The organism is Nocardiopsis sp. NPDC006198, assembly GCF_040613895.1.
Lineage (GTDB): Bacteria > Actinomycetota > Actinomycetes > Streptosporangiales > Streptosporangiaceae > Nocardiopsis > Nocardiopsis tropica.
The window spans coordinates 1-111,667 of the sequence record NZ_JBEXSY010000015.1; the positions used below are offsets into that span (position 1 = coordinate 1).

The window sequence follows — 111,667 nt, forward strand, 5'->3', positions numbered from 1 at the left end:
AGAGCGCCGAGGCCCTGCTCACCCCCGGAGAGGTCGCCCGCCTCTTCCGCGTGGACCCCAAGACCGTCGCCCGCTGGGAAAAAGACGGCCGCCTCACCTCGGTCAAAACCCTCGGCGGACACCGCCGCTACCCCCGCACCCAGATCAACACCCTGCTCGACGCGCGCCCCGACCACGGACGCCTCCTCCAGACCCTCGAAGAAGCCCGCGACCTGGCCACCGACACCGGAGCCCACACCACCGCCGCACACATCGACGACCTCATCACCACCCTGCACACACAGGACGACAAACCCCGGCGAACACCCGGCACATGATGGAGTCCGACTCATCGGCCCCGGGCCGAAGCCGTGAAGCGTCTTCCCGGCTTCGGCCCGGGGCGCAAGACCGACCCCGGTCCCCTACTCCGCTTCCACGCGAACCTTGTCGGCCTGCATCCCCTTCTGCCCCTGAACGGCCTCGAAGCTGACCTTCTGTCCGTCGTTCAGGGACTTGAATCCACTGCCCTCGATCGCCCTGAAGTGCACGAACAGATCGGGGTCGCCGGAATCCGGGGTGACGAAGCCGTACCCCTTCTCCTCGCTGAACCACTTCACCGTGCCCACCTGGCGCTCACTCATGTGCTCTCCCGTTCAGTGACATCCGGTCATCATCGGATGACCCATGGGGATCATGGCACGTGAGGACCTTCAGGGACGGCAGGTCAGGATTTCGACGTCAGCGCTCTCGGCCACATGGATGACTGCGCCCGTCGAAGCGGCATCCCGCACCGGTGTTCCCCAGCCCGCGTCGGACTCGCGAGAAACACGGGGCCTCGTCAGTCGCCGGAGTCGGGGAAGTCCTCGGGGCCGTCCCCGTCGCTGTACCGCCGCTTCTTCTCCGAACCGCCGAGGGCGAGACCCAGGACGACCACCAACAGCGCCACCAGGATGAGCGGGCCCAGACCGCTGCCCTCCGCCAGCGCTCCCAACAGCCGGCCCGCACCGAAGGTCCCGGCCACGAACACGGCCACGATCCCGACGGTCTTCGACATGACAGTGCCTCCGGTCCTCCAGGGGAGCCATCACGCCACTCACCCGAAGGCCGCGCGGCGGAGAAGAGTCCCCATCCGGCCACGGGGAGCGCGGTACGGGGGCGCCGCAACGGCTCACACCTTCCTGAGCCGAGTCTTTCGGGGAGCGGCCCCCCGCTCCGGGGGTTTGCCCGGAGTGTGCCGGGCTGCCCGCCGTGCGCACGGGACGACTCCCCGCGCGTGACCTGACCTGCGAGGCGTAGCCCTGGCAGCGGTTCCCGGTGACGCGGCGCCGCCCGCGTCACCGGGGCGCGCACACCGGGACCGGCCTCGGGGAACGACGGTAGAGCGGCATCGGCGGTGAGAGGTGGTGTGTTCAGCCGTCGGAAGCCGGTGGGTCGACGACGCCGGGATCGGTTCCGGCCGGTGGGGGCGCGATCGGGAAGAGGATCGGGCTGAGCAGGTACTGCGTGCGGCCGTCCGCCGGTTCGTTGGCCAGGTGGGGCGCGATCGCCCCGCGCATCCCCTCGATCGTCTCGCGCAGCTCCTCGGGGCTGAGCCAGACGGCGTGCTGGCGGTAGCCGACCTGGTCGTCCACCGGGTCGGCCTCGTCACGGCGGAGGTAGGCGTCGTACTCGGCTGCGAGGACGGCGAGAGAGGTGGCGAAAGCGCGCCGGTGGTCCTCGCGCGAGAGTGATGCGGCGGTGTCGGCGTCGATCGCCGCGCGTTCCCGGTGCAGCCGGTAGCGGCGCTCGACCGCGCCGCGCACCCGCCGCTCCCCGGCGACCTCCAGGACTCCCCCGGCCGCGAGCAGGTCGACGTGCCGGTAGACCGTGGCCTTCGAGACGTCCGGGATGCGCAGGCAGAGGTCGGTGGTCGTCAGCTCCCGTCCGCCGCGCATCGCGTGGATCACCCGTAGCCGTACCGGGTGTGCGAGTAGTTCGAAACCGTCCATGCAGAAATGATCTCACACCATGCTAACGTTCGCAGAAGCTGAGAAAGGTGATGACGATGTCTGACGAACCCCCGACCGGAACCGTGTCCGCCTGGGCCCCGCCGCCCTACGCCAACCCGCACCTGTTCACCGAGCACGACGTCACGGTCGGCACCGGCCCCCTCGCCGTGCCGGGCACCGTGAGCGTCCCGAAGGACCGGGGCCCCGGTCCCGGTGTGGTGCTGCTCAGCGGCGGCGGGCACTTCGACCGCGACGAGACCAGCGGGCCGAACAAGCCGCTCAAGGACCTGGCGTGGGGGCTGGCGGGGCTCGGGATCGCGGTGCTGCGCTTCGACAAGGCGACCTTCGCCCACAGCGGGTTCGCGGCCTCGCCCGACCTGACCATGTCGCGGGAGTACGTGCCCTACGCCGTCGACGCGGTCGGCCTGCTCGGGCGCCGCCCGGAGGTGGACGCCGGGCGCGTCTTCGTCCTCGGACACAGCATGGGCGGAAAGGTCGCCCCGCTGGTCGCGACCGCCGAGCCCTCCGTGGCTGGCCTGGTGGTCATGGCCGGCGACGCACAGCCGATGCACCATGCCGCCGTCCGCGTCGCCTCCCACCTCTCCTCGGTGCTCCCGGACCAGGTCCCGACCTCGCTGGTCGAGACGTTCGCCGGACAGGCCGCCCTCGTCGACGGCCCCGGACTGACCTCCGCGACCCCGGCCTCGGAACTGCCGTTCGGGCTGCCCGCGTCGTACTGGCTCGAACTGCGCGACTACGACCCGGTGGCGACCGCCGCCGCACTCGGCAAGCCGATGCTCATCCTCCAAGGAGGCCGCGACTACCAGGTCACCGTCGCCGACGACCTCGCCCGGTGGCGGACGGGCCTGGCCGACCGGCCCGGGGTGGACTTCCGCGTCTTCGAGGCGGACGACCACCTGTTCTTCCCCGGCGTCGGCCCGTCCACCCCGGCCGACTACGCGTTGCCCCACCACGTCGACCCGGCGGTGGTCACCGGCGTCGCCGGCTGGCTCCACCGCACCCGGCCGACGGCGGTGGGGCGTTAGGCCCGCCCGCGCCGCACGTTCGGCACCGGCCCGGCGGATGGGCTGTCGGGGCGCTCACGGCCGCGGCCGGTCAGCGCCTGTGGCATGCCTTCAGGTAGCTGAGGAAGGATGCCTGCAGCCCGGTGACGTGCGTCTCCCGCAACAACGCGTGCGAAACCTGCTCCGACCGCCCCTGGGTGTGGAGCTGTTCCACCGTCGCAAGGACGTTACGGGCCATTCCGCGATAGAACGGAATTTCTCCCAGCAGTTCGGCTTCGTTCAGCGTGATGTGCAGCTGTGGAGCGGCTGCGTCCTCGCCGAGTTCCGGCAGGGCTTCGACGAGGGTGAAGATCTGGCTGTCCGTACTGGCCACACCGGGGCTGCCCGCACCGATGCTCGCGAAGAGACCTGTCTCGCGCAGCCATGCGTAGAGGGCGAAAAGACCTCCGTAGGAGTAGCCGAAGAGGCCGTGCCCGGACTCGCTGACACGCAGCCTCGACCGGAGGTGGGGGTGGAGTTCGCCGGTCAGGAAGTCGAGGAAGACGTCGGCGTGGGCCTCCTTCAGCTCCGCGAGGTAGGCGTCGACCTGCTCCTGGGTCATCGCACCCGTGTCGCGAGCTTTCGTGAGGGTGGCCAGCATGTCGTCACCGATGGGTTCCCCCGGCGGGACGAGGTCGCGGTTGCGAATCTGCGCCCAGGCCGCCGCCTCCTCACCGGTGTACCCGATGCTGACCTGGATGTAGGGGGCGATCGTCAGATACGGGTCCGCCTGGGTGACGATGAGGGGCGCGGTGAGCCCGACCGTCCAGTTGCCGTCCAACACGTAGATCAGCGGCAGGGGCTCCGTGGAGTCCGCATAACCGGGGGGCGTGGTCACCCAGACGCCGTAGCGGTGCCCCGACCGCGCGGTGATCTCCAGGTACTCCGTGTCCGGCAGGCAGCCGTGCAGTATCTCGCTCATCGGGTTTGTCCCTTCATGATGTGACCGCCCTTGAAGACGAGGGCGGCCATGTCCGGATCGGCGAACACGTTCGGGTCGTGGAGCGGGTCTTGTCGCCAGGCGACCATGTCGGCCCGCATCCCGACGCGGATCATTCCGACGGTCCCGCCCAGCCCGAGGATGTCGGCGTTGACGCTGGTGGCCGACACCAGCGCACGCATGGGTGATTCCAGCTCGGCGCGCAGGCGCAGCTCCTGGCCCCGGCGCCGCTGGTTCGGCCCGATGAGGTCCGAGCCCAGGCCGATCCTCAGGCCCGCCGCGCGAGAGGTCTCCAGCGCTGTCGCCATGCGTTGGCGGACTCCGGCGACGCGGTCCCGCACCGCGGGGTCCAGGCCCATGCTCTCGGCGTCCATGAGCTGCTCGACCACGGCGAAGGTGGGGACCAGGGCCACGTCGTGCTCCCGCATCAACCGGGCCGTCGGTTCGTCGATGTCGGTGCCGTGCTCCACACAGCGCACGCCGGCCCGCACGGCGTTGCGAATGCCCGCGTTGTTGTGCGCGTGCACCGTGACGTAGGTGCCGCGCGCCTGTGCCTCTTGCACCGCCACGGCGATCTCTTCGTGCGTGAACTGTGTGTCGTCGAGGCGGTCGTGTCCCCCGACGACGCCGCCCGTGACGCACAGCTTCAGGAAACTCGCGCCGCGACGGAACGACTCGCGCACATTGCGCCGCAGCTCGTCGGCATTGCCCGACATCAGCGACAGGGCGCAGAGCCCGGGGATGTGGTGGGCCTCCCACAGCCCGGTCGGCTCCCATGCGGCCCCGTAGTAGCCGTGTCCCCCGGTCTGGCACTGCACAGGACCGCACGAGAGGACCCGCGGACCCCGTACCTTTCCCTTCGCGATGACCCCGACGACCCCGCCGTCGATGCCGCCGGTGTCGCGCACCGTGGTGAAGCCCGCGTCCAGGGCGTGGCCCGCGGCAGCGAAGATGTCGGCAGCGAGCTCGGCCGCCGAGAGCTGGAACCCGAACTGCGCTCCGACCGGGCTCGAGAGACCCAGGTGGACGTGTGCGTCGATCAGTCCCGGGGTCAGGACCATGCCGCCGAGGTCGACGACCGCCGCGCCCGACGGCGCCCTCCCGATCGCGGTGATCATGCCGTCCTCCACGCACACGTCGACCGCGGTCGGGTCGGCGCCCGATCCGTCCGCGACGGTACCGCCGACCAGCCATGTAGCGGTCATGGAACCTCCTCCCCCGGGTTGCGGCCCACTGTACTCAACAGTGGTGAATTCACTGTGCGGTAACGTACTCAACAGTGGTGAAACTGTCAACGGAGGCAACGTGAGATCGCCGGTCGGGGAAGGGAAGAAGCGTCTCCTGGAGGCGCTGTTCGACGAGTTCGGCGAGAACGGCCCCAGCCCGAACCTGTCGATGCGCCAAGTGGCGGAGCGGCTCGGTGTGCACCACACGCTGCTGACGTATCACTTCGGGTCGCGGCCGGGTCTGCTGCGTGCCGTGCTGTTGGAGGCGCGCCGCCGCGACAACCTCGTCATCGCCGAGACCGGCAACGAACTCGGGTTCACGGCCCTGTGCAGGGCCATCTGGAACTTCTACTCGGACCCCGCGCACGAAGACCGCGTCCATGCCTTCTTCCACCTGGTCGGGCTGGCGGTCTATGAACGCGACGCGTTCCAGGAGCTCGTCATCGACATCGACGGCCTGGCTCAGCTGCTCGAAGCGGCAGCTCTTCGCGACGGCGCCACGGAAACCGACGCCAGGCAGCAGAGCATCATCGCGACCGCATCCCTGCGAGGACTCCTGCTGCAGAGGCTGCTGACCCCGACCGCCGAGGTCGACGCCGCGGCCGAGCGCTTCATCACCTCGTTGGCGGCGTTCGAGGGGGGAGGTCGCGCCTCGTCGACCCCGTGACCCTCGGGCCGACCGGTCGGCAGGCTGCACCGACACCGAACCCGGCGCCCGGGGCGGTCCGTGTGCGTCCGGAGCGGTTCATCGGGTCCGTACTCCGCGTCGGCGCGGTCGTCATCTTCCTTCGGTACCACTGTCCCGCTTGACGGCGACGGGAGCCAGGGATCGCGGATCCCTGGACAGCCCGGTCCGTGCGGGTCCCGCTCCGACCTGCCGCTCGTGGACGCCTGGCGGAAGCGCTGGTCCCCGCCGGCCGCTCGGGCCGACCGTCGTCGTAGCCGTCGCGCCCAGGGGACGCCCGGTCAACAGGTATGAGGTCAGTGAGGGATCTGCACGTCGACACCGGAGAGGAGCTGCAGCTTGTCGTAGCTCTCAGTGCCCGGGACGGCGGTGTAGACCAGCAGGCGGTGCGACTGGTGCGGGTCGAGCAGCGTCTGGCAGTTCAGCTCCAGAGCGCCGACCTCTGGGTGGACGAACCGCTTGACCTCGCTGGGGAGGACACCGATCTCGTGTTCGTCCCACAGTCGGCGGAACTCCTCGCTCTGGCCGAGGAGAAGATCGGCGTAATGCGCCGCCTGCGAGTCGGGGCCCCGGAGCGTGACGAGCCGGCGCAGGCCGGACGCGTACATCCGCGACAGCAGCTCGTGGTCGTCGGGTGCGTAGAGCTGCCGGGCGCCGGGGTCGGTGAACCAGCGGTAGCCGTTGCTGCGCGCCGGGCCGGTGTAGTGGGTCGTGTCCCCGATGAGTGCCACACCGAGCGGACTCTGGCGCAGGGTCTCCCCGAGCTCGGTGACGATCTCGGCGGGGGTGTCGTCCAGGCGGTCGAGGATGCGCAGCAGGCCGGGGCTGATGTGCTTGCTGTCCGCGCCGCGGGTGGGCGGGTTGTGCCCGGCGAGGCGGAACAGGTGGTCGCGTTCGTCGAGGGAGAGGTGCAGGCCCTGCGCGATGGAGGCGAGCATCTGCACGGACGGCTGGGGCCCGCGTTCCTGTTCCAGGCGGGTGTAGTAGTCGGTCGACATGTGGCAGAGCGCGGCGACCTCCTCGCGGCGCAGTCCGCTGGTCCTGCGGCGCGGTCCGCGCGGGAGGCCGGCGTCCTCGGGTTGCAGCGACTCCCGGCGGAGTCGGAGGAATGTCGCCAGTCCGGCCCGGTCGATCACGGCCGTCTCCTTCTTGCTCGGTGCTCTGTCGTTCCCACCGTGGGCGGGCCGTGTCGGCCGCGGGCCGTTGTTCCCCCTTCGAGCGGGGCGGCGGTCCGGTGATCACCGGACGAAAGGCCGTGGACGCCCTTCCGCTCGGCGAGGACGGAACTTCGCCCGCCGCATCCTCTTGACCGGGAGTCCCTGTATAACTCCGGCCGACTCCGCGACAGTGGACCACGCACAACGGCTGGGAAGCAGACACTACCGCGCAGGATCATCGACATCCCCCGGCCGAATCGGCCCGGCACGCGCGCTGTCGTCACCGGAGCAGGCCACGGCTCCGGGCTCGGCATCGCGGCTCGACCGGTCTCCCCCGGGTCGTACCAGGCCGGAGCGGACCGGCCCGGGTGCCCCCGTGGCCGGACCGAGCGGTTGCAAGGCGCCTCGTCTGCGCAGAACAACGTTTTTCAGGGCAGGCCGCTACCCAGCGGTGGCCGAAGACAAGGACAGAAGGAGTGGAACGGGCGATGAGCGGCTGGGAAGCACGGAACGCACAAGAGCTGGCTCGGCTTCAGCGGACGCTCCGCGAAGTGGATGACGCGAGCGCGAACCTGGAGCAGGCGACCGAGGAGGCCATGTCCAAGAACCGCCTCGTCGCGGCGACGGTGAACGCGAGCGGTGAACTGGTCGATCTGCAGTTCAACAGCCAGTCCTATCGGAACATGGCGCCCACAGAACTGGCGAGCGCCGTCAAGGACGTCGTCAACCGCACACGGGGGCAAATGGCCGACCGGGTGGAGACGCTCTACCAGCCCTTCGCTCCCGAGGGCATCGCCGTGGACGACGTCATGAAGGAAACCCTCAACATCCGCGACCTCTTCCGCGGTCTCGGCGTGGAACCGCCGCCGCTGTAGCAGCCGTTGGCGGCACTCGACTTTCACCGCGGTACACACATCTGGCAGGAGAGACCATGCCGAGATACGACGGCAGCGGCAGCAACAGCAGCTCCAACGATTCCCTCTACGTCGCGCCGGACGAACTGGCGCGCGACGGGCATTACATCCACGAACCGGCCGACAGGCTCGAGGCCCTGGTCGAGTGGTACGAGTCCGTGCGCCCGGCCCTGGGAACGCCCTGGGGCGAGGGCGACGACTTCGCCAGACAGATGAACAACGTCATGCAACCGTTGGAGGAGAACCTCATGCCGTACTTGAGACCCGTCGCCCGCGGCCTTCGCCAGGCCTCCGACCGCACCGTGGGCACCGCCAGGAACTACAGGGTCAACGAGGAACAGAACATCGACAGAGTAAGGAACCTCGGCAACGGCGCTCCCGGCGGCGGGGGCGGGGGCCGATGGGGATGAACCGCATGCCCTGGTCCGGGACGGCGGGTGCCGCCTCCGCGTGAGGAGGCGTCCGCGGTGACCGGAGCGCTTCGATCCGGGCCCGCCGGACCGGCTCGGCGGTCCTGTTCACCGGCCGGACCGCGTCCCGCCGAACCGGACGCCCGCCGTGCTCCCGCGGGTCGGCCCCGGGTCGGTGCCGGAACAGTCGGTTCCGGCGGCTCCGTCCCAGGCCGAGCACGCGCCCCGGCCGACCGCATTGCGCGAGCCCGGGCTAGACAGGTTCCGTATCGTACGCAAGCTCGGCGAGACCGCCTACGACATCAGCCCCTACCGGTTCGAGGTCCAGCACCGCCACGTCTTCCACCTCGAACCGGACGGATCTGTCCCCGTACCGGACCGGTGGCGGAGCCGGGAACTGCACGATGGCGAACGGCCCCGACGAACTTCGAGTGCTTCTGGATTCCGCTGGAGGCAGCCCACATCCTGCAGTCGGGCCGGGGCGCCCTGCTGCGCAAGCTGTTCGACCGGATTGCGAGGAAGTACGCCACTGCCGCAGACACCCACCCCCCGAGGTGCCGCGGGTACCGTCGACCTCCCTCTGCTCTTCCCGGTGCGTGCGCTACGAACTGCAACCAGCAGCACCATCGGTATGGCAGTCCTCCTCCGTGTGATGATGGTTGGTTCCTACAGGTGAGCTTGGGTCCGCTGGCCACCAACGGCTCCAACTCGCTTGCCCTAGGGGGAGAGCTGCGGGGCCTGGGGCCCGCCCGAGGGCAGGCCCCAGAAGCTCAGGGTTACCGTTCGTCCTCCTGATCCTTGATCGCCTCACCGGAGCGGTGTAGGACCACCTTCAGGATTCCGATCAGCGTCGAGCCTATGACCTTGAGGTAGAACAGACCCATCATCCCCACCAGGACGCCAACCTGGACGAAGGGGTGCTGGGCGAGGACGAGTTCAACCAGTCCGGCCAGGACAGCTTCCCCTCCTACGAGATCGAGCAGTCCAGCGGTTTGGGGGTATGCGGGCACAGCAGTCTCCTCAGGGTGGGTGGGCATGACAAAGCAGGCCCCGGCGGACCGGGACCTGCCGTCGAAAAGAAAAGGAATTGATGAATAGCCGGGCGAAGCGAAACTTATCCCTAAAGGTGTCGCTACCCTCGACTCAAAAAAGCTCGGACAAGTTCCCTGGCCATTGACCGATTCCAGGGCGGCTACAGACCTCGGAACATGGGCATGGGGTTGCTTTTTAAATTCATCAAAAGTAAACCCGTGTCCGGCTTTGCCGGGCTAAAAATAATTCGATGGTAATTTCGCCCCAATTCTCCCAAACCCCGACAAGCAGCGTCCAGACAGGTACCGAAAACATCCCTTACGGCTGTTGCACTGAAAGTTGACACCCGGGCGCACCCAGGGTCCTTTCGCGCATGGACCCTGACATAGCTTTTAAAAGAGAGGCATCCAGGAAGGTGCATTTTGACCTGCATAAACGCAACCAGGAGGGGGGCTTACAACCCTCCTTGAAATCACTCAAGGAGGGTTGTAAGCCCGCACTGCGACACGGCTGCCAATCAACAAATGGGGGTTGCAAACCCCCAAATCTTGTGCTTTAGTACCCACGCTTCATGCAGGAATGCGCTTGCCCCTTGCGCCTCCACCACCCCCTGAGGAGATGAACGTGGCCCGACCCCTGCGGGTGATCCCCGGATCCCAGGAGACCCCCGTGCCCCCAGTTGCGCCCACCACCACGCCGATCCAGGTCAATTCCGGGGACAAACTGGTCGTCGAACGCGCCCGCCGCTCGACCTACGACTTCGTCGGCGGCCGCTACTATCTGATGTCCAAGGCCCTCACCGCGGCTATCCCCCACATGAAGCTCACCCCCACCGAGACCGACGTCCTGCATCACATCCTCGGCAACCAGGAAAGCGGTGGCATCCTCAAGGCCACGCACGAGGAGATCGGCGTCGACCTCGGCATCGGCCGATCTGAGGTCGGCAAAGCCGTGCGCACCCTGAGCAGGATCGGCCTGATCTGGCAACAGCGCCGCGGAGAGCTCGCAGTCAATCCCCGGTGCGCCTACTTCGGCGTCAGCGGACTCCAGAACGAAGCCGTCGCGGCGATCCCCGACCACGTCCCGCAGATCGTCCTGCCCCAGAGCAAGGTGCGCCCGCCGAGGCGCCGCCGCAAGCTGCGTTGAGAGGGGCGAGCCGCATGACCAACGAACCCGTGACGATCGAGGAGTACGAACTCCACACCGCCCAGAGCCTGTACCGCACCCTGGTGCTGGCGCGCCTGACTCCCACCCAGGCTGATGTATGGAACACGATGCTGTCCTCGATCACCTCCGGAACCAGGATCAACATGTCCCAGCAGGAGATCGCCGAGTTCCTGCAAGTCGATGCCGGCTACGTGAGCCGTGCTGCTCGACGCCTGAAGGAGCTCGGCCTCATCTGGCGTCCGACGGGATCCGGCGTCACTTGGCACGTCAATGTCCGCTTGGCTTTCAAGGGCCCGGTCGAGGAATGGGTCGACCAGATCAACGAGGCCCCTGACGAGGTTCCGCAGCTCCAAGTGCCCGACTACAGGGTTCGGCCCCCGCGCCGTTCCGGCAGGCCCAGGACTCTGCGCTCGATGTCCACGTGATCGGCCTGGACGCCGCAGGCGGGACGCGGCCTCTTGACAACTGGGCCACCGGTGCCGGCCTGCCCGAGCGCGGAAGTCCGACGGAGCGGGTGCAGCACCATGTCTGGATCGAGGGTGAGATACCGCCGCCGACCCAGGAAGGCGAGCGAGTACGGCGCTCCACACGGTCCTGATCGGAAGCACGCCGAGACAACGGGAACGGTGGTCAATCGTGTTGGACGGCGAAGCACGTGGCGAGCACGAATACGAACCCCAGCGAGCCGAGCAGGAACGGTGAGCCGTCCGGGAGTGCGACGCGCTCGCCGACCCACGCGAGGGGTCCCCAACCGACTCCCCAGAGGAGTTCGGTGAGTCCCGTCCCGTACCCCTGGACGATCATCAGGATGCCGGCGACCAGGGTGAGTCCGTAGATCCGGGCCTCCCCGAACATGAGGCGGAGTGCTGCTGACATGCCGAGCTCCTCTCTTGGCAATGCAAGTGCATTGCAATGCACATGCATTGTAACCTTGACGCGAGAGGCGTGGTCCCATGCGGTGCGTTGGACGAGAGACGGGGGAAGCGATGCCCAGACAGGTGGACCACCGGCAGAGGCGCGCCCAGATCGCAGAAGCGGTCTGCTCGCTCGTCTCCGCACGGGGCTTGGAGGGCGTCAGCCTGCGCGACGTGGCTGCCGAGGCAGGGATCTCGATGGGCCGCGTGCAGCACTACTTCCGCACGAAGGACGAGATGCTGCTGTTCGCGCTGGAATACGTGGGCGCCCGCGACGTCGCCGGAACGCACGAGCGTTTGGCGCCGGCGACGTCGCCGTCTCCGCGGGATGTCGTCCGCACGGTTCTGGGCGGCCTGCTCGACGGAGACCCCCGCCAGGTGGAGGCTCAGCGGGTCGGGGTCGCCTTCCTGGCGCGGGCGCTGGTCGAGCCGAAGCTGGCCGCGTTCCTGCTCCAGGGCTACGCGGGGATCCAGGTCCTCCTGGAGCAGGTACTGAGCGAGGGGGTCGACGCGGGAACGGTCGCCGCCGACACCGATCCCGAGGCGGCGGCGCTTGAGGCCTTCGCTCTGGTGGAGGGGTTGAGGGCGCAGACGCTTCTCGGCCATGTGGCCAGGGAGAGGGCACTGGCGGTCCTCGACGCCCACCTGGACCGGCTCTTCGTCGGCTGACCGTCCGCGACGTCCCGGAAAGAGGTGGGTTCAGCCGCGACGACGGCGTTCTCAATCCGTGGCTACGGAGCTCCGTCATGGCGGGGAGATGCCCGCGAGTTCTGTTCCTGAGGGTCGCCGGTGTGGACAGCGGAGGACCGTTGTTCTCCACCACGGATTCCGGCAAGGCCGTGGTGCACGGTCTTGTGACCGGGGAGACGAACACCTGCACCGGGCTCTTCACCAATCCGGCCGACAATCCGGCCGACCCGGCCGTCCGGGATCCGCTCGCCTCCCACGGGCTCGCGGCGGCCCCGCCCGCGAGCACTGCGGGGGTCTACCTCGTCGAAGGTCTCGGCCGGGTGGGCCGACCGGTCGCAGACGTCATGGGACGCTGGGGCGGGTCCGGCTCCGGGGGCATGGGCTCCGATCGGCGGGAGGCCGGACCCTCACAGATCGATGGAGAGCTCCTCACCACTCGGTTCCGCCATGTCGCCCTCGGGTTCCAGAGAGATCCACAACTGGTCGGGGAACCCCATGTCACCGGCCACACCCGCGTACCGGCCCTCGCCCGAGGACTCCATGACCCCCGCGGGGCGGACACCGTCACCGTCCACCCACCACATGCGGTAGGCCATACCCTCCGGCGCGGCGGAGAGCCCTTCGACCACCAGGACCGCGGCGTCGCGGTCGTAGGAGGCGAAGACCGTGGCCCGGGCCTCGCCCAGCGACGCCGCGACCATGTTGGTGTCGGCCGCGGCCAGCAGCGTCTCCACCTCCGAGGTCCGGGCTTCCTGCTCGGCGAGCCGCTCGCTGACGGACGCCAGAGTTCCCGCCAGCACCATGGAGAACAGCGCGAGGGACGCGGCCAGCCCCCACGGCAGCCACCGCCCCACGGTCCGGGAACGGAGGGTCCGACCCGCCGGACGGGACCGCGTCGGCGGCTTCTGACGTGTCACCCGGGCCTCGGCCAGGATCGATTCCCACACCTCCTCCCTCGGCTGCACCGTCTCCGCGCGCGCCAGGCGCACCGCTGTCTCACGGAACTCCGCGAGATCGCGTCGGCAGTCCTCGCACTCGGCGAGGTGCCGCTCCGCCGCCCGGACCTCCGCGGGCTCCAGGGCATCGACGGCGTAGCCCGCCGTCAGACCGTGTTCCCCCCGCCGTCTCACACCGTCACCCCCAGGCAGTCCCTCAGTTTGATCAACCCGTCGCGCAGTCGTCCCTTGACCGTGGTCAGCGGTACCCGCAGGAGGTCGGCCACCTGCCGCTGCGTGTACCCCGTGTAGTAGGTGAGGCGCACGGCCTCGCGCTGCGGCTCGGTCAGCTTCCGCAGACAGCGGCGCACCTTCTCCCGCTCCAGCCGGTGCTCCACCTGCTCAGGCACCGTGTCGTGCGGCGTGGCCGGCGGTTCCAGGCGGCCGACCGCGGTCAACCGGTCCGACGCCGCCTGCTCGGAGCGGACCCGGTCCACCGCCCGGCGGTGGGCGATGGTCAGCACCCATGCGCCCACGCTGCCCAGGGACGGGTCGTGGCGGGCACTGGTCCGCCAGACCTCCAGGAACACCTCCTGGCACACCTCCTCCGCCTGGGCCGTATCCACCAGCACACGTCTGGCCACGCCGAACACCGCCCCCGAGAGTTCCCGGTAGAGCGACTCGAACGCCGACAGGTCGCCGAGTGCGACCTCGTGCAGCAGAGCGGACAGGGCGTGCCTCCCGCCGGAGGACTCCTCGTCGTCGCGCCCTCCGTCCGACACCGTGTGGGCCCCCGATCCGGGAACGCGCATCCTCGCCCGCCTCACCTCGCCACCGACCTTCCCACCTCGTCACTCCGGGATTCGGTCCCGGGCGGCCCGAGGAGACCGCCGCTCCGCGTTCGTCACCTCTTCGTTACCGAATGCGGAGTCGCCCTCGCCGGTCCGGCACCGAACCAAGGGCATGACCGACACACCACGACGCATCCCCACGGGCTCGGCCTCCCTGGCCGGACTCGTGTCCGCAGCGGTCGCCCTGGCCGCGGCCGAAGTCGTCGGAGCGGTTCTGTCGCGCCCGACCGCCACGCCGGTCCAGGCCGTCGGCGCCGGTGTCATCGACCTGGTCCCTCTCCCCCTCAAGCAGTTCGCCGTCGACCTCTTCGGTACTGCGGACAAGGTGGCGCTGCTCACCGGTATCGGGGTCCTCCTCGCCTGCGCGGCGGCCCTGATCGGCGCGGCGGCGTCCCGGCGTCCCGTCCTCGGGGCGGCGGGCGCCGCACTGTTCGCCGGCGCCGGTCTGACCGCCGCACTCAGCCGTCCCGACGCCGTTCCGCTCGACGCCCTGCCCACCGCCGCGGGAACGGCCGTCTTCGCGGGCGCCCTCACCTGGTCGATCCGCACACTACGGGGCGGACGGACCTCTTCGGGCACCGCGGGCGGTCCCGACCGGCGGCGCTTCGTCCTCCTCGCCGGAGCGGCCACGGCCGCCGCGGCCGGAGTCGGCGCCGGCGCCCGCCTGCTGTCCGCCGGAATCTCCGGCGGCGGCCTCACCCCGGCCACCGTCCGCCTGCCGGTGCCCGCCGACAGGGCCGCGCCCCTGCCCGAGGGGGTGGACCTGGAACTGGACGGCCTCGCCCCGTACTTCACCCCCGAGAGCGACTTCTACCGCATCGACACCGCGCTCTCGGTCCCCCGCATCGACGCCTCCACCTGGTCCCTGCGGATCCACGGCCTCGGCGTGCGCCGGGAGCTCGTCCTCGCCTACGACGACCTCCTCCGTCACGCCGACCTGTGCGAAAGGGACATCACGCTCACCTGCGTGTCCAACCCGGTGGGCGGCGGCTATCTGGGCAACGCGCGCTGGCTCGGCGTCCCGCTCGCCTCCCTGCTCGCCGAGGCCGGGGTGCGCCCTCCCGACGGGGGCGGGCCCGCCGACCAACTGGTGTCCAGGTCCGAGGACGGCATGACCATCGGCACCCCGGTTGCCGACGTCACGGACGGGCGCGACGCCCTCCTGGCCGTGGGCATGAACGGACGCCCCCTGTCCCACGAGCACGGCTTCCCCGTCCGCATGGTCGTCCCCGGCCTCTACGGCTACGTTTCGGCCTGCAAGTGGATCGTCGACATCGAGCTCACCACCTTCGCCTCCTTCGACGCCTACTGGGTCCCGCGGGGGTGGGCCGAGCGCGGCCCGATCAGGACCCAGTCGCGCGTGGACACCCCGCGCGACGGGGCGAGCCCGGAGCGGGGCCGGATCACGGTCGCGGGAGTGGCCTGGGCACAGGGCACCGGCGTCGACCGGGTCGAGGTCAGCTTCGACGACGGGTCCTGGACCGAGGCCGAACTCGCCCCGGAGGGGAGCACCGACACCTGGCGCCAATGGGTCCTGGAGTGGGAAGCCGAACCCGGAGAGCACACGATCACCGTCCGCGCCACCGACCGAGCCGGACGAGTACAGACCCCCGACCGGGCGGCCCCGGCGCCCGCCGGCGCCACCGGACACCACCGCATCACCGTGACGGTGGTCTGAGCCACCCGTGAGGAACACCCTGCTCGGACCGCGAGCCGGGCGGGAAACGCACACCACGAGAAGGAGAAGACACCATGCCCACGACTTTTCACCGGAGCCGCACGCTGCTGGCCGCCGGCGCGATCGCCGTCACCGCCGTCCTCGGTCTGGCCGCCTGCGAGAACACGGCAGGGGCAGAGGGAGACTCGGTGGACTCCGAGGAGATGACCGACGGTCCCGCGGACGACGACATGTCGGAGGAGATGTCCGATGACATGTCCGAGGAGATGACGGAGGAGTCCGGGGAGGACGACATGTCGGAGGACCCCATGGGCGACGACATGTCCGAGGAGCCCATGGACGAGGGAATGGACGACGAGGGCTGACACACGGAGGCCGCCCCCAGGAGGGGCGGCCTCCGCGGCCGGGCGGCGACGGGCGTTGTCGTGACGGGCGCGTGGACCCGGCCGCTGTGGAAGAACTCCGCGAGGGCCTCGACGCGCTGTGCGCCGAGGTCCTCACCTCCGTCTCCCTCAAGGGATCCCGTACCTGGGGCTACTGCTACCCGCGCGGACCCATGCGGAAGGGGCGGCCCAAGTCCGTCCGGCCCGTGGCACAGCGCCCCTCCCGGACGGCAGCATGCAGGCCCTTCAGCAGTTCGCGGGCCGGTCCCCCCGGGACCGCGTCCCCGTCCGACGCGAGGTCGCGACCACCCCCGGGCCGACCGGGGACTCCTCGCTGTTCGGCGGCGCAGCCGACGACCGGGAGCTCAGGCCCGGCGCGCGGGCCGGGGCACGATGTGGCCCCTGCGGTGGGCCACACGCAGCAGGTACACCGTGACCGCGCCGCAGAGCAGCACCGCGAAGACACTGCCCTCGGGGCCGAAGGCGCCCCCGCTGAGCGCGGTGGGCCCGCTCGTCTCCCCGGCGAACAGCCCGGCGAACGCGTCCTCGCTGCCGGAGACGGCGGTGCCGAAGACCCCGGCCTGCGCCGTGTTCCAGCCGAGGTGCAGACCGATCGGCAGCCACAGGGAGCGCGTGGCCACATAGGCGGCGCCGAGCATGAGACCGGCCTCCAGGGCGATGGCCAGCGCGCCCCACAGGGTCGCGTTCGGGTTCACCAGGTGCAGTCCGCCGAAGAGCACGGAGCTGACGGCGAGCGCGCCCCAGGTCCCGGAGACCTCCTCCACGACGCGGAAGAGCACCCCGCGGAACAGCAGCTCCTCCGCGACCGCGACCGCGCACATCAGTCCGCACACGGCGAGGAACGCCTCGAACGACCCCCAGCCGGTGATCCGGTAGCCCCCGAAGACGGCGATGACCGCGATGGTCGCGGTGAACACGCCGAGGCCGGCCGCCGTTCCCCACCCGAGTCCGCGGGCCGCCCCCTCGCGGGAGAGCTCCAGCGGCTCCCTCCCCTCGATCCGGCGGATCGCGAGCCGGTAGGCCCACAGGCCCAGGGCCGCCGCCGCGACGCCGACGGGCAGGGCCCACACCGTTGTGCCCACCGCGCCCGTCACACCGGGGATGAGCGCGGCCAGGACGCCGAACAGGAGCAGGAGGAGCAACAAGCGCGGAGCCACTTGCCGGAGCCTGCGGGGGGTGGACGCGGGTGCGGCGTCGTGGGACATGTCGGGACCACTTCCTGGAACGCGGAGCGCGGGGGGCGCTCCGACCGGTTCCCAGGCTAGAAAAGGAGCCCCCTCGGCCACATCACCAGCGCGAGCGCGATTCGGTAGCTCGGAAGGGGGACCCGGCTCTCAGCCCTGCCGCACCAGCCCCGAGCGGTAGGCGAACACGACGGCCTGGACCCGGTCGCGCAACCGGAGTTTGGTGAGGATCCGCGACACGTGGGTCTTGACGGTCTCGTGCGCGATCGTCATCCGTTCGGCGATCTCCCCGTTGGACAGTCCCTCCGCCATGAGGAGCAGCACCTCGTGCTCGCGCCCGGTCAGCGGCTCGGTGTGCACCGGTGGAGGGGCGGGGTCGGCGGGGCGGATCCGCAGGGCGTACTCGCCGATGAGCCGCCGGGTCACCGCCGGCGCCAGCAGGGCCTCTCCCCGGGCGACCGTGCGCACGCCCGCGATCAGCTCGTGCAGCGGGGCGTCCTTCAGCAGGAACCCGCTCGCTCCCGCCCGCAGTGCCTCGTAGACGTATTCGTCCAGGTTGAAGGTGGTCACCACCAGGACTCGCACCGGGTGGGGGTCCGGCGGCTCCGCCAGGCGGGCGGTCACCTCGATGCCGCTCAGACCAGGCATGTGGATGTCCATCACCGCGACGTCGGGCCGCAGGTCCCGGATGACGCTCACCGCCTCGGCGCCGTCACCGGCCTGCCCCACCACGGCCATGTCCGGCTGGGCGTCGAGCACCGCGGCGTACCCGGCGCGCACCAGCTCGTCGTCCTCGCAGACCACGACACGGATGGGCGAACCACCGTTCACTTCTTCCCCCTGGGGATATTGGCGTGCACCGTAAAGCCCCCGTCGTCTGAGGGACCCGCGTGCAGCTCCCCGCCGACGGCGCCGACCCTCTCCCGCAGGCCGGTCAGGCCGCGACCGCCGCCAGGGTTGGGCCGAGGCGGGCCGGTCCCCTCGTCCGGGGGCGCGCCGCCCCCGGTGGTGATCCGGGCGCCCACCGCGTCGTCCCCGTGGTCGATGCGGACGACGACGTGCCTGTCGGGCGCGTGCTTGAGCGCGTTCGTGACGGACTCCTGGACGACGCGGTACAGGGCTTCCTCCTCCTGGGGGCGCATCGGCCGGGGCTCGCCGTCCTCGACCAGGTCCACGTTCTGCCCGGCCCTGCGGGAGCGCTCGACGAGGCCGGCGAGTTCACTGAGCGAGGGACCGGTCGGGTCCTCGCGCGCGTCCAGGACGCCGAGCAGGTGCCGGAGATCGTCCAGGGCGCGCCGTCCCGTCTCCCCGATGCTGGTCAGGGTGGTTCCCACCCGGTCGGACTGCCCCAGCAGGTAGCCCGCCGTGTCGGCCTGGACCACCATCGAGGTGACGTGGTGCGTGACGACGTCGTGCAGGTCGCGGGCGATACGGGCCCGTTCGGCGGCGGCGGCGTCCGCCTCCGCGCGGCGGCGGCGCTCCTCCGCGTCCAGGGCCCGGGCGCGCACCCACCCGCCGAGAGCGCAGCACGCGGCCAGGACGAAGCCGAAGGCGAAGTAGTCGGCCACGGTGGCGCGCGAGCCCGCGAGGTGCAGGAGGGAGCAGACGAGCGCGTAGGCGGCGACCGCCCCCGCGATCACCGGCACGGGGCGGCGCGGCGGGCGCGTGCCGGCGGTGTACAGGGCCACGATCAGCGCGAGGGAGGCGAAGGCGTTGGGGTAGCGCAGCAGTTGGAAGGCGGTGAACGCGGCGGCGACCACGACCAGGCAGGTGAGGGGGAACCGGCGTCGGAGGGTGAGGGGCGCGGCCTGGGCTGCGATGAGGGCCAGGCCCAGGGTGTCCAGGGACCGGTCGTCCGGCAGTTCCACCAGATCGACCCCCTGGTGGGCGACTCCGGGGACGAAGGACAGGGCCACGAAGGCCGCTGGGAGCAGGGCGTCGGCCGCTCTCACTCTTCGCGCGGGGCGGAGCACGCGCTCCTTCCACGCCGTTGTCTCGAACACCCGAGCAGACTATCCCGCGCCGCCGCGGGGTCGGACAAAACGCTGTGCACAGCGGTCGCGAACCGGTGCCGGACTGCGGGCTGCGGGCTGCGGGCTGCGGGCTGCGGGCTGCCAGGGACATCGGAACAGGATCCGGCCTCATCTGCAAGGCACCCGAGGCGCAGCAACCGACCCGAGCACGGACGTCTCCGCACCGCGAGCGGTGCGGAGACGTCCTGGGCCGCGGTCAGGCGGAGCACCGCGCCCCCACAGGCAGGTTGGCCTTGTAGTCGCCGCTGAGGGCGATCGCGGTGACCCAGCCGATGCCTCCGGAGTTCAGACGCAGCCGAACCCACACGTCGCTGGTGTAGCCGAGATAGGTGATCCGCTGGTAGCGCCCCCAGCACTCGGCGTTGTAGGAGTGGGGGGCCACCACGTGGCTGATCTGGGTGCTGGTGTTGCTGGGCCGGGAGCGCACCGGGGTGGGCGTGGAGCTCCAGGCGGTGACGCGGTAGGCCTGGGCCGACACCTCGTCAGCCGGGGCCGTGGAGGGTGCCGCGGCGGCGGAGGCAGGTGCGGCGGTGGCGAACAGACCGGTGGCCATGAGGCCGACCAGGATGGGGGCAAGGAGGGTCTTCATGCGCATGAGGGCTCCACTTTCACAGGGGGTACGGGGCCGTCTGACGCTGTCGGAGCGGGTTCCCGTTGTCGTTCATATCCTCCGCTCAACGGCTTCGGACCGGCAACAACCTTCGGCCATGCCCTAAAGACACAGGTAGGAGTGGTGTCCAGGGAACGGGACCTCCCAGTTGCGGATGGGCCTTCACCCGGCAGCCGGTACCGGGGCGTCTGAGCGATGGAGGTCGACGAGGAGCCCTCACCGGGCCGTGGAAAGGCCGATTCGCTCGAGCACACCCGAAGCAGCGCGGAGCCGGACCACCGCTCAACCACCGCACAGACCACGCCCCAGGGGTGTGGCGGTGTGGTGCGCGGAGGAGCCGAGCCGGTGGGTGGCGACCAGGCCGTTCTCCCGCAGCACGCTCAGGTGCTGACTCGCGGTCGCCATGGAGACGCCGACGTGGCGGGCCACCTGGGTGGTGGAGTGCTCGTGACGGGCCACTGTGCACAGGACCTCGGCCCGGGTCCGGCCGAGGAGGTTTCCCAGCGCCTCGTCGCCACGGCGCCCCCGCCCGCCTGAGATCCAGTCGGCCTCCACCGCGTCGTGGTCGACGGGGTAGACCAGGACAGGCGGCAGCGAGGGATCACGGAGGAGGATGGGAGCGCGCCAACAGAAGAAGGACGGGATCAGGCGCAGCCCCCGACCGTCCAGGTGCAGGTCCCGGTCGGTGAGCAGACTCCGCATCTCCAGCACGGGGGGCTGCCAGTCCAGGGCCGGGCTCAGACCGGAGAGCAGGGAGTCGACGCCGCCCTGGAGCAGCGTGCGGGCGCGCAGGGCCCGGTCGGCGTGGACATGCCGGCGGACGGAGTCCCAGTGGGGCGCCAGGGCGCGGTCGTGGTGGTCGCGCAGAGCGCGCGTGAGCCTGCGGAGGGCGCCCGTGCCTCCGTTCGCCAGGTCCACACTCCAACCGGGCAGCCTCCGGTCTCTTCCGAGGACCTCCAGGTCGCCGCGCAGTCGCGAACGCGGCGTGCCCGCGAGGACGTCGATCCCCTCCTCCACGTGTCCGATGACCCCCGCGGGGGTGAGGAAATCGGGAGAGTAGCCGCGCGGGGGCGCAAAGGGCAGCACGTCGCGCAGTGACTCGGAAGGAACCCCTCCGAGCGTGCGGCGCCAGGGCCCGAACACCCTGCTCCCGTCCCGACTCTGGAGCATGTGAAGGCTGAGCAGCGTCTCCCACATGGGGTCGGGCTCCGCCGCCACCACGGTTCGCGCGAAGTCGGTGCTGGTGAAGTGGATTCTTACCATCGTTGCCATTCCCACCTGATGTGACGAGGCCTCTGTGCGCCGCGCATGAGGCGCGGCGGAGCGGGCGGAACTCGGGGAGGTGAACGGGTCGGGGAATCAGCACCGCGACAGAGGAAAGGCGTCGGCGAGAGCGACGGTCGCGAACAGTCCGGTAGCCATGGGGCCGACCAGGACGGGGGCGGGGAGGGTCTTCATGCGCAAGGGGAGCTCCGGTTCAGAGGAGGCAGGCGTGTGCGGACCGAGGTCTCTCGGTGACGCGCCGCGCTCAACGTAGAGGACTCAGGGCCGAGTTCGTAACCCTGTGTCCTCTTGTGGACGGGAAGCGTCACAATGAGCAACCGACACCCCAGGGGCACCACGACCGCTTGCCAACACGCGCCTCTGGACTTAATATGTCGTCTTCTGATATATATCCTATGTATGAAGTTGAGTGAGCAGAGCTACCTCGTCCTCCTGGCCCTGACCGAGGGGCCCACCCACGGCTACGGGATCATCACCTCCGTGCGCCGGCTGTCCGAGGACAAGGTCAAGCTCGGCGCCGGCACCCTGTACGGGGCCCTGGACCGCCTGGGCGACCAGGGTCTGGTCGAGGCCGCGGGCGAGGAGGTCGTCAACGGGCGCAACCGCCGCTACTACCGGCTCACCGGCCAGGGGCACGCGGTCCTGGCGGCCGAGACCGAGCGCATGGCCCGCCTCGCCGAACTCGCCCACCGCCTGCTCAACCCCGGCCCCCGCCCCCAGCCAGGAGGAGCCTGACCGATGGACGCCTACGAACAGCAGCTGCGCCGGGCACTGCGCTGGTACCCGCGCCACTACCGGGAGAGCCGCGGCGAGGAGATCGTGGCCACCGCACTGGAGCTGCGCGCCCCCGGAGCGACCACGGTGGACCGCGCCGAACTGCGGGGGCTGGCCCTGGCGGGGGTGCGCACACGCCTGCGCGAGAGGCCGCCGCTGTGGGCGTGGGCCGGTTACCGCCTCTTCGGCTCCCGGCTCCCCTACCGGTACCGGATGTGGGCCCGCGACGACGCGGCCGGGCGCTGGTTCGCGGTGCGCCGCTTCGGCTGGGGCCTGGTCGCACTCGTGGCCGTGATGGCGGCGTGTGCTCCCCTGGCGGTGGTCGGAGCCCTCTACGCGGGGGTTGACCCCTGGGGCACGGAGCACACGATGGGGTTGGTGCCCAAGGCGGTGGAGACCGTGCTGGCGCTGGGCGCCCTGTGGTCGGCGTACTGGATCGCGGTGCAGTTCGTCGTCCGGCCCGACCGCGGCTCGGTGCTGGCCCGGCACGGCTTCTCCCCCGGCGCCGAACCCCCGGCCGGGGCTGCCGGACACCACGGCTGACACAGCTACGCCCGCAGGCATCTCCACTGCCTTGTCAAGACGTCGATGCTGCGGGGCGGGTGTAGGGACGCCCGTCCCGCAGCATCGCCCACAACACGTTGATCCGCTGCCTGGCCAGACACAACACCGCCTGGAAATGGAGCATCCCCTCGGCCCGCTCTCGCCGGTGGTACTCCTGCGAGGTCCCCTGCCTGAGCAGCGCCGACTGCGCCGAGAGGCAGAACAGGCGGCCCCGTCCGCGGCTTGCAGTACCGGGGTCTGCGGTTGTTGTTCGTCCGCTCGCCCGAGTCCCGAGAGACGGGGCACACCATCCCTCGGCGTTCATGACATGCCTTTGACGATCGTCGGTCCGGTGGTGCGGACATCGACTGACGAGGTGGAGCTACGGTGCCACCCGTCGAGTTCTCCGAGGCGGGCCTTGACGGCACCGTGGTGGACGCCGATGCCTACGACGACGATCCCCTGCTCCGGCAGCCGGGTGGAGTGTGCCTCACAGCAGCGCCGCGACCTGCTGGGCAGCCTTGCGGCCGTCCTCCAGGCCGATCTGGGTGGCGCGGGGGCGCAGTCGTTGGTCGAGGAGTTCTCCGGCGACCTCGGTGAAGTCCGGGCCGTCGGTGATCCTCACGATGCGTAGACCCTGTCGTTCGAGCTCGTCGAGTTCTGCGTCTTCGGCCACGTTGGCGAGTGCTCCCGCTCGAGGGCCGATGAAGATGATGGCGTCGAGGTTCTTCTCCTCGGCCAGTGCGACGGTGCTGGGGAGGCGGGGGGCGTCGCAGTAATGGGCGCCGTCGAATCGGACCGGTGGGAAGAATCCGGGTACGGCGCAGGATGAAGCGACGGCTGTGGCCAGATCAATGCCGTCGCTTCGTGTCCACGACACGGTCTCGCCGGTTTCACAGCGCACGCTGGTGATGCGCAGGTCGCCCTGCGGCCAGATGGAAAGCGGCAGCAGGGACCGGAACAGGTGCACGGCCGCGTCTTGGTCCAGGTCGCGTGTGGCGGCCATGGCGAGATGGCCGATGGCGCGGGCGCGCTCGATGCCCGGTCCTTCGGGGGAGAGCATCAGGCGCATGATGTCCGGTGGAACCGCGCTGGTGCCGCCACGGGTGTCGGTGGTGGCGCCGGGGGTTGGTTCGGGGAGCGGTGCCGGTGACGTGAGCAGGGCGCCGCTCTGTTCGGCGCGGGCGCGCTCGACCAGGTCGACTCCGCCCATGGCCATCGTCGCGACGTAGGCTCCGGCCGATGTGCCGACGGCGACCGAGCAGGCCGAGGGGGTGAATCCCGCGTGCTCGCACAGGGCGGCGAGCACACCGGTCTCCCAGGCGATGCCGACCAAGCCGCCTCCGCCGAGGATCAGTCCGGTGTTCATGTCCAACTCCTTGCGTGGGTGGGGTGCTGGTCGAGGGTGTGTGCTCACCACGTGCCGACCGTTGGGGTCTAGGGCCTGTTTGGTAACCGGTGCGATCAGGGATCAAAGCACCGATCCGGTCACACCGGGCGTGTCACCCCGCACAGCAGCGAAGCCTTCGGTAGACGAGTCAACGACCAAGAAGACCGAGCCCACCGAAGGCTTCGCTGTGACTCTACCCAAACCCCGGCGCGGTGACCTCACCGACGCCCAGTGGGCGCTGCTGCGCCCCCTCCTGCCCGCCCCGACCACGGGCCCGCCCTCCCTCGCGGTCCAAACGCCAACTGATCGACGGCATCCGCTGGCGTGTGCGGGCCGGGGCGCCCTGGCGGGACGTGCCCGAACGGTACGGGCCCTGGCAGAGCGTCTACGACCTGTTCCGCCGCTGGTCCCTGGACGGCACCTGGGCCCGGATCCTGGACTCGCTGCAGTCCTTCGCCGACGCGGCGGGGCTGATCACCTGGCAGCTCAACGTCGACTCCACCATCGTGCGCGCCCACCAGCACGCGGCCGGAGCCGCGAGAAAAAGGGGGAAGGTCCAGGTCACGGAACGGACGAGCCCGACGACCACGCCCTGGGGCGCTCGCGCGGCGGGTGGACCACCAAGATCCACCTGGCCTGCGAGCAGGGCCAAAAGCCCTTGGCGGTGGTCGTCACCGCGGGGCAGCGGGGGGACGCCCCGCAGTTCGAGCCGGTCATGGAGCGTGTGCGCGTGGCGGGGCGGGGCCGGTCGGGGCCGGCGCGCACCCGTCCGGTGCGGGTGCGCGCCGATAAGGCCTACAGCTCGAAGCAGATCCGTGCCTACCTGCGCAGACGCAAGATCAAAGCGACGATCCCCGAACCCGCCGACCGGGTGCGCAACCGCAAGCGCAAGGGGCGGGCCGGTGGGCGCCCGCCGGGCTTTGACAAGGTCGACTACCGGGCCCGGCACGCGGTGGAGTGCGGGATCAACCGGCTCAAACGCAACCGGGCGGTGGCCACGCGCTATGACAAGCTCGCGCTTCGCTACGAGGCCACCGTCCAGATCGCTGCCATCAACGAATGGCTCTGACTTACCAAACAGGCCCTAGGGGGCCGTCTCGGTCCCCGGGTCGAAGGGGACTCCGGTGAGCTGCTCGCTCGCCGCCCACAGCCGCCTGCCCTCCGCGGGGTCGTCGGCGCCCGTGGGCAGCTTGGCGGGCTTGGGGGTGCCGGAGGTCTGGTCGCGTCCGGCGGGGCCGATGAATTCTCCGGAGCTGACGCGCGTACTGGTCGCCGCGTACAGGGAGGGCCAGGCCGCGCCCTCGGCCGAGCCCATGAGCAGGCGCGCGGCGATCGGGGTGATCAGGCGGCTCAGAGCGTCGCTGCCGTGCTGCTGCAGTCCGGTCATCGCCGACCCCGGGTGGACGACGAGCGCCTCGACGGGGCCGGCTGCCGTGCGGCGCGCGAGTTCGAGGGTGTAGACGATGTTGGCGCGCTTGGACTTGGCGTAGGCGCCCATGGCGCGGTAGCCCTTCTCGCTCATCAGGTCGTCGAGCCTGCCCGTCGGCCACCGCGCCGCGATGGCGCTGACGGTGACCACGCGCGGCGCGGACGAGCGGCGCACGGCGGGCCAGACCTGGGCGTCGAAGGCGAAGTGGCCCAGGTGGTTGATGCCGACCGTCATCTCGAAACCGTCGCGTGTCAGCCGGCGCTCGGGCAGGTTCATCACGCCGGCGTTGTTGAAGAGCAGGTCGATCGTCTCGGTCTCGGTGATGCGCGTGGCGGCGTCGCGGACGGAGGAGAGGTCGGACAGGTCGAGCAGCAGTGTGTCGGCCCGGGCCCCGGGGGCGGCGGCGCGCACAGCCTGCGCGGCCTGGTCCAGCTTGGTCCGGCTGCGTCCGGCCAGGATGATGCGGGCCCCGTGCCGGGCCAGGACGCGCGCGGTCTCGAGTCCGATCCCGCTGCTCCCACCGGTGATCAGCGCCGTGCGGCCGCTCTGGTCGGGGATGCTGTCAGGCGTCCAGTGGTTCATCTCTGTGGCTCTCCGCCGGTTCGTTGTGTGCTGCGCGCGGGTCATGCGGCGCTCGGAAGGGTCGTGATGCCGAGCTGCAAGAGCATGCCGAGGATGTCCTCGGCGAAGGTGGCTTCGGCGATCTTGTGGTCCTTGATGCGGTACACGGCGGTGCCCAGCCATCGGGCGTGCCTGCCGGTGGGAGCGGTGCCCATGAATGCGCCGGTGTGGGTGCCGCTGTTGGTGAACAGCAGCACGACGGTGTCGCCCTGTGCGACGACCTGGATGACGTCCAGGCGCATGCCGGTGAAGGCGCCGACGGCGTTGGCCGCCATGAATTTCTTGTAGGCGTCGATGCCGTGGTGCTCGCCCAGGCTGCCGCCGCGCCAGATCATGTCGTCGGCCCAGAGCTCGTCGATCGTGTCGAGGTTGCCTCCGTTGACGACTTCGTCGACGAAGCGTCTGACGACCGCGATGTTCGCTTCGGTGCTTGCGACGGGGCTCATGGTGGCCTCGCTTTCAGGGGGTGCCACGGCAGCCCCTTGCGTAAGCGGAAAGCTACTCACAGTGGTGCATGGAGCAGTCCGGATGGCGGCCGGCTGCCCGGCCAGGAGGTCTTCTGTGGCGCGTCCCCAAGTTAAGGGACCGGTGGTCTGATGTCAAAAGACCGGCAGTCTGTATCCTTGGGGTATGACAAACTTCCAGCGTGCGCGCAGTGAGGAGCAGCGCGAGATACGGCGCCAGGCCATCCTCGACACCACCGCGACCATGCTCGAGGAGATGCCCGCCAGTGCCGTCAGCCTCAACGAACTGAGCCGCCGTGTCGGGCTGGCGAAGTCCAACGTGCTGCGCTACTTCGAATCCCGCGAGGCGATCCTGCTGGAGCTGCTCGACCGTGCCTGGCAGCAGTGGATCGCCGACCTGCCCGCCCTCCTCGACGCCGGCATCGACCGGGCGGCGTCCGTGGACCGGCGCACGGAGCAGTTCGCCACCGTCACCGCGGACTCCCTCGCCGAGCGCCGGGTCCTGTGCGACCTGCTGAGCGCGCAGGCGGGGGTGCTGGAGCACAACGTCTCCGCCGAGGTGGCCGCCCGCTACAAGCGCGCGGCCGTGGCCAACGTCGCCGAGATAGCGGCGTTGGCCCACCGGCACCTTCCCGAGCTGGGCAACAGCGCACCCCAGCTGATCGCGGCCATGATCATGGCCATCGGTGCCGTGTGGACGCACTCCCGCCCCTCCGAGACGATGCTCGCCGCCTACCAGGCCGACCCGTCACTCACCGCGTTCAAGCTGGACTTCGCCACCGCGCTACAAGACATGCTGGCCACGCTCGCCGCGGGCACCATCGCCCGCGCCTCCCTTTGACCCACCCGTGCCGGAGCGACGCCGCGGACGACACGGCAACCGTCTCGCGGCCCAGGCCGCCACAGGGCGGTGAGGGTGCGCACCGTCGCCACGATCTCGCGACGCCGCACGTCATGCGCCGTGCCGGGCTCGGGCACCGGGGACACGTCCGGGCCCGATAGGGAGAGGTACACCACCAGCGCCAGCCGTCCTTCGGCCGGCAGGGCCCGCGTGGTCCTGCCTGCCTCCTGAGCCGCCACGAGCTTGCGGTCCTTCCCGCTCCGGGCTGCGGCAATGCGTTCGGAGAGCTGCGTCGTCGCCCGTTCGAGCCGGTACCGGGCGCAGTCGGCCGGACCACCTTGGGACGGGCCTGGTCGTCATCGAAGAGCGCGCCGGCGCACTCCGCGTACCCCTCGGGCGTGATCGGAACGGCATCGACCACCTCGGCCACGCACTCGCCGAACACCGCATCGAACAGGCCCGCTGCTCCCGAACGCCCGGCCACAGGACATGTGACCGACGAGCAGCTCTTACCGCCTGGTTCCTGGTCCGATCTTCCTCAACCCCCGACCAGGCACAACAGTTTCGACACGAAAGTCATTTTTATGGCTTTCCATCCCTTGCGAGGGTTTCTGTGCCCGCACATCGAGTTCCCTACGGTTTCGCTCCGTTTCACCCGTCCGGGCTTTTCCAGGACGCCTGTCCACATGTGGCCAGCCAGGTGGACGAAGAAGAACACGGTTCTGTGGCGGGCGGCGTTCGCAGGGTATATTGCGGCGCTCTTCTCCACCACGGACCGCTTCGCGCTGACGATTGGTGAAAACCCCTGGTACGGGATGACGCCAGGGTGAATACTGCCCTCGACGGGTCGCTGAGGATCCCGGGCCCCCACGGGCGGTCCGAGGACGAGGCACGGGCCTGCCGCAGGCCGTACTCGCCCCTGGGTCGACATGCCGAAAAAACGGCTCTGCTGTAATAGGTGATCAATGTCTACGCCACGCCCGCCGAGGTGCTGCGCGAGGTGGTTCCGGAGCTGGACGAGGCGCAGCTGTCCCCCTACCGGGGTCTGGCGTCCTTCACCGCCGCCGACTGGTTCCACGGCCGCCAGGGCGCGGTGGAGGAGCTCCTGGAGAGGGTGCGCCGCCATCGGCTGGTACTGCTGCTGGGCCCCTCGGGGGCGGGCAAGTCCTCCCTGGTCCAGGCCGGATTGCTACCAGCACTGGCCGAAGGCGGGGTGCCGGGCAGCGACCGGTGGCTGCCCGTCCTGGTGCGCCCCGGCCGGGACCTGGCTGCGGAACTGGCGCGGGACGGGAACGGCGGTATCGGCCAGGCCGTGGAGCACCGGTTGCGGGAGACCGGCTCTGAGCGTGTGGTGCTGGTCATCGACCAGTTCGAGGAACTCCTCACACGCGCACCCACCGCCCCCGACCAGACCACCTCCACCCCGGGGCTGGACCTGGTGCAGGAGCTCCTCGACGCCCTCGACGCGCACACCCCGCTCAACGTGGTCCTGATCATGCGCAACAACTTCTACTCCCCGCTGGCCGAGGCGGCCCCGCACCTGCTGGAAGCCGCCAAACCCGGGTCGGTGGACATCCCCGCCCACCTCAGCACCCCTGAACTGGACGCCATCATCACCCGCCCCGCCCAGGACGCGGGCGCCCGGTTCGAGGACGGCCTGCCCCAACGCATCATCGACGACCTGCGCCAGGCGAGCACGGGCCGCCATGTGGCGGCCACCCTGCTGCCCCCGCTGCAACTCGCCCTGAGCCAGCTGTGGGAGCGGCGCGACCACGGCCGCCTGGCCCACCAGACCTACGCAAGCATCGGCAAGGTCTCGGGAAGCCTGGCAGCCTGGTGCGACAACGCGGTGGGGCAGTTACCGCAGGCCCAGCGCCTGATCGCCCACCGCATCCTCACCGCCCTGGTGCACCCGGCCGACGATGCCCAGGCCATCCCCGCCACCCGCAGGCAGGTCCCCCTTCCCGAGCTCAGAGCCCTGGCCGCCGACACACCCGCCGCCGACGCGGACTTCGACAAGGTCCTGGACTCCTTGAGTACGGACCGGATCATCGCCACCACCAGCCCCGGCGACGCCCGTGCCGGTGACCCCATCGTGGAACTGGTCCACGACGCGCTCATCCGCGACTGGGAACAACTGCGCACATGGGTGGACCGCGACCGCAAGTTCACTTATCGGCAGTAAGGTTTAGAAAAATCGCGCGCTCCCCGACAAGCGCCGACGGCGCGGGGAGCATTCGAACCAGTTCGGGTGACCGAGGGGCCACAGGGGTGATGGTCAGTCGTGCGGGACGGCGAAGCACACGACTAGCACGAAGACGAATCCCAGCGTGCCGAGTAGGAACGGTGGGCCGTCCGGAAGCGCGACGCGCTCACCGATCCACGTTAAGGGCCCCAGTCGACGCCCCAGGCAAGTTCGGTGAACCCGGTCCCGTACCCCTGGATCAGATGCAGGCCCTCGGGACCGGGCCATCTGCCACCTGGCCTACTACGCCGGGCTCCGGGCCGCCGAGATCGTCGCCCTGGACGTGACCGACATCCGCCTCTCGGCGAGGAAGGGGTGGTTCTCTCGAACGCCCGGCAACAGGACAAGTAACTCGCGAGTAGCTACGGCGTTGGGATGGGGACCCGTACTTGGTTCGCCCCCAGGTGTTCGCGCACCACCGCAGGGCGGCCGGAGCCGCGCAGGGCGAAGAAGGCGTCCACGGCGGCGAGCCGGTTGTTGATGTTGGCCGCGCCCAGGTCGGTTAAGGAGGCGAGCTCGCCTGCCAGGTCCGCCGGGAGGTCCACGGTGCGGCGGGGCCGACCGGTCCGTGTGTTTCCAGAAGTCTAATCGGGCGCTTGTTCTCAACCAGGGGTCACTCACCGCCCCCACCATCATCACCGCCATTGCCGCTGCCCCCGGGGGTTGGCATCAACATCCCGAGGAACCACATGCCCATTCCGAGTGGAAAGAGCCACTCGATTGATCCTGCTTCGATGCCAAACTCTTGGACAAGGATCGGGGTGGAAAATGCGAGGGCCCCGCCGATGAGCAAAGCGATCTCGAACTTCTTCAGGAGCTTGGGAACATTTTCTGGGCTCATTCGTTAGATCCTTCCTTGTCCTCAGGGAGTGCACTACACAGCACGAGGGCCCTCATGCGAATGTGTCGCGAAGCACCCTTGCCTTCAGGGAAGTACCGCTCTTGGAGGACAGCGAAGACCGATATCTGGTCGGTGCGCATCTGGGCGTGAGCTGGTGATCGCCTCCGCTGACTCTTCGGCGACCTCCGACGAGGGGAGGTCGAACCGGCCTTCTGGTCGGTGGGGCGCTTCTTCTGTCCACGCTTGCCCATGGGCGCCAGGCCTCCTCGCGATGGTCATCACGTGAGCGAAGGAACACGTGGAGTAAAAGGTATCCGCAGCGGCCGTTGGCCGAAACCGGACTTCCCCTTCAGGTGGGCGAATCCGGGTGCGAGGAACGCCGGAACTCGCGCTACCTAAACCCCACGTAGGGGACGGACAAGATAAGCCGAAAAGGGGCAACGGTCCTGCATTTCCGCAGGTCAGGAGGTAGACCAATCCGCCCGCTCGGAGTGGTATAGCGGTCCGGAGTGGTTCGTCCCGATAGCGGCCGGTTCTGACTTCCGGTAACTGCTCTTGTCAGTGCGGCCAGAGGCAACCCCTGGCTTCACTGGAAGACGCCGTTGCCCCTTTCCGGCGTACTTGGCTCGCCCCCACCTTCGGCTACCGCGAGTTCCCCGCGGAAGCATCACTCACTTCCGCCGCCATCATCTCCCTCCTGGTTGAGCATGCTTTGCGGGCTCCAGAACTTCCGCAGGGGGCCCAGGCCGTACCAGGTCAGGAAGCCGACAAAGCCGAACAAGAAAAACCCCTCAAGGAGCTCGCCCCTGGAGAAGGCCCAGATCCCCATGAGCACGGAGAACTGGGCGATCAGCGCCAGGACGGCGATCGTGCACACGACCAAGACGGTCTTCATGATCCCAAAGACGCCCGCAACGGATTCGTGCAACTCGTCCGCAGAGTTTTTCTGTTCCGCTCGATCCGCCTCTGCTCGCGGCCCGGCGTCGGGCGGAGCGATACCAGGGAGGGGGGCGGCCGCTGTCGGGCGGGGGTTGGGAAAGTCCGGTGGGTGCCCTGATGGCAGCCTGGTTGCAGCCCCGCCCCACAAGGATCGAGCTGCCTGCCAGAAGAAGGCTACGGATCCAACCCACAGCGCAGCCCCGAGATACCAAATCACCCCACTCCACGCAAAAGGCGCAAGGAGAGCACATGATATGGAAAGCCCTAATAGTATCAGACTTAGGCGGGTTCGATTTTTCAATAGAAACGCTCCTGTTGTTCTTGTCCCCACCCTTCTAAACGCAGGCACCGCTTCGGTGGTTCCACGACTAACAGGAACGCGCATCCGGGTGGCGCCCATTCGAGTCCGGTTCCTGATGAATGATCACGGAATGTCGCATTCAGGACTTCGGGAGCGTCGAGTCTTTTCGTGGCGTGGCGCAATTGGCTGCGCGACTCGCTGACCAGGTTCCGCGAGAGGGCGCCCTGCGGCGGAGCCGCCAACCACCGAGGCGGTGCGGCGTGGTTCGCGTGGCTATCACCGAACCCTCCTTATCGGCGATGCGTCAACCCAGAATGACGGATCCGGGTACGAGGGAGCCCCCGCGCAACGCGACGTTGCGCGGAGGATGTCGTGATATCGCTGTGACTTCCGGCGGGGTCTACCGCCAACGGCTGCAGCGATCCTCCTCGCCCCCCGTCTCCGGGCAAGGGTGGCCTAGGCGGCACCGGAGCGGCACAATGAGGGATTTCGAGGGCTTCAGGAATCCCTTTCCTCATGACACAACAAAAACCTCTTGTTGCCCATGGGTCCACAAAAACCCAAATGAGACAAATGTAAAGATACATCTCACAATAGGGCAATCAGGGCTTTTTGTTAGAAATATGCACAGGGCAAGATGGCCTGCCTCTGTTTGTCTCGAATAAATTCTTGGATCGCCGGGAAAAGCACATAAGATGGCTGGCACTCACTTCTTAAACCGAAATCCCACTCCCCCTTCCCTCGAAAGCCTTCTCTGGAGCGATGCGTGGCCCGACCGACCCTCCCCGACGGCTCCGAGGGAACGACGTCCTCCCTGCCGCCCGTGGACACCTCCTCCTACACCCGCAGCGAAGCCACCCGCCTCCTGTGCGCGGGGGCCTACCTCGACCCCGCCTTCCGCGGAACCGCCGTCACCGAACTCATCGAACACCCCGAACGCATCGCGCCCCCGTCCCTGGGTTACGACGCGGTGACCGTGCTCCGGCACTGCCTGCGTGCCAGGAGCATGGATGTGAAGGCCGCGGTCCTGGTCCTGGCGGTTCTGGTGTCCGGGGCCGTGGTGGCCGTGGGGCTGATGGCCGGGGAGGTGCCGAACACGGAACTGATGAGCCGGATCGATTACGCCCTGCCCGGGGAGGCAGCTCAGGAGGCCCCCTCCGGTGAACAGACAGACCAGGAGGTCCGCGCCGCCGCCGAGGAGGCCCGCGCCGCCGTCGAGGAGGCAGCCAGGAAGGCCCCCTCCGCCGGGGAGATGGGACTGGCCGCACTCCTCTCCCTGGTCCCGCTCGTCCTCGTCGGTCTGCTGTCCCGAGCGCGACAGAAGCTTCTGGGTCGGAGCGAATCGCTCCTGACGGTGGTCATCGGGGGCGCCATCGATCCGGCCAGGCCGACCCACCGCTTCCTCGCCAAGCTCCTGGGCCTGGCCAACCTGGCGCTCACGGTGCTGTGGATCATGCCCGTGTGGGCGTTCCTTCGGGGCGGCCACGTCCTCGCTGCCCTGGCCGTCCTCTTCCTGCCTCTGCTCCTCCTCGTGATCGGCGTGTGGCACCGGCTCGCTCTCTCCCGAGTCCTGTGGACGGAGCTGTCCCGCCACTCCTTCACCGGCAGGGCCCCGAGGACCCCCCTGTTCGCGAAGCGGCACGAGGACATACTGGACGCGATCGGCGAGGAGCAGTTCTCCCGCCTCGTCCTCTACAACGAGGACCAACCCTTTCTCGGCGCCGGTGAGTCCTACCGCCCCTGGTCGCTGGCACTGGAACTCGAACGCCTTCCCGGAGTCCCGCACGGGGCCGAGCCCCTGGACGGTCGACGCGTCCTCGACCTCATCACCCCGCAGTTGGTGAGGCTCGCCGAGGTCTCCTCCCGGACCAGTCGGGACCGTCTCAAGGACCTGGAACTACAGGAGTGCGTCTTCCTCCCGGCCGCCCTCCCCGACGGCGTGTGGCACGCCGACCACCTCTACGAGGAGAGCAACGTCCGTGAACACCTCGAAGCATCCGTCGGGGAGGGCGCCGAGCAACGGCGGCACTTCCTGCGGATCCGGGTGGGCGGATGGGACGAGGAGGTCGTCACCACCGTCTTCGTGCGGGTGCACACCCAGGGCGACCTCCTGATCCTGGAGGTGCTGCCCTACGTCCTGCCCCCGTTGCGGAGCTCCTTCCACGAGGTGGACGCCCTCACCGCACGGTCGGCCCGTTTCCCGGTGTCGGCTCTGGTGACCGCGCCCGCGATGACGATGGCCGTCCTGGCCCGCGGGGTGGGCACCCTCAAGTCGTGGTGGTTCGAATGGTTCGGGCTCGGAGTCGGGGAGACACAGGAGGCGCCCCGGCTCAGCATCCGCGAGTCGGGCTCGCGCGACACCCGGTCGGCGTTCCAGGAGATGGACGTCAACCGGTATGTCAAGACCATCCAGGACCGCATCACCTCCGGGGCCCAGCAGGCCCTGGTCGGAGCGGGCTACCGGACCGAGGAATTCCAGCAGCGGGTGGTGAACATCAGCCGCGGAGGCGTGTTCATCGGCGGTTCCATGAGCGGATCGATCGCCACCGGAGCCGCAGCGCAGGCCGTCACCGATCGGGTGGCCAAGAAAAAGCGGAAAGGACAAGAAGTAGCACCATGACCCACGACGACACCGCACCTGCGGCGGGCTCTGTCTCCATCGGTGGTTCGCTGCACGGCGGAGCGGTCTCCACCGGCACGGGCGGCTCCGCCGAGGTTTCCGCGCCAACGGATCCCGACCACAGGGAGGAGCCCCGCCCCGCCGCCCCGGCCGCACTCCCCCGGGGAGCGGCCGGCAACCGCGCCCCCGGATCCGTCGCCATCGGCGGTGACGCCCGGGGAGTGGCGATCTCCACCGGTGACCACGGCACCGCGCGCTTCGAGGCCCCTTCCGACGCCGTGCACGACGAGCGCTACCGGGAGCTGTTGGAGCAGGTCCGTCTGCTGCGCCAGCAGCTTCCCCTGTTCGCCGACGCGGCGGGGGTCGCCGAGGTCGAGGCCGAGCTGGTCCAGACGGAGGAGGAGATCACCCAGACCGGCACCGCCGCCCCGGGCCTGCTGCGCCGGTTGTGGGAGCGGCTGGAACAGGCGAACACCGCGCTGGGCGCGCTGACCTCGGCCACCGCCCTGGCCGAGACGGTGCGACAGCTCACCGGCTGAGGGGGGACCGTGCCCGATTCCACGAACGCGCGCTGGGACGCCGACCTGCAAAGCTGGGTCGGAGGAACCCATCCGGAATCCGCTGAAGGCGAGACACCGAGGCAGCTGAACATACCGCCCCTGATGTTGGTGCCCCTGGTCGTCCTGCTCATCGTGGTGGCGGTGGCAGCGGCGGTCGTCATCAGCAGGTCCGGGGACAGTGAGTCGCCGCAGGACCAGCCGGCGAGCGAGTCCCAGAGCGCGGACGTGACGGTCTCCTCCGTCCCCGATGACGCCGGAGGGGAGGAGACCTCGGCCGGCGGTGATGACGGCGGCTCCGGTTCCTCCTCCGCAGGGGGGTCGGTCGACGAGGTCGTGACCCTGGTCAACAGGGAGCGTGCGTCAGCCGGGTGCGACCCGCTGAAGGTGGACCCACAGCTCACCGCCGCCGCCCAGGAGCACAGCGAGGACATGGACCGGCACGACTACTTGAGCCACGAGTCCCCTGAGGGCGAGGGGCCGGGCGACCGGACCAGCCGCCACGGCTACGACGCGTGGGGCGCGGAGAACGTCGCCAAGGGGCAGACGAGCGCCGCCCAGGTCATGGACGCCTGGATGGGCAGCCGGGGCCACCGCGACAACATCCTCAACTGCGACCTGGTGGCGATCGGCGTGGGAGAGTCCGGCAACGCCTGGACCCAGAAGTTCGGCTGGGAGTAGGGGAGCGAGACTGGTACGGGGGCGAACCAAGTACGCCGGAAAGAGGCAACGGCGTCTTCCAGTGAAGCCCGGGGTTGCCTCTGCCCGCACTGGTAAGAGCATTTGTCGGAGGTCAGGACCGTGCGATATCGGGGCGAATCACACCAGATCGCTAGACCACTCCGAATGGTCGGATTGGTCTACCCCCTGAACTGCAAGAATGCAGCGTTACCGTTGGATTTTCCGCGCCCGCCACCGGGCCTCCTCGACGGGGCGAAGCTCCGCGCCGCGCGCGAGGTCACAGGGCTCATCCACCGCACAGACCACGTCCCAGGGGTGTAGCGATGTGGTACGAGAGGGAGCCGAGCCAATGCGTGACGACCAGGCCGTTCTTCCACAGCACACTCAGGTGCTGACTCGCGGTCGCCATGGAGACCCCGGCGTGATGGGCCACCTGAGTGGTTGAGTACCCGTGAGTGGCCACTGTGCACAGGACCTCGGCGCGGGTCCGGCCAAGGAGAGTTCCCAGCGACTCGCCGGCACGGGGCGTCCGCCAATAGGAAGGTGAACTCGCCAGTCTTACCACGCTGGCGGGCACAGCACCGCGATCGTGGAGCTGTCGACGCTCCGCGACCGGAGAGGCACGGGTCGAGGAGGACCACCACAGGATCTGGTGGGAGACCCCGTGTCGTGCTCAGAACGGGGTCTCATAGAGGCATGGATCTCTCCCTCCTCGACGCCTGGAACCTGTGGTGGTCCGGGCAGCAACTCACCGGCCACACCCTGTACGGCGTGCCCGTGCTGTGGTTGGGCAGACTCGGGAAACTGCTCGCGTTCCTCGCCGGTACCACCATCCTCCTGGACGTCATCGGCCCGGCCCGGCTGACGACCTGGGGGCGCGCCCTTCGTACCGAGCGCGAAGGCCCGTACTTCATCGTCGGACTACTTGGTGTGGTGCTGCTCGGGTTGTTGCTGCTCATCGTGGCGGTCGCGCTCGTACCGAGCGCTGTGGCGGAACGATGGGGGGCGCCCCTCCTCATCGCCCTGGCCGTGCTCGCGGTCTACCCCACCGTCTGGCTGCTGCTGCTCCACGGGCCGTCCGCGGTGGCCGGCTTCGGGGCCCTGTTGGAGCGGCCCCGCTTCGAGCGAGCGGTACGCGTCATCGCGGTCCCGCTGTTCCTGCTCGGGTTCGCCCTGGACTACCTCGCGTCCTAGGCAGGCGCCCCGGGGGCGGTGAGGGTCAAGGCAGGCCCCGGGAGACTCAGCCCGTTCGCGAGTGTCGGAAACGCGGTGCCGGCTCCGTCCCGGGTACACCTGGCCACACCGGGCCACGCGACGAAGGAGAACCACCATGACGATTCAGCGGATGGACAACGTCGGCATCGTCGTCGACGACCTGGATGCCGCCATCGCCTTCTTCACCGAACTCGGCATGGAGTCGGAGGGCAGAGCGCAGATCGAGGGTCCCTGGGCGGACCGCACCGTCGGACTCGACGGCGTCCGCTGCGACATCGCGATGATGCGCACCCCAGACGGACATGGGCGTCTTGAGCTGGCAAAATACCACTCCCCGGTGCCGATCGGCACCGGGCCGCACAACCCGCCGCACAACACGCTCGGCATGCATCGCGTCATGTTCGCCGTCGACGACATCGAGGACGTCGTCGCCCGCCTGCGCACTCACGGTGCCGAACTCGTCGGTGGGCTGGCCCGGTACGGGGACAGCTACCGGCTCTGCTACGTCCGTGGCCCCGAGGGAATCATCGTCGGGTTGGCCGAACAGCTCGGCTAGCGACCCGTAGCCGCCGACCTCCGAACGAGCGGGGAACGCACCCAGCCGTGGCCGGCCGGCCACGCTCCCGCGACACGGGGGACACCACGCCGGTCGCGGGCGCCCCGGCCCCGGGCGGCCCTAGAGGCTCGAGTCGGGCGCCTCGAAGACGGCGTCGCCGTCGAGGTAGCGCCTCGGCGAGGTGCCGACGGTGCGGCGGAACGCCGCCAGGAACGCGCTCGATGTCGCGTACCCCGTGGCGTGTGCGACCCGGGCCACGGACTGGCCTTCGGCGAGGAGTGGCAGGGCGGCTCGCAGCCGCATATGGGTGCGCCAGCGGTCGAAACTCATGCCCGTGTCCTCGACGAACAGCCGTGTCAGGGTACGCCGGCCCACTCCGACGGCCCGAGCGTGGGCCTCGAGGCTCCGCCGGTCCGCGGGATCGGCGAGCAGCGCATCGGCCACGGCGCGCACACGGCCGTCGACGGGACGGGGCACGTCGATGGGCATCGTCGGCAGGGGGTGCAGAAGGTCCAGCACGACCGCCTCGGCCCGCAACCGTACGTCGTCGGCGAGGTCCTGCCGACTGAGGTATTCGATCAGGTGGGCCAGCAGTCCGTTGACACCTACCGGCGTGGGCCCCGTCCAGTCCAGACCGCACTGGTCCGGTTCGAGGTAGAGACAGCGCAGCACCGCGTCGCGGGTCGCACCGGTCCGGTGGACGACCCCCGCGGGCACCCACAGCGCCCGCGTGGGCGGCAGGACCCAGTAGGTGTCCTCGACGGCGATGCCGAGCACACCGTGTCGGGACCAGGCCAACTGGTGCTTCGTGTGGCTGTGCGGGGGTATCCACTGCCCCGACGACAGGGGAAAGCTCCCGACGACGATCGTCCCCGCCCCGGGCGGGACGGCTCCTAGGTCGTCTTCGCTCATGCGCTCCAGGGTATGGCCTCAACTCGACACGATGTGGCCCCATAGCGGATTGTGGCCGACACGGCCCGTGCATAGCTTCTTCGCATGCCGGTCAATCACCCGCGCCGACGGCGCTGCTCCACGACGAAACTGCCGACCACGCCGCAAGGGCGTGCGTCATGACCTCGGCGTCACCCCTCACAGCGACCGCCGGCCGCCGTCGGCTGGCGCTGTTCCTGCTGTGCTTCGTGCAGTTCATGCTCGTCCTGGACGACACGGTGGTGAGCGTCGCCCTCCCCAGCATCCGGCACGAGCTCGGCTTCGGCGCCGCGGGCCTGGCCTGGGTGGCCAACGCGTACTTCCTCGCCTTCGGCGGGCTGCTGCTGCTGTTCGGCCGTGCGGCCGACCTGCTGGGCCGACGGCGCGTCTTCCTCTGCGGGGTGGCGCTGTTCGGTGCGGCGAGCCTCGCCTGCGGACTGGCCCAGGAACCATGGCAGCTCGTGGCCGGACGGTTCGCCCAGGGGGCGGGCGCGGCCATGGCCGGACCGGCCGCGCTGTCCCTGATCACGCTCCTGTTCCCCGAACCCGGGGAGCGGGCCCGGGCCCTCGGCGTGTGGGGAGGCATCGCGGGTCTGGGCGGCACGATGGGCCTGGTCGTCTCCGGTGTGCTGACCGACCTCACCTCCTGGCGCTGGATCTTCCTGATCAACCTGCCCGTGGCCGCTCTGGCTCTGGTGCTGCTCCCCCGCGTGGTCCCCGAGAGCCGGGCCGCCCGCCGAGCACGCCTGGACGTACCGGGTGCGGTACTGGGCACCGGCGCCGTCGTGTCCCTGGTCTACGGTTTCCTCCGGGCCGGGGAGGCGGGCTGGGGCGGCACGGCCTTCGTGGGACCGCTGCTCCTCGCTGTCGCCTTGGCGGCGGCGTTCCTCGTGGTCGAGTCGCGTACGGCCGAGCCGTTGGTGCCGTTGCCGTTCCTGGCCTTCCGGCCCCGTGCCGTCGCCAACGGCATGACCCTGCTGTTCTCCGCCGCTTTCTACGCGATGGCCTTCCTGCTGATGGTCCACCTGCAGACCGATCTCGGCTACGGCCCGCTCAAGGCGGGCGTCGCCTACCTGCCCTACGGCGCCGGAATCCTCGTGGGGCTGTGGCTCTCGTCCCGTGCGGTGCTCAGGTTCGGGATGCGCCGAACCCTGATCGTGTCGTTCCTGATCAGCGCGGCCGGTCTGCTTCTGCTGTCCGGTGTGGCACCGGGTGACGGTTACGCGTCCGGTGTGCTTCCCGGCCTGCTCGTCACGAGCCTCGGGTGCGGCCTGAGCCTGCCCGCCCTGGCCGTCGCCGCGGTGACGGGCACCACCGAGGAGAACGCCGGTCTGGGCGCGGCCCTCTTCAGCTCCGTCCAACAGGTGGGCGGTGCTGTGGGCCTGGCGGTGCTGGTCGCCCTGGCCGTGCGCCGCAGCGACGCCCTGACCGACTCGGTCGGCCCGTCGCTCGCCGCGACGGAGGGCTTCTCGTTCGCGCTCGTCGTCGCCGCCGTGCTGCTCGCGCTCGGCGCCGCCCTCATCGCCATGCTGCTCGGGAGCCGCCACTCGGGCTCCGGGGTCGACACCGGCGAGACCCCGGCACAGCAGGGGTAGCCGCCTGCGACCGCCCCTCCGACCGCCCCCTTCCGGCTCCAAGCCCCCGCTCCGGTCATCGCCCGGGCCCCGGGGGCCCACGACACGACCACCGCCCGAGTGCTTGCCCAGGTGGGAGGGGCCTGGAACCGCTACGCCCTCAACGATCACGCACAGTGACTGGAGTCGGGGGCCATGGAGAACACAGCTCACTCGATCGAGGGCCCCTACCAGCCTCAACCCCCTGGCCCCTCCTGCGGTACACGTGCGCGCGGTGTGGCGGGAGTGGAGTCCTCGGGGTGGCCCGTACTGCTGGGCGTGCGGGGCGAAGCGGCCGTAGTAGGGGGCCCCGGCGTCGAGGGCGGCCGTTCCCGGACCCAGCGTGGCCGGGGTCGGCCACAGACCCGCCCTCAACGCCGTCGTCGAGGCCTGCGACTGCGCCCCCGACGGCAGCGGGCCGGACACCCTCGCCGCCGGCCTCGAACGTCCTGGCCCGGCTGGAGCCCATCAGAACCCGGAACTGACCCGGCGCCGACCGGCCCAAGGGACATCACCGGCTCGCGCCACCGCCGAACGCCGACCGGCGGGCGCACGGGCCCTCGAGGCCCACTCGACAACGGTCGCCCGGACAAGTCCTGGACGACCACGATCCGTGCACCGGCACTTCCTGGGCGGGAACTATTCACACCCGTGCCGGACGGCGCCGGCGCTCACTCTCCGAAGACGCGCAATCGAACGGCACCCGATAGTGGCGCCTCCCGAAGCCGTGAACATCCGCTATCCGTTCCCGGGTCCTGGCGCAGTTTCAGTGGAGCAATCACACACCGTTAGTCTTCAGGATGATCTGGCAGAATCCGCCCCGTCTCCGGCATCCTGCCGACAACCTCGAACGCCATGGAAGAAGTCCGCCCATGGCTCTCCCGAGCGCTGTTCCCCGAGAACGTCGACATCACGGTCACCAGCGTGGAGAACACCCCGGCCGACCGGGCGCCGGTTCGCCGACCGTGTCGGGGAGACCCACGCTGCTGTCCATGACCTGTTCGCCAAGGGGCACAGCCACCGGTCGATCCAACACCACCTGGGCTCGGGCTCCGCCACCGTGGTCCGCTACGCCCGTGCGACCGACCCGATCGGCGAATCGCCGAGAGGATCGCCCCTTGCCGATCACCGCTCACCCGTCGTGGGCAACTACGACCCGGTGGGGGTCCCGGCGAGGCGCCCCGGGCTTCCTGGCAGGGCACATGGGGCACCACGCCGGTCGCGGGCGTTCCGGCCGCTCGGCCCGGAACGGTGTCCGGTCACTCGTGCACGGTGACGTTCACCTGCAGGGTCGAGCGGTCGGAGTCGCTCCCGGGCGCCGACCGGGCGGACGTGTACCACTGGCCCACGCCGACCGCCAGCGCCGCGGCCGCGATCACCACTCCCAAGGCCGTGAGCAGGAGCATCCTCGTGTCCCGCCGGGCCTCCTCGGCGGCCGGACCGTTCCCGGCGGAGCAGCACTCCGCCCTCTCCCGGGCGCGCCGGCCCCGCGCCCCGTCCCGGTTGTCGGGCACCCTCTGCCCTGCCTTTCCCCGCACACGAGGCCTCGACGCTCTCCGGTGGGGCCGCCGGGCCCCCTCCCCCCGCACCGTCAGTCCTTCGGCGGGAGCAGGATCATGGTGGGGCGCTCCTCGCCGTTCTGGTCCAGGCGCCGCCATGCCGTCACCCACCGCTGGAAGTCCTCCTCGGACCCTCCGCACGCGACCACGAACGCGTTGAGCACGGAGTACTTGGGGAGCTGGTCACCGCGCAGCGTCGCACAGAAGGCCGCCGCCGAGCAGAACTCCACCCGGCGGTTCATCTCCCGGAACGAGGGCTCCCCCGCCCACCGCCGGTAGCGGCGCATGGTCTCGATGAACTCGGCGGGGGTCGCGGCCAGGAGCGGATCGGGCTTGAGGTCGTGGCCCGGAAGGTCCGGCACGGCCTGCGGCCGGCGGCGCGCCCCGGCCGCGGAACCGTGGGAGGAGCGCTCGCCGACGACGAGCACCTCCACGCTGCGGCCGGTCCGGGTGCGGGGCTCCTCCGGGGGCGTCACGGAGACCACCGGGACCACGGGGACCTCGCCCCACAGCATTCCCTCGGCGTCCACGCGGATCCGGCGCGGCAGGGCGTCGGGGACGACTTCGTAGCCGTATTCGGGGCGGTAGCGGAACAGGGACTGCTGGGGGCCGCTCTCGGGCTGGCGCCGCTGGTTCATCGGCCGGCCTCCGCCCCGTGCGCGACGGGGGCGGTGCCCCCGGCCCGGCCGCAGGCGTGCACCGTGCCTGTGAATGTGGTGCCCCTGTGAAAAATGAAGCGAATCATGGGCTCAACAACCCTTTCGTGAAGGATTTTCCTCTTCGACTGGACCGGAACACACCCGCTCATAACGGAAAGAAATCGCGACAGATACCCCGGAGACGTCGCGATCGAGAGGTGGATGTCCGTGAGGTGCCGATGTGGGGAAAAGTACCTCAAGTCGAGGAGGAAGCGGCATGGGGGAGAACAGGTTATGCCCGTTTGGGTGCCTAATATGGACCAATGAGTCTGATGTGCCCACACGTCGGAATCGTGTTCCCAGGCGTTCAGAAACGTTCAGGAACGTTCACAGGTGAGATCTACTCGTTCGTAGGCTTTTGAACGCGGCTCGGCGGGTACAAAACGCCATGCGCGGATCAGAACAAGTTTCTCAGTTCCGGTCACGCGTAAACCAGGTTATCGGGATTCTGAAACCTGGGAGGGCGACTCGACTGGACACCGGGGAGCGAGGAGTGGAGACCTTCGCGCCCCGTTCGAGAAGGTGCCCCCGGCGCCGCCTCCGGTAGGTCCCCCCGAGTTACCGGAGGCGGCCCGAACCCCCGGCGACCACCGTCCCGGCGTCGACCGGCCCGCCTTCGAGGGACGGGTTCGCCGATCTGCGAACAGGCGGCGCCGCACCCAGGAGGGCCGCAGAGCCGAGACCGGCCGACCTCTGGACGCGAAGAAGCCCCGCCCCCACATCGTGTGAAGGGCAGGGCTTTCCCCTACTCGGGTCGTCGTCCTGGGACAACCGGCCACAATGGGGGCGGGACACGTCCCCCCTGGGCGGGAGACCGTGTCACTCCGCCTCGGAAGGGGGCTCGTACCCGGGCGGAGGGTCGATCGGCTCCCCCTCCTCGTCGATGACCCCGGTGTCCAGGCACCACTCGCGCAGGACCGCCACCATTCCTTGGGGCGAGGCCTGGTCGGCCACCGCCTCCCGGGCCTCCGGGGTCGCCGTAGTCAGGAAATCGGCAGCCGTCCCGGCGTAGAGGTCGCCCAGCTCCGTCAAGGACGTGATGGTGCTGTCGACCTCCACACCGGGTTCCGCCGGTTCCACACCGGCGGCCACGTCCCACGACTCCGCGGCCATGCGCGCGTGCGTGCACGCCGAGATGGTGTCGATCTCCTGTTGCTCCAGGGCTTCCTGCGACAGGCCCTCGGGAGAGGGGGAGGCCGAGGCGTCGGCGGTGGGAGAGGGTTCAGGGTCGGGGGCCGTGTCCTGTCCGCCGCACGCGGTGAGGGCGAGGGCGAGGAGTGCGGCCGGGGCGAGGAGGGGGCGCGGGAGGGTCATGGCCCCATCCTGACCGGGGAGGCCGGCGGGCGCAGGAGAACTCCGATTCCCGCCTCACCGGCGGGGGTGTGCCACTGTCCCGGCTTGGGCGGGGCCCTGGGACGGGCGTTCCCTGCCGTGCGTGCCGAGGGGCGCCGGCACGCACGGCGGGTGTCCGGGCGGCGCCGGCCGCCGTGGCCGCCCGGGGGCCGAGGAGCGTCACAGCCCGCGCCGGGGGCCGCGGCGTCAGACCCGCCCTGGTCACAGCAGCGTGCGGCCCAGGAAGTCCCGCATGTGGCCGACCACGGTGTCCAGGTGGCTCTCGAGCAGGAAGTGGCCGCCTCCGGGCACCAGGTGGATCTCGGCGTCCGGCAGGTCCCGGGCGAAGGCGCGCGCACCGTCGGGGCCGAAGATGAGGTCCCCGGCCCCCCACACGGCCAGGAGCGGGACGCGGCTCTCCCGGAAGTACGTGTGCAGCCGCGGGTACAGGGGCCGGTTGGCGGCGTAGTCGCGGAAGAGGGCGAGCTGCGCGAGGTCGTTGCCGGGGCGGCTGATGTCGCGGTGGTCGGCCGTCCAGGTGTCGGGGTCGACCAGTTCCGGGCGGTCCACTCCGTGGAGGTACTGCCAGCGGACGGCGTCGGGCCCCAGTGCGGCGCGGACCGCCGGCTCCGTCCCGGGTCCCGGGTCCTCGGCGTAGGCCCACAGGGGCGCCCAGAACTGCGGGACGAAGCCCTCCTCGTAGGCGTTGCCGCTCTGGGAGACCACCGCGGTGACCGCCTCCGGGGCGCGGAGCGCGAGCCGCCATGCGATGGGGGCGCCGTAGTCCTGCACGTAGACGGCGTAGCGGTCGACGCCGATCTCGGCCAGGAGCGCCTCGGTGGTGTCGGTGAGCGCGTCGAAGGTGTAGCTGAACGTGTCGGCCGGCGGGGTGTCGGAGTGGCCGAACCCGAGGTGGTCCGGGGCGATGACGCGGAACCGGTCGGCGAGCCGCGGGATCAGGTGGCGGAACATGCGCGAGCTGGTGGGGAAACCGTGCAGGAGCACCAGGGCCGGTGCCTCGCGGGGGCCGGCCTCCCGGTAGAAGACGCGGTGCCCTCGAACGGTGGCGTACTGGTGGCGGACCTCGACCATGACTAACCCTATCAATCCATTTTGGTGGTTATCGGCACCCACAGTGGACCCCATTCGAGGTAACCTGTCAAGTGAACCAAGAGGGTTAGGCGGGGAGGTGGGCGGTCGTGATCGACGAACAGGCGCTGCTGGAGGCGCTGAACAGCACCCCGGTGGTGGACGGCCGACCCCGGGACCTGTGGGCCGATGACGCCGTGCTGCGGCGGTGGGCACAGGAGCACGGCGGCCCGGACGAGGCGCCGGCGCTCGACTGGCTGCGGACGGCCAGGGACGCGGTCCAGGCCGCCACCCGCGGTCCCCTGCCCGAGCCGGAGCTGCGGCGGATCCTCGCCGGCGCCCACCGGGTCCCCGAGGTCGGCCGGGAGGAGCTGCGGTGGCCTCTGCACGGGCCGCCCGAGCGGAGGCTCGCGGTGGAGCTGGTGCTCGCCTGGTACGAGGTCCGGGCACGCAGGCCCGGTCGGCTGCGCCCCTGCGGCAACGACGAGTGCCGCCTCTTCCTCCTGGACCGCAGCCGCGCCAACACCGCCCGCTGGTGCTCGATGAAGACCTGCGGCAACCGCCTGAAGGCCCGTCGCCACCAGGAACGCGCCCGCCAGGAGCCGGGGGCCTGAGGGCGGTCCGGCCGTGCCCGCCGTTCTTCCCGGGCCCGGCGGATCCCGGACAGCCGCCTCAGGGCACAGCGGTCGTGGAGGAACGCGTGCACGGCCGGGGGGCGTGGCGAACGGTCTGGGCCAGTCGGGGGACGCGCACTCCCCCGCCGGGCGGTGTCCGCCCGGCCCACCGCCGTGGGAGCCCGCGGAGGCCGGTCAGGGCCTGCGGTCGTGAAAGGTGCGGCGCAGGTCGTCCACCCAGGCTTCGGGGTTCTCCCAGGGGATGAAGTGGCCGCCGTGGTCGTGGGCGTTGACGTTGACGTGGTTGAACCAGTCGCCCTGCGGGCCGTTCCTGAACGCCTGGATGCGTTCGGCGGCGGTGTGGACGCCGGGCGGGTTCTCGTAGGTGACGAGGGTGAGGCCGACCGGTGCCTGCACGACCGGGGTGCGGTCGTGGGAGGGGGTCCAGGGGTAGCGGTTGGCGTTGGCGTAGTAGCGCATCGACGTGGCGATGGAGTTGTTCGCCCAGTAGATCGTGGCGTGGGTGAGCAGGTCGTCCCTGGTGAAGACGGATTCGACGTCGCCGCCGTTGTCGCTCCAGGCGTTCCACCGCTCCAACAGCCAGGCGAGCAGTCCGGCGGGTGAGTCGCTCAGCCCGTGGGCGAGGGTGGCGCCGTCGAGCATGTGCACGGCGAGGTGGCTCGCCGAGCGGTGGTCCATCTCGACGATCCGGGCGCGGACATCGGCCGGCTGGTCGTCGGTGAGGGGCCGGTTACGGGCGAAGTCCCAGGCCCGGGGGCCGTTGAAGAAGTCGAGCGGCAGCCCGGAGCCGATGTGGACGCCGTACAGCGCGTCGGCGTACTTGTGGCCGAGCTGGCTGGAGACGATCCCGCCGATGTCGCAGCCCCCGGCGGCGTACTTCGCGTACCCCAGGGTCCGGGTCATCAGGGTGTGCCAGAGGTCGGAGACCTTCCAGAAGTTGACGTCCGGAAAGCCGGTGAGCGGGCCGGGGAAGCCGAAGCCGGGCAGGGACGGCACGATGACCTCGAAGGCGTCCTCGGGGTCACCGCCGAACGCAGCCGGGTCGGCGAGCGGGCCGATCACCTTCGACCAGTGCCAGAACGTCCACGGCCAGCCGTGCGTGAGGATCAACGGGATCGGTCGGGGGCCGCGGCCGGGCTTGCGCATGAAGTGCACCGGGACACCATCAACGTCCACCCGGTAGTGCTCGTGGACGTTGATGGCGGCCTCGGCCTTTCGCCAGTCGTAGCCGTCCCGCCAGTAGGCGACCAGGTCACGGAGATAGCTGTCGGGGACGCCGTAGGACCAGTCCCCGTTCCCCTCGTCCAGCGGCGGGCGGGTCGATGCGAGGCGGGCGCGCAGGTCGTCGAGGACCTCGTCGCCGACGTGGATCGGAAGGGGCTTCAGGGGGAAGGCGGGCGGGGTGCTCATCGCGTGGTTCCTCACGGGGGTGTGCCGTCGGGCAGCGGGCCGGGACGGCCTCTCGCCAGGGCGCTCCGGCCGCCCGCCCCGCCGGCAGGCAATCGAAGGGCGGCGGCACGATGAGCGCCGGACGAAACAGGACGTTCCGGCGCGAAGGTGCGTCGCCAATCCAACCACGTCCGTGCCGCTCCGTGAGGAGACCCGGCGACGGCCGCGCGTCCGTATCCGCGGTGGGGAGGGCTTCGGTCCGGGGCGGACCCCGCGGGACCGTCCCGGGCCGGCGGGCCTATGCGGTGGCGGCGCCCTCCGCCGCGCGGCGGTACGTGTTGATCAGGACGCCGGAGGGTGTCGACCGTGTGGCGGCCAGCGCCAGGCGGCGCGGGGCCGTGCCCTCGGCGAAGAGCCGCTTGCCCCTGCCCAGGACGAGCGGGAAGACCAGCAGGCGGTACTCGTCGACGAGGTCGTGCCCGATCAGCGTCCGGAGCAGGTCCCCGCTGCCCAGCACCACGGTCTCCGCCTCCGTCTCGGCTTTGATCCGGCCGACCTCCGCCACCAGGTCGGCGCCGAGGAGGAGGGAGTTGGCCCACCCGAGGTCCTCGAGGGTGCGGGAGGCGACGTACTTGGGCATCGCGTTCATCGCCGCCACGGCGGGATCGTCCATGTCGCCGTACGGCCAGGTTCCGGCGAAGATCTCGTACGTCCTGCGACCGAGGAGCAGCGCGCCGGCTCCGGCCGTGGCCTCGCTCATGACCCGCTCCACGACGTCGTCGACATAGGGCAGCACCCAGCCGCCCCCGTCGAACCCGCCCTCCCGGTCCTCGTCCGCGGAGAGGACCGACTGCATGACGCCGTCCAGCGACACGAACTCGACCACGACCAGTTGTCCCATGAGTTACTCCCGTCGATCCGTCCGTATCCGTCTTTGCAGACCAGGCGTCGGACAGAAAGTCATCGGTGTTCAGGAGGGGGAGAGACGTCGACCGGCCGCCGGGCCGTTGCGGTCGCCGGATGGCGGCCGTGCGCGCATGGCCGCCATCGCCCCGTCAGCCCCGCGCGGGGTGCGGGTCGGAAAGGGTGAGAGCCGGCCCCGACCTGCGCGTGCGCAGCCACACCACCGCCGCGATCACGGCGACGGTGACGCTCGGCACGAGCAGGACGGCCGACCCGGTGCCCACCGACCGGTCCGTGACAGCACTGCCGATGTCGGAGTGCAGGGCCGTGACGATGATGAAGGTGAGCGTGTTGAGCAGAGCGTGGACGACGACCGCGATCTCGATGCCGCCGGTGCGCCAGGTGATGACGGCCAGGCTGACGGCGAGGGTGAAGTACCAGAGGTTGATCCACGGGTCGTCCGCACCGTGGATGGTCGTGAACAGCAGGCTGGAGACGAGGACGCCGAGGACCAGCCCGATGCGCGGTCCACGGCTCCAGCTCCCGGCGACCCGGAGGACGAGACCGCGGAGGCCGTACTCCTCGCCGGCCGACTGCAGGGGCGTCAGCAGGAGGGTGCCGACCAGCACGCCGACCAGGTCGGCGACCGGCCAGTAGGTCTGCTCGACGGGCATCGAGACGTTCATGACGAACACGGCGACCAGCCAGACGGGGCCGATGAACAGCAGGGCCCGGCCGAACACGTCGAACCGGAAACCCGAGACCACCGAGTGCAGCGAGGCGCCCCTCACCCCGTAGAGCCACCGCTGGATGAGCATGCTCCACGGGATGAGCAGGGCGAGGGAGAGCATGCCCGCGGCGTGGTAGAGCGGTGTGTAGTCGGTGCCGCCCGCCGCCGGGTTGGTGTTGCCCATCCGCGTGTCCAGGAAGGTAGCGGCCTGGACGAAGGCGAAGCCGAAGACCAACAGCCCCGCCACCAGGAGCACGATCGCGAGGACTCCCCGACCGATGCGGCGCTTGTCCCCGGCGAGCACGCGGTGGTACTCCACGCCCGGCGGGACCGCCCGCGGACCGCGGCGCCCAGGAACCGGCGCGGTGTGGGCGGGCTCCCCGGACAGCGGGGGCGGCGGGGCCTGCCCCGCACCGTCGTCCCACGCCGTGCGGAACGGCTCGGCGGCTGGTCGTGACGGTGGAAGGGGGGTGGAGAAGTCATCGTTGCGGTACATGCCACGAACGTATTTCGGGGTGCGCCCGCAACCGAGTGCCACCGGTCACGGGATCCCTCTGCGACCCGCACGGCCCCGGGATGACAGATGTCATGCGCGATAGCGGTTCCCGTCGCGACGGCCGGGTCCGCCGCCGGTGTGGCGCAGAGTCCGGACCAGGAACGCGACGCCGGTTCACGGGGTGCCGTGCGCGAGGCCGCGCGACCGTTGGCAGCCGCGAAGACGACAGTGGATGCGGTCTGGCGTCACCAGCGGGCGACAAGCCTCTCCTGCGTGCCCCGGTTGCGGTACAGCCAGGTGGCCCCCGACGCGACGGCACCGGTCAGGTAGCCGACGACGGGCTCCCGCTGTGTCGCGCTGTCCAGTTCGCCGAGCAGCTTCAGGACGTCGGGCAGGGGGAAGAAGGCGGCCTGTTCGATGTCGTCGTCCTGCGGGGCGATGTCCCCTGACCACTCGTCGATCTCGAAGGCTGCGGCCACTGCGGAGGGATGCTCCTCGGAGTCGATGTGCATGAGGAACGCGGTCCGCACCGGGTCGCCCACCAACAGCCCGGTCTCCTCCCGCAGCTCGCGGCGCAGGGCTTCGTGCATGAGCTCGCCGTCCTCGACCCCGCCGCCGGGCAGTGACCAGCGCATCTCGCCGCCGCTGCCGAGGCTCTCCCGCACGAGCAGGACCTCGTCGCCCCGGCGGACGATGCCGATGACCAGTTGCACCCGGGGCCTGGGGGCCTTCCCGCCCTCTGCTGTCATGCCGCAGACCGTACAGGAGAGCCCGTTCGCCGGCGGACGGGGCCGCCGTGGAGACGGATGCGGCCTCCGCCGGATTCGTTCCCGGCGTTCGGCCACCGGTCCAGGCCCTCTACCGCCCCGGCCTGTGACGAGACCGTGCCATCCCTCGTACGCGGTGCGTTCCTTGAAGCAACCCGGTTACCGACTGTGGAGGTGGCTTCTGACCTGTGTGGTGATCAAGGCGATCATGGCCTGGAACTGTTCATCCGGGCTCGGCGTGGGGAGGGCGGCGGCTTCGCGGAGGGTGGGGATGTCGAGGTCGGTGTGTTCCTCCAGCCAGGGGGCGGGGATGAGTGATCGGTTCGCGGTGGCGGTGCGGTCGGCGGGGTGATCGACCATCAGGGCGAAGGAGAACACGAGCAGGGACAGGTGCCGGTGGACGTCGAGCGCGGCGGTGGTGTCGAGGCCGATGTCGCGCAGCAGTGTCAGGAACCGGTCGAGGTTGGTCAGCCGGTTGGGGTGGACCGAGGTCGGCGGGGTGTCCTCGTCGACGGCGACGAGCAGGGCGCGGGGCCAGCGCCGGTACAGCGCTCGCAGTGATTGGGCATAGGCGGCTACCGAGTCCTCCCAGGTCCCGGGGTCGAGCGGGGGCGGGTTCCAGGCGTCGAGCATGAGGTCGACGGTGAGGTCGATGACCTGGCGGCGGTTCTCGACGTAGTTGTACAACGCCCGCACGGTCACCCCGAGTTCGGCGGCCAGGGCGTGCATCGTGATCGCGCGGAACCCTTGTGCGCCGGCCATCTCCAAGGCTTTGGTCGCGATGATTTCGCGGGTGAGCACGGGGCGGCCCTTGCGGGTCGTCGGTCGGCGGCGTTGCGAGCTGGGCATGGTCCCATCCTAGGGCCCCACACTTAAACTTCACACACATTGACTTTTAGGTCGTTGGTGCCGCACGATGGCTCAGGCAACCCTTGACGCGTCGAAAGCCGAGGATCGTATGGCCGCCGAGAAGTCCCGCCGCCTGCCGCCGTTGAGCGGGGTGCTGGTGCTGGTGATGGCCTCCACCGGGCTGGTGGTCGTCGACATCACGATCGTCGCGCTCGGGTTACCGCTGATCAGCGCCGACGTCGCCGATGGAGGTTCCGTGGAGTCGGTGGTGGTGACCTACACGGTCGCCATGGGCGCCCTCACGCAGGTGGTGGGAAGCCTCTCCGACCGGTGGGGGCGGCGGCCGTTGTTCCTGACCGGGATCGCGGTGTTCACCCTGGCCTCGCTGGCGGCGATGCTGGCGCCGAGCCTGGGGTTCTTGAACCTCGCCCGGGTCGTCCAGGGCGCCGGGGCTGCGGTGATCATGGTCAACGGCATCCCGTTGCTCTCGGACCGGTACTCGGGTGAAGAACGCAACCTCGCGATCGGCGCCTGGGGATCGTTCGCCACCGCGGCCGGGCTGCTCGCCCCGACCCTGGGCGGGCTGCTGATCGAGGCCTTCGGATGGCAGGCCGTCTTCGGGATCAATATCCCCCTGGGCATCGCGGCCTACATCGTCGCAGCGCGTGTGCTGCCACGCACCGCGCAGCCCGGCCCCGCTGCCCGTCCGGACTGGCTGGGCAGCGTGCTGCTGATGGTCGGTCTCGGCGCCGCCACCATGCTCATGCTCCGCCCAGAGGCACCCTGGGGCATGCAGGACACGGCACTGCTGATCGTTGCGCTCACGTCGTTGGCGGGGTTCTCCGTCCTCCAGTTCCGTGTGCCCCAGCCGACACTGGAGTTGCGGCTGTTCACCCAGCCGGCGTTCTCCGGGGCGATGCTCGCGGTGTTCCTCTCCCGCGTTCTGAGCATCGGGGGTTCTGTCTACCTGGTGCTGTACTTCGCCGACGCGCTGCTGCTGGGCCCGACCCTCGCGGGCCTGTTGATGACGCCGATCTTCCTCGCGCAGATGATCACCGGAATGGTCGGCTCCAAGCTCCTCAGCCACTGGGCGCCCGGTCTGGTCATCGGCTTGGGCTACACCCTCAAAGGCGCCGGGCTCCTCGCACTGGCACTGCTGGTCGCCCCCGACACCCCGTGGTGGGTGCTCCTGGTCCCGCTGCTGGCCTGGGGCGCCGGAGGCGGCATCGCCGGAGCGCCGGTGATGGCCGTGGCGGTCAACGTCACCGCACCCGAACGCGTCGGCATGGTCGCCGGAAGCGTCTCCACCCTGGCCTCCGTCGGAGCCGGTATCGGTACCGCAGCGCTCGGCGCCGTCTACACCCTCTACGGCGGCGCCAACCGCGAAGCTGTCACCGGCGGGGTTCAAGCCGTCCTGACCGTATCCGCCCTCCTGTCCGGCCTCGCCGTGGCAACGACGTTGATCCTGATCAGCCCCCGCCGAGTACCCCGCCCTGCACGTCACGAGGAAGCCGCAGCCTGATGCGGGCAGCGACCACGAGGGCTTCGCAAAGGCCGAGCGCGACCGGAATGTTCTTCACGGTGGGCCACTAACGCTCCGCCCCGCACAACTCGGGGAACCGGTCGAGCAGGCCGGAAACCGAGGTCTTCCCAGGACGGAGAATGGAACAACCAGAGTTCCCTTCGGCACGTCTTTGCGATTCCATGAAACGCATGCCATACCGGAGTGCACTGCCCCTGATCGCTGTGCTGCTGGCGATCGCCCCAGGATGCGGCGGGTCGGGTGAGCCGGAACCGACTCCCTCACCCACCCCGATCGTGCCGACGGCAGCTCCCACTTCACCGGAGCCCTCGAATTCCGTCGACTACTGCCTCGGCGGTGGGGCGTTCCGAACCCGGCCGCGCCTCCCTACGCGGGTCCCGGACCGCACCTCGTGCTGGTCGGCGTGGAATTGTTGCCCTCATCAGGCTCTGACCTGGGGAGTGGATCTTTCGACATCTACACGGTGCCTCACGAATGGCGGGCCTACGACGAGGAAGCGCAGGCGGACGAACCGTTACTGGGCCAGTTGGTCGTGTGCTTGACCGGTGTCCATCAGCGGGAGTTCACACCGATGGGCACCTGCGAATGGGATTTCGGGGAGAGCCCGGTGTACCCGGCGACGCACTCGTTCAGGGTGTACGAGGCCAGGACCGGTGAGGCAGTAGCCACCTTCGTCATCGACAGCGACCTCGATGCGTACTCATCGTGCCCAAGCGCGTTGCGCATCCCGATCGACTCCGGCACCCCGGACATGGCGCAAGGCGTCAAGAGCGAGACGTTCGCCGCCGAGCTGGAGCCCTACGTCATGGCGGATCTGGGCTGACCCCACCCTCTGGCTGTACAACCGGCCCTGCGAAGGCCGACTCCGGCGACGTCGACAGGCTCGTGGGCCTCGCGCTCGGGGTCGGCTTCCCCAGTGGGCGGGCCCGGCCGGACGGGGCCGGGGCAGGGCGCCCTTGCGACCGGACACCCGCGCTCTGAACCCTTGTGCGGTCCGGTCGCAGGCGGTTCGCAGCTAGGGGGCCGTCGGTGGCGTGTCCTCCGCGAGCAGGCGCGTCCGGTGCAGGGCGATGACCTCGGTGAGGGCCTCGGGTGGCCATGCCCCCACAGGGCGGTCCGGGCCGGTCGGGGGCCGCGTACCGCATGCGGCCAGGACGTGGTCGGGGGTGGGGCGGTCGGCGGGGTCCTTGGCCAGGCAGGCGGAGACGAGGTCCTTCAGGGGCCCGGCCAGACCGCTCAGGTCGGGCTCGTCGTAGACGATGCGGTGGGTGAGGGCGTGGGCGGGGCCCTCCCCGAAGGCGCTGCGGCCGGTGGCTGCGAAGGCCAGGACGCATCCGAGGGAGAACACGTCCGAGGCCGGTCCCACCGCGGTCCCGGTGACCTGTTCGGGGGACATGAACGCGGCGGTGCCCAGCACGGTGGAGGTGCGGGTGTGGGAGGTGGCGTCCAGGGCGCGGGCGATACCGAAGTCGATCAGGCGGGGTCCGTCGGCGGCCAGCAGGACGTTGCCGGGTTTGAGGTCGCGGTGGACGATCCGGCACGCGTGCACCGCGATGAGCCCCTCGGCCAGGCCCGCGCCCAGGGCGGCGACCGAGCCGGCCGGGAGCGGGCCGTGCTCGCGCACCATCTCCTGCAGCGAGGGGCCGGGGATGTAGGCGGTGGCCAGCCAGGGCGGGACCCCGGCGGGGTCGGCGTCCACGACCGGGGCGGTGTGGAACCCGCCGACCCTGCGGGCGGCTTCGACCTCGGCGGCGAAACGGCGCCGGAACTCGGGGTCCCCGGCGAGCTCGGGATGGACGACCTTGATCGCGACGTCGCGCCCGCCGGGGGAACGGCCCAGGTACACCTGCCCCATACCGCCGGTGCCCAGGCGACATAAGAGTCTGTAGGGGCCGACCCACCCAAGGTCTGTGGCGATTCCTGAAGGCCTGGTCTTTGCCACGCCGTCCTCGGGAGGCGGAGGAGTCGCGTGACGGAATCGCCGCATGTTGTAGACCATCACTCCGAGGGCAGCGAGTACGAAGACGACCAAGATCACCCAAGGCACGTTGAATTCCGGCATGGGTCGACGGTAGCCCGGGGGCGCAACGAGCGCGAGGCTGTTTGCAGATGGTCGCCACCGTCTGGAGGCCCGCACCGCGCCCCTTCCCGAGCGGGCGCACCGCCGCGCCATCGACGTCGCAACTCCGTCGCCCCCTTCCGGCTTACTTGGTTCGCCCACGTACTGGCGGCCGGTGAGCGAGCGCATGCCCTTGGAGCCGGATCCTGTTCGGATGTTCCCCAACCCCCTGATCGACGCAATCAGTGAACTGACGCCACACAGAGAAGCCCCGCAACCGATGGTTGCGGGGCTTCGTCGAGGCGAACCGAGGATGCCGAAACGGGGCAACGGGCTGGCCCGCGGACCGGTCTGCCTCAGCCGCCGGTGGAGAGGAGGTTATGTTGCGCCCATTCCCGCACCGTGGTCCCGGGGCGTCCCAGAACCGTCCGGACGTCGTCGCGGACGACGGCCTGGAAGGCCATGTTGCCGAGCACGGTCTGCCGCATCGTCGCGACGGCGCTCTCCATGTAGAGGCGATCGCCGGCCGAGGGGATCGTACCCACGTAGGACGCCAAGTCGTCAGGACCCGCCACAGAGCACGTGATCGTGGTTCCCAGCACCTCGCTGAGGATGTCGGCGACCTGCGGGCCCGTGACCACCTCCGTGCTCAACCAGTAGTTCTCGCCGCCATGCCTGTCCGGCCCCTCACGCAGCACTGCGGCGGCTACCGCGCCGATGTCGGCGGCGCACACCCACCCCAGCGCGGACTCCTGCCAGGAGACCGAGAACGCCCCGGTCTCGGCGACCGGGGCCAGCACCGTGTCGGTGATGACGTTGGGGTGCAGGTGCGTCCACGCCATGCCGCTGGCCTCGATGTAGGTCTCGATGAGCTCGTGCCAGGAGAAATGCGGAATCCTGTCACGGCCGGAGCCGAAGACGCCCAGGTGCACGATGTGCTCCACCCCGGCCTGCGCGGCGGCGTCGACGAACATCTTGCTCTGGTAGAGCATGTCCGCGGTGTAGCCGGTCAGCAGGAAGACCCGGTCGACGCCCTCCAGCGCTACGGCGAAGTGCTCGGGGCGGTCCAGGTCCAGCACGACGGCCTCGCGCCCCTGGGAGCGCCACCGGTCGGCGACCTCGGCGCGCCGTGTGGCAAGGCGCACTCGAAGGCCTTCGTGGTTCTTGTCCAGCTCTTTGACCAGCTGTGATCCGACTCTTCCGGACGCACCGAGGATGAGCGCTCTTGCCATGATGAGTACCTTTCTGTTCTGCGAACCCGAGCACCTCTGTTGGGCCTGGTCCTTGGTGCTGGGTTGCGGAGGCGAGGCCGGCGACCAGGAGCAGGGCGCCCCTACCCGCGAGGCGGGCCCCAGTGGGCCGCCACTTCCAACGTGGCCAGTCGTTGGTCCAGGTCAGGGGCCTGGTGGGCCGTGACGAGTGCATCGGCGCCCGACAGGCCCTGGAACCAGGTCAGGTAGGCAGCGACCTCGGCGGCCTCGCCGACGGCGGTGTAGGTGAACATGGCGTCGAACTGCCGGACCGCGCCCCGCTCGATCAGAGCGTCCACTTCGCGGTCGGACAGGGATACCCCCTGCTCCTTCTCCACCAGGCCCCGGGCCAGCGTCCGGCGGTTGTGCTGCACGATGGCGCGGGCGGCCTCGCCCGATTCGGCGGCCACGACGTTGACCCCGGCGATGACGTAGGGGTGCTCGAGTTGGGCGGCGAAGACATGGAACACGAGCCTGCCGCCAGGAGTGGTGGTGTCCAGGGCCTCGTGCAGGGAGCGGAAGCCGACCCCGGCGCGGCGCAGATCCGAGACCAGGGCGACCACAAGCACCTGTCCTTCCGCCGCATGGCCACCACGTGGGAGGTGATGGTCTTCCCCGATGCGTGAGGCCGGTCCGCGCGGGACTGGCCTCACACCTTGACGCTGAGGGTCAGCTCGTGACGTCGCGGTAGACCTGCACCCCACGGACCATGTCCATGCCAGTCTCAGGGTCATAGATCGCCTGGCTGCCGGCGATGCGGTCGTGCGCGAAGCGGGCGCGTTCGGCACGCGCGAGCGCGGCTCGCAGTGCGTCGGTGTCAAGGTCCGTGCAGTAGGCCGGCGAGCCCGGCTGCATGCGCCACGACTCGGCCAGCTCGCCGGCGTCGACAGGCTCGAAGCCCGTGGCATCGACGAGCTGCATGACCACCTGCTTCGCAGCCGGATCATCGCCGGCGACCGGCAGCGCGATGCGGTCAGGATCCCCGCTCGGGCGTCCCATGAGAGCGAGGCTGCGGGAGAAGATCGAGTTCCAGGCCTTCACGATCGGTCGGCCGACCTGCTCGCTGAGCCAGGTCGTGTCGGACGGTGACGCGTCGACACCCTCGATGACGCCGACCTCGGGGTAGTAGTTGGACATCTCGACGAAGATCGTCTCGTCCGATGCCTTCTGAATCGTCTCGCGCATGCCGGGGATGGCCTTGAACGGGATGGACAGGACCACGACGTCTGCGGCCAAGATCGCCTTCTCGACGGTCATCGCCTGCGCCCCGAGCTCCGCTGCCATCCCGGGCAGCGACCAGGGGCCACGGGAGTTGGCGATGATCAGCTCGACATCACCGTGTGCCAGCCTCCGGGCGAGTTGGCTTCCGATGTCACCGGTACCGACGACTGCAACCTTCATCGAATCTCCTTCATGTGTTCGAGCGTCTGCTCGCGACCACGCCAACCGGGCAGTTCCACTGCCCGCCTCGACACGCAGACACTGTACGTCATATTTGGCAGTGACTGTCAAAGTGGCGGGCTGCTAGCATCGGAGCATGGCCGAGTCCCGAGTTCGTGGCGTCGCACGTCGCGCCGTGCATGCAGAGATCACAGCGGTGGCGGAGTGCTTGTTCCGGGAACAGGGCTTCGACGCCACCACGGTCGACCACATCGCCGAGCGGGCGGGCATCTCCCAGCGGACCTTCTTCCGGTACGCCGGGACGAAGGAGGACCTGGTCCTGGGCGAGTTCGATCGGCAGGGCGAGCGCATGGTGGACGTCCTGCGGTCGCGTCCGGCCGCGGAGAACCCCTGGACCTCCCTGCGCCACGCCTTCGAGGTCGTCGTCGCCGATCGCGGCCGGGCCAAGCTGATGTACTCGATCATCGAGTCCAGCCCTGTTCTGCGTGCCGCATACCTCGACCGCATGGACCTCATCCAGCGCCGGCTCGTCGACGTCCTCCTGGAGCGCGCCGCCGGAACCGGCAGCCGGGTCGTCACCCGCGCCCTCGTCGGGTCCGCCTTCGCCGCCCTCAACGCCGCCACCGAGACCTGCGACCCCGACTGCAACAAACCGGACACCTTCGCCGCCGACCTCGACCACGTCCTGGCCCAACTGGAGCCCGCCAGCACCCGGAACTGACCCGGCGCTCGACCGGCCCAAACGACACCAGTTCGCGCCGCCCCCGAACGCCGACCGGCTGGCGCCCGGAGCCCCTGAGACGGCCTGCTCCTCCCGAACGCCCGGCAACAGGACATGTGACCGGCGAGTAGCTCTTGCCTAGTGGCCGCTCCGGGACACGGCGCGGCCGGGGTCGGCCACACACCGGCCCCTGGCGCCGGGGACGGGGCATGCTCGGGGGGCGGGCGCACCGCGCGCCCCGGAAGGAGCCCCGATGTTCGCCCCCCACGCCGCCTCCGCCGCCAAGGGCGGCGGCTCCGGCATAGGGAGCCGGGGCCGGGTGAGCCGCACGAGACCGGTGAGCCGATACCGGTCCCCGAGCCCGAGCGGACCGCGCCGGCCCCGGACAAGGACTGAGACGCCCGGAGGTCATAGCCCGATCACGACGACCCCCGCGCAACGCGACGTTGCGCGGGGGCTCCTCCGCGTCCGGTTCCGTCAACCCAGGTTAACTAACCGCCGGTAAGGTTCGCTCCTTGGCTGTCAGCGCTTCCAGAACCGCCACCGCCGTCATGGCCGCTGACGCAGCCGAGTCAGGTTGCCTCGGGCAACAGTCAGTCGGTGTTCGTCCCCGGTAGCGCGAAACCCCTGCACAGCCCGCTCGAACGCCTCGCGAGCTTCCTGCTCTCGCTGCACCTGATGAAGGGCGTTACCGAGGTTGTTCCACGCCGTCGCCTCACCGTGGGCGTCACCCAGTTGCGGGAAGATGTCGCGGGCACGGGAGTGAGCCTCGATCGCCTCCACTGACAAGTCGGTGACCGATCCACTGACATCTCCGGGTTCTGGCACTGATCTTGTGGTGCAGTAACAGTCAGTCACTCACGTAGGCCCTGGGGCTACTTCTCCCAGACCGGTTCGGGCGGCAGGCCGCGCTCCCTGCGCGCGCGGCCGGTCACTTCCTGGATGAACGTGGTCTTCGCTTCGGTGTACTCGCCCGGGGCGATGACGGTGGTCACGGGCCTGCGCTTCAGTTCCGCATGGCGTGCCGCCTCCTCCGGGTGGGAGCACAGGTAGTCGCGAAGGATCCTCTGATTGTGGGTGGGTCAACTCGCCCGGGTGACGACGTGCAGGATGTGCGTGCGCACCCCGTCGGGGGCGCGCACATGGAGCAGCCGATCGTTCATTCCGTTCTCACGCAGGATGAGGCCGAGACGGGCCAGAGCGGGCTCGTGGTCGCGAACCTCCCTCGGGGACGCGGTAGCCGCCATCAGGTCGATGATGGGTTTGGCCGCGAGACCCGGGACGGATGTGAACCCGATGTGCCCGATGATCTCTGCCAGTTCGAAGGCCCGGTCACTTCGACCGGGCTCTTCGAAGTCGACGACACGGACCCGAGACCCGTCCCAAAGGTAGTTGGCGAGATTGCCGTCCCCAGGGCCGAACACCGACCAGACATTCGGCCTGGTGGTATCCCGGAGGTCAGAGTCGGTCAACCTGGTCAGCCCTTCGTCCAGAGCTCGGGCTACGTGGCCGCTGAGGCCGGGGCGTATGCGCGGGACCCAGGTGCACACGAACTCGAGGAGGTTCCGCTGGTCTCCGGGCCGTGTGGAAAGGCGGTCGAGCATGCCCGAGGGCACCGCGTTCTGGAGTTCGGCGACGGTCTCGGGCAAAGCCGCTCTCTGTGGCCGTCCACAGCAACAGCGGCTGTCTACGGTGGGGGCCTGCGCTCGTCGGCCCGGAGACGGCGCAGTGCCCACAGCCCGTACAGGGCCAGCAGAGGTTTGACGAGCGCCCACTCACCGGGACGGTAGTCGTCCGCGCGCACCAGCCTCGCGGCCAGATCCGGGCGCCGGTGCCGCAGGTACGCGCGGGCCTTGAGCGCGTGGGCCGGCTGGGAGACGATCGCGATGCGTTCGGCGTCCTCGATCAGCGGGATCACGTTCGTGACGTTCTCCCAGGTTGTCGTACTCCGGTCCTCGAGAAGCACCGTGCCGTCGAACCCGAGCGACTTCGCGTGGTCGGCCATCAGCCGGGCCTCCGCGACACCGCTGCCGACCGCACCGCCGCTGAAGACCAGGCGGGTGGCGCGCGCTTCACCGGCCGGGATGGAGCGGATCGCGGCGCGGACCCGCCACCGGTTGACGGCGTTCGCCCTCGCCTGGGGGTTGCGGTAACCGAGCACGACCACGGCGTCGGCGGTTCCGCCACCGCTCCCCACGAGGGTCCGGGACCAGCGCCAGTTCAGCCACTCGCTCCAGGCCAGGGCCAGGACCCCGACCACCACCAGCCCCGTCCTTCGCCGCATACGGCCGACTCTAGGGCACCCCGGGTATCGGCCGGGGAAAACGGTCGCCGAGCGGGTCGGGACAGCGGGGGACACGGCGGAGCCCCCTCCTGTCCGAAGGACATCCGCACGGCCCCGCCGGAGATGCGGGCTTCCCGCGGCCGAAGCAGCGGGAAGCCCTGGACGGTCGGACGGGCTCAGATACGGACCACGATCTTGCCCCGCGTGTGTCCGCGCTCGGCGTGGGCGTGCGCTTCCGCGAACCGTTCGAGGGGGTAGGTCCGCTCGATGCGCGGTGTGTAGCGGCCCTGTCGGCCGAGTTCGCCCGCTTCGGCGAGGAGCGCGGAGTCGTTCTCCGCGTTGGCCACGTGCGTGCCCAGTCGCTGCGCATTGGCGTGGTCGGCGACCGTCGAAACGCGGGAGGGGTCGCCCACGATCGCGACGAGATCGTCCAGGGAGCCGGAGGCCGCGGTGTCGAGCGCGATGTCGACGCCGCCCGGGGCCAGGGAGGCCAGGCGCTCCGCGAGGCCGGTGCCGTAGGTGGTGGGAACGGCTCCGAGCGAGGCGAGGAACTCGTGGTTGCGCTCACTGGCCGTCCCGATCACGGTGGCGCCCCGGGCCACCGCGATCTCGACCGCGGCACTGCCCACGCCTCCGGCGGCGCCCTCGACGAGCAGGGTGCGCCCCCGCAGGGGGCCGAGCACCTTCAGTCCGCCCATCGCGGTGACGGAGGCCAGACCGGCGCCGGCGGCCTCCTCGTCCGTCCATGTGGTGGGAGCGAGGGCCCAGGCCGAGAGCACGGCCAGCTCCGCCGTCGCGCCGGTGACGCCGCCCAGGCCGAAGACGCGGTCGCCGATGTCCACCCCCTGTACCCCGTCACCGATCCCGTCGACGACGCCGACGGCGTCACGCCCGGGGATCGCGGGCAGGTCCACGGGAAGCACCTCTCGTACCGCACCGGAGCGCACCTTCCAGTCGACGGGGTTGACGCCGGCCGCCGCGACGCGGATGCGGATCTCGCCGGGCCCGGGGTGCGGGTCCGGCGCCTGCTCGACCACGAGGGTCTCCACACCGCCGTACTCGTGATAACGGACTGCGCGCATGACGTTCTGCCTTTCCACGCGGCCGGAACCGGCCGTTCGTGAGATCGGTGAGGCGAATCGGCGAGTGCCGACACCCACTACGCTAGAACCTGACGTTGACGTCAGGTGCAAATCGGGCAGGCCGCCCGGGCGGAGGAGGACCGGTGCGTATCGGTGAGGTCGCCGACAAGGCGGGGGTGAGCGTCCGGGCGCTGCGCTACTACGAGGAACAGGATCTGCTCCCGGCCGACCGCGGCCCCGGAGGCCAGCGGCACTACCCCGACACCGCCGTCGGCCGGGTCCGGCTGATCCAACAGCTGTACGCCGCGGGCCTGCCCAGCAGGGTGGTCCGCGATGTGCTGCCGTGCGTGGACTCGGGCGAGGCGCACCCGGCGCTCCTGGACCAGCTGGAGTCCGAACGCGCCCGCATCGACCAGCGGATCACCGACCTGCTCGCCGTGCGCGAACGGCTCGACGACGTGATCACCATCACGCGGGACCCCGATGCCGACTGCTCCCCCATGCTGTGAGGACCACCGCCGCAACGGCTGCGGACGCCACCGGCGCGCGAGGGCGCGTCACGGCTCGGAGCCGCTGACGGCTGCTTTCAGGAGGGCGACCCGTCCCGCCCGTCGCCCCTGACCGGCTGACCTCGCCCGCCCCCGATCGAGGCCGCCCGCCGGCACCCGCCCGATGGTCCCCGGCGTGGATAGCATCACCTGGCCGGTGCAAGACGTCCGCAACCGCGCCAGGCGTCCCGGCCCGGCAAGGAGGCCACATGAGCAAGGCGTACTCGCCGATCCCGGAGCTGAACCTGCTCAAGGAATTCGAGGACCGGATCGGCCCGGTCTACTACTCGGAGGGTTTCGAGCTGCGCGGGTACGGCGCAGACTCCGGCCTCCACACCTGGTCGGAGCACCCGGAGTTCCTGAGCCGGTTCATCCCCTTCGCACAGGCCAACCACTCCGGCTCCGACTACGCGCTGTGGCGGTGCGACGATCGGACCGACCTCGCCGCTCTGCCCGTCGTCCTGGTCGGCGATGAAGGGCACCTCTATGTGATCGCGCGAAACCTGAGGGAGCTGTTCCAGCTTCTGGCCATCGACAGCGAGCCCGTCGCCGACTTCGGGTTTCTCGCCTCTGGAGACGTCGAGGAACACAGCGACGGCCACCATGAGTTCCTCGCCTGGTTGAACGAGAACTTCGGCCTTGAGCCTCCGGAGGACCCGCACGCGCTCTGGACCGGGCGGAAGGAGTCCGACGATCGGTTCAGGGCATGGGCGAGCCGGTTCGTCGAGTTGGAGGACCGCTGACGGTCCATCGCAGGTCGTGATCTCCATGGCTGCGCGGCTTGTCGCCGGTCGTGGCTCACCAGGGCTCCGAGCGGGTGCCGCATGCCGTCCGGAGCGGCCTCCCCGGCCCATTCGGCGATGCTCCACCAGTTTTTACGCGGCAGGTCCGGCAGCAGTCCCGGAACCAAGTCCCTCAGTACTGCAACGACAGGTTGTCGCAGCACTGAGGACGCCTCACAGAAGTGGTGGGCTTGACCTGGTCGGAGGTCGGTGCCGTGCACGAGGCCGCCGGGTGGCGGGACGTGGCCAGCCGCGTCATCGCAGCCGATAAACCCGACGACGTCGGCGATCATCCCCGGGATACTTCACCCATGGACGAGATCGAAGTCGTCGTCGCCCATTCCGAGCGCGCGACCCTGCGCGCCGGCGACGTGTTCTTGAAGGTGGACGCCGACCAGGCGCGCACCGACGTCGAGGTCGAGGCGATGTCCCTCGCGCCGGTCCCGACTCCGCAGGTCCTGTGGCGCAAGCCGCCCGTGCTCGCGATCGCCGCCGTCCCGGGGACGGTGCTCGGCCGCCTCGGTGGGCCGTCGACCGCGTCGGCGGCGGCGTGGGCCGCGGCGGGTGCCGTCATCCGGCAGTTGCACGAGGCGCCGTTGCCGCCCTGGCCCGGCAGGCGCCGCCGGGGTCCCGACGAGTGGGCGGCGGAACTCGACCGCGAGTGCGAGCTGCTCGTGACGAACGGTGTCCTGCCCGCTGACCTGGTCACCCGCAACCGCCAGGTCGCCGAGGCCGCGTTCCGGCCGTGGACTCCGGTGTTCGCGCACGGCGACCTGCAGGTCGAGCACGTCTTCGTCGACGGCGACGAGGTCACCGGCATCATCGACTGGTCCGAGGCGGGCCGGGGCAATGCCCTGTTCGACCTTGCCACCTTGACGCTCGGACACGAGGAGCGCCTCGACGATGTCATCGCCGGTTATGGCACCGACGTCGACCTCGACGCGATCCGCGCGTGGTGGTCGTTGCGAAGCCTGCTGGGGGTTCGCTGGCTGGTCGAGCACGGCTTCGACCCCTTCGCGCCGGGCTGTGAGGTCGACGTGCTGAGATCCCGGATGTGAGGCTGCGCGGGCCCGACCGCTGTGAGTGCGTTCTGACGCATCGAGCAGGCCGTCCACTGGGGCGCATCGCCTGCCCTTACTCCCGACGAAGTGCGGTGCGCAGTCGTCGCCGACAGATGGCGGCACACCCGGGGGTGGCGAACGCGTGGTGGATGCCGTCGCGTATCTCCCCGTGCTCGAGGATCACCCACACGAACCAGGGCGCACCTCGACTTCCACACCTCTCTCGTGCAGGAGCCGGGACAGAAGATACACCTCCACACGTGTTCCCTCATACCCGGTGCCCGTCGCCTCGCGACCGAATTCTCGGGCCTCGGCAATGGATGCGCCGAAGACCTCCCTGAAGACCTTGAGCAGCACACCCCTTTTCTGCACCTCGCCCACGATTTTCACGTGCTCCACGCCATGCCGGTCGATCAACAGGTCGCGCACATGGGCAGGGGCCGGCCCCCACACCCACTGATGGGAGACCTGGCAGCCGGCGCACTCTCGCTCGACCTCCCAGCGGAGCCTGCCGCTTCTGACCAGTTGAACCACCCAGACTTCACGAGCGCGACCGCACACCTCGCACACATCTGACAAGCGAACAGCCTGCTCGACCATCACCACTCCCATGGACGCGAGGACGATCACTTCTTGCCAGCTCGCCGACCCCGGTCTGAGACGAGATCACTCGTCCAAGAAGGACGACCACGAAGAACCCCTTATTTCCACCAGGAGTCGCCGAGCCCTGTCTCTCACCACGTCCCACTGCCTGGCGGAAACCATGGACTCGGGGCTCCACAGTTCCGGATCGACGTCGATCAGTCTCGTGAAGAGGTCGAGGACCTCCCGGATCCCTTCATCGAGGAAGTCGGGGAACTCTTCCTCCTCGTCATACGTGACGTGACTTTTCACAGCGATGTAGCAGTCTTCCAGCTGCAGGACGATCTCGTCCTCAGCGCACCCCGTTCGCCTGATCCAGTTCAGTTGGCGTTCTCCGCTCCAGGACGCCACCCGGATCGAGAGCATGAGGCTCTTCATGTTCGGTGTCTTCTCGATCACCGAGACCCCAGGAGAAGCTCGATCCGGTCCGGCTCGCTGCCCACGTCGCCCGCCCTCGGTAGGGAACATTTCCATGATGCGCAGTTCCGGGATACCGGAAGATCATCGGCGGCCGTCTGGAAGACGCTCTCCAGTACGATGCACCGTGAAGGGATATGCATGGCCCGGGGCCTATGGTTCCACGGACATACGTCCGTTGGAAACGCGTTTTCCACTGCCCTCCGATCATGGCGGGGGCGATTCCTGCCCGTTCCCCCGTGCAGAAGACGGCAGACCGCTGCGAGGTCGAGGAGAGTGCTCTGATGCACGAGCGTTCATGGTCGGCGGTTCCGGTCGTCGCGGAACCGCCGGCCGATAGCGGAACGGGCGATGGACGAAGGTTCTTCGAGGTCCCCGAGTCCGGTTGGCATACCTTGTTCGCCTGGGCCGTCGGCCCCGAGCACATGGTCCGATGCCTGGACGTGCGTCCCCCCGCACCAGTCCACGTGGTCTATGAGAACAAAGGCGAGCGCACTGTCAGAGTCGAGGAGAGAACACGCGGCGACCGGTCGGCCGTGGACGGTGGCATCCACGACTACCTCACCGACGCGCGGGTGCCCTCCCAGCCCTGCGGCTACCGGTGGTTCATCGAACTGCCGGACGGCATCGACGACGCCGATCAGTTCTTCGCCCTTTTCGGACCCGCTCTGACGGACCTGCCGCCCGGCCCCCGTCCGCGGCGGGAGCGTGAGGCCATGATCGCGGTCGCAAAGACCCTGTACACAGCCGTTCCCCAGGAGATCAGCAGAGAATCTGTGGGAGACGGGTCGGGGTGAACCGATGGCAGTCCCATCGGGCGCGGGCAGTCCGCGGTTGCCGCCAAGCATGTCCAGGAGCAGGAAAGAGGAGCTTCCGCGCACGGCGGCACCCCGCCCGGCCGGCATTCCACAGCCGAGGGGAGCCCTCGGCCACCAGCACTCCTGGGTACTCTCCGTCCCCTGTCACCGCCCCCGGGCATCATGGACGGCGAACCGCTCTGTCCCCTGCCGCAGACGAGGAGCACCCCCACCACATGAGTCGCCCCAGGGAATTCGGACCGGTCCAACTCGCCCGCTGGCTGGGGCTGGACCACGACCAACTCCGCCGCGCCCTGCACCGCGGCCTCGTACCGCCCCCCGACATCGACGACCGCAAGTGGTCCGAAGCCCTCGCCAAGACCCTGCCCGAACGCACCGAGGCCATCCTCGCCGACCTGGCCGCCGGCCCCACGCCCCAGGACTCCCCCGCACCCGATCAGACCCCACCCCCGAAGAAGAAGACACCCGGCCGACGCGGCAGCTACGGGTCCGTCCAACTCGCCCGGCTCATGGGCCTGAAGGAATGGCAGGTCAAGCGGGCCGCGCAGCGCGGCCTCATCCCACCTCCCGACATCGACGGGCGCCGCTGGTCCCAGCACGTCGCCGAGGCCCTGCCCGAGCACGCCGCCGACGTCGCGCGCGAGATCGGCGACCACCCCGGCCTGGGATCGCAGAAGGCCGCCGACCGCGTGGCCGCGCGCACCGGTCTGACCGTCACCAGGGACGACGTCGCCGAACTCGCCGCCCGGGGCACGCTGTCCCCGGTCGGCGACTACATGGGCTCGGCCCTGTACTCCCTGCGGGACCTGGACGCCCTGGCCGAGGAACACCTGGCCCCCGTCATCGAGCAACGCCGGGCCTGGATCGAGGCGAGCCTGACCGGCAAGGAGGCCGCCGACCTGCTGGGCTGGTCCGTCGGCAGGTTCGAGGTCACCGCCGAACGCCACGGCCTGCTCCCCGGCAGACTCGACCGCTACCCCAGAGCCGACGTCGAACGGCTCGACGAAACACGCGCCCCCGGCTGAGTCCTCCCGCCCGACCGGGCGCCCGGCCACCGGAAGCAGCCCCTGCCCACGGGCCACGTCCGCCCCGGGCCGCGCCGCCCGGGGTGCGGAACGCCCGGGGTGCGGTCGTCCCCTGGACCCCGGGCGTACGGCCAAGCGTCCTGCGGTGCGCCCCGGGGCAGCCCGCCTCGAGGCGAACGCGCCTCGGGGCCCGGGGCGGAGGCGGGCGCACACGACCGTCGTCGGTGTCGTGGCCGCAGAATCGGCGCAGGCCTGCGACAGGCCCCGGGCCCGGCAGCAGGCTGAGTTCACAGCGGAGCGTGCGCCACGACTGCGACACCGTACCGGGCCCGGAGCTGCCTCACGGGGCTTTCGGGCTGCACCCTCAGGGGGTCTCCGATTTCGGCGAATTCCCGTTCACGCCGTTGCCGGAGAAGGGACGCTCCGTTTTTCCGGACGGGAAGGAAGCAGTGTTTTCCCGCCCGACTTCGGACAGCTCCGTGAATTTCTCGCCCAGCGGCCGTATCACGTTCTTCTCCACCTGGTAGTAGTCGGTGAGAACCGACAGGGGGACACGGCGCAGGTACCAGGTGCCGGTCAGGTTGCAGTCGATCCTCGGTTCGGGATGGAAACCACCGGTGAGCCAGCCCCCGCGCTCGGCCTCGAACGTGGTTTCCAGGCGAAAGTGGTTGAAGAGGTTCTGAGCGGTGGTGAGAACCGGCTCATCAGGATTCTGCGGACGCGGGTCGGTCACCCCGAACCAGCATTCCGGGTGCGGGGAGTTCTGCACGTAGGCGTCGCCGAAGCCGAGCCAGGGCCAGACGAAGGCGACGAGGCCGGCGTCGGCGATACGGCAGTCGTCGGCGGTCCTGCCCTCGGGGATGCGCTCGGCGTCGATGTAGAAACGACCCAGCCAGCTGGGAAGCCACAGGTAGTAGGGGTAGGCGCTGTCGTCCGACAGGAGGTAGCTGTTGGCGTTGGAGAACAGCGCCTTTCCCGCCACGGGAGTGAGCCGGGTCCCGTATTCGGGGAGGGAGAACCGGACGCTGAGGACCTCGAAGAATGATCTGATGTCGCGGAAGTACTCGGAGAACTGGTCGTAAGCGTTCGAAATCTCCTGAAGTACCTGCGGACGGAAGATCATGCAGCTCCCCGGTCTCAAGAAAATATGAACAGCATATTATGCCCTCAGTATGCGTGCGGTGCCTTCGGCTGGCAAGAGTACTGTGGGGCGGAAGTGCAGGTGTTGGTTCTGTGGTTTCAGGGGAAGAGGATTCCGATGTGGAATATCTGGATGTAGCGGTCGTCGGCGCCGGCCTCGCCGGATGCCACGTCGCGAACAGGTTGGCCGAGGCGAGGAGAGGGAGCAGAATCGGCCTTTTCGAGAACGACCACAGGATCGGCGGAAGAATGCACTCCGTCCGGCTTCCCGGCTCGTCCGGGGCCTGGGCCGACCTGGGCGCCATGCGGCTGCACACGGGCCTGCGCCGGGTCCTGGGGCTCGTCGAGGACCTGGGGTTGGGCGCGGACCTGGTGCCGTTCGAGTTCGGACGGCCGGAGAACCTGTTCCACCTGAGGGGGAGCAGGACGCGGCAGGGGGGCCTGGCCGGTGCCGCCCTCCCCTACCGGCTGCGCCCGGCCGAACGCGGGCTGGCGCCGGGGGCCCTGGCCGACAGGGTGGCGCAGACCCTGGTGCCGGGGTTCGCGGAGAGCCGTCGCACCCACCACGAGGCCCGCGCCCGAGGGGACCGGTCGGTCGCCGACCGCGCGCTGGCGGACTTCAGGTCGCGGTGCCGTACGGGGCGGCTGCACGGCCGGCCCCTGGAGGAGGCGACCTGGTCCGACGCCCTGCGGGCCGTCCTGAGCGGCGACGCCGTGGCCTTCGTGCACGACGCGGGCGGCTACGACGTGTCCGCAGGGGGCGAGGGCGCGACCGCTCAGCTCGACCTGCTCTACCGGACCCCGCCCGACGCCGAGTACGTCTGTCTGCGGCGGGGCATGGAGAGCCTGCCACGGGCCCTGCACGAACGTTTCACGCAGGCCGGCGGCGCCACCCGCCTCGGCCACCGGCTGGTGCGGGTCGAGCGCGGGGACGCTCCCGGCGAGGGCTCCGGGCGGCGACGCCACCGGCTCCTCTTCCGGCGGTCGGACACGCGGGGGCGCCTCCTGCCCGGCCACGTCCGCGTGTGCGCCGACGCCGTCGTGCTGGCCCTCCCTCCCGGGCCGCTGGGCGCTCTCGACCTCACCGGCCTGCCCGTGGGCACGCACCTGTCCGCCGACCTGGCAGCGGTCGAGGCCGTCCCCGCCCTCAAGCTCTTCCACCTCTACCGGCGCCCGTGGTGGCGGGATCTGGGCCTGAGCCGGGGAAGGAGCACCACCGACGCCCCCCTGCGCCAGCTCTGGTACGGAAGCACCTGCCAACCCCCCGGCGGCGATCCGCACCCGTCGCCCGCTCCGATGCTCGCCGCCTATCCCAGCGGCCCCTCGGTGGGACAGTGGCTCAGCGGCGGGATCGGCGAGGGCACGGCGGGGGACCACGCCTTCCCCTCCGCGGGCGACGCTCCGGCGCCGGGCGCCGCCGTGGTCGCCCGCGCCCACGCCCTGCTCCGACACGTCCACGGCCTGCCCTCCCTCGAACCGCCCCTCGCAGCCTGCTGGCGGGACTGGAGCAGCGGCGCGTGGCACACGAGGCGCCCCGGCCACGACCCGCGCGCCCTGGCACGGCGCATGGGTCAGCCGGCCGCACGCGAGCGCGTGCACGTGGTCGGCGACTGCTGGACCCACGATCCGGGGTCCGTCGAGGGAACCCTCGACAGCGCGGAGGCCGTTCTTCGCGAACACTTCGCCCTGCCCGTCCCGGAGTGGTACCGCGACGCGGGCGCCCGCTGAACGCACCCTGACAGGAAGCACACGACCGGAGGAGCCGCCGTGGAGAACACCGATCCAGCCCCGCCCGGACGCACCGCGTTCGCCGACCGTGCCCTGACCGCGTACCTGGAGACGCTCCCCCGGCCGCGGGCGAGGCTCGGCGGAGGGGCCGGCGACTGGCGGGTCGAGGAGGTCGGCGACGGCAACGTCAACTTCGTGTACCGGGTCCTGGGCCCCTCCGGCTCGGTGTGCGTCAAACAGGCCCCGCCCTACGTGCGCGTGGCGGGCGAGTCCTGGCCGCTGACCCCCGAACGCGTCGTCCACGAGTACCGCGCCCTGGAGGAGCACGGGCGGGCGGCCCCCGGGGCGCTGCCCGCCCCCCTGCACCTGGACCGCGACCGCCACCTGCTCGTCATGGAGTACGTGGAGAACCACACCGTCCTGCGCCACAGCCTGGGCCGAGGGGCCCTCCACCCGGGGTTGGGCGAGCAGGTCGGCGACTACCTGGCCCGCACGCTCTTCGCCACCTCGGACCTGGCCCTGCCCGCCGCGGACAAACGCGCCCTGGTCGCGGAGTTCGAGCTCAACACCGAGATGTGCCGGATCATGGAGGACATGGTCTTCACGGAGATCTACCGCGACTTCCACCGCAACAGCTGGACCTCTCCCGAACTGGACGCGGAGGTGGCCGCCGTCCGGGCCGACGCCTGCGTCCTGATCGCCGCCGCCCGCCTCAAGGACCGCTACCTCACCAGCAGACAGGCGCTGCTGCACGGTGACCTGCACACCGGCTCGGTCATGGTGGGCGCGACCGGGAGCCGGGTCTTCGACCACGAGTTCGCGTGCTTCGGCCCCATGGGCTTCGACGTGGGCGGGTTCCTGGCGCACCTGCTCATCGCCTACTTCGCCGCGGACGGCCGCCGCGGAACGCCCTCTCCCCCCGAGGACGAACAGCAGGCCTGGCTGTTGGACCAGGTGGAGCAGACCTGGGACGTCTTCCGGGAGCGCTTCCTCGCCCTGTGGCGCTCGTCGGGCCGCGGCGACTCCTACCCCGCCGCCCTCTTCGCCGACGCCCGCGGGGCCGCCGCCCTGGAGGCCGAACGCGGCGCCTATCTGGACCGGGTCCTCTGCGACTCCGTCGGTTTCTGCGGAGCCGAGCTCATGAGGCGCCTGATCGGCTTCGCCCGTCCCGCCGACCTGACCGGGATCACCGACCCCGGGGCGAGGGCGGCCTGTGAACGCGCGGCCCTGCGGCTGGCGCGGAGCCTGCTCGTGGACGCCTCCGGCCACAGGAGCGTGCGCGACGTCACGGACGCGGCCCGGCACGCCCGCACGGGGTGAGGAAGGCACGGCACGACGCCGTGGCCGGGCGGGTCCGGGGCCGCACACCGCCCCCCGGCCGGGCTCCCACGGCGTGCCCTCGGGCGCCGTGCCTCCCGGGGAAGCGGTGTCGGACCGACGGCTCCGGGCGCCGTGCCGCGGCGGACGGGGGCGGTGTGCGCAGGGCCCTCCCTCCCGAGACAACCCGGTGCGCGGATACACGGGTCCTCGCACGGAGAAAAATTCGCCGACAAGGCGGGAGAGCGGTTCGGCGCACCGAACCGCCGTTCCGCCACCCGCCGGCCGACGGAAACCACCGCGGGCAGAACCGGCGCGAAAGGGGTTGCGTGAAAAATGACGAATCCCGCTGCCGCCACTCCCACCGAAGGAGCACACCGGCCTTCGGTGCGAGTGGAAACAGAAAGGAAACACCGCCCCTTTCCCGCAGGCGGATATGTTCCCGCGGCCGCACAGGGAATCCCACGGACCACAGCACACTCCCACGAGTGTGCACGACCGCGTCGAGGACCGCTATCACCCGCAGGACAGAAGTATCTGTCCACCTCCTTGCCCGGGGCACCCCCACAAAGGAACGATAAAGACCCACACCAACACCAATTCGGGTAAATCAACGAATAAGGGACTGCTATTGACTGGGGCGATTGAGGGAACTAATGTTCCGCGGGGGGCTTCTCGCCGACGACCGAGAACGAGCAGTGAACAGACCGAACGTCCCTGGAGTGCCGGCAGACCCCATTCCCTCCAACGTACCGAGCGCCCCGGAACCCGGTTCCCCAGCCGGAAGAATTCGCTCCAGATTCACTACTCCCTTTCACGTCGAACGAGAACCAGTCGGAATCACGCGGTAATCCGAGGCCCCTCACCCGACCATGGCCTCCGGCCAGCCACGCCCCAGCACGGGACACCGAGCCAGTGAAGCATTTCGTCCAGCTCAGTCAGATCCCACGAAGCCCCGACTACGACTACTGCGTCATCGGCGGAGGGCCCGCAGGCCTCATCGCCGCTCACGAGCTCTCCAGGCGCGGCGAGACGCTGCTCCTGGAAGCCGGAGCGGCCTCGCCCGAGAGCTCCTACAGCGAACTGCGCGCCGCGACGACCGACAGCGTGCTCGTCAGCGACCACGGCGTCCATCCGGCCAACCCGTGGACCCTGCGCGGTCCCGGCGGCGGCATGGAGCGGTACGCGGGGATCCTGGTCCGCTACCGCGCACAGGACTTCGACAGGTCCGCGGCGTTCGCACACGCCTCGGCCGACCCGCGCTGGCCCATCGGATACGAGGACCTGCGCCCGTACTACGACGAGGTCGAGCGGCGCTTCGGGATCGCGCGCACCACCGGCCTCGACCCCACCGAGCCGCCCTCGTGCGCGCCCCTCCTGCCACCGCATCCGCCCAGCGCACGGGCCGAGCTCATCAACGAGGCGTTCGACGAACTCGGGATCGGACACTTCCCCACACCGCTCGGGGTCAACTCCCGTCCTTTCGCCCGACGCCCCGCCTGCACCCGGTGCGGTCCCTGCAACGAGACGCTCTGCCGGACGGGCGCGAAGGCCTCGGTGCTCCCGCTCGTGCTGGGATCCGGCTCCGAGCACCGGCTGCGCCTCGCCCACGCGGTCACCGCCGAGGCCCTCCGGGTCGACCCGAGCGGCCGGGTCAGCGCGGTCGAGTGCCTGGACACGGTCAGGGGCCGGCACGCGACCATCAGGGCCCGGCACTTCGTCATCGCGGCCGGCGCGCTCAACAGCTGCGCCCTGCTCCTGCGCTCCACCAGCCGCCTCCACCCGCACGGACTGGCCAACGGGAACGACCAGGTGGGACGGGGCATCCAGTTCAAGCTCACCGGGTACGCCGACGTGCGGGCCCCTGCCTCGGCACAGCTGCGGGAGAGCCCCACCCTGTTCAGCACCACCGCGACCACGGACTTCTACCACCGGCTGCCCGGGGGCGGATGCGGCGGCTTCCTCTACGAGGCGTCGGCCTCCGACCGGCCCGACACGATACGTCTGCACTTCGTCGTGTCGGAGACGCCGATGGCCGAGAACTCCGTGGCGCCGGCCCCCTCCTCCGCCGACGGGCCCAACGTCGTGATCCGGCACAGGACCCACCGGTCCGACCTGCGACGGCTGCGCTCCCTCCGCTCGATCGCGGTCGACACCCTCGCACGCATCGGACGCGGCGTCCGTGCCCAGGAGGAGTTCAACGCCACGGGCATGGCGCACCTGGCGGGCGGCTGCCGCGCGGGCACGGACCCCAGGACCTCGGTGGTCGGCCCCGAGGGACGGCTGCACCAGTGCGACAACGTCTATGTCGCCGACTCCGCCTACTTCCCGTACGCGGCCGCCGCCAACCCGACGATGACAGTGATCGCCAACGCGCTGCGCATCAGCAGGCAGCTCGCACAGCACTCCTAGGAGGACCCCTTGGACGGAATACAGCAAGCACTCGACACCACCTGCACCCGGACGCGGGACATGGACCGCAAGAACCCGCTGCTGCTGGAACGGGGCCGGGGCGCGACGTTCACCGACGCCGAGGGCAGGTCCTACGTCGACTTCACCTCGTGCACCGGCGCCGCCCCCCTCGGCATGGGGCACCCCCGGATCGTGGAAGCCGTCACCCGGCACCTCGCCGACGGCGGCGGCATCCTCCCCGGGACCATGAGCAGGATCCGCGTCGACCTCGCGCTGCGGCTGCTGGACCTGTTCCCGCACAGCGAGAGGGTCGCCTTCATGCGGACCGGCTCCTGCGCGACCTCGGCAGCGGTGCGCCTGGCACGGGCGGCGACCGGCAAGAACACCGTCCTCACCAGCGGGTACCACGGATGGCACGACTGGCAGCTGCAGTACCAGGGCGACGCCCGGCAGCACGCGTACGACCCCCGGGTGCACCACTTCGGCTACGACGCCGACCAGCTGCTCGCGCTCTGCCGCGAGTACGCCGACGACCTCGCGGCCGTCGTCGTCTCCCCCGAGCACGACGTCATGCCGACGGGGCACCTGGAGGAGCTCATCTCGATCACGCACGGGTTCGGCGGCGTCGCCGTCCTGGACGAGGTGATGACGGGGTTCCGCGTCGGCCCGGGCGGGCTGACGGCGCGTCTGGACCCCAGGCCCGACATCACCGTGCTCAGCAAGGGGCTCGCGAACGGCACCGCCCTCTCGGCCGTGCTGCTCGGCCCCCGGGTCGCCGGCGCCCACGAGGCCACCGACCTGGGGAACACCTACCTGCGCGAGACGACGCCGTTCGTCGTGGCGCTGGAGAGCATCGACCTCCTGGCCGAGGAGACGGCACGGGTGCACCGGACCACCGCGTCCCTGGGCGCCGGGCTCAACGAGGTGTTCTCCGCCACGGGCTACCCGGCGTGCGCGGCGTGGGACGACGGGATCCTCCACCTGGTCTTCGCCACCGGCGACCTCGCCGGCGGCTTCTACCGGACGATGCTCGACGCCGGACTCTTCCTGGGGAGCGGAGGGACGATCCTGCCCGGGGCCGGGGTGACCGACGACCATGTGGCCCTCGCCGTCCGCACGGCCCGCACGCTCGCGGAGGGGACGGCCGCGACCGGCCACGCGAGCCCCTTCGAGACCCCCGACGACGCACTCTGGCAGCCGTTCGCCGACTTCTGCGCCGACGCCTTCCGCGCCACCCCCTCGGTGGCGGACCTGTGGTGGACGGCCAAGGTCGCCGCGCAGGTGAAACCCGCCCGTGAGAAGGGAGCGCTCCGATGAACCCCGTCCTGCTCGGTGGTGAGAACCGCTCCGGCACCACGCTGCTCAGCATCGTCCTCAACTCCCACCCCGACCTGTGCGTGGGTCCCGAACTCGACTTCGTCGAGCCCCCCAACCTCGGCACGCACGTCCTGGAGGCGATCGAGCTGGTCCGGTCGCGCGACCCGCGCGCGGTCGGCCCCGGCACCTCCAGCGGGGATCCGTACTGGTACGACGCGGCCCATTTCGTCAAGCAGTGCGAACGGTTCGGCATCGGCTACGCCGAGCTGGCCGGGGCGATCCGCGCCCGGCTCGACAGGGACGGGGGCAACCTCGTCACGCTCCCGCAGCGGTGCGAGCTGATCAGGGTCCTCAGCGAGGCCCGCGCACGCGCGCAGGGCGCGCGGACGTGGGGCATCAAGCTGCAGCGCAAGATCAGGGACGTGGACGAGTTCGCCAGGATCTGGCCGCGGGCGCGGTTCATCCACATCGTCCGCGACGGCAGGGACGTCATCACCTCCCACCTCCACACGGTGCCCGACTGGGGCCACAAGGACGTCGAGACCGCGGCCCGGGACTGGGTGGAGATCATCTCCTTCGCGCGCCACCGGGCCCCGTCCGGCCGCTACCTCGAGGTGCGCTACGAGGACCTCGTCGCCTCCCCCGAGGCGGTCACCCGCCGGATGTGCGACTTCCTGGGCATCGCGTGGTCGGCGCGCATGGTCCGCCACCACGAGCTGGAGCACCCCCTCCACCGGAACCCGTGGTCCCACCCCGCCGCCGAGAAGACCAAGGCGCGACTCACACAGAACTCCGTGGGCCGCTTCCGCCGCGAACTCGGCCACACGAGGACGGCACAGTACGAGAGCGTCGCGGGGGACCTGCTGGCCGACTGCGGATACGAGCGGAGCACAGGTGCCCCCTCCCGATGACGCCGCCCTGTTCGCGGGGCTGTTCGCGCTGATCCTGTTCAGCGCCGCCGTCCAGTCCCTGTCCGGGTTCGGCTTCGCGCTGCTCAGCGCCCCGCTGCTCACGGCGGCGCTGGGCGGCCCCCAGGCCGTCTCGACCATCATGATCACCGGTACCGCCTGCGACATCGCCATCCTGGCGATGCGACGGGACGTGCCGCGGCCGGCGGTGCGCGAGACGTGCGCCCTCGCGATGTGGTCGGCCCCGGGGATGCTCCTCGGGGCCTGGCTGCTCACGGCGCTGCCCGCGCTCGGGCTCCAGGTGTTCGTCGCGTGCGTGGTCATCGCGGCGGTGGTCATGAGGGTCCTCTCGCGCGAGGACGGCGCCGTCCTGAACCCGGTCTGGGCGGCCCCGGCGGGCCTCCTGTCCGGGGCGTTGAGCACCTCGACGTCCCTCGGGGGACCGCCCAGCGTCTACTACCTCGTCCACCGGGGCCTGACCCCGCACACCATGCGCGACACCCTCGTCACCCTCTCCCTGGTGCGCCTGCCCCTCAGCGTCGCGGCGCTCCTGTTCACGGGCGCCTGGGAGGTCCACCCCCTGTGGCTGCCGCTCGTCGGCGCCGCGCTCCTGGGTCAGGCGGCGGGCACCCGGGCCTTCCACCGCTTCGGCCACACCCGCTACGAACACATCGTCCTCGGCCTGCTCACCACGTCGGCCGTCGTGTCCCTGGGCGCCCTCGGCCTCACGTGAAGCCGAGGACCGCTGTCGGCGGGCGCCGGTACGCTCCCCGCCCGCTCGTCGGCGTCACCGGACGGCCCGCCCGTAAAACTTACGGCTCACTTCGCCCTGCTCCAGGATGGTCCGGAGGGAGGGAACCGGGGAGCCGATACCTTGTGGCACCAGGAGCCGCCGGTCGGGACCGTCCGGCCTCGCAACCGGTACACAAGGAGGCGCTCATGTCGGATGCCGAGCGCGTGGTCGTCCTCGGCGGCCACGGCAAGGTCGCCCTGCTCACCGCACCCAAGCTCACGAGCGCGGGCTATTCCGTCGACTCGGCCATCCGGGACCCCGCCCAGAGCGCCGATGTCGAAGCCGCGGGAGGCAACCCCGTCGTGCTCGACATCGAGCGGGCGGACGTCGAGGCGCTCACGGAAGCCTTCGACGGCGCGCGGGCCGTGGTGTTCGCCGCCGGCGCGGGTGGGGGCGACCCCGCGCGCACCGCCAGGGTCGACCACGAGGCGGCCGTCCGCGCGATGAGGGCCGCCGAGAAGGCGGGCGTGAGGCGCTTCGTCATCGTGTCCTACGCGGGAGCCGGGGTCGATGTGGACAGGATCGACCCGGACAACCCCTTCTACGCCTACGCGAAGGCCAAGCACGACGCCGACGCGCACCTGAGGGGGACCGAACTGGACTTCACGATCCTCGGCCCCGGGAACCTCACCCTCGAACCGGCGACGGGGAAGATCCGGCTCGCGGACGCCGACGGCACGATCGACGGCCGGCAGCCGGGCGACGAGGGCCGCACCTCCCGGGACAACGTCGCCGAAGTGATCACCCACGTCATCACCGCGAACGCCGGCATCCGGCAGACCGTGAACTTCTACGACGGCCCGACACCGATCCCCGAGGCGCTCCCCTGAGCAAGGCCGACCAGGCGCGCAACCGCGGGAAACTCGGCTCCCGCGGCAGTCGGCCGCCGCGTCTCGACCCGGTCGACCACCGCGAGCGCCATGCGGTCGAGTGCGGAACCGACCGCCTCGAGAGGCACCGCGCGGTGGCCACGCTCTACGACGGGCCCGCGGTCCGATACGAGGCGGCCGTCCTCGTCCCGGCCGTCGACGCATGGCTGTGAACGGCCGGGCACGGGCTTGGCCGGAACCAGGCGTTCTGCTGTCGGCCGACACGGTCGCGGTTCCCATGGCACAGGGGACAGGATCGTCGCATGCAGCCGATCTTCGTTCTCGTGCACAGCCCGTCCGTGGGTCCCTCCACCTGGCAACCTGTGGCCGAACGCCTGACGGCGGCGGGCTACCGGGTGCGGGTGCCGTCCCTCCTGCACATCGGCGCCGGTGCTCCGCCCTTCTGGCCCCGCATCGCGGAGGCCGTCCGCGACGACCTGCGGCAGGTCCCGGCCGGCAGTCCCGTCACTCTGGTGGCACACAGCAACGCAGGCTTGTTCCTCCCGGTGATCCGCTCGAGCCTCGACCACCCGGTGACCGGTTCGGTCTTCGTCGATGCCGCACTGCCGGCACGGATCGGGCCGATACCCGTCGCCCCACCCGAGGTGCTGGAGTTCCTCCGCCCGATGGCTGCGAACGGCACGCTGCCACGCTGGACCGACTGGTGGGACGAGGCGGACATCGCCCCCATGTTCCCCGATCCGCTGGTGCGGCGGACCGTCACCGAGGAGCAGCCCACCCTGCCGCTGTCCTACTACGAGCAGCACATCCCGGTTCCCGACTCCTGGGACGACCATCCCTGTTCCTACTTGCAGTTCAGCCCTGCCTACGACGGCCTTGCCGCCAAGGCGCGTGAACGCGGCTGGCGCGTGGCGCGCCTGCCCGGCGCGCACCTCCATCAGCTCGTCGATCCCGCCGGCACAGCCGGGCACCTCGTTGAACTCGCCACGACGATGTGATCCACCTTCGATACACACGCCAGGACCCGCCGGCCCGACCAAACGCACCCCTGCCGGTTCACCGATTCTCCTGTCAGAGGTCAGGGTGCACGGGAACAATGGCTCCATGACATCACCGAAAGCACCCGTTCCGTCCCGCTCGGTCACCTTATCCGCCCTCTGCGCGTCCGCGGTCGTACTGACCCTGGCGGGCTGCGGCGGGCCGGCTCAGCCCCCTGAAGAGGTCCCGTCGGCCGGCGTCCCGTCAACGCCCCCGACCAGCCCCTCCACCTCCCCGTCAGCTTCCCCCTCCCCGGTCGCACCGTCCGACGGCACCGATCTGGCCGCCTGCTCCGACGGCGACTGCGAGGTGGAGGTGACCGCACCGGCAGAGGTCGGCCTCAACCCGGAGTTCGCCATCGACACCCTCACGATCGACTCGATCACGGACGGGTCGTTGGCGTTCACGATGACCAGCACCGCGGGCGAGGTGTCCTTCGGCTGCCAGAACAGTGACTCCGCGCCCTGCGACAGCAGCCTGCAAGGAACGTTCGGCCCCGGCGGCGCGGCCACGGGACAGGCGACCGGCGGACCCGGCGCGCAGGTCGGCCTCAACGACCTCGTCCTGGAGGTGGTGGACGTGAGCGGTGACAGCGCGATCATGCGGATCGTTCCGGCCTGAGCGCTCCCCCAAGCAAAGGGGAAACCACCCTGCGCCGGCTGCACGCTCGCCTGGAAACCTGACTCACAACCTCCGTGTCCGAGCTCGGTCCGAACTGCTCGGACACGGACCAGGTCGGTGTGGGTGAAATGGGCGCTGGCAGGGGTCGCAGCTCCGCGGTCAGGGTCGCCGGAAACGAAGGATGTCTGCACGCGACGCGTGATCAGCAGGACACCGCCGACACCGCCCCGGGCCTTGTCACCGGTGGCCGCTACTGTCAGGCCCTCCGGCGGAACAACCCGACCGCCGTCCAGCGCAGTCGTCGTCCGAAACGCCGGAACCGCCAGTGGGCCGGCCTCCGGGACCGACCTGTCCCACAGAGAGCCGGCATGCCCCGCACCACACCCCCGCGACCGGTCGACATCACCGCTGTCGTCCCCCGGCTGGCGCCGCTGGCGCGCACCACGACCCGGTTGCACCCCCGCCCCGGATCACCGTCCGTCCGCGACAGTTCGATCGGCGGTCCGCTGCTGTGGCCGACCGCCGAGCCGTGGCCGCACTGCGACGGCCCCCACGAGCGGGGCTTCGCGGTGGACATGTCCCTGGTGGACCTGAGGCTGGAACGGCTACGCGCCGCCGTGCGCGGCAGGAACAGGACCCCGCAGGAGCAGAAGACCCTCGGGCAGCTGGAGTCCCGGGCCTATCCGCTCACGAGCCCACCGATCGCGCCGCACCACGGTTCGGTGGCGATGCTGCCGCTCGCGCAACTGTACGCGCGCGACGTGCCCGACCTGCCCGCCCCGGCGGGGTCGGACCTGCTCCAGGTGCTGTGGTGCCCCTTCGACCACCCCCCGGACATGTTCATGCCCAGGACCGCGCTGGTCTGGCGGTCCTCGGCCGCGGTCACCGGCGTCCGTACCGAGCCCCCGGAACCGGCGGCGGTGCAGTACCCGGGCTACCTGCCCGAGCCGTGCCTGATCGAGCCGGAGCAGGTCACCGAGTACCCCAACCCCCTGGAGTTGGACAAGGACCTGCAGGAGCTGCTGGGACGGTGGAACACGTGGGAGGCGGCCGGCGCCGCTCCGGACAGCTCCTACGCGTCCGCCCCGGAGGAGTTCTACCACAGCGAGCTGTCCGTGGCGCCCGGCTGGAAGGTCGGCGGCTGGGCCCCGTGGGGCCCCACGGACCCCGTTCCCCGGTTCTGCCCCGCCTGCGGCACCGGGATGGACCCGCTCCTGACCGTCGCCACGTTCGAATGGGACAGCAGAGACCAGACTTGGGTTCCGCACGAGGAACAGGCCGCTGGGTCGTCCCACCGCTCCGGTCACCCCGGTCCGAGAATGCCGACCGCGGTCCAGATCGCCAGCGGCTACAAACAACAGCTCTACATCTGCCCGGCGGACCCGGAGCACCCGCACACCGAGCTGATGCAGTGAGCGCCCGGACGGCGGCCGCCCGCGCACCGCTGTCCGCGGCCCCGCTCCCGCCCGGGGAGGGGGCATCCGCCCCATGTCCACGGTCAACCCCGTGATCTGCGCTCTCGGCACGACGTCAGGAACCGTCGACTCCCACGGGAGAATGACCGTGTGATCGATCCCGGGACCATCGACCTGGCCGAGTTCCTGCACACCTGGTACGGCGCGCCCAGCAGACGCGCGGCACCGCTTCCCGATTCCTGCGACTGGCTCCCCGGTCCGCTGAAGGATTGGCACACTCTGGCCCGCCGGTGGGACACCCGGCTCACCCACACGACGTCGATGATTCCACCCGAGAAAATTCTTCCCACCGACGGCAAGGCCGTTTTCATGGTGGACTCGACGGCCGACTGGCGCTGGTGCATCGACCCGGACGAGCCGGACAGCGTCTTCGATGCCGAGGAGTACGACCCCGTGGAGAGGAACCCGGAACGGCTCGCGGACTTTCTCGTCCACAACACCGTCAGAGAAGCCGCCTTCGGCGCCGCCGCCAGGACGTGGGCGCCCGCGGTTCCCGACGAAGCGTTGCCGGAGATCCTCTCCCCCATGGAAGAAGTCGCGTTCGGCGCCTGGAAGTGGCCGGTGCCGGGCTGCAGGATCTTCCTGGGCGATGGTGCGCTCGCGGAGATCGTCGAGGTCGATCCCGACTCCGGGTGGGAGGTCCACGTGGCCGCGCCGGGCTTCGCTTCCCTGTCCCGCCTGGAGAACATATCCGGAGCACACTGGCGGACGCCTGGGGGCTCGCCGAGAACCGCCCCGAAGTGAGGCCGGGCGCCTGAAGCGCCGCAACGGTGCCGGCCGTCGTGGCCCGACGGTACTCACCGGATACCGCCTGCGAAACCCCTGCCGAACGGTGTGATACGTTCGAAAACTTTGTTCGCGCCGGAAGGAACTCCATGGACATGCCCTCCCCGCACCGCCGCTTCCTCGACGATGTGCTTCCCAGGATGCGGCAGGAGCCGAGAATTGCCGGCGTGGCCGTCGCGGGCTCGATCGCGGGAGGACTGTCCGACATCTACTCCGACGTCGATCTGGTCGTGGCCGTCGAGGACGAGGCGTTCGATTCCGTCATGGCCGAGCGCCTCACCCTGATCGGCTCGTGGACCGACCTCGTGGCGGGATTCACCGGGGAGCACGTCGGCGAACCCCGTCTGATCATCACTCTTGTCGGCCCGCCTCTTCTCCATGTCGACTTCAAGTTCGTCCGGGTCCGCGACTTCGCCGAGCGCGTCGAGGACCCCGCCATCCTGTGGGACCGGAACGGCGCCCTGGCGGATGTCCTCGCGGCGCACCCGCCCGCGACCGATCCGCTCGACCTCCAGTGGATCGAGGACCGGTTCTGGATATGGGTGCACTACGGTGCCACGAAGCTCGGCCGCGGAGAGTTGTTCGAGGTCATCGGCTTTCTCGGCTACCTGCGCGATGCCGTGCTGGGCCCGTTGGCCGCACAGCGCGCGGGAGCGCCGTCCCGCGGCGTCCGCCACCTCGAATCCGTCGCACCGGACGAGGCCCGGGAGCTGCGGGCGACGCTCTGCGGTCACGACGCCCACGAGGCCGGCCGGGCCATCCTCGCCACGGTCGACCTCTACCGACGCTGGCGCGACGACACCGGAGCCGCCCTCGACCACCGCCGCACCGCCGAACGGCTTGCCGTCCGCTACCTCCACGACGTCATCGGCCGGTCGGCCTGACCGAAGTGCTCCGGCGGGCCACCGAACGGGGATGCGTCGGATGCGGCCGCGACCTTCGCCGATGGACGGGTCCTGGCTCGGCCCGCAGCGGCTCGGCCCGCACCGGTCCAGATCCGTGCAGCCCAGCTCGTCGATGCGGAGCAGGTCCACCCGTCAGCCGGGGCCCCCGTTCACGAGACGGTCCAGAGCCCGGACCAGGGGGCGGCGGACGAGCCACGTCTCGGGGGTGTCGTCCGGACGCCAGTCCTCGGGCTGGTCGCTCTCGGTCCGGATCAGGGTCTCGAAGATCCCCTGGGGCTGGGAGAGGATGAACCGCAGAACGTTCCTCCGGTGGGAGTGGTCCATCTCCGAGATCTGGCGGACGACCCCGTCCTTGCCCTTCCAGACCTCTTCCTGGTCCAGGAGCATGATCCAGTGGTCCTCCGGGGCCCAGCTCGGCTGGTCCCTGCGCAGGAGATCGGCCCTGCGGACGTGCTCGGCAGCCTCCACCCTGCTGATCAGTGTCGGGTCGATCGCCCCCTCCAGCCCCGCCCGCCAGAAGTGCTCCCTGGCCTCGCGCTTGACCAGGACCGCCTCGTGCCAGTGCTTGCGGTGGGCGAGGCAGTCGGCCTGGTGGGTCAGGGCGTCCGCGTACCTTCGCCGGTACAGGGAAGGCCGGGCCGTCGCCAGCCGCCGGTACCGTTCGGCCGATTCCGCCGCCAGCGCGGCGGCCTCCGAGCACCGGTCGACACGCCGCAGCGTCGTCGACAGGTTTCCGAGCACCGCGGCCAGGTCGGCGGCGAAGGCCTCGGGGTTGACCCGTTCGAGCTCCCGCATGACCTGGCCGGCCTCCTCGAACCACCGCACGCTCTCCTGGGACTCGCGAAGGAAGTGCAGCACGGACGCGTAGGAGTTCAGGAGGCGGGCCAGCTCGGGTTCGTGGACACCGGGACGGAGCTCGACGGAACGGCGGAGGATCCCGATGGCCTCCTCCAGGACGACGGTCGCCTCGTCCCAGCGCCCGAGGGTCTCCAGGAGAACCCCCAGGTCGTTGAGGGCGTTCCCCAGCTCCGCCTCCTCCAAGGAGCCTTCGGGAGCCGTGCGGGCGCGCAGGAGCCGGACCGCTTCCAGCTGGTGGGACAGCGCGTCGTCCCACCGCCGGTCGAGCACGACCAGGTCGGCGGTCTGGCTCAGCGCCGTGGCGAAGTCGGAGGCGCGAGCACTCACGTCGTCGGCGGGCAGCTCCCGGTGGATCCTCACGGCCTCCTCGCCGGCGCTCAAGGCCTCCCTCCAGTTCCCCAGGTCCATGTGGTGCCGAGCCGACTGGGTCAGGGAACGGGCCAGTTCGGGTTCGTGGGCGCGGGCGTCCTTCACGGCGAGGGCCCTGTGGAGGTCGACCGCCCTCTCCGTCACCACCAGGGCCTCCTCGTGACGGCCTGCCCGGGACATCCTCAGGCCGAGCAGGCGGTACTCGCGTGCCTCCTCCGCCGGATCGTCGATCCTCTGCAGGCGTTCACCCGCGATGCGCTTGCCCAGCGCGGCGATACCGGCGTCCAGGTCGATCCGGCGGTGGTCCGGGAAGCATGCCTCGACGGACTCCAGCGTCTCCAGGGAGAGGTCCAGGAGCGCCAGCCCCGCGAGGCACTCGCCGCCGCCGGAGGTCGCGAGCGCGGGATCGCGTCCCAACAGGTCTTCGACGTGGCCCGCGACATGGGGCCACCGGTCGGGCGCGGCCGCCGCCACCAGGAAGGTCAACGCGCGCGGCAGATAGGTCGGGCGCCGGTCGGGGGCGGCCGTGTCGACGAGGAGGTCCACCGTGTACCGCCCCCAGGGCGAGGGCGGGTGCTCCGGGATGCCGTGCCCGGGCAGGGCGACCGCCAGCAGGTCCTCGGCGAAGCGGTCCGGATAGAGCGGTTCGAGTACCTTTTCCGGCTCCGCGGGCGGATAGCAGACGCTGTGGTCGGCCAGGAGTCGGTGCGGATCGGGAAAACCGAGGCGGTCGGCGACGGTCACGCCCTGGGAGTAGGGCAAGGCCCCGGTGAGCGCGGCCGTGAAGACCGACCGGTGCATGGTCCCCGGTGCCGTCGCGTAGTCCAGGCCCGCGGCGGCGTTCTCGTACAGGCGTGTCCAGTGCTCCCTTTCACGGTCCAGGAGGTAGGTCGACAGTCCTACGGCGTCCTCGGGCGGCCTGACCCCGTGGACGTGGGCGTCCACGGCCACCAGGGCGGCCATGTGCAGGGTGAGGACCGAACCGAATTCCGGATCGCCGATCCTGGCAGGCGCCGGAACGGCAGAGGGGTCGGACACCCCGTAGCGGCGCGCGAAGGAGTCCCGGGCGGCGGTGAACATCTCCTCGCGTTGAGAGGCGCCGTTCCGGACGGGTGGGAGTGCCAGACTCCGCGTGCGGGCGTGGAACGCCTTCTCCAGGCTGTGCCGGACCGGGCTCCACATGGCCGTCGACCGTGCGAGCAACAGCAGCCGGGTGGGCACCTCCGCGTGCAGCAGAGAGTTGCTGAGGAGCCAGTTCAGGTGCGTGAGCGGCCAGCGGTCGGCGTAGTCGACCACCAGGAGCAGCCCCCTGGCCCCCCGGAGGCCGAGATCCTGCCCTGCGTGGTCGGTCGAGACCGCCCCGGCGCCGTGGACGACCGTGACCACCTTCCACCCGTCGTCGAGCCCGCGGTCGGCGCACTCCATGGCCAGCCGCGTCTTGCCCTGCCCGCCGGGGCCGTGGACCCACAGCGCCGAGACCCGGGGGCCGTCGGCGTCCCTCCAGGCGGTGACGTCGGCGAGTTCGTCCGCGCGGCCGGTGAAGCCGACGACCCTGGACCGGGCGTCGAGCAGGTGGCCGGGGCGTTCGAGCGGGCCTCCCTCCTCGGGCGCTGTCGGGCGGCGGTGTTCGTGGAGCAGGTAGACGGGACCCGACTGCTGGTTGACGTGCATGTCGCCGTGGGCGACCGCGTAGGCGTAGCCGCCGTTCTCGGCGCTGACGACCTGCCGCACCGGGGGGACACGGTCGGCTGCGGAGTGCCGGTCCCGGCCTTCCTCATCCATCCAGCGGCCCTTCGGTGCCCCGGCTTTCGGGCCGTCCCGGGTCCGGGGGCAGCTGGTGGACGATGACGTTGCCGTGGAGCGCTCCGAAGACCTGGCCTCCGTCCCTGGCCGTGTTGTTCTGGACCGTCTGGGGCGCCTGACCCGTGGCGTTCCGGATCTCCGCCTCCAGGGCCCGGAGCTCCTCCGCGATCTCCGGGTTCTGTTCGAGCAGCAGACGCAGCCGGACCCGCCAGTGCGGCGCGAGGCCGGTACGCAGTTCGAGGGCGGTGTCGGCGTCGCTTCGGGCCAGCAGCTCCGCGTCCTCGTCCAGGCGCCTGGCGACGGCCTGCTGTTCCTCCTCCCCCTTCCTCCGGAAGAGCCGCACCACCCCGTCACGGGCGAGCGGCCATGCGTCGGTCGCCATGGCGTTGACCACCACGGCCACACCGTCCTTCACCAGGTCTTCAAACATCGACACCTCTGCGTGCTCGTTCAACGGGGTGGTCGGGGGAAGCCGCTCGCGCATCGGCGGCGGCCGTGTCGCAACGATCGCCTGTCCGACCGCGCGAGCGCGGTTCGAGGGCTCGGGCCGGGTCATGGACAGATCCCTTCTACCATCCCGCGGTGACACGGGAACGCCTTGCCGGCAAGGGCTCCTGTCCGCCACCGGCCGGGCGCCCACGATGCGTCCCGGTCGGCGCTCCCCACTATCGTCGTCGCGGCCCCTCTGCCCACCGGCAGATCGGCGCACCCTCATGACCGAGGTCCCCACGCGAACGCGGGCCCCCTCACCTCGCGCCTCGAACCCCTGACAGCCCTGTCCCCTGGAGGTCCCATGAACCTCATGCACCTGTTCCTGCTCCTCCCCCTCGGATGGTTCGTCCTGGTCGCCGTCAAACCCCGAGTGCACTGGTACGTCAGGGCCTGGGCCTACCGCGATCCCGAGGCCAACGAGCCCAGCGACACCGCTTTCGCGCTCTACCGGCTGGGCGCGGTGGTGATGGTCGTGCTCTGCCTGGTGGCGTGGGTGCAGGCCTTCGACCTGTCCGACTCGGACTCCGCCTCTCCACGCCAGGAGCGCTCCCCCTCGACCCCGGCCGGGGAGCTCGAGCCGGCCGACGCCGACACCCATCGCCTGACCACAGCGGCCTCCGACCAGGGGCGCATCAGCGGGTACAGCCAGGACGGTTCCGGGCTCGCGCTCTACGTCGTTCCGGGCGCCTGCACCGGAGGACAGGTCTTCGCCAGGGTGGTGCAGGAGGACGAGGAGACCGTCACCGTCAGCGCCACGATCTCCTCCAGCGACGTCTCCTGCGGCGGGGAACCCCGTGTCCTGCGTGCCCAGGTGAGGTCCGACGTGACGGTGGGCGAGCGGCAGGTCGTGGACGTGGACGGCGAGCCGGTCTGGCCGTGCGAGGAGAACTGCTCCTGAACCCGCAGCGGACCGGACGCCGGGCGCCGCGCCCGGCGCTCCGCAGGGAACAGCCTGCCCTCTGCCACCGCCCATGTGCCCGCGCGGGCACGGTGCGTAGGTACAGGCGACCCACTGGGGCCGGGTGTCCGGCTCCGCCGAGGCAGAGGGCCGCGGCACCCGGGTACGGCTACTCATGTGCGTGACCGCGCCCCTGGCCAGACTGGGCGCATGGCATACACCGCACCGGCCGCCTTCCTGGACCGTCACCCCTGGCTCGCGTTCCCCCTGTGGGTCGTCGGGGTCCTCGTACTGGGAGGCGGCGCCTTCGTCCTGGTCATGGGCGCGTACATGGCCACGGCCAACGGCGCGCACCCCTGGGACGGACCGCTGCTGTCCATCGCCCTGTACCTGCTCTACGCCGCCCTGCCGGTGTCGTTCCTGTACATGATGCTGGTGCTGGAGGGGTACCGTACGCGCCGCGGCACCCGCATCGTGGGCTGGCTGCTCCTGGCCCTGGTGTGCGTCGTGTACGCGGCGGTGATGACCTCCGCCGCCCTGGAACCCCTGTAACCGGGCCCCGTCCCGACCGCGTCACAGGCACGGACCCGTGTGCGCTTGCCCCCTCACGGCTGTGCCGGGCCGGTGGTCCCCGGCCGTGACCCCCGTGCCGGTCAGCTGTCGATCCCCTCTGTCCCGTTCCGGTTTTACCGGAGGCTCTGGCATGTACCGGCTCCGCCTCGCGGTGACCCCGTGTGATGGCCCGATCAGGCGAGTCCCCGCGCGACAGGCCGGGGCTTCTCGCCTTCGTGCTACCATTACCGGCGCAGAGACAACCCGGTCGGCTGCGGGACCAGAAATGGGAGGTGAGTTGATGTCTGCGGTGAAGGCCGCTGCCCTGTGCAGCGCCCGTTGGACCATCCTCACGTCCCGGGCCCCGGTCTGACCTGACGCTGATCCCCCTGTCGGAGCCCTGACGGCCCACAGGAGGCAGCACTCCGTGCTCATCGGGGCCCCTGTTCAAGGGTCTCTACGTTGTCTCCATCCCTTTCGCATCATGCTCAGCCGTACTCCCTGGCGGACTACGGCTGGGACCAGGCGTGCGAGCACGCCTTCGCCCCCCGTCGCGCCGACGGGCTGATCCCGGCCCGCATCGTCCGGGCCGACCGCGGCTCGTGCGAAGCCGTCACCGACACCGGAACCGTCCGCGCGGACCTTCCCGGCACCGCGGACCAGAGCGATCCGCTGACGGCACCGTGCACCGGCGACTGGGCGGCCCTGCGCCCCCTCACCGGCGCCGCACCGCTCCTGCACGAGGTCCTGGAGCGACGCACCACCCTGGTGCGCGCCTCGGCCTCACGGACCTCGCACGGCCAACTCCTGGCCGCCAACGTCGACACCGTCGTGGTGACGGTCTCCCTGGCCGCACCGCTCAAGCACGGCCGCACCGAACGCATGCTCGCCCTGGCATGGGAAAGCGGCGCCCAGCCGGTCGTGGTCCTGACCAAGGCCGACGCGTGCGCGGACCCGGCCTCGGCGCAGGAACAGGTGTCACAGGTGGCCGCCGGTGTGGACGTGCTGGTCACCAGTGCCCGGACCGGGCAGGGCCTGGACGTCCTGACCGCCGTCCTCGACGGCACCATCGTTCTGCTCGGCCCCTCCGGGGCGGGCAAGTCCACCCTGGGCAACCGGCTGCTGGGCCAGGACCTGCTGGCCACCGGCTCCGTGCGTGAGGCGGACGGCAAGGGACGGCACACCACTTCCTGGCGGGAGCTGCTCCCGCTGCCCGGCGGAGGCGTGCTGCTGGACACCCCCGGCCTGCGGGCGATCGGCCTGCACGACGCCCAGGGCGGCCTGGAACAGACCTTCGCCGAGATCGAACACCTCGCACAGGAGTGCCGGTTCGCCGACTGCTCCCACACGAGCGAACCGGGCTGCGCGGTGCTGGCCGCCGTCGAGGCGGGAGAGATCCCCCACCGCCGTTTGGACAGCTACCACCGGCTACTCCGGGAGAACGCCTACGCCGCCTCCCGCACCGACGCCCGGTTGCGCGCCGGCCGCGAGGCCACCAAGAAGGACATCACCCGGCACTTGCGTGCCACCTACCGGTTCCGGGAGCGCCAGCAGTGAAGGACACCGACAACACCCACCAGGGCGCCGGCGACGACCTGGTGACGCAGGCGCTCCTGTCCCTGCACCACGACCTGCCCCGGCAGGGCCCGGGGTCGGACGCCACCACGCGCCGCATGCTCAAGGCTGTCGGGCCGCTGCCCGAGCACCCGCGGGTGCTCGACGCGGGCTGCGGACCCGGCCGCTCCGCCCTGCTGCTCGCCGAAGAGGCCGGCGCCCGCGTGCTCGCGGTCGACCTGCACCAGCCGTTCCTGGACAGCCTCGCTGCCGAGGCGGCCCGCCGGGGCCTGGGCGAGCAGGTCAGGGTCCTCAACTGCTCGATGGACACGCTGCCCGTCCCCGATCACAGCTTCGACCTGATCTGGGCCGAGGGATCGGTGTACACCATCGGCTTCGACCATGCCCTGCGCTCCTGGCGACGCCTGCTGGCTCCCGACGGCGTCCTGGCCCTCACCGAGATCGAATGGACCGGGTCCGCCCCGGCCGCTGCGGCGCGCGCCTACTGGGAGGCGGTCTACCCGCTGCGCACCCACGCCGCCAACGTCGCCGCCGCGCGGGCGGCCGGCTATGAGGTGCTCGCGCACTGGCCGCTGCCCGAAAGCGACTGGTGGGACGAGTACTACACGCCCCTCACCCAGCGCATCGCCCGAGCGGACCCGCAGCACCCCGGTATGCCGGAGGCACTGGCCGCACACCGGGCAGAGATCGACATGCGGCGCCGGTACGGCAGCGACTACGACTACGCCACCTACCTGCTCCGCCCCCACGACGACACCGAGAACGGAACCATGACCACCTGGACCACCCGCCCCGAGACCACCGACGACACCCCCGCCATCCGCGACATCCTCCTGGCGGCCTTCCCCACCGCCGCCGAGGCCGACATCGTCGACGCCCTGCGCGCCGACCCCCGGGCGTGGATCGAGGGCCTGTCGATGGTCACCACGACCTCTGAGGGCACCCCGGTCGGGTACGCCCTGCTCAGCCGCTGCCACGTCGACGGCGAGCCCGCCCTCGCCCTGGCCCCGTGCGCGGTGGCGCCCTCCGCCCAGCGCACCGGGGCCGGTTCGGCCGCGATTCGCGCGGCCCTGGGCGCCGCCCAGGTCATGGGCGAGAACCTCGTCCTCGTCCTGGGCCATGCCGACTACTACCCGCGGTTCGGCTTCACCCCGGCCTCCCGCTTCGGTATCCGGGCTCCCTTCGAGGTGCCCGACGAGGCCATGATGGCCATGGCCCTGGACGGTGCCCGCCCCGTCCCGACCGGCACCATCGGCTACCCCGCCGCGTTCGGGGTCTGACCCCTCCCGCGCCCCCGGGGGACTCCCCCTGGGGGCGCGGCCCCTGCAATGCGTGTTTCCAGAAGTGGAAAACGGGGGCTGCTTCGGGAAGACCAGGCCATATCAGGATGACCAAGGTCTCGACAGCCCTTGCATCCCTCCCCGCCAAAGAGGACATGACCCCCGATCCCACCCGGGCTCGTTCAAGTTCCGTGGTTGCGTAGACCGTCGCGTTCGGACTGATATGTCCGGATGCAGCAACAGGCACGGGGACCCGTGATCATTGTGGTGTCGAAGCCAAATGATCCCGAAGGCCTCCCGTGCCTGCCCTCTCACTGTCCCGTATCCCCGCAGTGCCCGCCAGACTCGGCCCGCTGGACACCAAGGCCATCACTGACCCGCGCCCTTTCCTGGACACCGTTCCCGACAACCGCTCCCCGCAGGGCCGCCGGTACTCCCTGACCAGCATTCTGCCCATCTGCGCGTGCACCACCATCTCCGGCGCCAAGAGCATCGACGAGCTCGCCGAACAGGGCCAACACACCCACGAGAGCCTCCCGGCCGCGATCGGGGTACGACCCCAACCGCTCACATGGCGCCTCTCACCCTCCGTACCCATCATCGACCGCGTCCTGGGCAATATCGACGGCGACGCACTCGACGCCGCCATCGGCGCCTACCTCGCTGAGCGGCACCAGAGCGCCAACACCAACGAGACCCGCCACTTCCGCCCCCTCCTAAGCGGGCTCGACCTGGCTGGACACGTGGTCACGTTCGCCGGGGACGCCTCCACCGTCCACACCGGGAGCGCGCCACGCGCGATGGCCACCTTCCGAAACCTGGCCATCGGCGTCCTCAAGACCCTCGGGGCGGACAATATTGCCAAGACAATCCGCGCGATCCGGGACCTACCCGAACACGCTCTGCCGTTCTTCGGGATCGGCTGCGAACCCGACCCCTCGGGAACCTGAACGAGCCCTGGCCTGGGCACGGTCCTGTGTGGCGGGGAAGTATGCGTGAAGCGGTCACCACTACGCGAGAGAACTCCGCCCGTATTCGGTGACCTCGAATGCGAGAGCCGTGAACTTCTCAGGTCAGGGCCAACGAGATTCTCAAGACCGTGTCGGCCCTCCTCGCGTCAGTGCCACGTCCCACCAGTTCATCAGAGCCGTTCCGGCACCGGGCCCGGCAACGGAGAAGCACCCTGGGGCCGCAGCCCGTCGAAGAGGATGACGAGGTGACGCCGCCATGAATCTGGAGTTTGTTCCGTTCGGAGACCGACCGTGTGAACGAGAGCGCAGAGAATCAAAAGGATATCGGCCCCAGTGACGTCAGAGCGGATTCCACCGGCTTCCTGGGCACGGTCGACCAACGCATTGGTTCTCACATGCAGCTGATTCCTACACTCGGCCACTGTTGAATCTCCTTCCGTGACCGCCTGCAAGAACACGAGATCCTGGTGATGCAACTGTTCCGCCGCCACAGTCAGGAACTCCAGCAACGCACCCGTGGGATCAGCGGATTCCAGCAGCTCTCCCGCGACGGCGCCGAGCGAGACGAAATGACCGCCGACGACCACGGCGACCAGTTCCTCCTTCGTGGCGAAGTGTCGAAAAACGGTCCCCTTCGCCACGCCCGCACGGCGAGCGATATCCGCGATCGAGGCATCCATGCCCCGCTTGGCGAACTCCTCCTCCGCGGCGGCGAGGAGGAGTTCTCGGTTTCGCGCCGCGTCTGAGCGCAGTGAACGGGCAGCCAGGGTCATGCACACCATCCTATCAAGTTGACCAGTCGGTCATCTTGTGATCCACTGTCGGCTTAAGATGACCGATCGGTCATCATCTGCCTCGCGGGGCAGCCCGCAAGCCCAGATCGGACAAGGACGCCATGCAGCTGCAAGGATCCACAGCCCTCGTCACCGGCACCAATAGCGGGATGGGGCGCCACTTCGCCATCGAACTCCTGCGTCGCGGGGCGAAGGTCTATGCCACGGCTCGCCGCCCGGAGCTTGTCGATATCCCTGGTGCCGAGGTGCTCTACACCGACATCACCGACCAAGCATCCGTCGAAGCCGCCGCCGCGGTCGCCACCGACGTCGACCTGCTGATCAACAATGGCGCCTACATGGGAATCGGAAACCTTGTCAGCGGAGACCTCAATGTAGTCCGACAGCTCATGGAAACGCACTACTTCGGCACACTTTCCATGATCCGAGCGTTTGCCCCAGTGCTGGCCAGAAATGGCGGCGGTGCCATCCTCAACGTCCTGTCAGCGGTGGCTTGGACCACTGTCGAGAGCAACACCGCCCTCGCCGCCGCCAAATCCGCGCAGTGGGGACTTACCAACGGTGTGCGGGTGGAGTTGGCGCCCCAGGGAACTCTAGTGGCTGCCTTCGTCCCCGGGCTCGTGGCCAGCGAAACCCTGAAAGAAGCCATGAAGGCTTCCGGGTTCGCTCTCCCCGAGGATCCGATGATCGAACCGGACTACCTCGTTCGACTGGCACTGGACGGAATCGAGGCAGGGGAGGTCGAGATCCTTGACCGCTTCGGAGCCGAAGCGAAGGCAACCCTCTCGGGCCCTCCGCGCACCTTCGACCTGACAGCGCTGACATAGCCATGGCATAGGTCTAACCCCTTCCCCCGAGAAGCTTTCGTCGTCGGCGAGCTCGTCGATGCTCTTGGCGCCGGAGATGGTGGTGCACGCGCAGATGGGCAGAATGCTGGTCAGGGAGTACCAGCGGCCCCGCAACGGTTGTCGGAAACGGTGTCCAGGAAAGGGCGCGGGTCAGTGATGGCCTTGGTGTCCAGCGGGCCGAGTTCGGCGGGCACTGCGGGGATACGGGACAGCGAGAGGGCAGGCACGGGAGGCCTTCGGGATCATGTGGCTTCGACACCACCATGATCACGGGTCCCCGTGCCTGTTGCTGCATCCGGACATATCAGTCCGAACGCGATGGTCTACGCAACCACGGAACTTGAACGAGCCCTGCGATCCCACCGCCCGATTATTGGTTTTTTTGGCAGCCTGAAAAATTCCAGCAAATAGAGTCTCCAAACAGATTCCAGGCAGGTTGCCGTAAAAACAGCCCTGACAGTCGTTTCCTACGTCGGTCCTGATGTATTCGAAGCGCCGACCTTCCTGTACGTGTCCGTCGCCCGAGTACTCTGCTCCCGGTCCGCTGCGGTGATCCACGCTGTTGTACAGGACACGGCAGGTGGTGGCGGCTTCCGCGCCGGAGAAGGCGGGAGGCGGTGCGGACGACGGTGAAGGCTCGCAGGGACGCGGCCACCCGCGATGGGGCGGTCGCCCGTACCGTCGCCCCGCGGGTAGGACGGCGAGCCCTTGGGCGACCGGCCTGTCGCTCCGTATCGACGGGCCCTCCCGGCAAGCCAGGAGACGAGCACCGCATCGGCTGGACACAGGCACGGGTCCCGACGGGCAGCCGGCCGGCGAATCCGCGGAGAACGTGCCCTGAGCGGGAGGTGCGCCCACGGCGCCCGTGCGCGCGGGCGCAGCGGTCCTGACACCGGGGACCGGTCGGACGCCCGATCCCGCGAAGGTTCCGCTGAAAGGGGGATCGGTGAGTCCTGGCTGAGGTTTCCCCGAGCCGCGAGCATGGACGCCATCGCCACCTCCCCGCACGGCCGGCGGTTCCCCCGCCCGGCCTTCCCGGTATTCGCACAGGCCCGCACGTCAGGACGCACACGTCAGGAGTCGCCATGCCTCCCACCGAACCATCGCGAGAACGTCCGCGCCCCGCGCCGGGGACGTCCCGCCGGCAGTCCCCCGGTAGCGCCGGTGCGGCCACGGCGGCGGGCGCCGTGCCGACCGTGGCCGAGAACGCCGCGGCCGTGGCGCCCGTCGGCGAGAACCCGGTCGAGGTGACCCTGCGGGTGAACGGCAGCCGGGTCCGGCTGGAGACCGACCCGCGGGCGACCCTGCTCGACACCCTGCGTGACCGGCTCGCGCTGACCGGCACCAAGAAGGGCTGCGACCGCGGTCAGTGCGGTGCTTGCACGGTCCAGGTCGACGGCAGGCGGGTGCTGTCGTGCCTGACGCTGGCGGCGGCCCTGGACGGCGCCAGAATCACGTCGATCGAGGGTCTGGCCGACGGCGACGAGCTGCACCCCGTGCAGCAGGCCTTCATCGACCACGACGGCTTCCAGTGCGGTTTCTGCACCCCCGGACAGATCATGTCGGCGGTGTCCCTGGTCGAGGAGGGGCGGACCGGCTCGGACGAGGAGATCCGGGAGCACATGTCGGGCAACATCTGCCGGTGCAGTGCGTACCCGTTCATCGTGGACGCCGTCAGGTCCGTCCGCGGGAAGGTGGGCTGATGCGTCCCTACGACTTCACCCGCCCCGGGTCGGTCGGTGCGGCCCTGGGCGACGCCCACGAGGCCAGTGCCTTCCTCGCGGGCGGCACCACCCTGGTGGACCTGATGAAGCTCGAGCTGATGACCCCTTCCCGCGTGGTGGACATCAACCGGCTGCCACTTCGCGGTATCACCGTCGATCGCGGCGGTCTGCACGTGGGCGCGCTGGAGCGGATGAGCGACGTCGCGGACCACCAGGACGTCCGATCCCGGTACCCGATGATCAGCCAGGCACTCGAGCTCAGCGCCTCACCCCAGATCAGGAACATGGCGAGCATGGGCGGCAACCTGCTGCAACGCACGCGGTGCGGCTACTTCCGCGACCTGACGACAGCCTGCAACAAGCGCGAGCCCGGCAGCGGCTGCGCCGCGCTGACCGGTCACAACCGGATGCACGCGGTGCTGGGCACGAGCGACGCGTGCGTCGCCACGCACCCGAGCGACGTCGCGGTGGCACTCGTCGCCCTCGACGCCCGGGTGCACCTGGAGAGCCTCCGGGAGAAGCGCACCGTCGCGCTGGCGGACTTCTACCGGCTGCCCGGCCACACCCCGCAGGTCGAGAACGAGCTGCGGGCCGGCGAGCTGCTCACCGGGCTGACCGTGCCGCCGCTGCCGTGGGCGTCCAGGTCGGCCTACCTCAAGATCCGGGACCGCCAGTCGTACGAGTTCGCCCTGGCGTCCGTCGCCGTCGCGCTCGACCTCGACCGCGGCACGATCCGCGGCGCACGCGTCGCCGCCGGCGGGGTGGGCACCCGCCCCTGGCGGCTGGAGGCGGTGGAACGGGCGCTCGTCGGCAGGCCGGCCGTCCTCGCGACGTACGAGGCGGCCGCCGCACCGGCGGGCGAGGACGCACGCACGCTCCCCCACAACATGTTCAAGCCGGCCCTGCTCCGCCGCACGCTGGTGCGCGCCCTCGTCGCCCTGGGAGGCCGGTCGTGAGCACCCCGATCGGAAGTGACGTCGCCCGCGTCGACGGTCGGCTCAAGGTGACCGGCGCCGCGCGCTACACGGCTGACCACCCCGTCGACCGCGCCGCCGCCGCCCACGTCGTGGTGAGCGCGATCGCCCGCGGCCGTGTCCGGGCGATGCACGTCGACGAGGCCCGGAGGCAACCGGGCGTGATCGCGGTCTACACCCCGCTCGCTCCGCTGCCGATCCACGCCGTGCCCGGCTTCGGCGAGAACTACGCGCCGCTGCAGGACCGGGAGGTGCGCTTCCGCGGGCAGATCATCGGCCTGGTGGTGGCGGAGACCGCGGAACAGGCCCGGGACGCGGCCGCACGGGTCACCGTCGAGTACGAGGAAGCGCCGGCCCGGACCTCCCTCTCCGCGGGGCTTCCGGGCCTGCCCTCGCCCGGCATGTCGCCGGACGGTCCGTCGCCCGACCCGATCCTGCTCGCGCCGGGCGTCGACACGATCGACGACGCGCTCCGGGCGAGCGCGGTCGTGGTGGAGACCACCGTGGAACAGGAGGCGCAGAGCCATGTCGCGATGGAACCGCACGGCATCACGGCGGTGTGGCAGGACGACGACCTCACCGTCTACTCGGGTTCTCAGGCACCCCAGATGTACGCCATGCTGCTCGCGACCCGCATCGGGATCCCCCCGGACCGGGTCCGGGTGGTCAGCTCCTTCGTCGGCGGGGGCTTCGGGAGCCGGGTGCCGGTCTGGAGCGAGGCCGCGCTCGCCGCGGTGGCGGCCCGGGAGCTCGCCCGCCCCGTCCGGCTCGCCCTCACCCGGGAGCAGAGCATCGTGCTGTCCGGGCACCGGCCGATGATGACCCAGCGGGTCCGGCTCGGCGCCGACCGGGACGGCACGCTCAACGCGGTGTCCCACGAGAGCGCCGCCGAGTTGCCCGCTGTCGGCGGCTGGCCCGAGATCCCCGCGACGGAGACGACCGGCGTCCTCTACCGCACCCGCAACCTGGCGATCGACCAGCGGTTGGTCACCATGGACACCCCGCCCACGTGGGCGATGCGGGCACCGAACGAGGCGCCGGGCGCGTTCGCGCTCGAGACCGCGATGGACGAGCTCGCCGTCGCCCTGGACATGGACCCGCTCGAGCTGAGGCTGCGCAACTACACGACGACCGTGCCCAGCAGCGGGCAGGCGTGGACGAGCAAGCGCCTCGACGAGTGCTACCGCATCGGGGCGGAACGCTTCGGCTGGGAGGACCGGGACCCGGTCCCCGGCTCCCGCGTCGACGGCGACTGGCTGATCGGCGTCGGCATGGCGAGCGCGGTCTACCCCGCGCACGCGGAACCGTGGCCGGTGCGGATGCAGCTGCGCGACTCCGGGACCGTCGTGGTGTCGGCCTCGACGCCCGACATCGGGACCGGAACGTACACGGTGGCCTCGATCGTCGCCTCCGACGCGCTCGGTGTGCCGATCGAACGGGTCACGGCCGAGCTCGGCGACTCCGCCCTGCCCGCAAGCGCCCCCGCGGCCGGCTCCCGCGCCGCCGGCGCCCTGGCCCCGGCGATCCAGTCGACCTCGCGGGTACTGATCGCCGCCCTGCTGGACCTGGCCGTCCGGACGGAGGGGTCGCCCTTCCGAGGGCTCGACCCGTCCGCCCTGACCTACCGGGAGGGGCGGGTCGAGGCGGGCGCGGACTCGGCCTCGTTCGCCGAGCTGCTCGGGATGGCCCGGCTGCCCGCGGTCGAGGCCACGACACCGGTGGCCGAGCCCTCCGCCGCGCAGCTCGCAGCGCACGGCTTCGGTGCGCACTTCTGCGAAGTACGGGTCAACCGCTTCACCGGCGAACCCCGGGTCAACCGGTTCACGAGCGTCTTCGACGTCGGACGGGTGCTCAGCGCCCGCACGGCGCGCAGCCAGTTCGTCGGCGCCGTCGTCTTCGGCATCGGCGGCGCGCTGCTGGAGGCGAACCCGGTGGAGGAGAGCGGGCGCTTCGCCGCGGGGAACCTGGGCGACTACCTGGTGGCCGTGAACGCCGACGTCCCCCGGATCGACGTGACGTGGCTCGACTACTCCGACACCGCCTTCAGTCCCACCGGGGCTCGCGGTCTCGGCGAGCTCGGCACCGTCGGCAGCGCCGCCGCGGTCGGGAACGCGGTCTTCAACGCCACCGGCATCCGGGTCCGCGACCTGCCGATCACCCTCGACAAGCTGATCGGCCGAGGGGAGACCGGCGCCCTCCACCGCGTGTGACGAGGCCGTCCCGGCGGGTTCGGCACGACGGCCGACAGGCTGGAGGGGAGACCGGACCCGCCCCGGACGACCGTTCGACGCGGACGTGCCCACACCGACCCGCGACCACCCCCGCAGCCGTCCTCTCGGGGGTGGTCGCGCCCGTTCGTCCGGCGGTGACGCCCGTGCCCGGCTTCGCCGCTCTCGGCCGGACGCCCCGCACCGGGACCGCACTGCCCGGTCAACGGCGCAAGCCCCCGGCGGCTGCTGAGCACGGTGGCGGACGCCGGGTCATCGTGGCCCCGTCACCGCGCGCCCCGGTCCGGAAGCTCCACCCGCCCGCCGAGGCTCCGGGGTCCACACGTCATCGGAGAGGAGAGATCTCCGTGTTCTCATCGGGCCAGCCGTCCTGGACCAGCGGAGGACAGGACAGGTTCCTCGAGAGCATGGAGACGAGGAATTCGGTGATCCCCATGTCGAACACGTACCACCGGCTTGTATCTCCCACCACGATCCCCCACTTCCGAGGATCGTCCGAGGAGGTGTGCCAGTACAGGCTGTATGCCACGTCGGTCGTTCCGAATCTCAGCAGGTCGTCGAAGTAGACGAACTCGCCCTCGATCTCCAGGCGGGTGAACCCGACTCCGCTGCCACTGAAGAAACCGACCTTCCCCCCGGTCGCCCGCCCCAGATCCTCCCGGTCCCCCGCACGGACCCGCACAATGGCGGCAGGACCCAGGACACCGAAGCCGTCATCCAGGGCGAAGGGGCCGAAATGATCGTGCAGAGCCTTGTAGTCCTCGGGGAAGACGACCCCGGATTCCGCCTCCAAGGCGTTCCAGTCAGCAGGGCCTTCCCCTGACTCAGCCCCGGGGAACCTCTCTTTCATCCACTGCAGATGGTTCATGGAATCTCCTCAGAACGACGCGGGACTCTTCGCTCATCGCCGTGCCTGCGGGTGAGCTCGACAACGAAGGCATCGCCGCCCGTGTCGGGTTGGACCGGTGGGCCCTGCCCCCGGGCTACCGGCCGACCGCGGGCGAACCCGACCCCTCGGGCGCGACCGGCGCGGCGGTCCGGTCGCGTACCAGCATGATCGCGGGCACCGCGGCGAGGACGAAGAGCACCCCCGCCATGGCGACGTAGAGGTACACGCCGGCCGCCGTGCTCACCGGGGCGCCGTCGGCCGAGGTCCCGGCGATCCGGGTCGCCTTGAGCACCTCTCCCCCGGCGAAGTTGAAGACGACCGAGCCGAGGGCGAGCACGACCGACACCAGTCCGGCGACCGTGCCCTGCCGCTCGGGCGCCTCGATGCCGGTCGCCAGGTTGTAGCCGGAGGCGCCGATCGCGCCGGCGGCCATGCCGACCATGGCTCCGCAGGCGATCGCGACCGGGAGCACCGATACCCCCGCCAGCATCGCGAAGGTCGCCACCGCCCCGACGGCGATGCCGCCGAGGAGGGGCAGTGCGGGGCCGAACCGCCCGGCGATCCATCCGGCGCACGTGCCGCCGACGACGATGCCGAGGTTGGGCGCGGCGAGCAGCACGGCGACCGCCTCCCCGTGGCCCAGCCCGTAACCGAGCCCCAGGTCGGGGGGCACCTGGGCGATGATCCCCGTCAGCTGGAGCATGCTGCGGAAGGATCCCGCCGCCAGGACCAGGGCCAGCAGCGTGAGCAGGATCGGTCGGCTGAGGGCACGGATGTCGATGACGGGCTCCTCGACCCGCAGCGCGAGGAACGCCCAGCCGGCGAGCGCGGCGGCTCCCGCCGCCAGCAGCGCGACCGTGCCCCCGGACAGCCATCCGAGGTCACTTCCGAGGCTGATGTAGGCGAGTACCGCGCCGAGGCCGCCGCCGAGCAGGAGCGCCCCGCCCACGTCGATCCGGCCGGTGCCGCGGATCGGCGACTCCGGGATGAAGGAGCGCACGCAGAGCGCGGCCGCCGCTGCGAGCAGTGCCGCCGCGACGAACACGCTGCGGTGGCCGAACGCCTCGATGACCGGCTGCATCAGGAACGGCTCGGCGATGCCGACGACCGCGGAGCCGGACGTCACGATCCCGACCACGGCCATCGCCACACCCGGGGTGCAGATCTGGCGGACGAGGGCCACCGTGATGAAGACGGCGGCGAAGGCTGCGCCTTGGAGGAAGCGCCCCGCCAGGAAGACCCACACGTTGGGGGCGGCGAGGCAGACCAGCGCTCCCGCGCAGGCCAGGAGCAGGGTGCCGACGAGTACCCGGCGCTGCCCGAAGATGTCGGAGCTCTTCGCGAGCAGCGGCGACCAGATGGCCCCGGCCAGCATCGCGCTCGCGTTCAGCCATGCGGCCTGGTCGGTGTCGAAGTGGGCCAGCAGCTGGGGCAGGACCATCATGGGCGAGCCGATGGCCACGTCTGCCAGGACGTTGGCGAGGGTGAGGACGGCCGCCCAGAGGAGGAGCCGCTTGCTCCAGCGGTGCTCCTGGGCGCCCGGGGCGGGCGTTGCCGGCGTGTCTTTCACTGTGGGTTCTCTCCAGTGCATGGGGGCGGGGGCCCGGCGGAGGGCACGAGGCGCGGGCGGCGGGGCCGGTCCGGGCAGCGGTGCCCCCGGGCGCCGGTCGTCCTGCGCCGGTTTCAGGGGGCGCCGGCGCCGGAGGCGCGCAGCACCTCGTTGCGGGCGGCGATGTCTTCCCAGGTGGCGGGCAGCATGCGGTCGCGGCCGCTGTGGACGCGGCCCTGGGCGAAGGTGACGTAGGGGCGCTGCCGGGCCTCGTACCGGGCGAACGCGGCGGTGTGGTCGCCGCCGCTCCGTTCGAGTTCCTCGGCGAGGAAGCGGGCGCCGGTGAGCGCGAGCGAGGTGCCCCGGCCGGACAGGTAGGCGGGGCTGTACCCGGCGTCCCCGACGAGGGCGACGCGGCCGCGGTGCCAGGAGGGCAGGTGGATCTGGCTCGCGGAGGTGAGGTAGAAACCGGGGTCGGCGCGGGCGGCGTCGAGCAGTTCCGGGATCCGCCACGACCGGTGGCCGGCGAAGGCGTCGAGGAGGATCTTCTTCTGGGCGTCCGGGTCGCGGTGATCGTGGTCGATCGGGTCCGAGCGGAACTGGAAGACCGCGACGGCCCTGCCCTTGTACCGGAAGATGCCCGCCATCCGGCCGGGGACGTTGTGGATCGGGTTGATGCCCCCGGCGTCGGCCTCTCCGGGGAGGGCGGCGAGGGCGAAGTAGACGCCGAGGTGCCGCAGGTGGTCCTTCTCGGGTCCGAACACTAGCCCGCGGACGGCGGAGTGCTGGCCGTCGGCCCCGAGCACCAGGTCGTACCGGCCGGTGCGGCCCGAGGCGAAACGCACGTCGACGCCGCTTCCGTCGTCGTTCAGCGCCTGGATCGAGTCGCCGAAGCGGATCGCCGCGGTGTCCGGGAGCGCGTCGGCGAGGATGCGCACGAGGTCCTCGCGGAGGAGTTCGATGTCGTCGTCGGAGTCGTTGATCTGCGCCAGCGGGAGCGGGGCCACCGGCTCACCGGTGCTGTCGACGAACTGGGCGAGCTCGGACATCCGGATCCGCTGCTTCCGGATCGTGGCGAGCAGTCCCATCCTGTCCGCGGCCTCGATCGCGTCACCGCGGATGTCGACGGGTGTTCCTGTGAGCCGGAGGTGGTGGGCGTACTCGACGAGGGTGACGTCGTGGCCGCGGGCGCCGAGTCCGAGGGCGCAGGCGAGCCCTGCGACACCGGCTCCGGAGACGAGGATGTTCACGTGTGCGCTCCAGGTTTCGCTGGGGTGGGTGTGCGAACCGCGGAGCAGGGCGGTCGTCGTCCGGGCCGCTGCCACGGCAGCCCGCCGACACTAAAGAAACAATCAGTTGCTTTTAGCGAGCTTACTGACGACCGGCTTGCACCGCAACGCCGCGCCGGGCGACAATCGGCACCCGAGCAGAGGACCAGGAGGTGGGCGCGGCGATGGCCGAGGGAAACACCGTCCGACCGACCGCACGGCGCCCCGGTGGCCGCAACGCGCGGGTGAGGGCGCAGATCCTCGCCGCGACCGCCGAGCTCGTGGCGCGCGACGGCATCACGGGCTTCCGCTACGAGGAGGTCGCCGAGTCCGCCGGCGTGCACAAGACCAGCGTCTACCGCAACTGGCCCGACCGCGAGGAGCTGGTGGTCGAAGCCCTGCTGCGCTATGCCGAGGACCTCGCCTCTGTCGCCGACACCGGCGACATCCACCGGGACCTGGTGGACTTCCTGGAGGCCCTCGCCGGCGGTCTGGAGACGCCGTTCGGCCGGACCCTCGAACAGGCCGTCCAACCCGCCCGCCAGGGCCCCACCGTCCAGGCGCTGACCAGGATCCTCGACCAGCGCGTGGCCGCCATGCAGCGGCGGGTGGACACCGCCGTGGAGCGGGGCGAGCTTCCCCCGGTCGACAGCTCCTTCCTCGGCGAGATGATCTCCGGCCCGGTGCACCTCATCGTCAACCGCGGCATGCGCACGTTCACCCGCGCGGACGCGGAGCGCATCGTCGGCGTGGTGCTCGCCGGCCTCCGGGCCACGGCTGCGCACACCTGAGCCGCCGCCCCGGCCGCGAGGTTCGGGCCGGGGGGCCGGAGCGCCCTTCGGCGGACGCCTCCGCTGCGGCGCGGCACCACACATTTGCGCAACACGGGGCCGAGTACGGTCCGGCGCATGCGTAGACAACTCCTCCTGCTCGGCGCCCTGTGCGCGCTCGCCGTACCCCTGTTCACCGCGGTCCCGGCGCAGGCGATCGTGGGCGGCACCGAGTCCACCCGCGCCTACTCCTTCATGGGCTCGTTCCAACCCTCCTATCCCGCTCCCCCGCGCGAGGACGGCCACGGATGCGGCGTCCTGCTCCTGGCCCCCCAGTGGGTGCTGACCGCCAGCCACTGCGCCGGCAAGAACCCGACCAACGCGAAGGTGGGCGTCCCCCAGGGCTGGAAGGTCCGGATCGGGTCGCTGGACAGCACCTCCGGAGGCGAGGTGGCCGAGGTCGACCACTACTACCGGCTGGCGACCGGCAACGACGAGGGCGGCTTCTGGGGCAGGGACCTCGCGCTGATGCACCTGGCGGCCCCGGTCGAGGCCGAACCCGTGCGGATCGCCCGGAGCACCCCGGCGCAGGGCTCACCGGCCAGGCTTCTGGGCTGGGGCATGACCTGTGACGACAGCGACGACCCGGCGTGCTACCCGAACCGGTTGCACGAGGCCGACACCGTGGTCCAGCCGGTCTCGGCGTGCGGGCCCACGGACCGCACCGACGAACTGTGCATCGGCAGCCGCGACGGCAGCGTCAACGCGGCCAACATGGACTCGGGCGGGCCCGCGCTGGTCCGCGAGGACGGTGAGTGGGCCGTGGCCGGCGTGGTCAGCGGCCCGAGCGGGGACGGCGCCCCGGTCTGGTTCACCGACGCCACCCTGCACACCGCGTGGATCGACGGCATCGTCGACGGCACCGACGTGCCCGCCGACGACGAGATCCCGGACGTGGAGGGGGCGGCGTACCTGGGCGGCTGCGCGGGCTCGGTGGTGCGCACCGCCTCCTCGCTCCCGGAGGACCCCGCGCTCATGCTGACCAACGGCCACTGCGTGCAGGAGGAGCGGCCCGCCCCGGGAAGCGCGCTGGTCGACCGCCCGGCCGACGGCGAGGTGCACATCGGCGACCCCCGGGGCTACCCGCAGGCCACCGCCCGGCTGGAGCGCCTGGTGTACGCGACGATGACCGGCACCGACGTCGCCCTCTACCGCCTGAACACGACCTACGGGCAGCTGGAGTCGGAGGGGGCCAAGGTCCTCGAACTGGCCTCCGACCCCGTGCGGCCGGGCGATCCGCTCAGCATGCTCGTCCCCTACACCCGTCTGGAGTGCTCGGCCGAAGCCGTGGTCCCGCACCTGCGCGAGGGCGGCTACGAGCAGGACGACGCGATCCGCTACGCCTCGGGCGGGGGCTGCGACGTCTCGCCGGGCATGTCCGGTTCGGCGCTGCTGGCCCCCGACGGCTCCACGGTGGTGGGGGTCCACAACACCCACAACCGGGACGGCGAGGAGTGCACCGACGACAACCCCTGTGAGGTGGACGGGGACGGGAACGTCACCTTCGGGCAGGGCCGCGCCTACGGCCAGCAGGTGCACATGGTCACCGACTGCCTGACCACCGGGTCCGAGCTGGACCTGGCGCAGCCGGACTGCACCCTCACCGGGGCTTCGCGCCCCTGAGCGACCCGTCCGGGTCGGGCGCACCCGCCGGTCCGCATCCGCGGCGGACCCGTCGGCGGACCCCCGGAGCCTCCCTCCGGCCGGGGTCCGCCGACGGTGCTTCCCGCGTCCCCGAAGGTCCCGGTCCTCACCCGGGGACTCGTCCCGAAAGCCATCGGCATGCTCGGCCGGGCGCTTGTGGCAGATGAGGAGAGAGCCGGATCGGCCACGGGCACCGACCCCGACAGCCGCCGGCTCTCCCCCGGCCGTGGCCCGGGCAGCCCCGGGAACCGCTACGCCCCCGGCCACGGCTCTCCGTGGTCTTTCAGCAGGAGCCCGGCCCCGAACAGGCGCTACCCGGCTACGCGGGCATGCCGGTCTCGGCCCCCAGGTAGGTCACGACCGGCGCACCCGTGTGTGGAGAGGTGTCGACGACGGCTTCGACCGCATAGACGGAGCGGATGAGCTCGGGCGTCAGCACAGCGGCGGGCGGCCCGGACGCCGCGACCTGACCGGCGTGCAGGACCGCGACCCGGTCGCAGTAGCGTGCGGCCAGGTTGAGGTCGTGAAGGGCGGTCACCACCGTCATGTCGAGCGAGCGGAGCAGGGTGAGGACTTCGAGCTGGTAACGGACGTCGAGGTGGTTGGTGGGCTCGTCCAACACGATCACTTCCGGCTGCTGCGCGAGCGCGCGGGCGAGCTGGGCGCGCTGCTGTTCACCGCCGGAGAGCGTTCGCCACGACCGGGATCGATACGCGCGCATCCCGGTGAGGGAGAGCGCGTGTTCGATCGCGGCACGATCCTCGCCGTCCAGTCCGGCGAAGGTGCTGCGGTACGGCGTTCTGCCGAGCGCCACGGCCTCGTCGACGGTGATGTCGGTGTGCACCTCGGGCGACTGTTCGACGATCGCCATCCGCCGGGCGACCGCGCGCCGGGGCAACGAGCGAACCGGTTCCCCGCCCAGGAGCACCGTCCCCGCATCCGGCCGCCGAAGCCCCGCCAGGATGCGCAGCAGTGAGGTCTTGCCGGCCCCGTTGGGCCCGAGCACGGCGAGCACCTCGTTCGAGCGCACCTCGATCGAGACCCCGTCGAGGATGCGTGTCCTGTCGACCGACCACGTGATGTCGTTCGCTGCCAGTGCCGTCATTGCCGAGCCGCCTTGCGCAGAACGATCGCGAACATCGGCGCACCGAGCAGCGCCGTGATCACCCCCACCGGGATGTCGTGCGGCGAGAACGCCGAGCGGGCGAAGGTGTCGACCCACACCAGGAAGATCGCTCCGCCGAGCCCCGAGAGGGGAAGCAGTAGGCGATGCGTGGGCCCGGCCAGCAGACGCACGATGTGCGGCACGAGCAGCCCGATGAACCCGATCGCCCCGGACGCCGCGACGGCCGCCGCCGTGATGAGCGCGGTGAGGACCATGAGCGCCACCCGTGCCAGGGTCACGTTGATCCCGAGCGAGGAAGCGGTGTCCCAGCCGAAGGTGAACGCGTCCAGGGCCGGCGCGAGGAACAGGCAGCCGACGGCTCCGAGCACGATGACGGCGGACGCCACGATCAGCGGCTCCCAGCGCGCACCCCCGAGTGAGCCGAGCAGCCAGTAGGTGAAGCCCCGGGTGGCGTCCGCGTCGCCGTCGAGCATCAGCACGAGCGAGGTGATCGCCGAGAAGAACTGCGACACGAGCACACCGGTGAGCACCACGCGGGCGGGGTTCGAGACGCGTCCGCCCCCGATGAGGAACAGCACGATCGCGAAGGCGACCAGCGCGCCGGCGAAGGCGCCCGTCGAGAGGGTCACCGCGCCCGAGCCGAGCCCGAGGACCATGACCGAGACCGCCCCGGTGGACGCCCCGGAGGAGACCCCGAGCAAGTACGGTTCGGCGAGCGGGTTGCGGGTGACCGACTGCAGCACCGCGCCCGAGACCGAGAGTCCGAGCCCGACCACGGCGGCGAGGAGCACACGTGGCAGACGCGACTCCCAGACGAGGGCGTCGATGAGCGGCGGCGCCGGCGCAACGGGGGCGAGGGCGCCCAGCCCGATGTTGCGCAGGATGATCCCGAGCACGTCGAGCGCCCCGATGTTCGCCGTGCCGACGAAGGCCGCGACGATGATCGACGCGCACAGCGCGACGATGAAGGCGCCGACGATGAGGGACGAGCGCAGCCTGCCCGGTGCGCGTGTCGGGGAGACCGCGGCATCGTCTGCCGTCGCTCGCGCCGCCAGGGGATCGGCTCCGGGAAGCGCGCCCGTGTCGCGCGAGCCGGTCTGTGAGGGATCGGTGAGTTTCGTCATCTTCGCGCGAACACCACGACATCGTCGTAGTACCGCCAGATGACACCGGTTTCGGCGAAGCCGGCGGTGCCGAGCGCTTGCAGGTGCAGCTCGAGCGGCGCGTGCGGTGTGGGCGGGCGGTCGGCGAAGCGGCGCTCGCGCTCGGCGTGGTGCTGTCCGAACGCGTCGTCCGCGACGGCGTCCGCCCACCACTCGTCCCAGGTCTGCACGCCCTGCGCGTGCGCGTCGTGCTGGGTGCGTTCGTCGTCGGCGGCCGCCGCCTCGGTGAGGAAGGGCTGCGAGCGCGGGTCGTAGCGCAGGTGGTCGGCGTTCATGAAGACACCGTCGGCGGGGAGCAGGGCCCCCAGGGCGTCGTAGACGGCGACGAGCTGCGCCGGCTCCAGCCAGTGGAGCGCGGTCGACGAGACGGCGACGTGCACGGGCCCGTCGGGGAGCTGAGCCCTCCAGCCGGGCGCTGCCAGATCGACGTCGAGGGGCGTGAAGCGTGAACCGTGGCGTCGGCCGAGCCAGGAGCCCGCGATCGCGAGCAGCACCGGGTCGTAGTCGACTCCGATCACCCGGGCGCCCGGGAACCGGTCGAGGACGCGCTGCGAGAGGCTGCCGGGGCCGCACGCCAGATCGAGGACGGTCATGCCGGTTCCGTCGGTCTCGAACTCGTCCGAGGAGGCGCACATCCGCGTGATGACGTCGAGCATGATCTCGAACCTCTGCTCGCGGTGGGTGATGTACGCCGCCTGCTGGTCGTCCCAGGCGCGGATGAGCCGGTCGAGGGCGTTCGTGTTCGTCATTACTCGATCTCCATGTCGATGAGGCCCTGCGCGACGGTCGGGACGGCCTGCACGCTGTGGACCGACGGGTCCATGTGCTGTCCGGGCACGACGATGAAGCGGTCGTTGACGACGGCGTCCATGGTCGAGGTCAGCGGGTCGTTCTTGAGGAACTCGATCTTCTCCTCGGCCGTGTCACCGGGGTATCCGCGGCTCAGGTCGGCGAGCACGAGCACGTCGGGGTTGCGCGCGGCGACCTCGTCCCAGCTGACCTCCGGCCATTTGGTCGAGGCGTCGCTGAAGGCGTTCTCGGCGCCGAGCATCTCGGTCACGGTCTGCGGGAGCCCGCCGGGCCCCGCGACCGAGGGGGTCGAAGAGGACGACGCGGTCGAGTAGAACCAGACCAGGCTCGGCGTGCCCTCGATCTGTTCGGCGATCTCGAGCCCCTCGTCGACCACGGCCTGCTGCTCGGCGACGAGCTCTTCGCCGGCGTCGGGCACGTCGAAGACCTCGGCAATGGTCTCGATCTCGTCGAACAGCATCTCGAAGGTCGCGCCGCCCTCGACGGCCTCGTGGTAGGTGCAGTCGAACTCGCTCAGGTAGGTCGGGACGCCGAGTTCGTGGAGTTCGGCGCGCTCACCGGCGTTCTCTGCGGTGAGGAACGAGGCGAACGACGAGTAGACGAAGTCGGGCTGCGCCTCCAGCAGGGTCTCGTGCTTGAGCAGGCCGTCCGTGAGCAGGGGGATGCCCTCGTAGGCGTCGGCGATGTCGCTCGGGACGGGATCGGTCTCGTACGAGGTGCCTGCCATGCGATCGGCGAGGCCGAGCCGGATCATGATCTCGGTGGCCGACTGGTTCAGCGAGACCGCGCGCTCGGGAGCCTGCTCGACGGTCACCTCGGTGTCGCAGTTCTCGACGCTGAGGGGGTAGGGGGTCGCTCCCCCGTCCGCTGCCGCCGTGGAGCCGGTTTCGGGGACGGCCGCCGTCGCGCAGCCGGCCAGGGCGAGAGTCGATGCGACCCCGACGGTTCTGATAATGATTTTCAATTTCATGACCGTAGGTTACAGTGCCTCTGCCACCAGCCTGTACTCCACTGCGTGACGGCCGAGGAGGCGCCCGCGGACCGCCTTCGGACCCTCGGCCCGTGTCCCGCGACGGTGCCGCGCCGTCGTCAGGACTCCCCGGTGGGGCGACGGCGCGCTTTCCCGCCACCACCGGTTCGACCTTCTCGGCGCCGGTTCGGCCGGGGGTCGGGCCGTGGTCGACGCGGCCCCGGCTCCGCCCGGGCAGGGTCCCGCCGGCGGCGAGGGCCGGCCCCCCGCCCCGGCCCTCGCCGCCGGTACACCGCACCGCAAACAGACGTTCTGCCCGTCTTGTGGCGACACGGCACTACACATAGCATCAGGGCGACCTCACCGGGTCACCAGAGAGATCAGCACCCTCACCCCAGGGAGACCCCCATGCTGAGACGCATCCTCACACCCCTCCTCATCGCGCTGAGCGCCCTGGCGCTGACGCTGGTGGGCGCCGTACCGGCCTCCGCGGAACCCGCGGATCAGGTCCAGCCCCTGCGCCAGACCACCCTGTACTACGACGCGAGCCAGTCCGCGGAGTACGCCTCCGCCGTCGCCTCGGCCGTGGGCGTGTGGAACTCCAGCGTCAACAACGTCCGCCTGGAGCCGGCCCCCGCCGGGCGGCGGGCCGAGATCCGCATCATCGCCGACGACGGCTGGCCCCGCGCCCACCTGGGCCCGGTGCGCCCGGGCGGGCAGGTCACCGTCTGGATGGGCCGCCAGGGCACCGCCCAGGGCTACGACGCGGTGCGCATCGCCGCGCACGAGCTCGGCCACAGCCTGGGCCTGCCCGACGTCAAGCCCGGCCCGTGCTCCTCGCTGATGTCGGGCTCCACCGGCGGTGTGAACTGCACCGTCCGCGCCCCCAACGCCTCCGAGCGCGCGCGGGTCGAGGCCAACTACGGCGGCGGCCTGGCGGGGCAGCGCGCCGCCGACGGGCGGCTCCTGGTCGACCGCTTCTGACCGGGCACACCGGATCGGCGGTCACCGGCCTCCGGCACCGACCCTCACCAGGGGTCGGCGCCGGAGGCTCACCGCTTCCGCCGCACCCGCGTGGGACCGGTCGCCGACGCTCCGGTCCCCCGGCCTCCACTCCCCCGTTCCGGGCCGGAACCGCGATGTGATCAGCCCCGGTGCGGCCGATCCGGCGAGCCGTCGGCGAGTGCGCGCACCTCGGCGGCGACGGTGCGCCACACCGGTGCGGGGATGTCGTGGCCGACGCCCGGCAGGGCGACCAGGCGCGCGCCGGGGACGCGGGAGGCGATCGCGGCGGCGGCGTTCGGCCGGATCAGGGGGTCGTCCCTGCCGTGCAGCACCAGTGTGGGGGCCGTGATCGTGCTGATCGCCGGGCCGTGCCACTGGGCTCCGATCTGACGGCTCTGCGCCCGGGTGTCGCGGGTGCCGGAGTCGGCGAGGCGTTCGGCCTTCGCCCGCTCCTCCCGCTCGTCGAAGGGCCGGGCGGGTGAGGCGCAGAACCGGGCGATGGCCAGGCCGGCCCGGACGGTGCCCTCCTCGGTGTCGGGAAAGCGCATCCGGCTGAGCCTGGCGACGGCGGGGACGCGGATGTAGCGCAGGACGCCCAGCCCCGCCGCGTCCGCGGGGACCGCCGACATGGAGGTCAGGGTGCGGACACGGCCCGGGTGGCGGATCGCGACGCGTTGCGCCACGGCGCCGCCGAGGGACACGCCGAGCAGGTGGGCCGTCTCCCAGCCGAGCTCGTCGAGCACGGCGACGGCGTCGTCGGCCATGTCCTCGGCCGTGTAGGCCTCGCCGCGTCTGCCCAGCAGGGCGGTGGCGGGCAGGCGGGTCCTCGTCGGCGGCAGGTGCGTCGACTCGCCGGCGTCGCGGTGGTCGTAGCGGGCGACCGAGAAGCCGTGCTCGGCCAGGATCCGGCACAGGCCGTCCGGCCACCACCGCCGGCTGACGCCCATGCCCATGACGAGCAGGAGCGGCTCGCCCCCGTCCGCGCCGGCCCACGTGTCGCAGGCCAGTCGGACGTCGCCGTTGCGTGCCCACCGGGTCGGTGTCCACGGTCGTCGGTCCATGCTCCCACTCCTCACAATACTGCGATCAGTGTTCTCGGTATTAGGATAGGGGGCGTCGCAACAGGAGTGGAACGGGGACCGATGGCCGAGGAACCGACGACCGTGTGGAACCGCCCCGAACGGGGTGCACGCGGTCCCGCGCCGGAGCGCAGCCGGGCACAGATCACAGCCGCCGCGATCGAGCTGGCGGACAGGGGCGGCCTCGCGGCGGTGTCCATGCGCCAGGTGGCCGGACAGCTCGGCACGGGACCGGCCTCGCTGTACCGCTACATGTCCACCCGGGCCGACCTCCTCGACCTCATGGCGGACGCCGCCGCCGCGGAGATCGACCTCGGCGTCCCGTTGAGCGGGGACCCGGTCGAGGACCTGGCCGCCCTCGCCGGCCGCGCCAAGCAGGTCCACCTGCGCCACCCGTGGCTGCTCGACCTGCCCGCGGAACCCGCACTGGGCCCCCGGGGCATGGACTACCTGGAGTACGCACTGCGCGCACTGGCGCCGACGCCGCTGTCCTCCCCCGCCCGGCTGGAGACCGTCGGGGTGCTGAACGGACTGGTGACCCTGTTCGCCCGCACCGAGCTCCAGCGCCGGAACGCGCCCACCGGCCCCCGACGGGCGCACGCCTCCCACCTGGCCTCCGCGGCGACCGCGGAACGGCATCCGCTCCTGCTGGCCGCGCTGGCGGACGGTCCCGGCGCCGAAGCGCCCCAGGACACGCACACCCTGTTCGAGCGGGTGGTGCGCCGGGTGCTCACCGGGCTCGTCGGCAACCCCTGAACCGCCCGCGGGCGCCCGGGGCGGTCCCGGCCGCACCGGCACCTGCGCCCCTTCCGCGGCTCAACGGCCGTGGACGGCCGACGTGTCCCCGACAGGTCGCGGCAGCCCTCCGGGGAGCGCAGGGGTTCCCCGCGCGTACCCGCCCCCGCCGGGCCGGCCGGGAGCGCCCGACCGGCCCGGCGCGCCGCGTCCGCGCGGTGGGACCTCATCCGGTGGCGGACACCACGTGCAGGGGCCGGGCACGCAGGGCCGCGGCGACCGGCGCCAGGTTCGCCGACAGGCCCAGCGCCAGGACCGCCGAGGCGAGGAGGGCGTACCGCCCCGGGGCGACGGACAGGACCACCGTGTCACCGGTGAAGGCGTACCCGGAGGCCGCGAGCCCGGCCAGCGCGGCCGCGGTCCCCAGGGCCACCGCCGCCGACGACACCGCCAGCGCCTCGGCGGCGACCATGCCCGCGACCTGTCCCCTGGAGGCCCCCACCAGGCGCAGCAGGGCGAAGCGCCCCTTCCGCGCCGCCACGGAGACGACGAGTGTGTTGACCGCGCCGATCCCGGCGAAGCCCGCCACCACGGCCACCATCAGGTAGGTGATCCAGTCGTCGCCCTCCCCCTGGGCCGCCACGTCGGCCAGGTGGCCGGGCCGGTCGGTGACCAGGATTCCGGGCCCGGCGTCGATCGCCCCCTCCAGCCGGCGCGCGACCGCGGCGGGGTCGGCCCCGGGGTCCAGCGTGACGTAGACGGCGCTCTCCATCGCGTCCAGCATCCGGGGGGCGAGCACCTGCCGGGGGAGCAGGACCTCGGGGAAGTCGAGCCCCGCCTCGTAGAGAACCGCCACCCGGGCCCGGATCAGCTGCCCGTCGGGCCCGGAGAGTGTGACGGTGTCGCCCACCCGCCAGCCCTCCTGCCCCGCCGTCCCGGCGTCGAGTGCGACCCCGTCGGCGTCGAACGCCTCCCACGCACCCTGTTCCGCGTCGATCCGGTAGAGGTCCGCCACGGTCCCGGGGTCGACGAGGTAGGTCGTCAGGGAAGCGCCGGTGCCGGCCGTGACCGTCTGCCGGAACCCTCCTGCGGCGGACACCCCGGGAACCCCGGCGGCTGTTTCCGCCGCGGTCTCGGGAAGCCCGACCCCCACGGAGCCGGACACCACCAGGTCGGCGGCGAGGCGCTCCCCGTAGGAGTGCATGCGTGCCTCGCTCGTGGTCGGCCCCTGGAACAGCAGTACACAGGCGACGGCGGTGGTCACCATGAGCGGCGTCATCACACCCGCCACCCGGCGCGTGTCGGCGTACGCCTCCCTGTGCACCAGGAAGGGCACCGATCCCCTCGACGCCAGCGGACCCGCCAGGCGCAGCACGCCCCGGACGAGGACCGGGGCGAGCAGGGCCGCCGCCAGGACGAGGACCATCGAGGCGGCGAGCGCCGCCACCACCGCCCCCCGGCTCCCCGCCGCCGCCCATGCCACGGCGAGCAGCGCCACGGCCCCGCCCAGGACCACACCGCCCAGGGCGACCCGCACCCGTGACGGGGGCGCGGACGCGACCTGGGCCGCGCGCATGGCCTCGACCGGCGCCGTCCGCCCCGCCGCACGCGCGGGCGCCCAGGAGGCCAACAGCGGCACGGCCAGTGCCAGAACCGTTCCGGCGGCGAGGGCGGGCAGCCCCACCTCCGGCTCGAACCCCGGCGGGAGCACCCCCATGGCCTCGAAGAACCGGGCCATGAGCAACGCCAGAAGCGCACCCGCCACCCACGAGAGCACCGCGGCGACGGCGCCCAGGACCAGGGCCTCACCGAGGACCAGGCGCCGGACGAGCCCGGGCCCGGCCCCGGCCAGGCGCAGCAGGGCGAATTCCCGGACGCGGTTGCGCACCGTCGTGGTGAGCAGGCCGGCGACCATGACGGCGGCCACCGCCAGCACGAGTCCGGACACCGTGCCCAGGAACCTCCCCATGCCCGAGGCCAGCTCGCGGCCGGTCCGGCCCGGTGCGAGCGCCTCGCTCCGCTCGACCCCGGTCAACACCCTGACCTGCGGGACCTCCTCCCGGATCGCCTCGGCGAGCCGGGAGGGGTCCGCCCCCTCCCGGGGCCACACCGCTGCCAGGACCGGGTCCCCGCCCCGCGCGGCGGCCTCGCCCGGCGTGAAGAAGACGCCCCGGTCCT

General features: G+C 70.7%; 105 protein-coding genes and 7 pseudogenes (1 of these 112 cut by a window edge). 57 read left to right on the forward strand and 55 right to left on the reverse strand.

What is annotated here, in order from left to right:
- A pseudogene (locus ABZ234_RS12730) lies at positions 1-131 on the forward strand (BldC family transcriptional regulator); the annotation flags it as partial.
- A gap of 270 nt (positions 132-401) precedes the next feature.
- Here the strand turns inward: ABZ234_RS12730 and ABZ234_RS12735 are convergent.
- From ABZ234_RS12735 to ABZ234_RS12745, 3 genes are all read right to left on the reverse strand, one after another.
- Positions 402-620, reverse strand: a complete 219-nt coding sequence (locus ABZ234_RS12735) for a cold-shock protein (RefSeq protein WP_355012077.1) — start codon at positions 618-620, stop codon at positions 402-404.
- Positions 621-817: 197 nt separating this feature from the next.
- Positions 818-1,033: a hypothetical protein gene (locus ABZ234_RS12740; protein ID WP_355012078.1), complete on the reverse strand. Its 216-nt coding sequence runs from the start codon at positions 1,031-1,033 to the stop codon at positions 818-820.
- 355 nt (positions 1,034-1,388) lie between these two features.
- The gene (locus ABZ234_RS12745; RefSeq protein WP_355012079.1) at positions 1,389-1,967 is read right to left on the reverse strand and encodes a helix-turn-helix domain-containing protein; all 579 of its coding nucleotides are present in this window, start codon (positions 1,965-1,967) and stop codon (positions 1,389-1,391) included.
- Positions 1,968-2,023: 56 nt separating this feature from the next.
- Here ABZ234_RS12745 and ABZ234_RS12750 point away from each other — a divergent pair, with 56 nt between their 5' ends.
- A complete protein-coding gene (locus ABZ234_RS12750; RefSeq protein ID WP_355012080.1) occupies positions 2,024-3,013 on the forward strand; it encodes an alpha/beta hydrolase in 990 nt (329 codons plus the stop codon).
- Positions 3,014-3,083: 70 nt separating this feature from the next.
- Here the strand turns inward: ABZ234_RS12750 and ABZ234_RS12755 are convergent, their stop codons facing one another.
- Positions 3,084-3,953 (reverse strand): alpha/beta hydrolase-fold protein, encoded by an 870-nt coding sequence (locus tag ABZ234_RS12755; RefSeq protein WP_355012081.1) that lies wholly within the window; start codon positions 3,951-3,953, stop codon positions 3,084-3,086.
- Entirely contained in the window at positions 3,950-5,176 is a 1,227-nt protein-coding gene (locus tag ABZ234_RS12760; protein ID WP_355012082.1) for an amidohydrolase family protein, read from the reverse strand. The genes ABZ234_RS12755 and ABZ234_RS12760 overlap by 4 nt, the downstream gene beginning before the upstream one ends.
- A gap of 100 nt (positions 5,177-5,276) precedes the next feature.
- On the opposite strand from ABZ234_RS12760, the gene ABZ234_RS12765 reads away from it, so the two are divergent.
- Positions 5,277-5,864: a TetR/AcrR family transcriptional regulator gene (locus ABZ234_RS12765; protein WP_355012083.1), complete on the forward strand. Its 588-nt coding sequence runs from the start codon at positions 5,277-5,279 to the stop codon at positions 5,862-5,864.
- Between the two features lie 314 nt (positions 5,865-6,178).
- Here ABZ234_RS12765 and ABZ234_RS12770 read toward each other — a convergent pair whose 3' ends face one another.
- Positions 6,179-7,018, reverse strand: a complete 840-nt coding sequence (locus tag ABZ234_RS12770; RefSeq protein ID WP_344178153.1) for a helix-turn-helix transcriptional regulator — start codon at positions 7,016-7,018, stop codon at positions 6,179-6,181.
- Between the two features lie 509 nt (positions 7,019-7,527).
- Here ABZ234_RS12770 and ABZ234_RS12775 point away from each other — a divergent pair.
- Both ABZ234_RS12775 and ABZ234_RS12780 read left to right on the forward strand, forming a co-directional pair.
- Complete coding sequence (locus ABZ234_RS12775) at positions 7,528-7,914, forward strand: YbaB/EbfC family nucleoid-associated protein (protein ID WP_355012084.1); 387 nt, start codon at positions 7,528-7,530, stop codon at positions 7,912-7,914.
- Positions 7,915-7,970: 56 nt separating this feature from the next.
- Positions 7,971-8,363 (forward strand): hypothetical protein, encoded by a 393-nt coding sequence (locus ABZ234_RS12780; protein ID WP_355012085.1) that lies wholly within the window; start codon positions 7,971-7,973, stop codon positions 8,361-8,363.
- Between the two features lie 776 nt (positions 8,364-9,139).
- Here the strand turns inward: ABZ234_RS12780 and ABZ234_RS12785 are convergent.
- Positions 9,140-9,373, reverse strand: a complete 234-nt coding sequence (locus ABZ234_RS12785) for a hypothetical protein (protein WP_355012086.1) — start codon at positions 9,371-9,373, stop codon at positions 9,140-9,142.
- Between the two features lie 640 nt (positions 9,374-10,013).
- Here ABZ234_RS12785 and ABZ234_RS12790 point away from each other — a divergent pair.
- Both ABZ234_RS12790 and ABZ234_RS12795 read left to right on the forward strand, forming a co-directional pair.
- A complete protein-coding gene (locus ABZ234_RS12790; protein ID WP_355012087.1) occupies positions 10,014-10,541 on the forward strand; it encodes a hypothetical protein in 528 nt (175 codons plus the stop codon).
- Between the two features lie 14 nt (positions 10,542-10,555).
- Entirely contained in the window at positions 10,556-10,987 is a 432-nt protein-coding gene (locus ABZ234_RS12795) for a MarR family transcriptional regulator (protein WP_355012088.1), read from the forward strand.
- Between the two features lie 205 nt (positions 10,988-11,192).
- On the opposite strand, the gene ABZ234_RS12800 is transcribed toward ABZ234_RS12795, so the two are convergent.
- On the reverse strand, positions 11,193-11,438 hold the full coding sequence (locus tag ABZ234_RS12800) for a hypothetical protein (RefSeq protein ID WP_355012089.1): 246 nt from the start codon (positions 11,436-11,438) through the stop codon (positions 11,193-11,195).
- Between the two features lie 110 nt (positions 11,439-11,548).
- On the opposite strand from ABZ234_RS12800, the gene ABZ234_RS12805 reads away from it, so the two are divergent.
- The gene (locus tag ABZ234_RS12805; protein WP_355012090.1) at positions 11,549-12,145 is read left to right on the forward strand and encodes a TetR/AcrR family transcriptional regulator; all 597 of its coding nucleotides are present in this window, start codon (positions 11,549-11,551) and stop codon (positions 12,143-12,145) included.
- Positions 12,146-12,573: 428 nt separating this feature from the next.
- On the opposite strand, the gene ABZ234_RS12810 is transcribed toward ABZ234_RS12805, so the two are convergent.
- Both ABZ234_RS12810 and sigK read right to left on the reverse strand, forming a co-directional pair.
- On the reverse strand, positions 12,574-13,296 hold the full coding sequence (locus ABZ234_RS12810; RefSeq protein WP_355012091.1) for an anti-sigma factor: 723 nt from the start codon (positions 13,294-13,296) through the stop codon (positions 12,574-12,576).
- Positions 13,293-13,913 (reverse strand): ECF RNA polymerase sigma factor SigK, encoded by a 621-nt coding sequence (gene sigK / locus ABZ234_RS12815; protein ID WP_355012092.1) that lies wholly within the window; start codon positions 13,911-13,913, stop codon positions 13,293-13,295. The genes ABZ234_RS12810 and sigK overlap by 4 nt, the downstream gene beginning before the upstream one ends.
- A gap of 151 nt (positions 13,914-14,064) precedes the next feature.
- On the opposite strand from sigK, the gene ABZ234_RS12820 reads away from it, so the two are divergent.
- Together ABZ234_RS12820 and ABZ234_RS12825 are read left to right on the forward strand one after the other, a co-directional pair.
- The gene (locus ABZ234_RS12820; RefSeq protein WP_355012093.1) at positions 14,065-15,630 is read left to right on the forward strand and encodes a molybdopterin-dependent oxidoreductase; all 1,566 of its coding nucleotides are present in this window, start codon (positions 14,065-14,067) and stop codon (positions 15,628-15,630) included.
- Between the two features lie 74 nt (positions 15,631-15,704).
- Positions 15,705-15,995 carry a hypothetical protein gene (locus ABZ234_RS12825; RefSeq protein WP_355012094.1) on the forward strand — a complete coding sequence of 97 codons (291 nt, stop codon included), beginning with the start codon at positions 15,705-15,707 and terminating at the stop codon, positions 15,993-15,995.
- Positions 15,996-16,378: 383 nt separating this feature from the next.
- On the opposite strand, the gene ABZ234_RS12830 is transcribed toward ABZ234_RS12825, so the two are convergent.
- The 5 genes from ABZ234_RS12830 to ABZ234_RS12850 all read right to left on the reverse strand — a co-directional run bounded on the left by ABZ234_RS12830 (position 16,379) and on the right by ABZ234_RS12850 (position 21,124).
- Positions 16,379-17,191: a CPBP family intramembrane glutamic endopeptidase gene (locus ABZ234_RS12830; protein ID WP_355012095.1), complete on the reverse strand. Its 813-nt coding sequence runs from the start codon at positions 17,189-17,191 to the stop codon at positions 16,379-16,381.
- Between the two features lie 177 nt (positions 17,192-17,368).
- The gene (locus tag ABZ234_RS12835; protein ID WP_355012096.1) at positions 17,369-18,049 is read right to left on the reverse strand and encodes a response regulator transcription factor; all 681 of its coding nucleotides are present in this window, start codon (positions 18,047-18,049) and stop codon (positions 17,369-17,371) included.
- Positions 18,046-19,221, reverse strand: coding sequence for a histidine kinase (locus ABZ234_RS12840; protein ID WP_355012097.1), 1,176 nt, complete (start codon positions 19,219-19,221; stop codon positions 18,046-18,048). Before ABZ234_RS12840 ends, ABZ234_RS12835 begins: the two co-directional genes overlap by 4 nt.
- Positions 19,222-19,447: 226 nt before the next feature.
- The gene (locus ABZ234_RS12845) at positions 19,448-19,846 is read right to left on the reverse strand and encodes an SH3 domain-containing protein (RefSeq protein ID WP_355012098.1); all 399 of its coding nucleotides are present in this window, start codon (positions 19,844-19,846) and stop codon (positions 19,448-19,450) included.
- 297 nt (positions 19,847-20,143) lie between these two features.
- On the reverse strand, positions 20,144-21,124 hold the full coding sequence (locus tag ABZ234_RS12850) for a DUF5937 family protein (protein ID WP_355012099.1): 981 nt from the start codon (positions 21,122-21,124) through the stop codon (positions 20,144-20,146).
- A gap of 420 nt (positions 21,125-21,544) precedes the next feature.
- Here ABZ234_RS12850 and ABZ234_RS12855 point away from each other — a divergent pair, with 420 nt between their 5' ends.
- Both ABZ234_RS12855 and ABZ234_RS12860 read left to right on the forward strand, forming a co-directional pair.
- Entirely contained in the window at positions 21,545-21,880 is a 336-nt protein-coding gene (locus ABZ234_RS12855; RefSeq protein ID WP_352987129.1) for a PadR family transcriptional regulator, read from the forward strand.
- Positions 21,881-21,883: 3 nt separating this feature from the next.
- Positions 21,884-22,462 carry a hypothetical protein gene (locus tag ABZ234_RS12860; protein WP_355012100.1) on the forward strand — a complete coding sequence of 193 codons (579 nt, stop codon included), beginning with the start codon at positions 21,884-21,886 and terminating at the stop codon, positions 22,460-22,462.
- Between the two features lie 34 nt (positions 22,463-22,496).
- Here the strand turns inward: ABZ234_RS12860 and ABZ234_RS12865 are convergent.
- Positions 22,497-22,643, reverse strand: a pseudogene (locus ABZ234_RS12865) (IS110 family transposase); the annotation flags it as partial.
- A gap of 309 nt (positions 22,644-22,952) precedes the next feature.
- On the reverse strand, positions 22,953-23,831 hold the full coding sequence (locus ABZ234_RS12870) for a patatin-like phospholipase family protein (RefSeq protein WP_355012101.1): 879 nt from the start codon (positions 23,829-23,831) through the stop codon (positions 22,953-22,955).
- 208 nt (positions 23,832-24,039) lie between these two features.
- Here ABZ234_RS12870 and ABZ234_RS12875 point away from each other — a divergent pair.
- Positions 24,040-24,921 (forward strand): annotated as a pseudogene (locus ABZ234_RS12875) (IS5 family transposase).
- 15 nt (positions 24,922-24,936) lie between these two features.
- Here the strand turns inward: ABZ234_RS12875 and ABZ234_RS12880 are convergent.
- Together ABZ234_RS12880 and ABZ234_RS12885 are read right to left on the reverse strand one after the other, a co-directional pair.
- Positions 24,937-25,863 carry an oxidoreductase gene (locus ABZ234_RS12880; RefSeq protein ID WP_355012102.1) on the reverse strand — a complete coding sequence of 309 codons (927 nt, stop codon included), beginning with the start codon at positions 25,861-25,863 and terminating at the stop codon, positions 24,937-24,939.
- A 41-nt stretch (positions 25,864-25,904) separates the two neighbouring features.
- A complete protein-coding gene (locus tag ABZ234_RS12885; protein WP_355012103.1) occupies positions 25,905-26,375 on the reverse strand; it encodes an ester cyclase in 471 nt (156 codons plus the stop codon).
- A 157-nt stretch (positions 26,376-26,532) separates the two neighbouring features.
- Here ABZ234_RS12885 and ABZ234_RS12890 point away from each other — a divergent pair, with 157 nt between their 5' ends.
- From ABZ234_RS12890 to ABZ234_RS12900, 3 genes are all read left to right on the forward strand, one after another.
- Positions 26,533-27,207, forward strand: coding sequence for a TetR family transcriptional regulator (locus ABZ234_RS12890; protein WP_355012104.1), 675 nt, complete (start codon positions 26,533-26,535; stop codon positions 27,205-27,207).
- A 491-nt stretch (positions 27,208-27,698) separates the two neighbouring features.
- Positions 27,699-28,037 (forward strand): hypothetical protein, encoded by a 339-nt coding sequence (locus ABZ234_RS12895; protein ID WP_355012105.1) that lies wholly within the window; start codon positions 27,699-27,701, stop codon positions 28,035-28,037.
- A gap of 128 nt (positions 28,038-28,165) precedes the next feature.
- Entirely contained in the window at positions 28,166-29,392 is a 1,227-nt protein-coding gene (locus ABZ234_RS12900) for a hypothetical protein (RefSeq protein WP_355012106.1), read from the forward strand.
- 673 nt (positions 29,393-30,065) lie between these two features.
- Here the strand turns inward: ABZ234_RS12900 and ABZ234_RS12905 are convergent.
- The gene (locus ABZ234_RS12905; protein WP_355012107.1) at positions 30,066-30,293 is read right to left on the reverse strand and encodes a hypothetical protein; all 228 of its coding nucleotides are present in this window, start codon (positions 30,291-30,293) and stop codon (positions 30,066-30,068) included.
- A gap of 667 nt (positions 30,294-30,960) precedes the next feature.
- A complete protein-coding gene (locus ABZ234_RS12910) occupies positions 30,961-31,188 on the reverse strand; it encodes a hypothetical protein (RefSeq protein WP_355012108.1) in 228 nt (75 codons plus the stop codon).
- A 1,111-nt stretch (positions 31,189-32,299) separates the two neighbouring features.
- Here ABZ234_RS12910 and ABZ234_RS12915 point away from each other — a divergent pair.
- From ABZ234_RS12915 to ABZ234_RS12925, 3 genes and pseudogenes are all read left to right on the forward strand, one after another.
- Complete coding sequence (locus tag ABZ234_RS12915) at positions 32,300-34,153, forward strand: hypothetical protein (RefSeq protein WP_355012109.1); 1,854 nt, start codon at positions 32,300-32,302, stop codon at positions 34,151-34,153.
- Positions 34,150-34,692 carry a hypothetical protein gene (locus ABZ234_RS12920; protein WP_355012110.1) on the forward strand — a complete coding sequence of 181 codons (543 nt, stop codon included), beginning with the start codon at positions 34,150-34,152 and terminating at the stop codon, positions 34,690-34,692. The genes ABZ234_RS12915 and ABZ234_RS12920 overlap by 4 nt, the downstream gene beginning before the upstream one ends.
- A 303-nt stretch (positions 34,693-34,995) precedes the next feature.
- A pseudogene (locus tag ABZ234_RS12925) lies at positions 34,996-35,391 on the forward strand (CAP domain-containing protein); the annotation flags it as partial.
- 286 nt (positions 35,392-35,677) lie between these two features.
- Here the strand turns inward: ABZ234_RS12925 and ABZ234_RS12930 are convergent.
- Entirely contained in the window at positions 35,678-35,968 is a 291-nt protein-coding gene (locus ABZ234_RS12930; protein ID WP_355012111.1) for a winged helix-turn-helix domain-containing protein, read from the reverse strand.
- Between the two features lie 119 nt (positions 35,969-36,087).
- Between ABZ234_RS12930 and ABZ234_RS12935 the strand changes: the two genes are divergently transcribed.
- Together ABZ234_RS12935 and ABZ234_RS12940 are read left to right on the forward strand one after the other, a co-directional pair.
- Positions 36,088-36,585, forward strand: coding sequence for a hypothetical protein (locus tag ABZ234_RS12935; protein ID WP_355012112.1), 498 nt, complete (start codon positions 36,088-36,090; stop codon positions 36,583-36,585).
- A 151-nt stretch (positions 36,586-36,736) separates the two neighbouring features.
- A complete protein-coding gene (locus tag ABZ234_RS12940) occupies positions 36,737-37,162 on the forward strand; it encodes a VOC family protein (RefSeq protein WP_355012198.1) in 426 nt (141 codons plus the stop codon).
- Positions 37,163-37,282: 120 nt separating this feature from the next.
- Here ABZ234_RS12940 and ABZ234_RS12945 read toward each other — a convergent pair whose 3' ends face one another.
- A complete protein-coding gene (locus tag ABZ234_RS12945) occupies positions 37,283-38,074 on the reverse strand; it encodes a helix-turn-helix transcriptional regulator (protein WP_355012113.1) in 792 nt (263 codons plus the stop codon).
- Positions 38,075-38,232: 158 nt separating this feature from the next.
- Between ABZ234_RS12945 and ABZ234_RS12950 the strand changes: the two genes are divergently transcribed.
- On the forward strand, positions 38,233-39,687 hold the full coding sequence (locus ABZ234_RS12950; RefSeq protein ID WP_355012114.1) for an MFS transporter: 1,455 nt from the start codon (positions 38,233-38,235) through the stop codon (positions 39,685-39,687).
- A gap of 1,277 nt (positions 39,688-40,964) precedes the next feature.
- Here ABZ234_RS12950 and ABZ234_RS12955 read toward each other — a convergent pair.
- The 4 genes from ABZ234_RS12955 to ABZ234_RS12970 all read right to left on the reverse strand — a co-directional run bounded on the left by ABZ234_RS12955 (position 40,965) and on the right by ABZ234_RS12970 (position 44,386).
- Positions 40,965-41,219, reverse strand: a complete 255-nt coding sequence (locus tag ABZ234_RS12955; protein WP_355012115.1) for a hypothetical protein — start codon at positions 41,217-41,219, stop codon at positions 40,965-40,967.
- Positions 41,220-41,296: 77 nt separating this feature from the next.
- Entirely contained in the window at positions 41,297-41,902 is a 606-nt protein-coding gene (locus tag ABZ234_RS12960) for a hypothetical protein (RefSeq protein ID WP_344178074.1), read from the reverse strand.
- A gap of 879 nt (positions 41,903-42,781) precedes the next feature.
- Positions 42,782-43,276 carry a hypothetical protein gene (locus tag ABZ234_RS12965; RefSeq protein WP_355012116.1) on the reverse strand — a complete coding sequence of 165 codons (495 nt, stop codon included), beginning with the start codon at positions 43,274-43,276 and terminating at the stop codon, positions 42,782-42,784.
- A 240-nt stretch (positions 43,277-43,516) separates the two neighbouring features.
- Positions 43,517-44,386: an alpha/beta hydrolase gene (locus ABZ234_RS12970; protein ID WP_355012117.1), complete on the reverse strand. Its 870-nt coding sequence runs from the start codon at positions 44,384-44,386 to the stop codon at positions 43,517-43,519.
- Positions 44,387-44,493: 107 nt separating this feature from the next.
- Here ABZ234_RS12970 and ABZ234_RS12975 point away from each other — a divergent pair, with 107 nt between their 5' ends.
- The gene (locus tag ABZ234_RS12975; protein WP_355012118.1) at positions 44,494-44,997 is read left to right on the forward strand and encodes a CGNR zinc finger domain-containing protein; all 504 of its coding nucleotides are present in this window, start codon (positions 44,494-44,496) and stop codon (positions 44,995-44,997) included.
- A gap of 195 nt (positions 44,998-45,192) precedes the next feature.
- Here the strand turns inward: ABZ234_RS12975 and ABZ234_RS12980 are convergent, their stop codons facing one another.
- From ABZ234_RS12980 to ABZ234_RS13000, 5 genes are all read right to left on the reverse strand, one after another.
- Entirely contained in the window at positions 45,193-46,428 is a 1,236-nt protein-coding gene (locus ABZ234_RS12980) for an epoxide hydrolase (RefSeq protein ID WP_355012119.1), read from the reverse strand.
- Positions 46,429-46,705: 277 nt separating this feature from the next.
- Positions 46,706-47,308 (reverse strand): dihydrofolate reductase family protein, encoded by a 603-nt coding sequence (locus ABZ234_RS12985; RefSeq protein WP_355012120.1) that lies wholly within the window; start codon positions 47,306-47,308, stop codon positions 46,706-46,708.
- A 154-nt stretch (positions 47,309-47,462) separates the two neighbouring features.
- Entirely contained in the window at positions 47,463-48,536 is a 1,074-nt protein-coding gene (locus ABZ234_RS12990) for a CPBP family glutamic-type intramembrane protease (protein ID WP_355012121.1), read from the reverse strand.
- 245 nt (positions 48,537-48,781) lie between these two features.
- Positions 48,782-49,285, reverse strand: a complete 504-nt coding sequence (locus tag ABZ234_RS12995; RefSeq protein WP_355012122.1) for an NUDIX hydrolase — start codon at positions 49,283-49,285, stop codon at positions 48,782-48,784.
- A 177-nt stretch (positions 49,286-49,462) separates the two neighbouring features.
- Positions 49,463-50,152, reverse strand: coding sequence for a TetR/AcrR family transcriptional regulator (locus tag ABZ234_RS13000; protein ID WP_355012123.1), 690 nt, complete (start codon positions 50,150-50,152; stop codon positions 49,463-49,465).
- A gap of 109 nt (positions 50,153-50,261) precedes the next feature.
- On the opposite strand from ABZ234_RS13000, the gene ABZ234_RS13005 reads away from it, so the two are divergent.
- Both ABZ234_RS13005 and ABZ234_RS13010 read left to right on the forward strand, forming a co-directional pair.
- Positions 50,262-51,674 (forward strand): MFS transporter, encoded by a 1,413-nt coding sequence (locus ABZ234_RS13005; RefSeq protein WP_355012124.1) that lies wholly within the window; start codon positions 50,262-50,264, stop codon positions 51,672-51,674.
- Between the two features lie 412 nt (positions 51,675-52,086).
- Complete coding sequence (locus ABZ234_RS13010) at positions 52,087-52,518, forward strand: hypothetical protein (RefSeq protein ID WP_355012125.1); 432 nt, start codon at positions 52,087-52,089, stop codon at positions 52,516-52,518.
- Positions 52,519-52,710: 192 nt separating this feature from the next.
- Here the strand turns inward: ABZ234_RS13010 and ABZ234_RS13015 are convergent, their stop codons facing one another.
- From ABZ234_RS13015 to ABZ234_RS13030, 4 genes and pseudogenes are all read right to left on the reverse strand, one after another.
- On the reverse strand, positions 52,711-53,943 hold the full coding sequence (locus tag ABZ234_RS13015) for a serine/threonine-protein kinase (RefSeq protein WP_355012126.1): 1,233 nt from the start codon (positions 53,941-53,943) through the stop codon (positions 52,711-52,713).
- Between the two features lie 167 nt (positions 53,944-54,110).
- A complete protein-coding gene (locus ABZ234_RS13020) occupies positions 54,111-54,986 on the reverse strand; it encodes an NmrA family NAD(P)-binding protein (protein WP_355012127.1) in 876 nt (291 codons plus the stop codon).
- Positions 54,987-55,453: 467 nt separating this feature from the next.
- A pseudogene (locus tag ABZ234_RS13025) lies at positions 55,454-55,534 on the reverse strand (recombinase family protein); the annotation flags it as partial.
- Between the two features lie 139 nt (positions 55,535-55,673).
- Entirely contained in the window at positions 55,674-56,516 is an 843-nt protein-coding gene (locus tag ABZ234_RS13030) for an NAD(P)-binding domain-containing protein (RefSeq protein WP_355012128.1), read from the reverse strand.
- A 25-nt stretch (positions 56,517-56,541) separates the two neighbouring features.
- On the opposite strand from ABZ234_RS13030, the gene ABZ234_RS13035 reads away from it, so the two are divergent.
- Entirely contained in the window at positions 56,542-57,126 is a 585-nt protein-coding gene (locus ABZ234_RS13035; protein WP_355012129.1) for a TetR family transcriptional regulator, read from the forward strand.
- Positions 57,127-57,675: 549 nt separating this feature from the next.
- Here ABZ234_RS13035 and ABZ234_RS13040 read toward each other — a convergent pair.
- The 4 genes and pseudogenes from ABZ234_RS13040 to ABZ234_RS13055 all read right to left on the reverse strand — a co-directional run bounded on the left by ABZ234_RS13040 (position 57,676) and on the right by ABZ234_RS13055 (position 60,492).
- A complete protein-coding gene (locus tag ABZ234_RS13040; RefSeq protein ID WP_355012130.1) occupies positions 57,676-57,984 on the reverse strand; it encodes a tetratricopeptide repeat protein in 309 nt (102 codons plus the stop codon).
- 17 nt (positions 57,985-58,001) lie between these two features.
- Positions 58,002-58,730 (reverse strand): annotated as a pseudogene (locus ABZ234_RS13045) (GrpB family protein).
- Between the two features lie 83 nt (positions 58,731-58,813).
- Entirely contained in the window at positions 58,814-59,410 is a 597-nt protein-coding gene (locus ABZ234_RS13050) for a YdcF family protein (RefSeq protein WP_355012131.1), read from the reverse strand.
- A 176-nt stretch (positions 59,411-59,586) separates the two neighbouring features.
- Positions 59,587-60,492: an NADP-dependent oxidoreductase gene (locus ABZ234_RS13055; protein ID WP_355012132.1), complete on the reverse strand. Its 906-nt coding sequence runs from the start codon at positions 60,490-60,492 to the stop codon at positions 59,587-59,589.
- Between the two features lie 143 nt (positions 60,493-60,635).
- Here ABZ234_RS13055 and ABZ234_RS13060 point away from each other — a divergent pair, with 143 nt between their 5' ends.
- From ABZ234_RS13060 to ABZ234_RS13070, 3 genes are all read left to right on the forward strand, one after another.
- A complete protein-coding gene (locus ABZ234_RS13060; protein ID WP_355012133.1) occupies positions 60,636-61,001 on the forward strand; it encodes a MerR family transcriptional regulator in 366 nt (121 codons plus the stop codon).
- Positions 61,002-61,249: 248 nt separating this feature from the next.
- Positions 61,250-61,783, forward strand: a complete 534-nt coding sequence (locus ABZ234_RS13065; RefSeq protein ID WP_355012201.1) for a hypothetical protein — start codon at positions 61,250-61,252, stop codon at positions 61,781-61,783.
- A 350-nt stretch (positions 61,784-62,133) separates the two neighbouring features.
- Positions 62,134-62,880 carry a phosphotransferase gene (locus tag ABZ234_RS13070; protein WP_355012134.1) on the forward strand — a complete coding sequence of 249 codons (747 nt, stop codon included), beginning with the start codon at positions 62,134-62,136 and terminating at the stop codon, positions 62,878-62,880.
- Positions 62,881-63,063: 183 nt separating this feature from the next.
- Here the strand turns inward: ABZ234_RS13070 and ABZ234_RS13075 are convergent, their stop codons facing one another.
- A complete protein-coding gene (locus tag ABZ234_RS13075) occupies positions 63,064-63,483 on the reverse strand; it encodes a hypothetical protein (protein WP_355012135.1) in 420 nt (139 codons plus the stop codon).
- Between the two features lie 66 nt (positions 63,484-63,549).
- Entirely contained in the window at positions 63,550-63,924 is a 375-nt protein-coding gene (locus tag ABZ234_RS13080; RefSeq protein ID WP_355012136.1) for a hypothetical protein, read from the reverse strand.
- A 302-nt stretch (positions 63,925-64,226) separates the two neighbouring features.
- Between ABZ234_RS13080 and ABZ234_RS13085 the strand changes: the two genes are divergently transcribed.
- Both ABZ234_RS13085 and ABZ234_RS13090 read left to right on the forward strand, forming a co-directional pair.
- Positions 64,227-64,739, forward strand: a complete 513-nt coding sequence (locus ABZ234_RS13085; protein ID WP_355012137.1) for a DUF5956 family protein — start codon at positions 64,227-64,229, stop codon at positions 64,737-64,739.
- A gap of 236 nt (positions 64,740-64,975) precedes the next feature.
- Positions 64,976-65,785: a hypothetical protein gene (locus tag ABZ234_RS13090; RefSeq protein WP_355012138.1), complete on the forward strand. Its 810-nt coding sequence runs from the start codon at positions 64,976-64,978 to the stop codon at positions 65,783-65,785.
- 364 nt (positions 65,786-66,149) lie between these two features.
- On the opposite strand, the gene ABZ234_RS13095 is transcribed toward ABZ234_RS13090, so the two are convergent.
- Positions 66,150-66,908: a hypothetical protein gene (locus tag ABZ234_RS13095; RefSeq protein WP_355012139.1), complete on the reverse strand. Its 759-nt coding sequence runs from the start codon at positions 66,906-66,908 to the stop codon at positions 66,150-66,152.
- 137 nt (positions 66,909-67,045) lie between these two features.
- Between ABZ234_RS13095 and ABZ234_RS13100 the strand changes: the two genes are divergently transcribed.
- The 12 genes from ABZ234_RS13100 to ABZ234_RS13155 all read left to right on the forward strand — a co-directional run bounded on the left by ABZ234_RS13100 (position 67,046) and on the right by ABZ234_RS13155 (position 81,034).
- Positions 67,046-68,653: an FAD-dependent oxidoreductase gene (locus ABZ234_RS13100; protein WP_355012140.1), complete on the forward strand. Its 1,608-nt coding sequence runs from the start codon at positions 67,046-67,048 to the stop codon at positions 68,651-68,653.
- Between the two features lie 39 nt (positions 68,654-68,692).
- On the forward strand, positions 68,693-69,973 hold the full coding sequence (gene mtnK, locus ABZ234_RS13105) for an S-methyl-5-thioribose kinase (protein WP_355012141.1): 1,281 nt from the start codon (positions 68,693-68,695) through the stop codon (positions 69,971-69,973).
- Between the two features lie 912 nt (positions 69,974-70,885).
- On the forward strand, positions 70,886-72,382 hold the full coding sequence (locus tag ABZ234_RS13110; RefSeq protein ID WP_267944870.1) for a GMC family oxidoreductase: 1,497 nt from the start codon (positions 70,886-70,888) through the stop codon (positions 72,380-72,382).
- Positions 72,383-72,391: 9 nt separating this feature from the next.
- Positions 72,392-73,699 carry an aminotransferase class III-fold pyridoxal phosphate-dependent enzyme gene (locus ABZ234_RS13115; protein WP_355012142.1) on the forward strand — a complete coding sequence of 436 codons (1,308 nt, stop codon included), beginning with the start codon at positions 72,392-72,394 and terminating at the stop codon, positions 73,697-73,699.
- Positions 73,696-74,610: a sulfotransferase gene (locus tag ABZ234_RS13120; RefSeq protein ID WP_267944872.1), complete on the forward strand. Its 915-nt coding sequence runs from the start codon at positions 73,696-73,698 to the stop codon at positions 74,608-74,610. The genes ABZ234_RS13115 and ABZ234_RS13120 overlap by 4 nt, the downstream gene beginning before the upstream one ends.
- Positions 74,594-75,340: a sulfite exporter TauE/SafE family protein gene (locus ABZ234_RS13125; protein WP_355012143.1), complete on the forward strand. Its 747-nt coding sequence runs from the start codon at positions 74,594-74,596 to the stop codon at positions 75,338-75,340. Before ABZ234_RS13120 ends, ABZ234_RS13125 begins: the two co-directional genes overlap by 17 nt.
- Before the next feature lie 206 nt (positions 75,341-75,546).
- Positions 75,547-76,230, forward strand: a complete 684-nt coding sequence (locus ABZ234_RS13130; RefSeq protein WP_355012144.1) for an NAD(P)H-binding protein — start codon at positions 75,547-75,549, stop codon at positions 76,228-76,230.
- 302 nt (positions 76,231-76,532) lie between these two features.
- Positions 76,533-77,228 (forward strand): alpha/beta hydrolase, encoded by a 696-nt coding sequence (locus tag ABZ234_RS13135; RefSeq protein ID WP_355012145.1) that lies wholly within the window; start codon positions 76,533-76,535, stop codon positions 77,226-77,228.
- Positions 77,229-77,583: 355 nt separating this feature from the next.
- The gene (locus tag ABZ234_RS13140; RefSeq protein ID WP_355012146.1) at positions 77,584-77,889 is read left to right on the forward strand and encodes a hypothetical protein; all 306 of its coding nucleotides are present in this window, start codon (positions 77,584-77,586) and stop codon (positions 77,887-77,889) included.
- Positions 77,890-78,257: 368 nt separating this feature from the next.
- Positions 78,258-79,304, forward strand: a complete 1,047-nt coding sequence (locus ABZ234_RS13145) for a hypothetical protein (protein ID WP_355012147.1) — start codon at positions 78,258-78,260, stop codon at positions 79,302-79,304.
- Between the two features lie 150 nt (positions 79,305-79,454).
- On the forward strand, positions 79,455-80,108 hold the full coding sequence (locus ABZ234_RS13150) for a hypothetical protein (protein WP_355012148.1): 654 nt from the start codon (positions 79,455-79,457) through the stop codon (positions 80,106-80,108).
- A 131-nt stretch (positions 80,109-80,239) separates the two neighbouring features.
- Positions 80,240-81,034: a nucleotidyltransferase domain-containing protein gene (locus tag ABZ234_RS13155; protein WP_355012149.1), complete on the forward strand. Its 795-nt coding sequence runs from the start codon at positions 80,240-80,242 to the stop codon at positions 81,032-81,034.
- A gap of 153 nt (positions 81,035-81,187) precedes the next feature.
- Here ABZ234_RS13155 and ABZ234_RS13160 read toward each other — a convergent pair whose 3' ends face one another.
- Positions 81,188-84,064 carry a tetratricopeptide repeat protein gene (locus tag ABZ234_RS13160; protein WP_355012150.1) on the reverse strand — a complete coding sequence of 959 codons (2,877 nt, stop codon included), beginning with the start codon at positions 84,062-84,064 and terminating at the stop codon, positions 81,188-81,190.
- Complete coding sequence (locus tag ABZ234_RS13165; RefSeq protein WP_355012151.1) at positions 84,057-84,641, reverse strand: hypothetical protein; 585 nt, start codon at positions 84,639-84,641, stop codon at positions 84,057-84,059. Before ABZ234_RS13165 ends, ABZ234_RS13160 begins: the two co-directional genes overlap by 8 nt.
- Positions 84,642-84,878: 237 nt before the next feature.
- Between ABZ234_RS13165 and ABZ234_RS13170 the strand changes: the two genes are divergently transcribed.
- The 6 genes and pseudogenes from ABZ234_RS13170 (at position 84,879) to ABZ234_RS13195 (ending at position 89,832) form a co-directional block, all read left to right on the forward strand.
- The gene (locus ABZ234_RS13170; RefSeq protein WP_355012152.1) at positions 84,879-85,475 is read left to right on the forward strand and encodes a hypothetical protein; all 597 of its coding nucleotides are present in this window, start codon (positions 84,879-84,881) and stop codon (positions 85,473-85,475) included.
- Positions 85,476-85,685: 210 nt separating this feature from the next.
- Complete coding sequence (locus ABZ234_RS13175; protein WP_355012153.1) at positions 85,686-86,027, forward strand: hypothetical protein; 342 nt, start codon at positions 85,686-85,688, stop codon at positions 86,025-86,027.
- Between the two features lie 462 nt (positions 86,028-86,489).
- The gene (rsgA, locus tag ABZ234_RS13180; protein WP_355012154.1) at positions 86,490-87,584 is read left to right on the forward strand and encodes a ribosome small subunit-dependent GTPase A; all 1,095 of its coding nucleotides are present in this window, start codon (positions 86,490-86,492) and stop codon (positions 87,582-87,584) included.
- Positions 87,585-87,700: 116 nt separating this feature from the next.
- Positions 87,701-88,105: pseudogene (locus tag ABZ234_RS13185) on the forward strand (class I SAM-dependent methyltransferase); the annotation flags it as partial.
- A 267-nt stretch (positions 88,106-88,372) separates the two neighbouring features.
- Positions 88,373-88,882, forward strand: coding sequence for an N-acetyltransferase (locus ABZ234_RS13190; RefSeq protein ID WP_355012199.1), 510 nt, complete (start codon positions 88,373-88,375; stop codon positions 88,880-88,882).
- A 299-nt stretch (positions 88,883-89,181) separates the two neighbouring features.
- Positions 89,182-89,832: a transposase family protein gene (locus ABZ234_RS13195; RefSeq protein WP_355012155.1), complete on the forward strand. Its 651-nt coding sequence runs from the start codon at positions 89,182-89,184 to the stop codon at positions 89,830-89,832.
- A 191-nt stretch (positions 89,833-90,023) separates the two neighbouring features.
- Here the strand turns inward: ABZ234_RS13195 and ABZ234_RS13200 are convergent, their stop codons facing one another.
- Positions 90,024-90,626, reverse strand: coding sequence for a helix-turn-helix domain-containing protein (locus ABZ234_RS13200; protein WP_355012156.1), 603 nt, complete (start codon positions 90,624-90,626; stop codon positions 90,024-90,026).
- Between the two features lie 122 nt (positions 90,627-90,748).
- Here ABZ234_RS13200 and ABZ234_RS13205 point away from each other — a divergent pair, with 122 nt between their 5' ends.
- The 4 genes from ABZ234_RS13205 (at position 90,749) to ABZ234_RS13220 (ending at position 96,403) form a co-directional block, all read left to right on the forward strand.
- Positions 90,749-91,474 (forward strand): SDR family NAD(P)-dependent oxidoreductase, encoded by a 726-nt coding sequence (locus tag ABZ234_RS13205; protein WP_355012157.1) that lies wholly within the window; start codon positions 90,749-90,751, stop codon positions 91,472-91,474.
- Between the two features lie 1,217 nt (positions 91,475-92,691).
- The gene (locus tag ABZ234_RS13210) at positions 92,692-93,198 is read left to right on the forward strand and encodes a (2Fe-2S)-binding protein (protein WP_355012158.1); all 507 of its coding nucleotides are present in this window, start codon (positions 92,692-92,694) and stop codon (positions 93,196-93,198) included.
- Positions 93,198-94,175 carry a xanthine dehydrogenase family protein subunit M gene (locus ABZ234_RS13215; protein ID WP_355012159.1) on the forward strand — a complete coding sequence of 326 codons (978 nt, stop codon included), beginning with the start codon at positions 93,198-93,200 and terminating at the stop codon, positions 94,173-94,175. The genes ABZ234_RS13210 and ABZ234_RS13215 overlap by 1 nt, the downstream gene beginning before the upstream one ends.
- Positions 94,172-96,403 carry a xanthine dehydrogenase family protein molybdopterin-binding subunit gene (locus ABZ234_RS13220; protein WP_355012160.1) on the forward strand — a complete coding sequence of 744 codons (2,232 nt, stop codon included), beginning with the start codon at positions 94,172-94,174 and terminating at the stop codon, positions 96,401-96,403. Before ABZ234_RS13215 ends, ABZ234_RS13220 begins: the two co-directional genes overlap by 4 nt.
- Before the next feature lie 343 nt (positions 96,404-96,746).
- On the opposite strand, the gene ABZ234_RS13225 is transcribed toward ABZ234_RS13220, so the two are convergent.
- From ABZ234_RS13225 to ABZ234_RS13235, 3 genes are all read right to left on the reverse strand, one after another.
- Positions 96,747-97,289 (reverse strand): hypothetical protein, encoded by a 543-nt coding sequence (locus ABZ234_RS13225; RefSeq protein ID WP_355012161.1) that lies wholly within the window; start codon positions 97,287-97,289, stop codon positions 96,747-96,749.
- Between the two features lie 115 nt (positions 97,290-97,404).
- Positions 97,405-98,880, reverse strand: coding sequence for an MFS transporter (locus ABZ234_RS13230; RefSeq protein ID WP_355012162.1), 1,476 nt, complete (start codon positions 98,878-98,880; stop codon positions 97,405-97,407).
- A 113-nt stretch (positions 98,881-98,993) separates the two neighbouring features.
- On the reverse strand, positions 98,994-100,109 hold the full coding sequence (locus ABZ234_RS13235) for an FAD-dependent monooxygenase (RefSeq protein ID WP_355012163.1): 1,116 nt from the start codon (positions 100,107-100,109) through the stop codon (positions 98,994-98,996).
- A 203-nt stretch (positions 100,110-100,312) separates the two neighbouring features.
- On the opposite strand from ABZ234_RS13235, the gene ABZ234_RS13240 reads away from it, so the two are divergent.
- Positions 100,313-100,918 (forward strand): TetR/AcrR family transcriptional regulator, encoded by a 606-nt coding sequence (locus tag ABZ234_RS13240; protein WP_355012164.1) that lies wholly within the window; start codon positions 100,313-100,315, stop codon positions 100,916-100,918.
- A gap of 117 nt (positions 100,919-101,035) precedes the next feature.
- Positions 101,036-102,580 carry a trypsin-like serine protease gene (locus ABZ234_RS13245; protein WP_355012165.1) on the forward strand — a complete coding sequence of 515 codons (1,545 nt, stop codon included), beginning with the start codon at positions 101,036-101,038 and terminating at the stop codon, positions 102,578-102,580.
- 340 nt (positions 102,581-102,920) lie between these two features.
- On the opposite strand, the gene ABZ234_RS13250 is transcribed toward ABZ234_RS13245, so the two are convergent.
- The 4 genes from ABZ234_RS13250 to ABZ234_RS13265 are packed head-to-tail and all read right to left on the reverse strand — an operon-like array spanning position 102,921 to position 106,670.
- Positions 102,921-103,706 (reverse strand): ABC transporter ATP-binding protein, encoded by a 786-nt coding sequence (locus tag ABZ234_RS13250; RefSeq protein ID WP_355012166.1) that lies wholly within the window; start codon positions 103,704-103,706, stop codon positions 102,921-102,923.
- Complete coding sequence (locus ABZ234_RS13255; protein ID WP_355012167.1) at positions 103,703-104,851, reverse strand: iron chelate uptake ABC transporter family permease subunit; 1,149 nt, start codon at positions 104,849-104,851, stop codon at positions 103,703-103,705. The genes ABZ234_RS13250 and ABZ234_RS13255 overlap by 4 nt, the downstream gene beginning before the upstream one ends.
- The gene (locus ABZ234_RS13260; protein WP_355012168.1) at positions 104,848-105,639 is read right to left on the reverse strand and encodes a class I SAM-dependent methyltransferase; all 792 of its coding nucleotides are present in this window, start codon (positions 105,637-105,639) and stop codon (positions 104,848-104,850) included. Before ABZ234_RS13260 ends, ABZ234_RS13255 begins: the two co-directional genes overlap by 4 nt.
- Entirely contained in the window at positions 105,639-106,670 is a 1,032-nt protein-coding gene (locus ABZ234_RS13265; RefSeq protein WP_355012169.1) for an ABC transporter substrate-binding protein, read from the reverse strand. The genes ABZ234_RS13260 and ABZ234_RS13265 overlap by 1 nt, the downstream gene beginning before the upstream one ends.
- A 408-nt stretch (positions 106,671-107,078) precedes the next feature.
- Here ABZ234_RS13265 and ABZ234_RS13270 point away from each other — a divergent pair, with 408 nt between their 5' ends.
- Positions 107,079-107,654: a snapalysin family zinc-dependent metalloprotease gene (locus tag ABZ234_RS13270; RefSeq protein WP_267944899.1), complete on the forward strand. Its 576-nt coding sequence runs from the start codon at positions 107,079-107,081 to the stop codon at positions 107,652-107,654.
- Positions 107,655-107,815: 161 nt separating this feature from the next.
- Here the strand turns inward: ABZ234_RS13270 and ABZ234_RS13275 are convergent, their stop codons facing one another.
- On the reverse strand, positions 107,816-108,736 hold the full coding sequence (locus ABZ234_RS13275; RefSeq protein WP_355012170.1) for an alpha/beta fold hydrolase: 921 nt from the start codon (positions 108,734-108,736) through the stop codon (positions 107,816-107,818).
- A gap of 81 nt (positions 108,737-108,817) precedes the next feature.
- Here ABZ234_RS13275 and ABZ234_RS13280 point away from each other — a divergent pair, with 81 nt between their 5' ends.
- Positions 108,818-109,510: a TetR/AcrR family transcriptional regulator gene (locus tag ABZ234_RS13280; protein ID WP_355012171.1), complete on the forward strand. Its 693-nt coding sequence runs from the start codon at positions 108,818-108,820 to the stop codon at positions 109,508-109,510.
- A 205-nt stretch (positions 109,511-109,715) separates the two neighbouring features.
- Here ABZ234_RS13280 and ABZ234_RS13285 read toward each other — a convergent pair whose 3' ends face one another.
- Positions 109,716-111,667 carry the 3' portion of an FtsX-like permease family protein gene (locus tag ABZ234_RS13285; protein WP_355012172.1) on the reverse strand. 574 nt of this gene lie beyond the right edge of the window, so the window shows 1,952 of its 2,526 coding nt (coding positions 575-2,526); the start codon falls outside the window, past its right edge; it ends in the stop codon at positions 109,716-109,718.

Excerpts from the sequence above, each read along its gene's own strand:
- ABZ234_RS13270 (WP_267944899.1), top strand. The coding sequence starts at position 107,079 with ATGCTGAGACGCATCCTCACACCCCTCCTCATCGCGCTGAGCGCCCTG.
- ABZ234_RS12985 (WP_355012120.1), bottom strand. The coding sequence starts at position 47,308 with ATGGGACAACTGGTCGTGGTCGAGTTCGTGTCGCTGGACGGCGTCATG.
- ABZ234_RS12890 (WP_355012104.1), top strand. The coding sequence starts at position 26,533 with ATGACAAACTTCCAGCGTGCGCGCAGTGAGGAGCAGCGCGAGATACGG.
- ABZ234_RS12995 (WP_355012122.1), bottom strand. The coding sequence starts at position 49,285 with ATGACAGCAGAGGGCGGGAAGGCCCCCAGGCCCCGGGTGCAACTGGTC.
- ABZ234_RS13145 (WP_355012147.1), top strand. The coding sequence starts at position 78,258 with ATGCCCCGCACCACACCCCCGCGACCGGTCGACATCACCGCTGTCGTC.
- ABZ234_RS13050 (WP_355012131.1), bottom strand. The coding sequence starts at position 59,410 with ATGCGGCGAAGGACGGGGCTGGTGGTGGTCGGGGTCCTGGCCCTGGCC.
- ABZ234_RS13265 (WP_355012169.1), bottom strand. The coding sequence starts at position 106,670 with ATGAAATTGAAAATCATTATCAGAACCGTCGGGGTCGCATCGACTCTC.
- ABZ234_RS13120 (WP_267944872.1), top strand. The coding sequence starts at position 73,696 with ATGAACCCCGTCCTGCTCGGTGGTGAGAACCGCTCCGGCACCACGCTG.
- ABZ234_RS12860 (WP_355012100.1), top strand. The coding sequence starts at position 21,884 with ATGGACGCCTACGAACAGCAGCTGCGCCGGGCACTGCGCTGGTACCCG.
- ABZ234_RS12845 (WP_355012098.1), bottom strand. The coding sequence starts at position 19,846 with ATGCGCATGAAGACCCTCCTTGCCCCCATCCTGGTCGGCCTCATGGCC.
- ABZ234_RS13090 (WP_355012138.1), top strand. The coding sequence starts at position 64,976 with ATGAGTCGCCCCAGGGAATTCGGACCGGTCCAACTCGCCCGCTGGCTG.
- ABZ234_RS12780 (WP_355012085.1), top strand. The coding sequence starts at position 7,971 with ATGCCGAGATACGACGGCAGCGGCAGCAACAGCAGCTCCAACGATTCC.
- ABZ234_RS12945 (WP_355012113.1), bottom strand. The coding sequence starts at position 38,074 with ATGAGCGAAGACGACCTAGGAGCCGTCCCGCCCGGGGCGGGGACGATC.
- ABZ234_RS12795 (WP_355012088.1), top strand. The coding sequence starts at position 10,556 with ATGACCAACGAACCCGTGACGATCGAGGAGTACGAACTCCACACCGCC.
- ABZ234_RS13205 (WP_355012157.1), top strand. The coding sequence starts at position 90,749 with ATGCAGCTGCAAGGATCCACAGCCCTCGTCACCGGCACCAATAGCGGG.
- ABZ234_RS12870 (WP_355012101.1), bottom strand. The coding sequence starts at position 23,831 with ATGAACACCGGACTGATCCTCGGCGGAGGCGGCTTGGTCGGCATCGCC.
- ABZ234_RS12745 (WP_355012079.1), bottom strand. The coding sequence starts at position 1,967 with ATGGACGGTTTCGAACTACTCGCACACCCGGTACGGCTACGGGTGATC.
- ABZ234_RS13255 (WP_355012167.1), bottom strand. The coding sequence starts at position 104,851 with ATGACGAAACTCACCGATCCCTCACAGACCGGCTCGCGCGACACGGGC.
- ABZ234_RS12910 (WP_355012108.1), bottom strand. The coding sequence starts at position 31,188 with ATGAAGACCGTCTTGGTCGTGTGCACGATCGCCGTCCTGGCGCTGATC.
- ABZ234_RS12960 (WP_344178074.1), bottom strand. The coding sequence starts at position 41,902 with ATGAACCAGCGGCGCCAGCCCGAGAGCGGCCCCCAGCAGTCCCTGTTC.
- ABZ234_RS13095 (WP_355012139.1), bottom strand. The coding sequence starts at position 66,908 with ATGATCTTCCGTCCGCAGGTACTTCAGGAGATTTCGAACGCTTACGAC.
- ABZ234_RS13035 (WP_355012129.1), top strand. The coding sequence starts at position 56,542 with ATGGCCGAGTCCCGAGTTCGTGGCGTCGCACGTCGCGCCGTGCATGCA.
- ABZ234_RS12740 (WP_355012078.1), bottom strand. The coding sequence starts at position 1,033 with ATGTCGAAGACCGTCGGGATCGTGGCCGTGTTCGTGGCCGGGACCTTC.
- ABZ234_RS12760 (WP_355012082.1), bottom strand. The coding sequence starts at position 5,176 with ATGACCGCTACATGGCTGGTCGGCGGTACCGTCGCGGACGGATCGGGC.
- ABZ234_RS12805 (WP_355012090.1), top strand. The coding sequence starts at position 11,549 with ATGCCCAGACAGGTGGACCACCGGCAGAGGCGCGCCCAGATCGCAGAA.
- ABZ234_RS13085 (WP_355012137.1), top strand. The coding sequence starts at position 64,227 with ATGCACGAGCGTTCATGGTCGGCGGTTCCGGTCGTCGCGGAACCGCCG.
- ABZ234_RS13015 (WP_355012126.1), bottom strand. The coding sequence starts at position 53,943 with ATGCGCTCGCTCACCGGCCGCCAGTACGTGGGCGAACCAAGTAAGCCG.
- ABZ234_RS12735 (WP_355012077.1), bottom strand. The coding sequence starts at position 620 with ATGAGTGAGCGCCAGGTGGGCACGGTGAAGTGGTTCAGCGAGGAGAAG.
- ABZ234_RS12990 (WP_355012121.1), bottom strand. The coding sequence starts at position 48,536 with ATGTACCGCAACGATGACTTCTCCACCCCCCTTCCACCGTCACGACCA.
- ABZ234_RS13175 (WP_355012153.1), top strand. The coding sequence starts at position 85,686 with ATGGCATACACCGCACCGGCCGCCTTCCTGGACCGTCACCCCTGGCTC.
- ABZ234_RS13215 (WP_355012159.1), top strand. The coding sequence starts at position 93,198 with ATGCGTCCCTACGACTTCACCCGCCCCGGGTCGGTCGGTGCGGCCCTG.
- ABZ234_RS12920 (WP_355012110.1), top strand. The coding sequence starts at position 34,150 with ATGACCCACGACGACACCGCACCTGCGGCGGGCTCTGTCTCCATCGGT.
- ABZ234_RS12950 (WP_355012114.1), top strand. The coding sequence starts at position 38,233 with ATGACCTCGGCGTCACCCCTCACAGCGACCGCCGGCCGCCGTCGGCTG.
- ABZ234_RS12935 (WP_355012112.1), top strand. The coding sequence starts at position 36,088 with ATGGATCTCTCCCTCCTCGACGCCTGGAACCTGTGGTGGTCCGGGCAG.
- ABZ234_RS13000 (WP_355012123.1), bottom strand. The coding sequence starts at position 50,152 with ATGCCCAGCTCGCAACGCCGCCGACCGACGACCCGCAAGGGCCGCCCC.
- ABZ234_RS13130 (WP_355012144.1), top strand. The coding sequence starts at position 75,547 with ATGTCGGATGCCGAGCGCGTGGTCGTCCTCGGCGGCCACGGCAAGGTC.
- ABZ234_RS12790 (WP_355012087.1), top strand. The coding sequence starts at position 10,014 with ATGAACGTGGCCCGACCCCTGCGGGTGATCCCCGGATCCCAGGAGACC.
- ABZ234_RS13225 (WP_355012161.1), bottom strand. The coding sequence starts at position 97,289 with ATGAACCATCTGCAGTGGATGAAAGAGAGGTTCCCCGGGGCTGAGTCA.
- ABZ234_RS12800 (WP_355012089.1), bottom strand. The coding sequence starts at position 11,438 with ATGTCAGCAGCACTCCGCCTCATGTTCGGGGAGGCCCGGATCTACGGA.
- ABZ234_RS13160 (WP_355012150.1), bottom strand. The coding sequence starts at position 84,064 with ATGGATGAGGAAGGCCGGGACCGGCACTCCGCAGCCGACCGTGTCCCC.
- ABZ234_RS13190 (WP_355012199.1), top strand. The coding sequence starts at position 88,373 with ATGACCACCTGGACCACCCGCCCCGAGACCACCGACGACACCCCCGCC.
- ABZ234_RS12750 (WP_355012080.1), top strand. The coding sequence starts at position 2,024 with ATGTCTGACGAACCCCCGACCGGAACCGTGTCCGCCTGGGCCCCGCCG.
- ABZ234_RS12970 (WP_355012117.1), bottom strand. The coding sequence starts at position 44,386 with ATGGTCGAGGTCCGCCACCAGTACGCCACCGTTCGAGGGCACCGCGTC.
- ABZ234_RS13250 (WP_355012166.1), bottom strand. The coding sequence starts at position 103,706 with ATGACGGCACTGGCAGCGAACGACATCACGTGGTCGGTCGACAGGACA.
- ABZ234_RS13075 (WP_355012135.1), bottom strand. The coding sequence starts at position 63,483 with ATGGTCGAGCAGGCTGTTCGCTTGTCAGATGTGTGCGAGGTGTGCGGT.
- ABZ234_RS13020 (WP_355012127.1), bottom strand. The coding sequence starts at position 54,986 with ATGGCAAGAGCGCTCATCCTCGGTGCGTCCGGAAGAGTCGGATCACAG.
- ABZ234_RS13280 (WP_355012171.1), top strand. The coding sequence starts at position 108,818 with ATGGCCGAGGAACCGACGACCGTGTGGAACCGCCCCGAACGGGGTGCA.
- ABZ234_RS12850 (WP_355012099.1), bottom strand. The coding sequence starts at position 21,124 with ATGGTAAGAATCCACTTCACCAGCACCGACTTCGCGCGAACCGTGGTG.
- ABZ234_RS12880 (WP_355012102.1), bottom strand. The coding sequence starts at position 25,863 with ATGAACCACTGGACGCCTGACAGCATCCCCGACCAGAGCGGCCGCACG.
- ABZ234_RS13260 (WP_355012168.1), bottom strand. The coding sequence starts at position 105,639 with ATGACGAACACGAACGCCCTCGACCGGCTCATCCGCGCCTGGGACGAC.
- ABZ234_RS13065 (WP_355012201.1), top strand. The coding sequence starts at position 61,250 with ATGAGCAAGGCGTACTCGCCGATCCCGGAGCTGAACCTGCTCAAGGAA.
- ABZ234_RS13155 (WP_355012149.1), top strand. The coding sequence starts at position 80,240 with ATGGACATGCCCTCCCCGCACCGCCGCTTCCTCGACGATGTGCTTCCC.
- ABZ234_RS12825 (WP_355012094.1), top strand. The coding sequence starts at position 15,705 with ATGCCCACGACTTTTCACCGGAGCCGCACGCTGCTGGCCGCCGGCGCG.
- ABZ234_RS13240 (WP_355012164.1), top strand. The coding sequence starts at position 100,313 with ATGGCCGAGGGAAACACCGTCCGACCGACCGCACGGCGCCCCGGTGGC.
- ABZ234_RS12855 (WP_352987129.1), top strand. The coding sequence starts at position 21,545 with ATGAAGTTGAGTGAGCAGAGCTACCTCGTCCTCCTGGCCCTGACCGAG.
- ABZ234_RS13165 (WP_355012151.1), bottom strand. The coding sequence starts at position 84,641 with ATGACCCGGCCCGAGCCCTCGAACCGCGCTCGCGCGGTCGGACAGGCG.
- ABZ234_RS12755 (WP_355012081.1), bottom strand. The coding sequence starts at position 3,953 with ATGAGCGAGATACTGCACGGCTGCCTGCCGGACACGGAGTACCTGGAG.
- ABZ234_RS12905 (WP_355012107.1), bottom strand. The coding sequence starts at position 30,293 with ATGAGCCCAGAAAATGTTCCCAAGCTCCTGAAGAAGTTCGAGATCGCT.
- ABZ234_RS13135 (WP_355012145.1), top strand. The coding sequence starts at position 76,533 with ATGCAGCCGATCTTCGTTCTCGTGCACAGCCCGTCCGTGGGTCCCTCC.
- ABZ234_RS13055 (WP_355012132.1), bottom strand. The coding sequence starts at position 60,492 with ATGCGCGCAGTCCGTTATCACGAGTACGGCGGTGTGGAGACCCTCGTG.
- ABZ234_RS13005 (WP_355012124.1), top strand. The coding sequence starts at position 50,262 with ATGGCCGCCGAGAAGTCCCGCCGCCTGCCGCCGTTGAGCGGGGTGCTG.
- ABZ234_RS13170 (WP_355012152.1), top strand. The coding sequence starts at position 84,879 with ATGAACCTCATGCACCTGTTCCTGCTCCTCCCCCTCGGATGGTTCGTC.
- ABZ234_RS13275 (WP_355012170.1), bottom strand. The coding sequence starts at position 108,736 with ATGGACCGACGACCGTGGACACCGACCCGGTGGGCACGCAACGGCGAC.
- sigK (WP_355012092.1), bottom strand. The coding sequence starts at position 13,913 with ATGCGCGTTCCCGGATCGGGGGCCCACACGGTGTCGGACGGAGGGCGC.
- ABZ234_RS13200 (WP_355012156.1), bottom strand. The coding sequence starts at position 90,626 with ATGACCCTGGCTGCCCGTTCACTGCGCTCAGACGCGGCGCGAAACCGA.
- ABZ234_RS12965 (WP_355012116.1), bottom strand. The coding sequence starts at position 43,276 with ATGACCCTCCCGCGCCCCCTCCTCGCCCCGGCCGCACTCCTCGCCCTC.
- ABZ234_RS12820 (WP_355012093.1), top strand. The coding sequence starts at position 14,065 with ATGACCGACACACCACGACGCATCCCCACGGGCTCGGCCTCCCTGGCC.
- ABZ234_RS12980 (WP_355012119.1), bottom strand. The coding sequence starts at position 46,428 with ATGAGCACCCCGCCCGCCTTCCCCCTGAAGCCCCTTCCGATCCACGTC.
- ABZ234_RS12775 (WP_355012084.1), top strand. The coding sequence starts at position 7,528 with ATGAGCGGCTGGGAAGCACGGAACGCACAAGAGCTGGCTCGGCTTCAG.
- ABZ234_RS13245 (WP_355012165.1), top strand. The coding sequence starts at position 101,036 with ATGCGTAGACAACTCCTCCTGCTCGGCGCCCTGTGCGCGCTCGCCGTA.
- ABZ234_RS12940 (WP_355012198.1), top strand. The coding sequence starts at position 36,737 with ATGGACAACGTCGGCATCGTCGTCGACGACCTGGATGCCGCCATCGCC.
- ABZ234_RS13070 (WP_355012134.1), top strand. The coding sequence starts at position 62,134 with ATGGACGAGATCGAAGTCGTCGTCGCCCATTCCGAGCGCGCGACCCTG.